Origin of the sequence: Streptomyces sp. NBC_01317, assembly GCF_035961655.1 — a bacterium.
Taxonomy (GTDB): Bacteria; Actinomycetota; Actinomycetes; order Streptomycetales; family Streptomycetaceae; genus Streptomyces.
This window is the reverse complement of sequence record NZ_CP108393.1, coordinates 3,081,378-3,196,720: the sequence shown is the minus strand read 5'-3', so window position 1 is coordinate 3,196,720 and position 115,343 is coordinate 3,081,378. Positions and strand designations below refer to the sequence as shown.

The 115,343-nt window shown below is 70.4% G+C and carries 96 protein-coding genes (2 of these 96 cut by a window edge); 52 read left to right on the top strand and 44 right to left on the bottom strand.

Annotated features, from left to right (window positions below):
* Positions 1-939: the 5' portion of an MFS transporter gene (locus OG349_RS13380; RefSeq protein ID WP_327234828.1), read on the bottom strand. 345 nt of this gene lie to the left of the window's left edge; 939 of the gene's 1,284 nt are visible here — the first part of the coding sequence; it begins with the start codon at positions 937-939; its stop codon lies beyond the left edge, outside the window.
* A 62-nt stretch (positions 940-1,001) separates the two neighbouring features.
* Between OG349_RS13380 and OG349_RS13375 the strand changes: the two genes are divergently transcribed.
* A complete protein-coding gene (locus tag OG349_RS13375) occupies positions 1,002-1,964 on the top strand; it encodes a LysR family transcriptional regulator (RefSeq protein ID WP_327234827.1) in 963 nt (320 codons plus the stop codon).
* Positions 1,965-2,117: 153 nt separating this feature from the next.
* Here the strand turns inward: OG349_RS13375 and OG349_RS13370 are convergent, their stop codons facing one another.
* Positions 2,118-3,338: a hypothetical protein gene (locus tag OG349_RS13370; protein ID WP_327234826.1), complete on the bottom strand. Its 1,221-nt coding sequence runs from the start codon at positions 3,336-3,338 to the stop codon at positions 2,118-2,120.
* A 263-nt stretch (positions 3,339-3,601) separates the two neighbouring features.
* Here OG349_RS13370 and OG349_RS13365 point away from each other — a divergent pair, with 263 nt between their 5' ends.
* Both OG349_RS13365 and OG349_RS13360 read left to right on the top strand, forming a co-directional pair.
* The gene (locus OG349_RS13365; RefSeq protein WP_327234825.1) at positions 3,602-4,297 is read left to right on the top strand and encodes a histone protein; all 696 of its coding nucleotides are present in this window, start codon (positions 3,602-3,604) and stop codon (positions 4,295-4,297) included.
* Positions 4,298-4,303: 6 nt separating this feature from the next.
* Complete coding sequence (locus tag OG349_RS13360; protein ID WP_327234824.1) at positions 4,304-5,287, top strand: SRPBCC family protein; 984 nt, start codon at positions 4,304-4,306, stop codon at positions 5,285-5,287.
* Positions 5,288-5,320: 33 nt separating this feature from the next.
* Here the strand turns inward: OG349_RS13360 and OG349_RS13355 are convergent, their stop codons facing one another.
* Positions 5,321-6,103, bottom strand: coding sequence for an alpha/beta hydrolase (locus OG349_RS13355; protein WP_327238562.1), 783 nt, complete (start codon positions 6,101-6,103; stop codon positions 5,321-5,323).
* 139 nt (positions 6,104-6,242) lie between these two features.
* Here OG349_RS13355 and OG349_RS13350 point away from each other — a divergent pair, with 139 nt between their 5' ends.
* Complete coding sequence (locus OG349_RS13350; protein ID WP_327234823.1) at positions 6,243-7,388, top strand: adenosine deaminase; 1,146 nt, start codon at positions 6,243-6,245, stop codon at positions 7,386-7,388.
* A 136-nt stretch (positions 7,389-7,524) separates the two neighbouring features.
* The gene (locus OG349_RS13345) at positions 7,525-7,839 is read left to right on the top strand and encodes an ATP-binding protein (protein WP_327234822.1); all 315 of its coding nucleotides are present in this window, start codon (positions 7,525-7,527) and stop codon (positions 7,837-7,839) included.
* Positions 7,840-7,976: 137 nt separating this feature from the next.
* Here the strand turns inward: OG349_RS13345 and OG349_RS13340 are convergent, their stop codons facing one another.
* The 5 genes from OG349_RS13340 to afsQ1 form a co-directional block, all read right to left on the bottom strand.
* Positions 7,977-8,183, bottom strand: coding sequence for a PspC domain-containing protein (locus OG349_RS13340; protein ID WP_327234821.1), 207 nt, complete (start codon positions 8,181-8,183; stop codon positions 7,977-7,979).
* A 92-nt stretch (positions 8,184-8,275) separates the two neighbouring features.
* Positions 8,276-8,851 (bottom strand): VanZ family protein, encoded by a 576-nt coding sequence (locus tag OG349_RS13335; RefSeq protein WP_327234820.1) that lies wholly within the window; start codon positions 8,849-8,851, stop codon positions 8,276-8,278.
* Positions 8,852-9,013: 162 nt separating this feature from the next.
* Positions 9,014-9,640 (bottom strand): hypothetical protein, encoded by a 627-nt coding sequence (locus OG349_RS13330; protein ID WP_327234819.1) that lies wholly within the window; start codon positions 9,638-9,640, stop codon positions 9,014-9,016.
* Positions 9,637-11,268: an ATP-binding protein gene (locus OG349_RS13325; RefSeq protein WP_442806382.1), complete on the bottom strand. Its 1,632-nt coding sequence runs from the start codon at positions 11,266-11,268 to the stop codon at positions 9,637-9,639. Before OG349_RS13325 ends, OG349_RS13330 begins: the two co-directional genes overlap by 4 nt.
* 38 nt (positions 11,269-11,306) lie before the next feature.
* Complete coding sequence (gene afsQ1 / locus OG349_RS13320) at positions 11,307-11,984, bottom strand: two-component system response regulator AfsQ1 (protein ID WP_161312356.1); 678 nt, start codon at positions 11,982-11,984, stop codon at positions 11,307-11,309.
* Positions 11,985-12,200: 216 nt separating this feature from the next.
* Between afsQ1 and OG349_RS13315 the strand changes: the two genes are divergently transcribed.
* Entirely contained in the window at positions 12,201-12,971 is a 771-nt protein-coding gene (locus OG349_RS13315) for a SigE family RNA polymerase sigma factor (protein WP_327234818.1), read from the top strand.
* Between the two features lie 194 nt (positions 12,972-13,165).
* On the opposite strand, the gene OG349_RS13310 is transcribed toward OG349_RS13315, so the two are convergent.
* Positions 13,166-13,858 carry a uridine kinase family protein gene (locus tag OG349_RS13310; RefSeq protein WP_327234817.1) on the bottom strand — a complete coding sequence of 231 codons (693 nt, stop codon included), beginning with the start codon at positions 13,856-13,858 and terminating at the stop codon, positions 13,166-13,168.
* Positions 13,859-13,998: 140 nt separating this feature from the next.
* Here OG349_RS13310 and OG349_RS13305 point away from each other — a divergent pair, with 140 nt between their 5' ends.
* Positions 13,999-14,403: a hypothetical protein gene (locus OG349_RS13305; protein ID WP_327234816.1), complete on the top strand. Its 405-nt coding sequence runs from the start codon at positions 13,999-14,001 to the stop codon at positions 14,401-14,403.
* 113 nt (positions 14,404-14,516) lie between these two features.
* Here the strand turns inward: OG349_RS13305 and OG349_RS13300 are convergent, their stop codons facing one another.
* The 3 genes from OG349_RS13300 to deoC are packed head-to-tail and all read right to left on the bottom strand — an operon-like array spanning position 14,517 to position 17,821.
* Positions 14,517-15,404 (bottom strand): aldehyde dehydrogenase family protein, encoded by an 888-nt coding sequence (locus OG349_RS13300; protein WP_327234815.1) that lies wholly within the window; start codon positions 15,402-15,404, stop codon positions 14,517-14,519.
* Entirely contained in the window at positions 15,397-16,839 is a 1,443-nt protein-coding gene (locus OG349_RS13295) for an aldehyde dehydrogenase family protein (RefSeq protein WP_327234814.1), read from the bottom strand. The genes OG349_RS13300 and OG349_RS13295 overlap by 8 nt, the downstream gene beginning before the upstream one ends.
* 34 nt (positions 16,840-16,873) lie before the next feature.
* Positions 16,874-17,821, bottom strand: coding sequence for a deoxyribose-phosphate aldolase (gene deoC / locus OG349_RS13290; RefSeq protein WP_327238560.1), 948 nt, complete (start codon positions 17,819-17,821; stop codon positions 16,874-16,876).
* Positions 17,822-17,950: 129 nt separating this feature from the next.
* Here deoC and OG349_RS13285 point away from each other — a divergent pair, with 129 nt between their 5' ends.
* Positions 17,951-18,583: a PH domain-containing protein gene (locus OG349_RS13285; protein ID WP_327234813.1), complete on the top strand. Its 633-nt coding sequence runs from the start codon at positions 17,951-17,953 to the stop codon at positions 18,581-18,583.
* 739 nt (positions 18,584-19,322) lie between these two features.
* Here the strand turns inward: OG349_RS13285 and OG349_RS13280 are convergent.
* From OG349_RS13280 to OG349_RS13270, 3 genes are all read right to left on the bottom strand, one after another.
* A complete protein-coding gene (locus OG349_RS13280; RefSeq protein WP_327234812.1) occupies positions 19,323-20,981 on the bottom strand; it encodes a phospho-sugar mutase in 1,659 nt (552 codons plus the stop codon).
* Positions 20,982-21,156: 175 nt separating this feature from the next.
* Positions 21,157-21,987, bottom strand: a complete 831-nt coding sequence (locus OG349_RS13275) for a purine-nucleoside phosphorylase (protein ID WP_327234811.1) — start codon at positions 21,985-21,987, stop codon at positions 21,157-21,159.
* Positions 21,988-22,257: 270 nt separating this feature from the next.
* Positions 22,258-22,695, bottom strand: coding sequence for a gamma-glutamylcyclotransferase (locus tag OG349_RS13270; RefSeq protein ID WP_327234810.1), 438 nt, complete (start codon positions 22,693-22,695; stop codon positions 22,258-22,260).
* Between the two features lie 220 nt (positions 22,696-22,915).
* On the opposite strand from OG349_RS13270, the gene OG349_RS13265 reads away from it, so the two are divergent.
* Both OG349_RS13265 and OG349_RS13260 read left to right on the top strand, forming a co-directional pair.
* The gene (locus tag OG349_RS13265; RefSeq protein WP_161309503.1) at positions 22,916-24,355 is read left to right on the top strand and encodes an NAD(P)H-quinone dehydrogenase; all 1,440 of its coding nucleotides are present in this window, start codon (positions 22,916-22,918) and stop codon (positions 24,353-24,355) included.
* Positions 24,356-24,507: 152 nt separating this feature from the next.
* Positions 24,508-25,485, top strand: a complete 978-nt coding sequence (locus OG349_RS13260) for a DeoR/GlpR family DNA-binding transcription regulator (RefSeq protein ID WP_327234809.1) — start codon at positions 24,508-24,510, stop codon at positions 25,483-25,485.
* A gap of 136 nt (positions 25,486-25,621) precedes the next feature.
* Here OG349_RS13260 and OG349_RS13255 read toward each other — a convergent pair whose 3' ends face one another.
* Both OG349_RS13255 and OG349_RS13250 read right to left on the bottom strand, forming a co-directional pair.
* Complete coding sequence (locus OG349_RS13255; protein WP_327234808.1) at positions 25,622-26,233, bottom strand: TetR/AcrR family transcriptional regulator; 612 nt, start codon at positions 26,231-26,233, stop codon at positions 25,622-25,624.
* A 154-nt stretch (positions 26,234-26,387) separates the two neighbouring features.
* Complete coding sequence (locus OG349_RS13250) at positions 26,388-28,139, bottom strand: acetyl/propionyl/methylcrotonyl-CoA carboxylase subunit alpha (RefSeq protein ID WP_327234807.1); 1,752 nt, start codon at positions 28,137-28,139, stop codon at positions 26,388-26,390.
* Between the two features lie 305 nt (positions 28,140-28,444).
* On the opposite strand from OG349_RS13250, the gene OG349_RS13245 reads away from it, so the two are divergent.
* The gene (locus tag OG349_RS13245; protein WP_327234806.1) at positions 28,445-28,933 is read left to right on the top strand and encodes a hypothetical protein; all 489 of its coding nucleotides are present in this window, start codon (positions 28,445-28,447) and stop codon (positions 28,931-28,933) included.
* On the opposite strand, the gene OG349_RS13240 is transcribed toward OG349_RS13245, so the two are convergent.
* The 4 genes from OG349_RS13240 to OG349_RS13225 all read right to left on the bottom strand — a co-directional run bounded on the left by OG349_RS13240 (position 28,868) and on the right by OG349_RS13225 (position 31,583).
* Positions 28,868-29,482: a nucleoside triphosphate pyrophosphatase gene (locus tag OG349_RS13240; protein WP_327234805.1), complete on the bottom strand. Its 615-nt coding sequence runs from the start codon at positions 29,480-29,482 to the stop codon at positions 28,868-28,870. The two genes, OG349_RS13245 and OG349_RS13240, sit on opposite strands and share 66 nt — an antisense overlap.
* A gap of 43 nt (positions 29,483-29,525) precedes the next feature.
* Positions 29,526-29,654 (bottom strand): morphogenic membrane protein MmpB, encoded by a 129-nt coding sequence (gene mmpB / locus OG349_RS13235; RefSeq protein WP_327234804.1) that lies wholly within the window; start codon positions 29,652-29,654, stop codon positions 29,526-29,528.
* 79 nt (positions 29,655-29,733) lie between these two features.
* Entirely contained in the window at positions 29,734-29,949 is a 216-nt protein-coding gene (locus OG349_RS13230; protein WP_327238559.1) for an acyl-CoA carboxylase subunit epsilon, read from the bottom strand.
* Between the two features lie 47 nt (positions 29,950-29,996).
* On the bottom strand, positions 29,997-31,583 hold the full coding sequence (locus OG349_RS13225; protein ID WP_327234803.1) for an acyl-CoA carboxylase subunit beta: 1,587 nt from the start codon (positions 31,581-31,583) through the stop codon (positions 29,997-29,999).
* 132 nt (positions 31,584-31,715) lie between these two features.
* Here OG349_RS13225 and OG349_RS13220 point away from each other — a divergent pair, with 132 nt between their 5' ends.
* The gene (locus tag OG349_RS13220; RefSeq protein ID WP_327234802.1) at positions 31,716-32,564 is read left to right on the top strand and encodes a biotin--[acetyl-CoA-carboxylase] ligase; all 849 of its coding nucleotides are present in this window, start codon (positions 31,716-31,718) and stop codon (positions 32,562-32,564) included.
* A gap of 607 nt (positions 32,565-33,171) precedes the next feature.
* Positions 33,172-34,332, top strand: coding sequence for an adenylate/guanylate cyclase domain-containing protein (locus tag OG349_RS13215; protein ID WP_327234801.1), 1,161 nt, complete (start codon positions 33,172-33,174; stop codon positions 34,330-34,332).
* A 163-nt stretch (positions 34,333-34,495) separates the two neighbouring features.
* On the opposite strand, the gene OG349_RS13210 is transcribed toward OG349_RS13215, so the two are convergent.
* Positions 34,496-34,999 carry a spore-associated protein A gene (locus tag OG349_RS13210; protein ID WP_327234800.1) on the bottom strand — a complete coding sequence of 168 codons (504 nt, stop codon included), beginning with the start codon at positions 34,997-34,999 and terminating at the stop codon, positions 34,496-34,498.
* Between the two features lie 173 nt (positions 35,000-35,172).
* On the opposite strand from OG349_RS13210, the gene OG349_RS13205 reads away from it, so the two are divergent.
* The 3 genes from OG349_RS13205 (at position 35,173) to hutH (ending at position 39,663) form a co-directional block, all read left to right on the top strand.
* On the top strand, positions 35,173-35,973 hold the full coding sequence (locus tag OG349_RS13205; protein ID WP_327234799.1) for an enoyl-CoA hydratase/isomerase family protein: 801 nt from the start codon (positions 35,173-35,175) through the stop codon (positions 35,971-35,973).
* 80 nt (positions 35,974-36,053) lie between these two features.
* Positions 36,054-37,181 (top strand): GGDEF domain-containing protein, encoded by a 1,128-nt coding sequence (locus OG349_RS13200; protein ID WP_327234798.1) that lies wholly within the window; start codon positions 36,054-36,056, stop codon positions 37,179-37,181.
* Between the two features lie 934 nt (positions 37,182-38,115).
* Complete coding sequence (gene hutH, locus OG349_RS13195) at positions 38,116-39,663, top strand: histidine ammonia-lyase (protein WP_327234797.1); 1,548 nt, start codon at positions 38,116-38,118, stop codon at positions 39,661-39,663.
* A 63-nt stretch (positions 39,664-39,726) separates the two neighbouring features.
* Here the strand turns inward: hutH and OG349_RS13190 are convergent, their stop codons facing one another.
* Positions 39,727-40,041 (bottom strand): hypothetical protein, encoded by a 315-nt coding sequence (locus OG349_RS13190; RefSeq protein ID WP_327234796.1) that lies wholly within the window; start codon positions 40,039-40,041, stop codon positions 39,727-39,729.
* Positions 40,042-40,150: 109 nt separating this feature from the next.
* Between OG349_RS13190 and OG349_RS13185 the strand changes: the two genes are divergently transcribed.
* The 5 genes from OG349_RS13185 to OG349_RS13165 all read left to right on the top strand — a co-directional run bounded on the left by OG349_RS13185 (position 40,151) and on the right by OG349_RS13165 (position 45,598).
* On the top strand, positions 40,151-40,618 hold the full coding sequence (locus tag OG349_RS13185; protein WP_327234795.1) for a hypothetical protein: 468 nt from the start codon (positions 40,151-40,153) through the stop codon (positions 40,616-40,618).
* Between the two features lie 160 nt (positions 40,619-40,778).
* Positions 40,779-42,050 carry a L,D-transpeptidase gene (locus tag OG349_RS13180; protein WP_327238558.1) on the top strand — a complete coding sequence of 424 codons (1,272 nt, stop codon included), beginning with the start codon at positions 40,779-40,781 and terminating at the stop codon, positions 42,048-42,050.
* Between the two features lie 126 nt (positions 42,051-42,176).
* Positions 42,177-43,640, top strand: coding sequence for an ABC transporter permease (locus OG349_RS13175; RefSeq protein ID WP_327234794.1), 1,464 nt, complete (start codon positions 42,177-42,179; stop codon positions 43,638-43,640).
* Positions 43,641-43,825: 185 nt separating this feature from the next.
* Positions 43,826-44,512 (top strand): ABC transporter ATP-binding protein, encoded by a 687-nt coding sequence (locus OG349_RS13170; protein ID WP_327234793.1) that lies wholly within the window; start codon positions 43,826-43,828, stop codon positions 44,510-44,512.
* Between the two features lie 102 nt (positions 44,513-44,614).
* Positions 44,615-45,598 (top strand): GNAT family N-acetyltransferase, encoded by a 984-nt coding sequence (locus tag OG349_RS13165; protein WP_327234792.1) that lies wholly within the window; start codon positions 44,615-44,617, stop codon positions 45,596-45,598.
* Positions 45,599-45,613: 15 nt separating this feature from the next.
* Here OG349_RS13165 and OG349_RS13160 read toward each other — a convergent pair whose 3' ends face one another.
* From OG349_RS13160 to OG349_RS13150, 3 genes are all read right to left on the bottom strand, one after another.
* Complete coding sequence (locus OG349_RS13160) at positions 45,614-47,227, bottom strand: hypothetical protein (protein ID WP_327234791.1); 1,614 nt, start codon at positions 47,225-47,227, stop codon at positions 45,614-45,616.
* A 942-nt stretch (positions 47,228-48,169) separates the two neighbouring features.
* Positions 48,170-49,834: a ribosomal protection-like ABC-F family protein gene (gene abc-f / locus OG349_RS13155; RefSeq protein ID WP_327234790.1), complete on the bottom strand. Its 1,665-nt coding sequence runs from the start codon at positions 49,832-49,834 to the stop codon at positions 48,170-48,172.
* A 199-nt stretch (positions 49,835-50,033) separates the two neighbouring features.
* Complete coding sequence (locus OG349_RS13150) at positions 50,034-51,518, bottom strand: ParB/Srx family N-terminal domain-containing protein (protein ID WP_327234789.1); 1,485 nt, start codon at positions 51,516-51,518, stop codon at positions 50,034-50,036.
* A 370-nt stretch (positions 51,519-51,888) separates the two neighbouring features.
* Between OG349_RS13150 and OG349_RS13145 the strand changes: the two genes are divergently transcribed.
* Positions 51,889-52,419: a hypothetical protein gene (locus OG349_RS13145; protein WP_327234788.1), complete on the top strand. Its 531-nt coding sequence runs from the start codon at positions 51,889-51,891 to the stop codon at positions 52,417-52,419.
* A 505-nt stretch (positions 52,420-52,924) separates the two neighbouring features.
* Here the strand turns inward: OG349_RS13145 and msrA are convergent.
* Positions 52,925-53,590: a peptide-methionine (S)-S-oxide reductase MsrA gene (gene msrA / locus OG349_RS13140; protein WP_327234787.1), complete on the bottom strand. Its 666-nt coding sequence runs from the start codon at positions 53,588-53,590 to the stop codon at positions 52,925-52,927.
* 94 nt (positions 53,591-53,684) lie between these two features.
* Entirely contained in the window at positions 53,685-54,788 is a 1,104-nt protein-coding gene (locus OG349_RS13135; RefSeq protein ID WP_327234786.1) for a hypothetical protein, read from the bottom strand.
* A 130-nt stretch (positions 54,789-54,918) separates the two neighbouring features.
* On the opposite strand from OG349_RS13135, the gene OG349_RS13130 reads away from it, so the two are divergent.
* The 3 genes from OG349_RS13130 to OG349_RS13120 all read left to right on the top strand — a co-directional run bounded on the left by OG349_RS13130 (position 54,919) and on the right by OG349_RS13120 (position 57,552).
* Positions 54,919-56,079, top strand: a complete 1,161-nt coding sequence (locus OG349_RS13130) for a cystathionine gamma-synthase (protein WP_327234785.1) — start codon at positions 54,919-54,921, stop codon at positions 56,077-56,079.
* A gap of 281 nt (positions 56,080-56,360) precedes the next feature.
* Complete coding sequence (locus OG349_RS13125; RefSeq protein WP_327234784.1) at positions 56,361-56,885, top strand: SigE family RNA polymerase sigma factor; 525 nt, start codon at positions 56,361-56,363, stop codon at positions 56,883-56,885.
* Positions 56,878-57,552 (top strand): hypothetical protein, encoded by a 675-nt coding sequence (locus OG349_RS13120; RefSeq protein WP_327234783.1) that lies wholly within the window; start codon positions 56,878-56,880, stop codon positions 57,550-57,552. Before OG349_RS13125 ends, OG349_RS13120 begins: the two co-directional genes overlap by 8 nt.
* 12 nt (positions 57,553-57,564) lie before the next feature.
* Here the strand turns inward: OG349_RS13120 and OG349_RS13115 are convergent, their stop codons facing one another.
* The 3 genes from OG349_RS13115 to OG349_RS13105 form a co-directional block, all read right to left on the bottom strand.
* Positions 57,565-57,816: a hypothetical protein gene (locus OG349_RS13115; RefSeq protein WP_327234782.1), complete on the bottom strand. Its 252-nt coding sequence runs from the start codon at positions 57,814-57,816 to the stop codon at positions 57,565-57,567.
* Complete coding sequence (locus OG349_RS13110) at positions 57,813-58,361, bottom strand: sigma factor-like helix-turn-helix DNA-binding protein (RefSeq protein WP_327234781.1); 549 nt, start codon at positions 58,359-58,361, stop codon at positions 57,813-57,815. Before OG349_RS13110 ends, OG349_RS13115 begins: the two co-directional genes overlap by 4 nt.
* Before the next feature lie 119 nt (positions 58,362-58,480).
* Positions 58,481-59,041, bottom strand: coding sequence for a MarR family winged helix-turn-helix transcriptional regulator (locus tag OG349_RS13105; RefSeq protein ID WP_401769219.1), 561 nt, complete (start codon positions 59,039-59,041; stop codon positions 58,481-58,483).
* A gap of 221 nt (positions 59,042-59,262) precedes the next feature.
* Between OG349_RS13105 and ilvA the strand changes: the two genes are divergently transcribed.
* The 3 genes from ilvA (at position 59,263) to OG349_RS13090 (ending at position 62,659) form a co-directional block, all read left to right on the top strand.
* Entirely contained in the window at positions 59,263-60,504 is a 1,242-nt protein-coding gene (ilvA, locus tag OG349_RS13100; RefSeq protein ID WP_327234779.1) for a threonine ammonia-lyase, read from the top strand.
* A gap of 266 nt (positions 60,505-60,770) precedes the next feature.
* Positions 60,771-61,799 (top strand): ATP-binding cassette domain-containing protein, encoded by a 1,029-nt coding sequence (locus OG349_RS13095; protein ID WP_327234778.1) that lies wholly within the window; start codon positions 60,771-60,773, stop codon positions 61,797-61,799.
* Positions 61,796-62,659 carry an ABC transporter permease gene (locus OG349_RS13090; RefSeq protein ID WP_327234777.1) on the top strand — a complete coding sequence of 288 codons (864 nt, stop codon included), beginning with the start codon at positions 61,796-61,798 and terminating at the stop codon, positions 62,657-62,659. The genes OG349_RS13095 and OG349_RS13090 overlap by 4 nt, the downstream gene beginning before the upstream one ends.
* Positions 62,660-62,750: 91 nt before the next feature.
* Here the strand turns inward: OG349_RS13090 and greA are convergent, their stop codons facing one another.
* Together greA and OG349_RS13080 are read right to left on the bottom strand one after the other, a co-directional pair.
* The gene (greA, locus tag OG349_RS13085) at positions 62,751-63,248 is read right to left on the bottom strand and encodes a transcription elongation factor GreA (RefSeq protein WP_161310259.1); all 498 of its coding nucleotides are present in this window, start codon (positions 63,246-63,248) and stop codon (positions 62,751-62,753) included.
* A gap of 227 nt (positions 63,249-63,475) precedes the next feature.
* Positions 63,476-63,877: a DUF4307 domain-containing protein gene (locus OG349_RS13080; RefSeq protein WP_327234776.1), complete on the bottom strand. Its 402-nt coding sequence runs from the start codon at positions 63,875-63,877 to the stop codon at positions 63,476-63,478.
* Positions 63,878-63,974: 97 nt separating this feature from the next.
* On the opposite strand from OG349_RS13080, the gene mca reads away from it, so the two are divergent.
* Together mca and OG349_RS13070 are read left to right on the top strand one after the other, a co-directional pair.
* A complete protein-coding gene (mca, locus tag OG349_RS13075; protein WP_327234775.1) occupies positions 63,975-64,856 on the top strand; it encodes a mycothiol conjugate amidase Mca in 882 nt (293 codons plus the stop codon).
* Between the two features lies 1 nt (position 64,857).
* Positions 64,858-65,160 (top strand): hypothetical protein, encoded by a 303-nt coding sequence (locus tag OG349_RS13070; RefSeq protein ID WP_327234774.1) that lies wholly within the window; start codon positions 64,858-64,860, stop codon positions 65,158-65,160.
* Between the two features lie 132 nt (positions 65,161-65,292).
* On the opposite strand, the gene OG349_RS13065 is transcribed toward OG349_RS13070, so the two are convergent.
* Positions 65,293-68,535: a tetratricopeptide repeat protein gene (locus OG349_RS13065; RefSeq protein WP_327234773.1), complete on the bottom strand. Its 3,243-nt coding sequence runs from the start codon at positions 68,533-68,535 to the stop codon at positions 65,293-65,295.
* A 374-nt stretch (positions 68,536-68,909) separates the two neighbouring features.
* On the opposite strand from OG349_RS13065, the gene OG349_RS13060 reads away from it, so the two are divergent.
* From OG349_RS13060 to OG349_RS12995, 14 genes are all read left to right on the top strand, one after another.
* Positions 68,910-73,262 carry a LamG domain-containing protein gene (locus tag OG349_RS13060; RefSeq protein WP_327234772.1) on the top strand — a complete coding sequence of 1,451 codons (4,353 nt, stop codon included), beginning with the start codon at positions 68,910-68,912 and terminating at the stop codon, positions 73,260-73,262.
* A gap of 120 nt (positions 73,263-73,382) precedes the next feature.
* The gene (locus tag OG349_RS13055; RefSeq protein ID WP_327234771.1) at positions 73,383-80,231 is read left to right on the top strand and encodes a polymorphic toxin-type HINT domain-containing protein; all 6,849 of its coding nucleotides are present in this window, start codon (positions 73,383-73,385) and stop codon (positions 80,229-80,231) included.
* Positions 80,228-80,800 carry an Imm21 family immunity protein gene (locus OG349_RS13050; protein WP_327234770.1) on the top strand — a complete coding sequence of 191 codons (573 nt, stop codon included), beginning with the start codon at positions 80,228-80,230 and terminating at the stop codon, positions 80,798-80,800. The genes OG349_RS13055 and OG349_RS13050 overlap by 4 nt, the downstream gene beginning before the upstream one ends.
* A gap of 162 nt (positions 80,801-80,962) precedes the next feature.
* On the top strand, positions 80,963-83,029 hold the full coding sequence (locus OG349_RS13045) for a thioredoxin domain-containing protein (protein ID WP_327234769.1): 2,067 nt from the start codon (positions 80,963-80,965) through the stop codon (positions 83,027-83,029).
* Between the two features lie 212 nt (positions 83,030-83,241).
* The gene (locus OG349_RS13040; protein ID WP_327234768.1) at positions 83,242-84,498 is read left to right on the top strand and encodes a glycosyltransferase; all 1,257 of its coding nucleotides are present in this window, start codon (positions 83,242-83,244) and stop codon (positions 84,496-84,498) included.
* Positions 84,499-84,629: 131 nt separating this feature from the next.
* Positions 84,630-86,177: an ArnT family glycosyltransferase gene (locus OG349_RS13035; protein WP_442806381.1), complete on the top strand. Its 1,548-nt coding sequence runs from the start codon at positions 84,630-84,632 to the stop codon at positions 86,175-86,177.
* Positions 86,174-87,418 carry a polyprenol monophosphomannose synthase gene (locus tag OG349_RS13030; protein WP_327234766.1) on the top strand — a complete coding sequence of 415 codons (1,245 nt, stop codon included), beginning with the start codon at positions 86,174-86,176 and terminating at the stop codon, positions 87,416-87,418. The genes OG349_RS13035 and OG349_RS13030 overlap by 4 nt, the downstream gene beginning before the upstream one ends.
* On the top strand, positions 87,415-89,883 hold the full coding sequence (locus OG349_RS13025) for a galactose oxidase-like domain-containing protein (protein ID WP_442806245.1): 2,469 nt from the start codon (positions 87,415-87,417) through the stop codon (positions 89,881-89,883). The genes OG349_RS13030 and OG349_RS13025 overlap by 4 nt, the downstream gene beginning before the upstream one ends.
* A gap of 241 nt (positions 89,884-90,124) precedes the next feature.
* On the top strand, positions 90,125-91,168 hold the full coding sequence (locus OG349_RS13020; RefSeq protein WP_327234765.1) for a hypothetical protein: 1,044 nt from the start codon (positions 90,125-90,127) through the stop codon (positions 91,166-91,168).
* 58 nt (positions 91,169-91,226) lie between these two features.
* Entirely contained in the window at positions 91,227-92,024 is a 798-nt protein-coding gene (locus OG349_RS13015) for a cupin domain-containing protein (RefSeq protein WP_327234764.1), read from the top strand.
* A gap of 56 nt (positions 92,025-92,080) precedes the next feature.
* The gene (locus tag OG349_RS13010; RefSeq protein ID WP_327234763.1) at positions 92,081-92,929 is read left to right on the top strand and encodes a hypothetical protein; all 849 of its coding nucleotides are present in this window, start codon (positions 92,081-92,083) and stop codon (positions 92,927-92,929) included.
* A gap of 61 nt (positions 92,930-92,990) precedes the next feature.
* Positions 92,991-93,542, top strand: a complete 552-nt coding sequence (locus OG349_RS13005; protein WP_327234762.1) for a hypothetical protein — start codon at positions 92,991-92,993, stop codon at positions 93,540-93,542.
* A gap of 91 nt (positions 93,543-93,633) precedes the next feature.
* Positions 93,634-95,394: an asparagine synthetase B family protein gene (locus tag OG349_RS13000; RefSeq protein ID WP_327234761.1), complete on the top strand. Its 1,761-nt coding sequence runs from the start codon at positions 93,634-93,636 to the stop codon at positions 95,392-95,394.
* 11 nt (positions 95,395-95,405) lie between these two features.
* Entirely contained in the window at positions 95,406-96,836 is a 1,431-nt protein-coding gene (locus OG349_RS12995) for an aldehyde dehydrogenase family protein (RefSeq protein WP_327234760.1), read from the top strand.
* Between the two features lie 31 nt (positions 96,837-96,867).
* Here OG349_RS12995 and OG349_RS12990 read toward each other — a convergent pair whose 3' ends face one another.
* Both OG349_RS12990 and trhA read right to left on the bottom strand, forming a co-directional pair.
* On the bottom strand, positions 96,868-97,491 hold the full coding sequence (locus OG349_RS12990; protein WP_442806244.1) for a TetR/AcrR family transcriptional regulator: 624 nt from the start codon (positions 97,489-97,491) through the stop codon (positions 96,868-96,870).
* An 84-nt stretch (positions 97,492-97,575) separates the two neighbouring features.
* Positions 97,576-98,292, bottom strand: a complete 717-nt coding sequence (trhA, locus tag OG349_RS12985) for a PAQR family membrane homeostasis protein TrhA (protein ID WP_327234759.1) — start codon at positions 98,290-98,292, stop codon at positions 97,576-97,578.
* 258 nt (positions 98,293-98,550) lie between these two features.
* Here trhA and OG349_RS12980 point away from each other — a divergent pair, with 258 nt between their 5' ends.
* The 6 genes from OG349_RS12980 (at position 98,551) to OG349_RS12955 (ending at position 107,651) form a co-directional block, all read left to right on the top strand.
* Complete coding sequence (locus OG349_RS12980) at positions 98,551-100,425, top strand: phosphoenolpyruvate carboxykinase (GTP) (RefSeq protein WP_327234758.1); 1,875 nt, start codon at positions 98,551-98,553, stop codon at positions 100,423-100,425.
* 119 nt (positions 100,426-100,544) lie between these two features.
* Positions 100,545-100,691 (top strand): hypothetical protein, encoded by a 147-nt coding sequence (locus tag OG349_RS12975; RefSeq protein WP_327234757.1) that lies wholly within the window; start codon positions 100,545-100,547, stop codon positions 100,689-100,691.
* A 114-nt stretch (positions 100,692-100,805) separates the two neighbouring features.
* Complete coding sequence (locus OG349_RS12970; protein ID WP_327234756.1) at positions 100,806-103,883, top strand: polymorphic toxin-type HINT domain-containing protein; 3,078 nt, start codon at positions 100,806-100,808, stop codon at positions 103,881-103,883.
* A complete protein-coding gene (locus tag OG349_RS12965; RefSeq protein WP_327234755.1) occupies positions 103,880-104,221 on the top strand; it encodes a hypothetical protein in 342 nt (113 codons plus the stop codon). Before OG349_RS12970 ends, OG349_RS12965 begins: the two co-directional genes overlap by 4 nt.
* 877 nt (positions 104,222-105,098) lie before the next feature.
* Positions 105,099-106,574: a hydrolase gene (locus OG349_RS12960; protein ID WP_327234754.1), complete on the top strand. Its 1,476-nt coding sequence runs from the start codon at positions 105,099-105,101 to the stop codon at positions 106,572-106,574.
* A gap of 216 nt (positions 106,575-106,790) precedes the next feature.
* Positions 106,791-107,651: a calcium-binding protein gene (locus tag OG349_RS12955; protein WP_327234753.1), complete on the top strand. Its 861-nt coding sequence runs from the start codon at positions 106,791-106,793 to the stop codon at positions 107,649-107,651.
* A gap of 31 nt (positions 107,652-107,682) precedes the next feature.
* Here the strand turns inward: OG349_RS12955 and OG349_RS12950 are convergent, their stop codons facing one another.
* The 3 genes from OG349_RS12950 to OG349_RS12940 are packed head-to-tail and all read right to left on the bottom strand — an operon-like array spanning position 107,683 to position 109,398.
* Entirely contained in the window at positions 107,683-108,261 is a 579-nt protein-coding gene (locus OG349_RS12950) for an SMI1/KNR4 family protein (protein WP_327234752.1), read from the bottom strand.
* Between the two features lie 10 nt (positions 108,262-108,271).
* Positions 108,272-108,526 carry a DUF397 domain-containing protein gene (locus OG349_RS12945; protein ID WP_327234751.1) on the bottom strand — a complete coding sequence of 85 codons (255 nt, stop codon included), beginning with the start codon at positions 108,524-108,526 and terminating at the stop codon, positions 108,272-108,274.
* A complete protein-coding gene (locus tag OG349_RS12940) occupies positions 108,523-109,398 on the bottom strand; it encodes a helix-turn-helix domain-containing protein (protein WP_327234750.1) in 876 nt (291 codons plus the stop codon). The genes OG349_RS12945 and OG349_RS12940 overlap by 4 nt, the downstream gene beginning before the upstream one ends.
* 219 nt (positions 109,399-109,617) lie before the next feature.
* Between OG349_RS12940 and OG349_RS12935 the strand changes: the two genes are divergently transcribed.
* Both OG349_RS12935 and OG349_RS12930 read left to right on the top strand, forming a co-directional pair.
* Positions 109,618-110,085: an ATP-binding protein gene (locus OG349_RS12935; protein WP_327234749.1), complete on the top strand. Its 468-nt coding sequence runs from the start codon at positions 109,618-109,620 to the stop codon at positions 110,083-110,085.
* Positions 110,086-110,193: 108 nt separating this feature from the next.
* On the top strand, positions 110,194-110,382 hold the full coding sequence (locus OG349_RS12930; RefSeq protein WP_327234748.1) for a hypothetical protein: 189 nt from the start codon (positions 110,194-110,196) through the stop codon (positions 110,380-110,382).
* 77 nt (positions 110,383-110,459) lie between these two features.
* Here OG349_RS12930 and OG349_RS12925 read toward each other — a convergent pair whose 3' ends face one another.
* From OG349_RS12925 to OG349_RS12905, 5 genes are all read right to left on the bottom strand, one after another.
* Positions 110,460-111,065: a hypothetical protein gene (locus OG349_RS12925; RefSeq protein WP_327234747.1), complete on the bottom strand. Its 606-nt coding sequence runs from the start codon at positions 111,063-111,065 to the stop codon at positions 110,460-110,462.
* Positions 111,052-112,713: a substrate-binding and vWA domain-containing protein gene (locus OG349_RS12920; protein ID WP_442806243.1), complete on the bottom strand. Its 1,662-nt coding sequence runs from the start codon at positions 112,711-112,713 to the stop codon at positions 111,052-111,054. Before OG349_RS12920 ends, OG349_RS12925 begins: the two co-directional genes overlap by 14 nt.
* Positions 112,710-113,876 carry a toxic anion resistance protein gene (locus tag OG349_RS12915; RefSeq protein ID WP_327234745.1) on the bottom strand — a complete coding sequence of 389 codons (1,167 nt, stop codon included), beginning with the start codon at positions 113,874-113,876 and terminating at the stop codon, positions 112,710-112,712. The genes OG349_RS12920 and OG349_RS12915 overlap by 4 nt, the downstream gene beginning before the upstream one ends.
* 26 nt (positions 113,877-113,902) lie before the next feature.
* A complete protein-coding gene (locus OG349_RS12910; RefSeq protein ID WP_327234744.1) occupies positions 113,903-115,009 on the bottom strand; it encodes a hypothetical protein in 1,107 nt (368 codons plus the stop codon).
* A 124-nt stretch (positions 115,010-115,133) separates the two neighbouring features.
* A protein-coding gene (locus tag OG349_RS12905) for a hypothetical protein (RefSeq protein ID WP_327234743.1) crosses the window boundary here: on the bottom strand, positions 115,134-115,343 show its 3' end. Its footprint extends 327 nt past the window's final position; only the last 210 of its 537 coding nucleotides appear in the window; the start codon falls outside the window, past its right edge; it ends in the stop codon at positions 115,134-115,136.

Genomic DNA, 115,343 nt, shown 5'->3' with positions numbered 1-115,343 from the left:
GCCGACGGCCAGGTACAGCGCGCCGCGCCGCCCCAGCCGCCCGACGAGCCGGCCGGCCGCCGCGGAGGAGACCGTACCGACCAGGTAGACGACGAAGACCGAGCCGACCACGCCCTGCGGGAGGCTGAACGGCTCCGCCACCAGTCGGTAGCCGATGACGGTGTAGACGGCGCCGAACACCGTCATGAACAGCCCGCCGATCGCGTACAGCCGCAGCAGCAGCGGATCGGACAGGTGCCCCCGGACCGTCTTCGCCAGCGCCCCCGGGCTCAGCGTGCGGGAGGTGAAGTTCCTGGCCTTCGGCAGCATCGCGCGGAAGACCAGCGCGCAGGCGGCCGCCAGCAGCCCGACCACCGCCAGCCCCACCCGCCAGCCCCACGCCTGGGCGACCCAGCCGGTGAGGATACGGCCGCTCATGCCGCCGATGCTGTTGCCCGCGACGAACAGGCCGATCGCGGCGACCAGCGCCTTCGGCCGTACCTCCTCGGCGAGGAACGCCATCGCGGAGGCCGGCAGCCCGGCCAGCGCCGCGCCCTGCACGGCGCGCAGCGCCACCAGCCACTCCAGGTTCGGCGCGAACGGCACCAGCAGCCCCACCACCACGGCGACCGCCAGCGAGGCGGTCATCAGCGTCCGCCGGCCGAAGCGCTCGGAGAGCGCGCTCAGCGGCAGGACGAAGAGGGCGAGCGCGCCCGTCGCCGCCGACACCGTCCAACTGGCCTGCCCCGCCGTGACACCGAAGTCCGTGGAGATCGCGGGCAGGAGGGCCTGCGTGGAGTAGAGGAGGGCGAAGGTCGCGATCCCGGCGGCGAAGAGCGCGAGGCTCATGCGGCGGTAGCCGGGGCCACCAGGGGTGAGCTGTTCACCAGGGGTGAGGGAGGCGGACGGCGCTGCGGAGGCACCCGCGGTGACGGGTGCCTCGGTACTGACAGAAGGCATACGACGAACGTAGGCACTCGCCGCTCATGCGTCCAATGCGGGGAATGGCGATAATCGATCCCATGGTGCATCAGCCGAGATCAGACGGTACGCGAGACGCCCCGCAGGCCGATCTGGATCCCGAGTCCTGGCCGGCGCTGCTCGCCCCGCGCCTCGCGTACTTCGCCGGGGTCGCCCGCCACGAACACGTGACGCGGGCCGCGCAGGACATGGGAGTCCCGCAGTCCACGCTCTCCCGGGCGATGGTCAGGCTCGAACAGGACCTGGGGATCGCCCTGTTCGCCCGCAAGGGCCGTACGGTCTCGCTCACCCCCGCCGGCCGGGCGTTCCTCACCTCGGTCGAAGGCGCGCTCGCCGAGGTGGAGCGGGCCGCCGAGTCCGTGCGGGCCGACGCGGATCCGGAGTCCGGCAAGGTCGCGTTCGGCTTTCTGCACACCATGGGCTCGGAGACGGTGCCGGGTCTGATCCGGGCCTTCCGCGCGGACCATCCGCGCGTACGGTTCCAACTCGTCCAGAACTACGGCGAGGCGATGATCGAACGCCTCCGCGCCGGGGACCTGGACCTCTGCCTGACCTCACCGGTGCCGGACGCCCCCGACCTGGTCGCCCGGCGGGTCGACGTCCAGCGCCTGCGCCTGGTCGTCCCCGACGACCACCGGCTCGCGGGCCGCAAGCGTGTCCGGCTCGCCGAGGCGGCGGACGAATCGTTCGTCACCCTCGAACCGGGGTACGGGCTGCGCCGGATCACCGACGACCTGTGCGCGAAGGCGGGCTTCAAGCCGCGCGTCGCGTTCGAGGGGGAGGAGGCGGAGACCCTGCGGGGCCTGGTGGCGGCGGGCCTCGGGGTGGCCCTGCTGCCCCCGCCGGCGGTGGCGCGCCCCGGGGTGGTGGAACTGACCGTGACGGCACCGCGCGCGGTACGGGAGATCGGCCTGGCCTGGCTGGACGGGCACCCGGACACCCCACCGGTGGCGGAGTTCAAGCGCTTCCTCCTGTCCCGGCGGGGACAGATCCTCCCGGACTGACCGGACTGACCGGACTGACCGGACTGACTGGGCGGACCCGGGCGGACCCGGGCGGACCCGGGCGGACCCGGGCGGACCCGGGCGGACCCGGGCCGGGAGGACCCAGCCGGGAGCCAGCCCGCCGGAGGGCGACGTACGACGGCCGGGCGGCCCTCAGCGTTCGGCGCGCCGCCTCGGGGTGCGTGCCTCGGCCTCCGTGGCTTCGCGGGTGCGTTTGCCGATGGTCCGCGTCGGCGGCTTCCGCCGCTTCGACTTCGCCGTACCGGAAATGGCGCCGGGCGTGCGGTCGGTGTTCCTGCGGACCCTCTTGCCGGTGTTCCTGGCGGTACGGGACGTGTCCCGGCCGGTCTCCTCGACGTCTTCGACGTCCTCCTCGACGGCCTCTCCGGCTTCCTCCGCGAGGTCCTCGGTCTCCTCACCGATGTCCTTGCCCACGTCCCCGACCTCCTCGACGGCGTCCCCAGCCCCACGGGCGGCGTCCCCGGCGACCTCTTCGGCGCCTTCGACGGCGTCCCCGGCCACCTCGCCGGCGCCCCGGCCCACGTCGCCGACCGCTCCTCCGGCGCCCCGGCCCGCTTGCTGTACGGCTCCTCCAGCGCCTTCGCCCACGCCCCGGACCGTTTCTCCGGCGCCCTGGACGGTTTCTCCCGCGCCCCGGCCGACGTCCTGTACGGCTCCTCCGGCGCCTTCGCCGACCTCCTCGACCGCCTCACCCGCTCCGCGGCCCACGTGCTCCACGGCCTTCCCCGCTCCGCGCCCGACGCCTTCCACGGCACCGCCGGCGCCCTGCCCCACCTCTTCGACGGCTTCGCCCGCTCCCCGGCCGACGTGTTCCACCGCGCCGCCGGCCCCGCGCCCCAGTTCCCCGACCGCCTGCCGCGTGCCGGTGCCGACCTCCTGGACGGCGGACCCCACACCGCGGGTGATCTGCTCCAGGATCTGCGGATTCCGGTCGATCGTGGTCAGCACGCGCTGGAGAATCAAGGCCACGTGATGCAGCCGGACCTTGAGTTGCGCCTGTGCCTCCACGCCCTTGACGTCGAGTTCCACCCGGCCCAGTTCGACGTCCGCCCCGACATTCAGCCTGAGCAGATCGAGGACTTCGGCCTGGAGTGACACACTCGCCCGGAGATCCTGGACCTCCAGATTGATCTCCTCGATATTCAGCACCGGCACATCGAGATAGACGTCGGGTTCCTCGTCGGCCACCGCCTCTTCCCCGGCGGTCACGTCGCCCTCGATCTCGTCCTCGCTGTCGTCCACATAAGCCGCGGCTTCCTCGGCCTCTTCGGATTCGGCTTCCGCGACGTCCGGTTCGGCATTGTCGTACGTCTCTTCGGACGGTTCTTCGGCGTACCCTGCGTCTTTCCCCATGCCGGTAGCACATCCTCGGATCTGGCCCATTTCCCCTTGCAGCAATGGTCGCACGATCCTTGCCCGCCCGGAGAATGTCGCTCTATGTGAGAAGGAGTCGCACTCCGCTTGTCCGCCGCTCGGCTGAATGGCGTCGACCGCGCATGCCACGCACACTGGAAGGTGTTCGTACGGGGGACGCCGGTGTGAACGCGGCCGGGCCCGTTCGGGCGCGGAACGTCAAAAGCCGAGCGCAGACGAGGCATTGGAAGGTGGCGTACTCAATGGCGGAGAACAACAAATACGCGCTGGGCGCGGCGATCGTGGGCGGTTATGTGCTGGGCCGTACGAAGAAGGGGCGGCTCGCCCTGACGGCCGCGACGTACCTCACCGGCAAGCGAATGGGCCTTTCCCCGCGGCAGTTGATCTCCGGGGGAGTGAGCCGCCTCGGTGAGATCCCCCAGGTCGCGGAGCTCCAGGAGCAGGTACGTACGGAAGGCGCCCAGGCGGCCCGCAAGGCGCTCACGTCCGTGGCGGGCCGGGGCATGGGATCGCTCTCCGGTGCGCTCGGCGGTCACGGCCCCGGTGGCAAGGGCGGCAAGGACGAGGAGCAGGAGGAGGGGGACGAGGAAGAGTACGAGGACGAATACGAGGAGGGGGAAGAGGGGGAGACCGACGACGACGAGCCGGAAGAGGAGACGGACGAGGCGACGGGCGAGGAGACGGACGAGGAGCCGGAGGAGGAGCCGGACGACGAGGAAGAGGCCGAGGAAGAGCCTCAGGCGCAGCGCCGGCACACCCGCTCCCAGCGGCCTGAGCGGCCCGCGCCGAAGAAGCGGCAGCCCGCCCGGCGCGCCCCGGCGAAGAAGTCGGCTCCCGCGAGGAAGACAGCGGCGAAGAAGACGGCCGGCAGGAAGAGTGATGCGCCGCCCAAGAAGGCGGCGAAGAAGACGTCGTCGAACGCCGATCGCCGGAGGTAGTCAGCCATGGCGAAGACAGAGCAAGCGATTGCCCATCTCGGTGCCTCCGCCGTGGAGAAGGTACGGGGAGAAATCACGGGATTCGTCGGCACGCAGGTGGAACAACTCGCCGAGAAGGCCGGGGACAAGCTCACGGTTCTGACAGGTCAGTTGACAGAGATCGCGGAAAACGGTGGGAAGCTCCCCTCGATCGGCACCCTGGTCGGGCTGGGCGAGGCCCCGGTGAAGACACTGATCTCGAACAAGGCCAAGGACGTGAAGGACAATGTCGTCGACAAGGTGACCGGTGGCGGCGGGGGTGGCGGTGGAGGAGGCAAGGCGGGCGACACCAAAGTCACCAGTGTCATCGAGTCGTTGGACGTGGGCGTCCCGATCAGGACCGCCTACGACCACTGGACGAATTACGAGAAGTTCTCGGGATTCACCAAGGGCGTACGAAGCGTGTCGGCGGACGACGAGACGACAACCCAGTGGAAAGTGAAGGTGGGACCGTCGTCACGGAGTTTCGAGGCGACCGTTCTGGAACAGATTCCGGACGACCGCATCGTCTGGGAATCCGAAGGCGCGAAGGGATCCACCCATGGCGTGGTCACTTTCCACGAGCTGACGCCTTCGCTGACCAGGATCGTCCTGGTCATCGAATATTATCCCGCCGGCTTCTTCGAGAAGACCGGAAACCTCTGGCGCGTCCAAGGGCGCCGGATGCGTCTGGACTTCAAGAACTTCCAGCGGTACGTGACGCTCACCGACGAGGAGGCCGAGGGCTGGCGGGGCGAGATCCGCGACGGCGAAGTCGTCCGCTCGCACGAGGATGCCCTGGCCGACGAGGAGGACGACGACGCGTACGAGGACGAAGCCCCGGACGACGACGCCGATGCGGACGACGACGCCGACGCGGACGACGACGCCGAGGACGACGACGAACAGGCCGGGGAGTGGGAGGACGACGACGAGCCGGCGGAGGAGGACGAGGAAGAGGACGCGCGCTGAGTCCGTACCGCCCCCCCCCGGAGGCGCGGAGCCCTACCGCCGTAACGACCGCCCGAACCCCGCGGCCAGCGGCATCCGAAGGCCCAGCGGCGGCGGAGCCGCCAGCGCGTCCGCGACCGGGCGGGAGTAGGTCCGCGACAGCAGCGCGCCCAGGACGAAGTCCGTGGCCAGGGCGAGGACTTCGCCGTGGTGCTGGCGCAGCGCGTGGCCGTCCGAGTGGACCTCGAAGCGGCAGATGTCGCGGTTGGTCTTCTTGGCGCGCTCGGCCAGCCGGTAGGACAGTTCGGGATCGGTCCGCGCGTCGTTCGTGCCGTGCATGATCAGTACCTGGCGTCCCACCAGCTGCCGTACCGGCTCCTGTTCGCCCGCCACGTCGTCCTCGGGCAGCCAGGGCGCCATCGCCAGCACCGAGTTGACCGCCGGATGACCGGCGGCCCGCAGCGCCGCCCGGCCGCCCATGCCGTGCCCGACGAGGCACACCGGCACGTCGCCGTACCGCCGCAGGACCTCGTCCGCCGCCCAGCGGGCGTCCGCCGCGAGCCGCGCGTCCACGCCGTTCCAGCCGCGCAGGCCGTACCGCACGACGTGCACCACCAGCCCCTCGGCCGCCCCCGACCTGGCCAGCGACCGCGCGAGCGACATCACCCCCGCGTGCGACACGAGGGAAGGCCGCCGGAGCGAGACCGCGTCCCCCTCCGGGAGGACCAGCACCACCCCGCCCGTCGCCGATCCCGTGGGCGGCGGCAGTACGGCCCGCCCCAGCCGCGCGTGCGGCTCCCCGCGACCCGGCCGCCCCTGCCCGTCCCCACCCGCCATGCGCTCCCCCGGCCCGGGAACTGCCCGCTGTCCCATAACAGAACAGTCTCAGAAGGACAGGTGTACTCCACCCGTCCGCACGGTCACTGTTACGTATCGACCCCCGGTGATCTACGCGCGTAGGCGCTAGAGTGCGGGGATGACGAGCCAGACCTTCCGTCCGCCCACAGCCGACCAGATCCGCCGCGCCCCCAAGGTCCTTCTCCACGACCATCTGGACGGCGGGCTGCGCCCCGGCACGATCATCGACCTCGCCCGCGAGGTGGGATACGCGTCGCTGCCCGAGGACGAGTCCGACAAGCTCGGCCTCTGGTTCCGCGAGGCCGCCGACTCGGGTTCGCTGGAGCGCTACCTGGAGACCTTCGCCCACACCTGCGCCGTCATGCAGACCCGTGACGCGCTCGTGCGGGTCGCCGCCGAGTGCGCGGAGGACCTGGCCGAGGACGGCGTGGTGTACGCGGAGATCCGTTACGCCCCCGAGCAGCACCTGGAAGGCGGCCTCACCCTCGAAGAGGTCGTCGAGGCCGTCAACGCCGGCTTCCGGGAAGGCGAGCGGCGCGCCCGCGAGAACGGCCACCGCATCCGTATCGGCGCCCTGCTCACCGCCATGCGGCACGCGGCCCGCGCCCTGGAGATCGCCGAACTCGCCAACAGCTACCGCGACTCGGGCGTCGTCGGCTTCGACATCGCCGGCGCCGAGGCGGGCTTCCCGCCCACCCGCCACCTCGACGCCTTCGAGTACCTGAAGCGCGAGAACAACCACTTCACGATCCACGCGGGCGAGGCCTTCGGCCTGCCGTCCATCTGGCAGGCCCTCCAGTGGTGCGGCGCCGACCGCCTCGGCCACGGGGTGCGGATCATCGACGACATCGACGTCGCCGAGGACGGCGCGGTGACCCTCGGCCGCCTCGCCGCGTACGTACGCGACAAGCGCATCCCGCTGGAGCTGTGCCCCAGCTCCAACCTCCAGACGGGCGCGGCCCCCTCGATCGCCGAGCACCCCATCGGCCTGCTGCGGAAGCTGCACTTCCGCGCGACGGTCAACACCGACAACCGTCTGATGAGCGGCACGAGCATGAGCCGTGAATTCGAGCTGCTGGTCGAGGCGTTCGACTACGCGCTCGACGACATGCAATGGTTCACAGTCAATGCGATGAAATCAGCATTCATTCCTTTCGATGAACGACTGGCCATGATCAATGACGTGATCAAGCCCGGATACGCCGAGTTGAAATCCGAATGGCTGTTCCGGCAGACGGCTGTGACCAGCGAGTCCGTGGTCTGATCCACGGGAGTACGGGGAGCGGGGCGCCACCGGGAACACAGAATTCCCGTGGCGCCCCGGTGTTTGCGGGCGACGCGCGCGCTGGCTACCTTGCAGAGCCGCTCATATTCCCCCTCCCCCAAGGACGAAAACCCAGATGAAGCAGTCCGCTGTCAAGACTCTCGGTGTCGCCGCCCTCGGTGCCGCCCTCGCCGCCACCGCCGCCACGGGCAGCGCCTCCGCCGCGCCCTCCGTGCCCGACGCCGGTGGCGCGCTGGACCTCGTCTCCCGGACGCTCCCGTCGGAGGACATCGCCGAGCAGCTCCCCATGGGCGTCGACGGCGCGCTCCTCGCGGGCCGCAGCGCGCTCACCACCATCCAGCAGACGGCCCCGATCGCCGTCGGCGCGCTCCAGGCGGGCCCGGCCGCGGGCCTCCTCGGCGGCCTCCCGGTCAAGGGCGCCGCGATCTGAGGCTGCCCCTCGGAGGCTGACGCCCCTCGGCAGCCGGGTACGTGAAAGGGGCGCACACCCGTCGATCAGGGTGTGCGCCCCTTCCCGCGTGCCGGCGGCGGACCGTGCCCGCCGGGCGCCCGTCACCGGGCGCTCGCCTACCAGGCAGTGGTCGTCTTGGCCTGCTTCTCGCCGGGCAGAAACACCCACAGCGCCAGGTACAGCAAGAACTGGGGACCCGGCAGCAGACACGAGACCACGAAGATCACACGCATCGTGGTCGCGGAGGTGCCGAAGCGCTGAGCCAGCGCCGCGCACACTCCACCGATCATGCGTCCCTCTCGGGGGCGGACCAATGCGGCCATGATGAGCTCCTTCACGAGACCGTTCGGGAGTCTGTCCGTCGCAGCTCCCCTTCCTCTCCATGGTGCGCCCGGAAGGGGGTCCGCGCCTCGCTCTACGGGGCCACGCCGACCCTGGGAATCGTCGGGGTCGCCCCCTGAGACGCCTCCTCCCACGGGAGGGGTACCTGGTCATCCCCCCGTGACGAGGGGGTACGGGGGGTGTGGGGGTGCCTCCTGCGGCGCATCCGGGACCGGGTCGCCGGAACGACCGCCAGATGTGCGAGGGCCACCCCGGTCGTGTTCAGCAGCAGGGAGTCCACGTCGACGACCTGACCGGGCACCCCGGTCTGGAGCAGCTCGATCGCCAGCGAGATCAGCGCGCCCGCCGCGACCGTACGGGCCAGGGAGGCCCAGGGGGAGACGGCCAGCCGGCCGCCCGCGACCGGCAGCAGCACCCCGAGCGGGGCCAGCAGGAGCAGTCCCTCGGCGATACGGCGGAACGCCTCGACGGGACCGAGCGCGAGATCCGCCCTGATACCCGCGAAGGGTCGCAGGTTCGCCGCGGTGACCCACATGACATCGAGCGGGCGGAGCGTCAGCCACGCCACGACCAACAGATGCGTGACGAGGAGAACGAGCCCCGCCGTACGGATACGGATGACGGCACTGCCGTCCGGGCCTTGGCGCACGCATCCCAAGACGCCACGCCCGGGACGATCGGTTCCGCTCCGTACACGGGAAGAGCGCGTTGAGACCCGGATCACCCGGACCCGGGCCGATGACCGTCCGTCTGGGACGGGAGACGGTCCGTGAACGGTCTCTCGTCCCAGGAGGAGACGGTGTCCCTCCTCCTAGGAGGAGGGAGAAGCGGTGACCGGACCGAGGGTCGGTACGGACGCGTCCGGCCGGCTCTTCGTCTCCTCCCCGCACACATAGGCACGCGGCGGATAGTCGCCGGGACCGGCCAGGACGACCTTCCCGTCCGTCGCCGCGCTCTCCGCGAACGTACAGACGATCTGCGCGAGCGCGGCCGCCGCCAGGTCCTCCGGCTGGCGGCTCAGCCGCAGTGTGCCCGCCGGGTCGGCGGAGCGCCCCGGCGAGACGACCAGCGGCCCCCGCACCTCCGTGGTGAAACCGGCCTCACGCTCGGCGGCCGACGGCCGTGCCTGGAGTTCGTCCAGCAGCACCTGCGCGAGCCGCGCGCGGGTGTCCGTGGTCTTCTCGTCCGGCATCCGCGCGGCGCGCTCCACCGACGCCAGCTCGGACGCGCACTCCAGGTACACGCGCACCGGCAGACCCGGTGCGGCCTGCGTGACCACGTCCTTGCCCGGTACCTCGCACGGCATCCGCGAGGGCGCGGGCCCGGCGTCCACCGGCACCGACGTGGTCCTGATCCCGCACGCCGTGGCACAGAACGCCAGCGCGAGCACCCCCGCCAGCACCCCGCCCGTACGGCCCGTACGGCGCACCCGTGTCACCGTACGTCGCCTTCCTCTCCCGTTTCCCGATCGCGGTCCCGGTCCGCGTCCGCGGTCCTGGAGCCGTCCCGAGGCAGCCGCAGCACGAACATCGCGCCGCCGTCCGGCACATTCGCCGCCGTGATGTCGCCGCCGTGGATGTGCGCGTTCTCCATGGCGATCGACAGCCCCAGCCCGCTGCCCTCGGAGCGCGGCCGGGACGCGCTCGCCTTGTAGAACCGGTCGAAGACGTGCGGCAGGACGTCCTCGGGGATGCCGGGCCCGTGGTCCCGTACCTCGATCACCAGCTCCTCGCCCTCCGTCCGCACCGCCACCCGTACCGGCGAACCGCCGTGCTTGAGGGCGTTGCCGATCAGATTCGCCAGGATCACGTCGAGCCGGCGCGGATCCAGCCGCGCCACCATGCCGCGCTCCGCGTCCAGGTCCACCGCGTCCAGCCAGGCCCGCGCGTCGATGCAGGCCGTCACCTGGTCGGCGACGTCCACGTCGTCCAGGACGAGCCGGGCCGTACCCGCGTCGAAGCGGGTGACCTCCATCAGGTTCTCCACCAGCACGTTCAGCCTGCGCGTCTCGCTGACCACCAGCGTCACGGCCGGCGCGATCATCGGGTCGAGGCTGTCCGCCTCCTCCTCCAGGACCTCCGCCACGGCCGTCAGCGCCGTCAGCGGCGTGCGCAGCTCGTGCGACATGTCCGCGACGAAGCGGCGGCTGGACTCCTCCCGCGCGCTCATGTCCGCGACCTTCTTCTGCAACGACTCCGCGGCGTTGTTGAACGTACGGGAAAGCTCCGCCAGTTCATCCGTCCCCGACACCCGCAGCCGGGTCGCGAACTTGCCCTCGCCGAGCTGCCGCGCCGCCTCGCCCAACCGCTGCACGGGCTTGAGCACGGTCGTGGCGGCGGCCTGCGCGAGCAGCGCCGAACCGACCAGGGCCAGGGCGGTGGCGATCCCCAGCGACCAGGCGAGCGAGTTGAGGTCGGCCCGCTCCTGGTCCAGGGACTTGTACAGATAACCGGTCGGGCCGCCGCCTATCACGCGGGTACCGCCCACCAGATACGGCGTCCCGTGGCGCTCCGTGCGCTGCCAGAAGAGATGGAAGGGGTACTTGTTCCCCGACGTCACCGCCTGCCGCCGGTTCACCGCGTTCCGCAACGAGGCCGGCACGTCGTCCAGTGTGAAGGTGTCGGGGTCGGAGGCGCCCACGATCGGCTTCCCCTCGGCACGCTCGCCGATCAGCAGGACGCTGTAACCGGGGCTGTCGCCCGCCATCTGCTCGGCGGTGCTCTGGAGCTCGCTCTGCTGCGGCCGCAGCGGCAGGTCGGCCGCGCGGTTCTGCATCTCCTGGTGGAAGTCCGTCAGCGCCGCGTCCTGCGTCCTCGTGAGGACCGCCTCGCGGTTGAGCCAGTACGCGATGCCCGACGCGGACACCGCCGCTGTCAGGGCCACCGCGCCGAAGACCACCACGAGCCGCAGCCGCAGGCTGGTCCAGCGCAGACTGGCCATGACGGCCTTCTTCGCGGCGCTGCCCCGCGCGACCCGGCTCTCGGGCGGGCGGCCGTCTATCGCGCCGTCGTCCGCCGTACCACCGCCCGCGCCGTCCCGCACGCCCTCCCGCACGCCGTCACCCACCGGACCGCCGTCCGGGCCGTGCCCCACCGCCACGCCACTCACGAAGGGGCGTCCAGCCGGTAGCCCACCCCGCGTACCGTACGGATCAGCGTCGGCGAGGACGGCACGTCCTCCACCTTCGCCCGCAACCGCTGCACACACGCGTCCACAAGACGCGAGTCGCCCAGGTAGTCGTGCTCCCACACCAGCCGCAGCAGCTGCTGCCGCGACAGCGCCTGCCCCGGCCGGCGGCTCAGCTCCAGCAGCAGCCGCAGCTCCGTCGGCGTGAGCTGGAGATCCTCACCGTTCTTCGTGACCGTCATCGCGGACCGGTCGATCACCAGGGACCCGAACGACGCGGAATCGGTCGACTCACGCTCCCCGCGCCGCAGCACCGCGCGGATGCGGGCGTCCAGCACCCGCCCCTGCACCGGCTTCACCACATAGTCGTCCGCGCCGGACTCCAGCCCGACGACCACGTCGATGTCGTCGTTGCGCGCGGTCAGCAGGATGATCGGGAGCTGGTCGGTGCGCCTGATGCGACGGCACACCTCGAAACCGTCGATCCCGGGCAGCATCACATCCAGCACGATCAGGTCCGGGCGCTGCTCGCGCAGCAGCTTCAGGCCGTCCTCTCCCGTCGCCGCGGTGGCCACACGGTGGCCCTGGCGTGACAACGAGAGTTCGAGGGCCGTGCGGATGGCGTCGTCGTCCTCGATCAGCAGCAGGAAAGGCACGGAGGTCATTCTGTCCCATGGGGGGACCGGAGTTCGACAGTTGGAGCGCTCCCAGTGTTCCGGCCCGCTTTTACCGGTGCTTTCACCGTGCTTCCCCAGGCACTCCACGACCCCTGTGACAGGCCTGTGACAGTCGGCGGACAGGTCCATGAAACTGCCCCGGCAATCTCATTGGCACAGGGAAAAGAACAGACTCCAACCGACGGGGGGCGCGAGATGAACGCACTGCACGGCACCACCTCAAGCGCAGTTGTCACGCGTCTCCACGACGTCACGCGGAGCACCGAGAAGTCCGGCGCCGTGAACGGGCGGGGGTGCGTGCGCGGCGCCGGGCGTCAGGTCAAGACCTCGTCCTACATGACGCTGATCGACGTGGTCGAAGGCGCCAACGGGGGTTCGGGCGGCGGGGGAACGGCGTACGGGGAGGGCACGGGGGAACGGCGGGTCCCGACGGAGAAGGAGAACGCGGAAGCCGCGTTCACCGCCTACGTCCAGGAGCGCCGCGCCTCCCTGTACGCCACCGCCTACCACCTGACCGGCGACCGGTTCGAGGCGGAGGACCTGCTCCAGAGCGCGCTGTTCTCCACGTACCGCGCCTGGGACAGGATCAGCGACAAGGCGGCGGTCGGGGGCTACCTCCGCCGCACGATGACCAACCTGCACATCAGCGCGTGGCGCAGGCGCAAGCTCAACGAATACCCGACGGAGGAGCTGCCGGAGACGGCGGGCGACACCGACGCGATGCGCGGCACGGAACTGCGCGCGGTCCTCTGGCAGGCGCTCTCCCGCCTCCCCGAGACCCAGCGCACGATGCTCGTGCTGCGCTACTACGAGGGCCGTACCGATCCCGAGATCGCGGACATCCTCGACATCAGTGTCGGCACGGTGAAGTCCAGCATCTGGCGGTCGCTCCGCCGGCTGCGCGAGGACCAGGTCCTCAGCTTCGGCCGTGACGAGGAAGAGTCCTTCGGCGAGCTGGTCGCCTGAGGGCAGTGGGGGGAGCGGGGCCTGCCGTCCCGGGGGAGACGGCGGGGAGTGGGGGGAAGCACGGGGGTACGGGGGTACGGGGGTACGGGGGAAGGCACGGGGGGAACAGCGAAGCGGCTCGAACAGGTCCGGGGGGTCCTGTACGAGCCGCTTCGTCGTGCTTCGACGCGCTGTACGCTGGGTGTACGGGGTGCTCAACGGCCGCTTGCGGTGGGGGCGGTCGTGGTCCTGGCGGGCACGGTCACCGGTGCCGGGAGGGCCACCGGCCCCTTCGCGACAGCGGTCTTCGCGACAGCGGCTTCGATACGGCTCAGCGCCTCCGCCTTCGCGCACGGGTGGGCGCCCAGGGCCGCCTGGCGGGCCACGATGCCGCGTTCCGCGCGCATCAGCCGCCAGCCCCGGCGCAGCAGGAACGGGACCGACTTGCGGCCCTCGCGCAGGTCGCGCAGCAGACGGCGGCGGTACGTGGTCGAGGGGCGGCCCCGCAGGCAGAGCGCGTCCGCCAGGAGGCCCAGCTCGCCGCAGCGGGCGACGATGTCGGCGGCGAAGATGCCCTCCGCGACGAACACCGGCGCGTGCCCGAGGTCGAACGCCTCCGTGTCCTCGCGTGAGCTGGTCGCGATCGAGTAGACGGGGACGGTCGTACGGCCCGTACGGCACAGCTCCGCGATCGACGCGACAGCGGCGTCCGCGTCCCAGGACAGGGGCGAGTCCCAGTCGATGTCCGTACTGCCGGGGACCAGCGGGAGCGTCGGGTCGACGCCTTCTTTGTAGAAGTCGTCGAGGCGCAGCACGGGCAGTCCCGTACGGGCGGCGAGGGACGACTTGCCGGAGCCGGAGGGGCCGGCGAGCAGCACGACCCGGGGCGGGTGCGGTTGGGGGCTCACGGGACACCAGTCTGGCGTACGGACCGCCGGAGGGGATCCCCGGGGAGGGTTCGGGGTGAATTGTTGGTGTCGGAGAGGGCCGGTCAACTACGCTACGTGTCATTCCGATTACGTACACCACTCGGCCAGTCAGGAATCCCATGGCACGTCACGCAGCCCACACCTCTCCGCGCCGCGCCCTGCTGCGCGCCGGTCTGACCGTCACGGCGGCCGGTGCGGCCCTCGGCCTGGCGGGCGCGGCGGCCGACGCGGCACCGGCCGCGGCACCGGTGGCCACCTCGGACGACACCCCGCTGGCGGCGGCCGGCTCAGCGGCGGCGGCGGGCCTCACGGGGGCCCTGACGCACACGGCGGCCCCGCTCACGAGCCTCAAGCTGGACCCGCTGGCGGGCACGGGGGTGGACCCGCTGGACAACGCGGTGGGCACCCAGATCGCCGACTTCAAGCCGGTCTCGACGGCCCGCCTGACGGCTCCGGTCACCAGCGGCGGAGCGATCAAGGACCTGCCGGTGGCGGGGGCGGTGACGGGGCTGCTGACGGGGTGAGCGGACGGGGACGTACGCGACTGTGCCCGCCGTTCGACGGAACGGCGGGCACAGTCACGTACAAGACGGCGGGCGCAGTCAGGTACAGGAGGGGCCTGTCAGCGCCACGTGGGTCAGTACGACGCGCCCGAGGTGCCCAGTTTGCCTGTGGGGTGCCAGACCGTCTTCGTCTCCAGGAACGCCGTCAGGCGGCGCGTTCCGGGGTCGGCCGTCCAGTCGTCGGCGCGGGGGCGCAGGACTCGCTTGACGTTGTCCGCCGCCGCGATCTCCAGCTCCTTGGCCAGGGCCTCGTCCGCGCCCGTCAGGTCGATGCCGTTGACGTCCTGGTGCGCGGCCAGCGGGGTCGCGATCTCCGCCGTACCGCCGGACAGGATGTTGACCACGCCGCCCGGTACGTCGGAGGTGGCCAGCACCTCGCCCAGGGACAGCGCGGGGAGCGGGGACGACTCGCTCGCCACGACGACCGCCGTGTTGCCGGTCGCGATCACCGGGGCGAGGACGGAGACCAGGCCGAGGAAGGACGACGTCCGGGGCGCCAGGACCGTCACGACGCCGGTCGGCTCCGGGGTGGAGAGGTTGAAGTACGGGCCCGCGACCGGGTTCGCGCCGCCCACGACCTGGGCGATCTTGTCGGTCCAGCCCGCGTACCAGACCCAGCGGTCGATCGTGGCGTCGACGAGCGCCGCCGCCTTGGAGCGGGAGATCCCCTCCGACGCGGCGACCTCCTGGGCGAACTGGCCCCGGCGGCCCTCCAGCATCTCGGCGACGCGGTAGAGGACCTGGCCGCGGTTGTACGCGGTCGCGCCCGACCAGCCGCCGAACGCCTTGCGGGCCGCGACCACCGCGTCCCGCGCGTCCTTGCGGGACGACCGGGGGGCGTTCGCCAGCCACGTGCCCTTGGAGTCCGTCACTTCGTACACCCGGCCGCTCTCGCTGCGGGGGAACGCGCCCCCGACGTACAGCTTGTAGGTCTTGAGGACGGACAGTCGCTCGTCAGACATCGAGGTATGCCTCCAGGCCGTGGCGGCCGCCCTCGCGGCCGTGACCCGATTCCTTGTAGCCGCCGAAGGGCGAGGTCGGGGCGAACTTGTTGAACGTGTTGGCCCAGACGACGCCCGCCCGGAGCTTGCCCGCGACCGCGAGGATGCGCGAGCCCTTCTCCGTCCAGATGCCCGCGGACAGGCCGTACTGGCTGTTGTTCGCCTTGGCCACGGCCTCCTCGGGCGTACGGAACGTCAGCACGGACAGCACCGGGCCGAAGATCTCGTCCCGCGCGACGGTGTGCGCCTGGGTGACGTTCGTGAAGAGCGTGGGCGCGAACCAGTAGCCCGCGGACGGGAGTTCGCACGCGGGCGACCAGCGCTCCGCGCCCTCCGCCTCGCCCGTCTCCGCCAACGCGCCGATACGGGCCAGCTGTTCGGCGGAGTTGATCGCGCCGAGGTCCGTGTTCTTGTCCAGCGGGTCACCGATCCGCAGCGACGACAGCCGGCGCTTGAGCGCGTCCAGCACCTCGTCGTGGACCGACTCCTGGACGAGGAGGCGCGATCCGGCGCAGCACACCTGGCCCTGGTTGAAGAAGATGCCGGTGACGATCCCCTCGACGGCCTGGTCGACCGGCGCGTCGTCGAAGACGATGTTCGCGCCCTTGCCGCCCAGTTCGAGCGTGACCTTCTTGTCCGTACCGGCCAACTGGCGTGCGATGGCCTTGCCGACGCCCGTCGAGCCGGTGAAGGCGATCTTGTTCACGTCCGGGTGCGCCACCAGCTCCGCGCCGGTCGAGCCGTCCCCGGTGATGATGTTCACGACGCCCTTGGGCAGCCCCGCCTGGCGGCAGATGTCCGCGAAGAAGAGGGCCGACAGGGGCGTGGTCTCGGCCGGCTTGAGGACCACCGTGTTGCCGGTGGCGAGCGCCGGGGCGATCTTCCACGCGAGCATCATCAGCGGGAAGTTCCAGGGGATGATCTGCCCGGCGACCCCCAGCGGGCGCGGATCCGCCCCGTACCCCGCGTGCCCGAGCTTGTCCGCCCAGCCCGCGTAGTAGAAGAAGTGCGCGGCGACCATCGGCAGGTCGAAGTCGCGTGTCTCCTTGATGGGCTTGCCGTTGTCGAGCGTCTCCAGGACGGCCAGTTCGCGCGAGCGCTCCTGGATGATCCTGGCGATACGGAACAGGTACTTGGCGCGCTCGGTGCCCGGCAGCACCGACCACTTCTCGAAGGCCTTGCGGGCCGCCCGCACGGCCCGGTCCACGTCCTCGGCCCCCGCCTGGGCGACCTCGGAGAGCACTTCCTCGGTGGACGGGCTGACCGTCTTGAAGACCTTGCCGCCGGCCGCGTCGGTGAACTCGCCGTCGATGAACAGGCCGTAGCTCGGCGCGATGTCGACGACGGAGCGCGACTCCGGGGCGGGCGCGTATGCGAATGCGTTCGTGGATGCCACGTTCTTCGATGCCCTCTCTGCTGCCATCTCCGCCTCAGTCCACCGTGACGTAATCGGGGCCGGAGTACCGGCCGGTGCTGAGCTTCTGACGCTGCATCAGCAGGTCGTTCAGCAGACTGGACGCGCCGAAGCGGAACCAGTGGTTGTCCAGCCAGTCCTCACCGGCGGTCTCGTTCACCAGCACCAGGAACTTGATCGCGTCCTTGCTGGTGCGGATCCCGCCCGCCGGCTTCACGCCGATCTGGACCCCGGTCCGCTCCCGGAAGTCCCGGACGGCCTCCAGCATCAGCAGGGTGTTCGCGGGGGTCGCGTTGACCCCGACCTTGCCGGTCGACGTCTTGATGAAGTCCGCGCCGGCGATCATCCCGAGCCAGGAGGCGCGGCGGATGTTGTCGTACGTGGACAACTCGCCGGTCTCGAAGATGACCTTGAGGCGGGCGGCCCCGGCGGCCTCCTTCACGGCGCGGATCTCCTCGTACACCTTGAGGTAGTGGCCCGCCAGGAACGCGCCGCGATCGATGACCATGTCGATCTCGTCGGCTCCGGCGTCCACGGCGTCCCGGGTGTCCGCGAGCTTCACGCTCAGCGAGGCGCGGCCGGCCGGGAAGGCGGTGGCGACGGAGGCCACCTTCACCCCCGAACCCGCCAGCGCGGCGACCGCCGTCGCGGCCATGTCCGGGTAGACACAGAGCGCGGCCGTGGTGGGCGCGGTGCGGTCGGTCGGGTCGGGCCTGAGCGCCTTCGCGGCGAGGGCCCGGACCTTGCCCGGGGTGTCCGCGCCTTCCAGCGTCGTCAGGTCGATCATGGAGATGGCGAGGTCGATGGCGTACGCCTTGGCCGTGGTCTTGATCGAACGCGTACCGAGCGACGCGGCGCGCGCCTCCAGGCCCACGGCGTCGACGCCGGGCAGTCCGTGGAGGAACCGTCGCAGTGTGCTGTCGGACGCGGTCGCGTCCACGAATTCGTGGGTGAGGGTCGGCATGGTCACCAGAGGAGCATATCTACGCGCGTAGCGGTGTGTACAGCGTCCGTGAGCGTCCGGAGGGGAGCGTTCCCTAGATGTGACCGTGGCCTGACCGTGCTTTTCGGGACGTACGGCAGAATCGGAGGTATGACGAGTACCGACCAGCCCTCCGAGCCGACCTACGCCGACCGTGTCTACCGGTCCTCGGGCGGGATCGCGGGCGGGGTGATGCTGCTCCTGCTCTCCGTCTGGCTCGGCGGCGACGCGCTCATCAACGGCACGGGCCGCACACCGTGGCTCGCGCTGGCGGGGCTGCTGCTGGTGGTGCCGCTCGTCATCGCCTTCACCCTGCGGCCGGCGGTCTTCGCGGGCGAGGACCGGCTCCGGATCAGGAACCCGTTCCGGCTGATCACCGTGGAGTGGTCGGCCGTGAAGGACATCCGGGCCGGGTACTCGTGCGAGGTGTTCACGGAGGACGCGGGCAAGTACCAGCTGTGGGCGGTACCGGTGTCGCTGCGGCAGCGGAAGCGGGTGGCGCGGCGGCAGTCGCGGCAGGCGCATGACGATCCGCACAATATGACGTCCGTCACGGCGGATGTGAACGACACGGGGGCGCGGATGGCTCAGGCGGATCGCACGGTCGTGGAGCTGCGGGATCTTGCGGAGCGGGGTGTTTTGCGGGGGGCGGGGGAGGCGGTCGCCGCGCGTTGGGCGTACGAGGTGATCGCACCTGCGGTGGCGGGGCTGGTGGTCCTGGTCGTGCTGCTGTCGACGGGCTGACGTCCGTCCGTCGTCCGTTGGCTTCCTGCTTGTCCTCAATCGCCGGACGGGCTTGGGTTGGCCTCTGCCCGGTGCGCGGGCGCGGGTTACTGATGTCCTCAATCGCCGGACGGGCTGGGTTTGTCGTGGTGGCGGGGGGTGGGGCCTGCGGAGGTGCGTATGTCCGGACTGCATGTTTTACGGCGCCTCAGGGACTTGTATGGCTCACCGGTAGTCATGCGCCACAAAACACGCTTTACGTCCGGACACACGCACCTCCTCCGACCCCACCCCCCTCACGCCGAGGGTGAGCCGAACGACCCCCCGCTGCGGGGAGCGCCTGGCGCCCGGTGGGCGAGCGCGGCTTACCGATGTCCTCAAACGCCGACGGGCTGGATGGTGCCCCCGTGCCCTCCAACGCCGGACGGACCCGGGGTTGTTTTGGCGCGGGCGTGGAAGGGGGACGGGCAGGGGTCGTGTCCGGAACGTAGAGCGTGTTTTGTGTCGCGTGACTACCGTGAATGTCCGGAGTCCCCGAACGCGACGTAAAACATGCAGTGCAGGACACGACCCCTGCCCGGCCCCCGGCAACAACCCGCGCCTACGCAACCGGCCCGCAGCGGGCACAACCAAGCCCGTCCGGCGATTGAGGACAACACGAACCGCAACGCGGTCACCCAGACCCGCGGCCCACCGGCCCCAGAACGCCTGTCCGGCGATTGAGGACAATCAGTGAGCGCAACGGACAACGGGCAGGCGTCTACGAAAGGCCCGCCGCCCCCGCAACATCCCGCTTCAAAGACAAAAGCACGCCCGTCGCAGACAACCTCGTCGAAGCCAACGCACCCCGCGAGGGAACCGCCGCCACAACCTCCAAGTAGCACTTGATCTTCGGCTCCGTGCCGCTCGGGCGCACCACCACCCGCCCCCGGTACCCCCCGCCCTCCAGGACATAACGCAACCCGTCCGTGGGCGGCAGCCCAACGCCGGCGTTCAGGTCCTCCGCCGAGACCACGTCCAGCCCCGCCAGCGTCACCGGCGGGTGCTCCCGTAGTCGGCGCATCGCGTCCGCGATCAGGGACAGGTCCGTGACCCGTACGGACAGCTGGTCCGTCGCGTGCAGCCCGTGCGCGAGGGCGAGGTCGTCCAGCAGGTCGCCGAGCGTGCGGCCCCGGGACTTGAGTTCGGACGCCAGCTCCGCCACGAGCAGCGCCGCCGTGATGCCGTCCTTGTCGCGTACGCCGCCGGGGTCGACGCAGTAGCCGAGCGCCTCCTCGTACCCGTACCGCAGGTTCTCGACCCGGGCGATCCACTTGAAGCCGGTCAGCGTCTCCTCGTACCCGACCCCCGCCGCCTCCGCGATCCGGCCGAGCAGTGAGGAGGACACGATCGAGGCGGCGAACGTGCCGGTCGCGCCCTTGTTCACCAGGTGCGCCGCGAGCAGCACGCCCAGTTCGTCGCCCCGCAGCGTCCGCCAGCCCGCGCCGCCCTCGGCGGCCTCGTCGGGGACGGCCACCGCGCAGCGGTCCGCGTCGGGGTCGTTGGCGATGATCAGATCCGGCCGTACCCGCCGCGCCGTCGCGAACGCCAGGTCCATCGCCCCCGGCTCCTCCGGGTTGGGGAAGGCCACGGTCGGGAACGCCGGGTCGGGCTCGGCCTGTTCCGCGACCAGGGTCGGCGCGGGGAAGCCCGCGCGCGCGAAGGCCGCGAGGAGCGTCTCCGTACCGACGCCGTGCAGCGCGGTGTGCACGACCCGCGCCGTGCGCGGTGAGCCCGGCGTCAGGACGGTGTCCGTACGGGCGAGATACGCGTCCAGAACCTCGTCCCCGAGGATCTCCCAGCCGTCCTCCGGCCGCGGTACGCCGGCCAGCGGGCCGACCGCCGCGATCTCGGCCGCGATCTCGCCGTCGGATGGCGGCACGATCTGGGAGCCGTCGCCCAGGTACACCTTGTAGCCGTTGTCCCGGGGCGGGTTGTGGCTGGCGGTGACCTCGACCCCGGCGACCGCGCCCAGGTGCCGTACGGCGAAGGCCAGGACGGGCGTCGGCAGCGGACGCGGCAGCACGGCGGCGCGCAGGCCCGCGCCGGTCATCACGGCCGCCGTGTCGCGGGCGAAGTCTGCGGACTTGTAGCGGGCGTCGTACCCGACGACCACCAGGCCGCCGCCGTCCCCGCGTGCCTTGAGGTACGCGGCGAGGCCGGCCGCCGCCCGGATGACCACGGCGCGGTTCATCCGCATGGGTCCGGCGCCCAGTTCGCCGCGCAGTCCGGCGGTGCCGAACTGGAGCGTGCCGGAGAAGCGTTCGGTGAGGGCGTCCAGGTCGCCCGCGTCGATGAGCGCGGCGAGTTCGGCCCGGGTGTCCCCGTCCGGATCCTCGGCCAGCCAGGCCTTGGCGCGCGTGACGATGTCCTGCTGCACGGTGGGCGATACCTCCTCGCGCCGGAACCGGCGCCTGCGGGCTGGGGGGATGTAAGGGACGGGGGGCCCTGAGGGCCGGTGACCGGGAAGCGGGTGAGTGGGGGCTCGGCCCCGGGGATGTGACCCTAGGGCAGACGTGCCGGGCCGGACAGAGGTGTCCGACGCCTCACGTACGTCACACCCGCTCCAGCACCCGCGTCAGCAACGCCCCCATCTGCGTCGCCGAGTCGCGGCCCGCCTGGAGGACCTCCTCGTGGTTCAGCGGCTCGCCCGACAGCCCCGCCGCCAGGTTGGTGACCAGCGAGATGCCGAGCACCTCCGCGCCCGCCTCGCGTGCCGCGATCGCCTCCAGCACCGTGGACATGCCGACCAGGTCGCCGCCCATCACCCGGACCATGTTGATCTCGGCGGGGGTCTCGTAGTGCGGCCCGGGGAACTGGACGTACACGCCCTCCTCCAGCGCCGGGTCGATCTCCTTGCAGAGCGTGCGCAGCCGGGGGGAGTAGAGGTCCGTCAGGTCCACGAAGTGCGCGCCGACGATCGGGGAGACCGCCGTCAGGTTGATGTGGTCGCTGATCAGGACCGGCTGGCCGGGGCGCATGCCCTCGCGCAGGCCGCCGCAGCCGTTGGTGAGGACGACGGTCTTGCAGCCCGCGGCGACGGCGGTACGGACGCCGTGCGCGACGGCGGCGACGCCGCGGCCCTCGTAGTAGTGCGTACGGCCCAGGAAGACCAGCGCGCGCTTCTCGGCGATCTTGTACGAGCGGATCCTGCCGCCGTGGCCGGCGACGGCGGGCGCCGGGAACCCGGGTAGTTCGGTCACCGGGAAGTCCGCCTCGGGTTCTCCGAGCGCCTCGACGGCCGGTCCCCATCCCGAGCCCATCACCAGGGCCACGTCGTGGGTTTCGGCGCCGGTGAGCTCGCGCAGGAGGCCGGCGGCCTCGGCTGCGGCGGCGTGGGGGTCGGCAGGTCCGTCGGCGAAGGCCGGGTTAACAGATGCGTTCACGCGGATGAGCGTAGCCGGTCGTGCCCTACGCGCGTAGATGACGGGTGGGACGGTACCGGGATCGTTAACGTGTTGTTTCCGACAAAAGGCTGATCTACCCGCGTGGCGGGGAGGCCTGATCTGTACGTACGGCGCGTGAAGCTGGTCTGTCCGTACGACGACAAAGCCTGATCCGGGGGTGCGTCGGCCGGGGCTGATCCGGCCGAACTGCCGGTCCGTACGCCCTGCCCGTAGCACCGTCGCGCGCCCTGCCGGTACCCCCGCCCCCGCTCAACAGGGGCGCTTGCGCAGCTCCATCACATAGTCGTGCGGCGCCCCCGCCGAATCCGCCGCGTCGGCCAGCTCGCCCAGGTAGCGGGCGGACGGCAGGCCGCCCTCGTACCCGTTCAGCACGTACAGCCAGGTCGGCTCCTTGCCGTCCAGCGTGTCCACGCGCACCCGCATCCGCCGGTAGATGTCGAGTCCGACACCCTCCCAGCGGTCCATCGAGTCCTCGTCCATCGGCGCGATGTCGTACAGCGCGACGAAGACCTGGGAGCGCGGCGCTTCCACGATCGTGGCCAGCGCCCCCTCCCAGCCCATCTGCTCCCCACCGAAGGTGAGCCGCCAGCCGTTGAGCCAGCCGGTCCCGCGCAACGGTGAGTGCGGGGCGCGGCGGGACATCAGCCGCGCGTCGAGGTTGCCGGCGTAGGCGGCGTAGAGCGACATGGGTCCGAGGGTACGGGAGGTGGGGGCGTGGCCGCCGGTGCACCGTCAGGACGCCCGAACGGATGGCGGGTGATCTTCGGACGGAGGAACCTGACGGGCGGGGACGAATCCACTTGGCGCGTGCGGGACAATGGGGTACGACTGCATCCCCCGGGGACACCCCCGGAACCCCGGCCGGGGTGTCGATGGGCCGGGTCGACCATGCGAGGCGGACTTTTTCGTGACCCGGATCGTGATCATCGGCGGCGGACCCGGCGGCTACGAGGCGGCCCTGGTGGGCGCCCAGCTCGGCGCGGAGGTGACGGTCGTCGACTGCGACGGGCTCGGCGGCGCGTCGGTGCTGACCGACTGCGTGCCGTCGAAGACGCTCATCGCGACGGCCGAGGTGATGACGTCCTTCGACTCCTCGTACGAGGAACTGGGCATCATCGTCGCGGACGACACGCCTCCCCTCGAACAGAAGGCGCGGGTCGTCGGTGTCGACCTCGGCAAGGTCAACCGCCGGGTGAAGCGGCTCGCGCTCGCCCAGTCCCACGACATCACCGCCTCTGTCACCCGGGCCGGCGCGCGGGTCATGCGCGGCCGTGGCCGGCTCGACGGCCGGCAGGCCGTGGACGGCTCGCGCCAGGTCATCGTGCGGGCGGTGGACGGCACGGAGGAGTCGCTGACCGCCGACGCCGTGCTGATCGCGACCGGCGCGCACCCCCGGGAGATCCCGGACGCGCAGCCGGACGGCGAGCGCATTCTCAACTGGACCCAGGTGTACGACCTCGACGAGCTTCCCGAGGAGCTGATCGTGGTCGGGTCGGGTGTGACGGGCGCGGAGTTCGCCGGCGCGTACCAGGCGCTCGGCTCGCGCGTGACGCTCGTCTCCTCCCGCGACCGGGTGCTGCCGGGCGAGGACCCGGACGCCGCCGCCGTCCTGGAGGACGTCTTCCGCCGCCGCGGCATGAACGTGATGTCCCGCTCCCGCGCCGAGGCCGTCAAGCGGGTCGGCGACCGCGTCGAGGTGACGCTCTCGGACGGCCGGGTCATCTCCGGTACGCACTGCCTGATGGCGGTCGGCGCGATCCCCAACACGCGCGGGATGGGCCTCCAGGAGGCCGGGGTCGTGGTGAAGGACTCGGGCCACATCAAGACCGACCGGGTCTCCCGTACGTCCGCACCCGGCGTGTACGCGGCCGGTGACGTGACCGGCATCTTCGCCCTCGCGTCCGTCGCGGCGATGCAGGGCCGTATCGCGATGTACCACTTCCTGGGGGACGCGGTGGCCCCGCTGAACCTCAAGACGGTCTCGTCGAACGTCTTCACGGATCCGGAGATCGCGACCGTCGGCTACAGCCAGTCGGACGTCGACAGCGGCAAGATCGAGGCGCGGGTCGTCAAGCTGCCGCTGCTGCGCAACCCGCGCGCGAAGATGCAGGGCATCCGGGACGGCTTCGTCAAGATATTCGCTCGTCCCGGTACGGGAATCGTGGTCGGCGGCGTTGTTGTCGCGCCGCGTGCGAGCGAGCTGATCCACCCCATCGCGGTCGCCGTGGACAACAGCCTCACGGTCGAGCAGATCGCGAACACCTTCACGGTCTACCCGTCCCTGTCGGGCTCGATCGCCGAGGTGGCGCGGCAGTTGCACACGAAGAGGGCGGCCGAGGAGGCCTGACCTGACCGCAGGCGGTTGGAGCGGCGGTCCGGTCGGCGATCCGATCGGGGGCCGGTCGTCCAATACCACTTGGGACGCTCGTCTGTGTACAACTTCTGTTATTCGCCGCAAACTGCTGAAAGCAGACGGTCGTTGGGGTTACTGTCAGTTTCGTGTTCGCTGCAGAACGTCGCCAACTGATCCTCGAAATGGTGCGCGCCAACGGGGCCGTGTCGCTCCGTGAGCTCGCCCGTGTCGTCCAGACCTCCGAAGTGACCGTCCGGCGTGACGTGCGGGCGCTGGAGGCAGAAGGACTCCTCGACCGCCGGCACGGCGGTGCGGTACTGCCGGGCGGATTCACGCGAGAATCCGGCTTTCCGCAAAAGTCCCATCTCGCAACGGCGGAGAAGACGGCCATCGCCGATCTCGCCGCGAGTCTCGTCGAAGAGGGCGAGGCCGTGGTCGTCGGCGCCGGTACGACCACGCAGGAGCTGGCCCGCCGGCTCGCGCGGATCCCCGGTCTGACCGTCGTCACCAACTCCCTGCTGGTCGCCCAGGCCCTCGCGCACGCCAACCGCGTCGAGGTCGTCATGACGGGCGGCACGTTGCGCGGTTCCAACTACGCGCTGGTCGGCAGCGGGGCCGAGCAGTCCCTCCAGGGGCTGCGGGTCAGCCGCGCGTTCCTCTCCGGGAGCGGGCTGACGGCCGAGCGCGGCTTGTCCACGTCCAACATGCTCTCGGCGAGCGTCGACCGGGCGCTGGTGCAGGCGGCGGCGGAGGTCGTCGTCCTGGCCGACCACACCAAGCTCGGTACGGACACCATGTTCCAGACGGTGCCGACCGACCTGATCAGCCGGCTGGTCACCGACGAACCGCCCGCGCACGACGACCGCGCGGGGACGGAGCTCCAGGCGCTCGCCGACCAGGGTGTGCAGATCACGGTCGCGGGCGCGGGGCCCGCGGGATCCGGCTCCCCGTCGGGTGAGGGCGTCCCGCCGGGTGGCCGGTCCCGCCGGGACGTACCCCTTCCCGGCCAGCGTCGTACGCACACACCGGGTGGCCCGGGTCCGCAGCTCCGGAGCGCGGCGGCGGCTCTGGCGGAGCAGCAGCCGTCGGAGCGGGCGAGGGTGGCGGACATGCGGCGCCGCTGAGGCGCGGTGCGGATGCCGGGACCGCCTCGCCGTTGGGGGTGCGGGGTTGCGCGACTGCCCCGCCATCGTGGCGCGGGTGGGTGTCCTCAAGCGCCGGACGGGCTTGGAATGTCGGTGCCTGCGGGTCGTGGTGTCCTCAATCGCCGGACGGGCTTGGTGTCGGCGTCGGTTTCAGGCCCGTCAGGGTCAGGGTCAGGAGGCGGTCCGCCAGGGCCGGGTCCGTCGGGGACTGTTCGGCCGCCAGGGCGATCGCGTTCGTGAGCTGCATCAGGTCGTCGATCGACACCTCGGGCCGTACGTGACCGCCTCGCTGCGCCCGTACGAGCAGCCGCTCGCCCGCCGCCCGCAGCGGCACGCTGCACTCCGACAGCGCCGAACTCTCGTCGTGCGACGCCGACATGAGCGCGCGGGAGAGGCCGCGGTACTCACCCGCGTGGGTGATCAGCGCCCGCAGCCACTTGACCAGCGCGCCGCACGGCTGCTCCGCCCCGGCCAGTTCGCGCGAGTGCTCCAGCAGCGAGGCCAGCGCCTCCTGGAAGACCGCGCTGAGCAGGGCCTGCCGGGTGGGGAAGTGGCGGTAGAGCGTGCCGATGCCCACGCCCGCCCGCCGCGCCACGTCCTCCAGCGAGGCGTCCGTACCGTGCGCCGCGAAGCTGCTCCGGGCCTCCGTCAACAACCGCTCGTAGTTGCGCCGCGCGTCGGCGCGCATGGGCCGGGGCGGCGCCTGCGCCGTACTCCTCGCCGTCATGCGGACTCCTCGTCTCCCCACCGGCGGCCCGCGAAACCGGCCACCGTCGTCCCAAGGATGCCACCGCCCCGCCCCGGCACCACTTCGCGGACACGCAGACCGCCCCCGCCGGGAACACCCGGCGGGGGCGGAAGCGAGCGTCGTGACGGGGGTGTCAGTCCTTGATCTCGCAGATCAGGGCGCCCGAGGTGACCGAGGAGCCGACCGTGGCGTTCAGGCCCTTCACCGTGCCCGAGCGGTGGGCGTTCAGGGGCTGTTCCATCTTCATGGCCTCCAGGACGACGATCAGCTCGCCCTCCTTGACCTCCTGGCCCTCCTCCACCGCGACCTTGACGATCGTGCCCTGCATCGGGGAGGCGAGGGAGTCGCCGGAGGCGGCGGGGCCTGACTTCTTGGCAGCCCGGCGCTTGGGGCGCGCGCCGGCGGCCAGGCCCGTACGGGCGAGGGTCATGCCGAGACTGGTCGGCAGCGAGACCTCCAGGCGCTTGCCGCCCACCTCGACCACGATCGTCTCGCGGCCCGACTCGTCCTCGTCCGCGTCGGACGGCACGGCGAACGCCGGGACGGTGTTGACGAACTCCGTCTCGATCCACCGGGTGTGGATCGTGAACGGGTCGGCGGTGAAGGCCGGGTCCACGACCACCGCGCGGTGGAAGGGGATCGCCGTGGCCATGCCCTGCACGTCGAACTCGGCCAGCGCGCGCGCCGCGCGCTGGAGCGCCTGCTCGCGGGTGGCGCCGGTGATGATCAGCTTGGCGAGCAGGGAGTCCCACGCCGGGCCGATCACGCTGCCGGACTCGACGCCCGCGTCCAGGCGGACACCGGGTCCGGCGGGCGGGGCGAACGTGGTGACCGTACCGGGCGCGGGCAGGAAGCCCCGGCCCGGGTCCTCGCCGTTGATACGGAACTCGAAGGAGTGACCGCGCACCGCCGGGTCGCCGTATCCCAGCGCCTCGCCGTCGGCGATCCGGAACATCTCGCGGACCAGGTCGATCCCGGTGACCTCCTCGGTGACCGGGTGCTCCACCTGGAGACGGGTGTTGACCTCCAGGAAGGAGATCGTCCCGTCGGCCCCGACGAGGAACTCGACCGTGCCCGCGCCGACGTAGCCGGCCTCCTTGAGGATGGCCTTCGACGCGGCGTACAGCTGCGCGTTCTGCGCCTCGCTCAGGAACGGCGCCGGGGCCTCCTCGACCAGCTTCTGGTGGCGGCGCTGGAGCGAGCAGTCACGCGTCGACACGACCACGACGTTGCCGTGCGTGTCGGCCAGGCACTGCGTCTCGACGTGCCGGGGCTTGTCCAGATACCGCTCCACGAAGCACTCGCCCCGCCCGAAGGCGGCGACGGCCTCCCGTACGGCGGAGTCGTACAGCTCCGGGATCTCCTCCAGCGTGCGGGCGACCTTGAGCCCGCGCCCGCCCCCGCCGAACGCCGCCTTGATCGCGATCGGCAGCCCGTTCTTCTCCGCGAACGCCACGACCTCGTCCGAGCCGGAGACCGGATCGGGGGTGCCCGCGACCAGCGGGGCACCCGCGCGCTGCGCGATGTGCCGCGCGGCGACCTTGTCGCCGAGGTCGCGGATGGCCTGCGGCGGCGGGCCGATCCAGGTCAGCCCGGCGTCGAGGACGGCCTGGGCGAATTCCGCGTTCTCGGAGAGGAACCCGTAGCCGGGGTGGACCGCGTCCGCCCCCGAGTCCTTCGCCGCTCCGAGCACCTTGGCCATGTCCAGATAGCTGGTGGCCGGGGTGTCACCGCCCAGGGCGAACGCCTCGTCGGCCGCGCGGACATGCAGGGCATCCCGGTCCGGATCGGCGTAGACGGCTACGCTCCCGATTCCGGCGTCCCGGCAGGCACGGGCGACGCGGACAGCGATTTCGCCTCGGTTGGCGATGAGCACCTTGCGCACGATGGCTCCCTCCTTGGAACAAGCTGAGTTTAGGGACTGCCGACACGCCCCCTCGACCCGTCCCCAGTGGTGAGCTTGCCCACACGGAGCGTGAGTCGAGGCTTGCCCAAGTCGCGAATTCCCTTGTGGCACCACGGTACGCCCGGATCCTCCCCCGCACAGTAACGGTCGGGTGCGGTCCGTTTCTCTGTCAGTGTGCCCCGCGCTCGATCGTGTTTCTTTGTTGACTCTCTACGAACGGGCAGATCGTTCTTTGCCTCTGCCCGAGCCCTTGTCCGGCCGTTTACCGGTGAGTAGCGTGCGCGATGTCGTCCGTACCGGCGGTAACAACTGGAGAGGGTGGTGCCGTGATACGCAGACCCGTGGCCTGGGTGGCCGCGATCGTGCTGCTGGTGGAAGCCGTCGGATTTGTCTTCGTCAACGGGGTGCTCGCCACGGTCGTCCACAACCAGCGGATGTCCCTGGCCGGCCTCGACCCCGACGCCATGTCCGCCGGTACGTGGGCGATGGGCGGCGTGACCGCCCTCTTCCTCGTCCTGTGTGCGGTGACCATGGTGCGTACGGCCCTCAGGAACCGCGCCCCCGGCCGCTTCGGCCGGATCCTGCTGATCACCTGCGCGGTGGTGCACGGCGTGCTCGGCGCGTTGACGGTGGGGCTGGTGGGGTGGACGGCCTTCCTGTTCATGATGGGGGTGTTGGGGCTGCTGGTGCTGGTGCTGGTGGGCCCGTCAGACCCAGAGATCCGTGATCGGAACCCCGTGCTCGGCCAGCAGCCGACGCAGCAGGGGCAGTGAGAGGCCGATCACGTTGCCGTGGCTGCCGTCGATCGAGTCGACGAACGGCGCCGAACGGCCGTCCAGCGTGAAGGCCCCCGCCACATGGAGCGGCTCGCCCGAGGCGACGTACGCGGCGATCTCGGCGTCCGACGGGCTGCCGAAGCGGACGGTGGTGGAGGCGGTCTCGGACACGCGGCGGCCGGTCGCCGTGTCGATCACGCAGTGGCCGGTCCTGAGGATGCCCTCGCGGCCGCGCATCGACTTCCAGCGGGTGGTGGCCTCTTCGGCGTCGGCGGGCTTGCCGAGGGCCTCGTCGTCCAGGTCGAGTACGGAGTCGCAGCCGACGACCAGCGCGCCGGCGGCCTCCGGGAGGGCCGCCACGGTCATGGCCTTGGCCTCGGCGAGCAGGAGCGCGAGCGCGGCGGGGTCCGGGGCGGACAGCGCGTCCTCGTCGACCCCGCTGACGATCACCTCGGGCGCGAGCCCGGCCTGACGGAGCAGGGAGAGGCGGGCGGGGGAGGCGGAGGCGAGCACGAGCCTGCGGCGGGGAGCGGTCATGCGGGCCATGGTAGGACGGCGGTGAGGGGCCTGTGGACGTCGCCCATGGACGTCAGAGCAGGCCCAGGACGAGCATCGCCAGGACCATCGCGAGCGCGAGGACCACTCCGGCGCGGTGGAGCATGGTCTGCCCCTCGCGCAGTTCCTCGGGCGGTTCGTTCTTCGGGTCGGACCACAGCATGCTTCCGATCCTCCGGCGATCCCGTCCGGGGCGCCTGAGTACACGTACTCAGGCGCCCTGCCGCTGCTGACTACGCCCGTCAGCCGGGCCAGTAGGTGCGGGCCCAGGAGCGGGGCCCCGGCTGGGGGAGCCGTTCGCGGAGCACCCGGTCCGGGGCGGACCAGGCGGCCGGCGGCTCGGGCGGGGCGGCCGTGGCGTCCGAGCCGTCGGCCGTCGCCCGTACCCGCGCCTGGACGACCGTCAGGGCCGCGGCCAGCTCCTCCGGAGTCGGGTTGCCGCGTATCACTTTGATCATGGCCATGTCCCCTTTCCTGCCTGTCTCCTGCCTGCCGTACGGGCCGTCTAGAGCGGGATGTTGCCGTGCTTCTTAGGAGGCAGGCTTTCCCGCTTCGTACGGAGTTGACGCAGGCCCTTCACCAGGTGCGCCCGGGTGTCCGAGGGCATGATCACCGCGTCGACGTACCCGCGCTCGGCCGCCACGTACGGATTGAGCAGCGCGTCCTCGTACTCCTGGATCAGTCCGGCCCTGGCGGCGTCCTGCGCGGCCTCGTCGCCGGCCGCCGCGATCGTACGGCGGTGCAGGATGTTCACCGCGCCCTGCGCGCCCATCACCGCGATCTGGGCCGTCGGCCAGGCCAGGTTGAGGTCCGCGCCGAGGTGCTTGGAGCCCATCACGTCGTACGCGCCGCCGAACGCCTTGCGGGTGATCACCGTGATCAGCGGGACGGTGGCCTCCGCGTACGCGTAGATCAGTTTCGCGCCGCGCCGGATGATGCCGCCGTACTCCTGGTCGACACCGGGCAGGAAGCCAGGCACGTCCACGAACGTCAGCACCGGGACGTTGAAGGCGTCACACGTACGGACGAACCGGGCCGCCTTCTCCGAGGCGTTGATGTCCAGACAACCGGCGAACTGCATCGGCTGGTTGGCGACGATCCCCACCGGATACCCCTCGACCCGGCCGAAGCCGGTGAGGATGTTCGGCGCGAACAGCGCCTGGGTCTCCAGGAATTCACCGTCGTCCAGCACGTGCTCGACCACGCGGTGCATGTCGTACGGCTGGTTCGCGGAGTCCGGGATCAGCGTGTCGAGCTCGCGGTCCTCGTCGGTCGTCTCCAGCGCGGCCTGCTCGGGGAAGGCGGGCGGCTCGGAGAGATTGTTGGAAGGGAGGTACGAGAGCAGGGACTTGACGTATTCGATGGCGTCCTTCTCGTCCCCCGCCATGTGATGCGCCACGCCGGACGTGGTGTTGTGCGTACGGGCTCCGCCCAGCTCCTCGAAGCCGACGTCCTCGCCGGTCACCGTCTTGATGACGTCGGGGCCCGTGATGAACATGTGGGACGTCTGGTCCACCATCACCGTGAAGTCCGTGATGGCGGGCGAGTAGACGGCGCCGCCCGCGCAGGGGCCGACGATCAGGCTGATCTGCGGGACCACTCCGGAGGCGTGCACGTTGCGCCGGAAGATCTCGGCGAAGAGGCCGAGGGCCACCACGCCCTCCTGGATCCGGGCGCCGCCACCGTCGTTGATGCCGATGACCGGGCAGCCGGTCTTCAGCGCGAAGTCCATGACCTTCACGATCTTCTCGCCGTACACCTCGCCGAGCGAGCCGCCGAAGATCGTGAAGTCCTGCGAGTAGACGCAGACCGGGCGGCCCTCGACCGTGCCGTAGCCGGTCACCACGCCGTCGCCGTACGGGCGGTTCTTCTCGATGCCGAAGGCGGTCGAGCGGTGCCGGGCGAACTCGTCCAGCTCGACGAACGAGCCCTCGTCCAGCAGCAGGCCGATCCGTTCACGGGCCGTCAGCTTGCCCTTGGCGTGCTGCTTCTCCACGGCCCGCGCGGAGCCCGCGTGGGTGGCTTCCTCGATACGGTGCTGGAGGTCCGCGATCTTGCCCGCGGTGGTGTGGGCGGTTTCGGGCTCGGACATCGGGATGCGGCTCCCTGCGGGTTGCGGGTGCGGTGGTCTTTCCGCCTTGCTGGCTGCTGGCTACTGATCCGTAGCGTATCGGCGCGGATACGGTTCGGCAGTGCGGTGTTTGCCACATCTAGGGTGGCTCGCATGACCGATCCCGAAACCCCACACAGCCGCTGGTCCGACCTGGAGCGGCCGCCGCTGAACGCACGGGCGCTGCGGCGCGGGCTCATCCGGCCGGGTGGCCTGTGGACGTCCTTGGACGTCGTCACGACGACCGGCTCGACCAACTCGGACCTCGCGGACTCGGCGTCTTCGCGCGCCGAAGGCGCCGTCCTCGTGGCCGAGGAGCAGACGGCGGGGCGGGGGCGGATGGACCGGCGGTGGTCGGCGCCGGCGCGCTCGGGGCTCTTCTTCTCCGTACTCCTCACGCCGGGCGACAACGTGCCCGTCCACCGGTGGGGGTGGCTGCCGCTGCTCACCGGCGTGGCCGTGGCGACGGCGGTGGCGCGGTCGGCGGGCGTCGACACGGCCCTGAAGTGGCCGAACGACCTGCTGGTGACGGTGGACGGCGAGGAGCGCAAGGCGGGCGGGATCCTGGCGGAGCGTACGGGGGACGACGCGGTGGTCGTCGGTATCGGCCTGAACGTGTCGCTGCGCGCCACGGAGCTTCCGGTCCCGACCGCGGGGTCGCTGGCGCTGGCGGAAGCGGTGTCCCTGGACCGGGACACGCTGCTGCGTTCTGTCCTCCGGTCACTGGAGCAGTGGTACGTGGACTGGCGCGAGGCGGACGGCGACCCGGCGGCGTCGGGCCTCCAGGAGGCGTACGCGGCGGGGTGCGCGACGCTGGGGCGGACGGTGCGGGCGGTGCTGCCGGGGGCGCGGGAACTTGTGGGCGAGGCGGTGGCGATCGACGGGGACGGGCGCCTTGTCCTGGCGACGGAGTCGGGGGTCCAGTACCCGGTGGGCGCGGGTGACGTGGTGCACCTGCGGTGACCGGTTTTTGGTTGCGCTTACTGATTGTCCTCAATCGCCGGACGGGCTGGATTTTGGCCTCTGCGCGGTGCGCGAGCGCGGCTTACCGATGTCCTCAAGTGCCGGACGGGCTGGATTGTGCCCCTGCGCGGTCCGCGGGTGCGGGTCAAGGATGTCCTCAATCGCCGGACGGGCTTGAAGTGCCGCGCACCGGTCTCCTCCAGCGCCGGACGGACCGGGGGTTGTCTTGAACGCGGGCGTGGAAGGGGGACGGGCAGGGGTCGTGTCCGGAACGTAGAGCGTGTTTTGTGTCGCGTGGCTCCGGTGAACTGAACGACCCGCCGAACGCGACGTAAAACATGCAGTGCAGGACACGACCCCTGCCCGGCCCCCGGCAACAACCCGCGCATACGCAACCGGCCCGCAGCGGGCACAACCAAGCCCGTCCGGCGATTGAGGACAATCAGTAAGCCGCACCCGCCCGCACCGGGCAGACGCACCCGGACAAAGGCCAAGACCACGCCGACCCGCCCCGTGGACGTGAGCCAGCGCACACCTGTCGTATCGTTGAGCCCGATCCACGACAGATCGGCAGGACTGTGCGCAGGGAACGGGCAGGAGGCGGCTGGTGACCGTCGACGACGCGGGGGGCGGAGCAGACGCGCAACCGCCACAGCCCGACAACCCCCCCTCCCCCCACTCCACGCCCCACCACATCGTGGACCACACGGCCGAACCGACCGACGACCCGCTCGCCATCCGGCTGGAGCAGCTCATCCTCGGCGCGGACCGCCGCTACACCCCCTTCCAGGCCGCCAGGACCGCCGGCGTCTCCATGGACCTCGCCTCCCGCTTCTGGCGTGCCATGGGCTTCGCCGACATCGGGCAGGCCAAGGCCCTCACCGAGGCCGACGTCCTCGCGCTGCGCCGCCTCGCCGGGCTCGTGGAGGCGGGGCTGCTCAGCGAGCCCATGGCGATCCAGGTGGCCAGGTCCACCGGACAGACGACCGCCCGCCTCGCGGAGTGGCAGATCGACTCGTTCCTGGAGGGGCTCACGGAGCCGCCGGAGCCGGGGATGACGCGGACCGAGGTCACGTACCCCCTGGTGGAGCTGCTCCTGCCCGAGCTGGAGGAGTTCCTTGTCTACGTGTGGCGCCGCCAGCTCGCCGCCGCCACGGGGCGCGTCGTCCAGGCCGCCGACGACGACGAGATGGTCGACCGGCGCCTCGCCGTCGGGTTCGCCGACCTCGTCGGGTTCACCCGGTTGACCCGCCGGCTGGAGGAGGAGGAGCTGGGCGAGCTGGTGGAGGCGTTCGAGACGACCTCCGCCGACCTCGTCGCCGCGCACGGGGGCCGGCTGATCAAGACGCTCGGCGACGAAGTGCTGTTCGCGGCGGACGACGCCGGCACCGCCGCCGAGATCGCGTTGCGCCTCATCGAGACGATGACCCATGACGAGACGATGCCGGCGCTGCGCGTCGGGATCGCGTTCGGCACGGTCACCACCCGCATGGGTGACGTCTTCGGTACGACCGTGAACCTCGCGAGCCGCCTCACGTCGATAGCTCCCAAGGACACGGTCCTGGTCGACGGCGCCTTCGCGGAGGACCTGATCCGTACGGGCGAGGCCCCCGCCTCCGAGGCCGGCGCCGCCGAGGCCGCCGCCGAGGCGGCAAAGGAGGGGCGCGAGACCCCCTCGTACCGCTTCGGGCTCCGGCCGATGTGGCAGCGGCCCGTCCGCGGGCTCGGCGTGGTCGAACCCTGGCTGCTGGCCCGCCGTACGACCTGAGTCGGCCGGTCCCCGGTGCACGCGAGGACCGGCCGGTGTATCAGCGGATGCGGCGGATGCCGCCCGGGTGGGTCAGCGGGCGGCGCGCATGAGCCTCAGCGGGCGCCGCGCATACGTCTCAGCGGGCGACGCCCACACGCCTCAGCGGGCGGAGCCCACCGCGTCAGCGCGTACCGCCCGCAACCGCCGCGCTCGGCTCGGCGACCGTCGACCGCACGGACTTCCCGTCGGTCTTCGTCACCCGGGTGGCCACCCGCGCGCCGCAGTTCGAGCCGTAGGTCCACACTCCCTGGTTGGCGATGCCACCGGCCCAGTCGACGCAGTAGCCCTTTCCGTAGACGTAGACGGGTCCGGCGTACGACCGGTAGTCGCCGGCGTCGGAGCCGGACTCGTAGGTGTCCGGAACGGACACCGAGGTGAAGACGTACACCGGCGAGCCGCTGGTCTTGCGGATCGTCACCGCGCAGTTGTATCCGCTCTTGGCGTTGTACGTCAGGTACACCGTGCCCTGTGTGCCGATGTCCGCCGAGTTCACGACCTTGTAGCCGGTGCCACAGACCCCGTTGTACGCGGCCTGGGCCGCGGCGGCGGCCGGTGCGGCGCCGGCGGGCTGGGCGAGGGCGGTGGTCGTTGCCCCGACGGCGAGGACGGTCAGGGCCGCTGCCATGGCCGCACGACGAGATTTACGCATGAATTTTCCCCCTGTGACTCCACGAGTACTTTCTGTGTGCTCACCAATCCAGACCAGCCGATCAAGAAAAGAGTTGTACGGGACTTTCCGCCATCAAATGCCGGGCCTTTATGATCTCGGTGAACCGTCGTTAACCGGGAGGGTGTTCCATGGGTGGGTCCGAGCAGAGGTACGGGGACTTTGTCGTCGTACGGAGGTCCGGGTACGTCGCCGAGCTGGTCCTCGACCGGCCGAAGGCCATGAACGCCGTGTCCACGGAGATGGCCCGTTCCCTCGCCGCCGCGTGTACGGCGCTGGGCGCGGACCGGGACGTACGGGTCACGGTCCTCACGTCCACCCACGCGCGCGCGTTCTGCGTCGGCGCGGACCTCAAGGAGCGCGACTCCTTCACCGACGCCGACCTGGTACGGCAGCGGCCGATCGCGCGGGCCGCGTACACCGGGGTCCTGGAGCTGCCCATGCCCACGATCGCGGCCGTGCACGGCTTCGCCCTGGGCGGCGGCTTCGAGCTGGCGCTCGCCTGCGACCTGATCGTCGCGGACCGTACGGCCGTCGTCGCGCTGCCCGAGGTCTCGGTCGGCGTCATTCCCGGCGGGGGCGGTACGCAGCTGCTGCCGCGCCGGGTCGGTGCGGCCCGCGCGGCGGAGCTGATCTTCACGGCCCGGCGGGTGAAGGCGGTGGAGGCGCGTGATCTCGGTCTCGTCGACCAGCTCGTCGACGAGGGCGCCGACCGGGAGGAGGCGCTCGCCCTCGCGGACCGTATCGCCGTGAACTCGCCCGTCGGCCTGCGCGCGGCCAAGCGCGCGCTGCGGCTCGGGCAGGGCCTGGACCTGCGGGCCGGCCTGGAGGTGGAGGACGCGGCGTGGCGGTCGGTCGCGTTCTCCGGCGACCGTCCTGAGGGGGTCGCGGCGTTCAACGAGAAGCGGACGCCGCAGTGGCCCGGTGAGTGAGCGGGTGAGCGGGTGAACGCAGAGTGAGCGCCCTTCGCTCCAAGTGATCAAACCATCCCAAAGCGTCCTAAGCTGGGGTGATGGGAGTGGATGGGCGACTGCGAGCCGTGGTGTCGCTGGCGCAGGCCATGGCGTCGGCCCAGGCGCCGCGCGATTCCTGGCGGGCGGCCGCGCAGGGGGCGCGCGAGGCGCTCGGGGGGAGCTTCGCCGCGCTGTCCGTGTGGGAACGGGACCTCGGGCGGCTCAAGGTGCTCGTCAACGCGGGGGAGCGGGTGGCGGGAGAGGAGGAGTTCCCGGAGGCCGAGGCGTATCCCGTCCACCAGTTCCCGGAGATCGCGGAGTTCCTGCACGAGCGGTGGGCGGGGGGTGGCGGCCCGAACGCCTGGGTCGAGACCGCGGAGGGCGCGGCGGCCGGCTCGCCGGGCTACAGCCACCAGCGGGTGGCCGCGCTGCGGCGGCGGGGGCGGGGGTGCTGTGTGGTCGCGCCGATCATCCTGCACGGGCGGGCGTGGGGTGAGCTGTACGTGGCCCGGCCCAAGGGCGCGCCGCTCTTCGGCCGGGACGACGCGGACTTCGCGACCGTCATCGCGTCGGTCGTGGCGTCGGGGATCGCCCAGACGGAGCGGCTCGAAGAGGTCCGCCGCCTCGCCTTCACGGACCCCCTGACGGGGCTCGCGAACCGGCGGGCGGTCGATATGCGGCTTGACGAGGCGGTGGGGCGGTACCGGGCGGACGGCTCCGTCACGAGCCTGGTCGTCTGCGACCTGAACGGCCTGAAGACGGTCAACGACACGCACGGCCACGCGGTCGGCGACCGCTTGCTGGAACGGTTCGCCTCGGTCCTGTCCCTGTGCGCGGCGAAGCTGCCGGGCGCGGTGGCCGCGCGGCTGGGCGGGGACGAGTTCTGTCTTCTGACCGTGGGGCCCTCGGCGGACGAGGTGATCGCGGTCGCGGACGAGCTGTGCGTGCGGGCGGCGGAGCTGGAGCTGGGGGAGGGGGTGGCGTGCGGGGTCGCGTCTACGGGGGACGCGATTGGGGAGGTTCGTTCGGCACGTCGTCTGTTCCGCCTTGCGGACGCGGCGCAGTACCGCGCGAAGGCTGCGCGTGCGGGGGGGCCGGTGGTGGCGGGGCGGGACGACGAGGTGCTGCGCCTCGCGGACACGCCGCCCCCGTCCGGAGACCGCCGCCGTTTCCGCGATGCGCGTTGACCCTGTCTTTGCCTCTCGCCCGGTGACCGGTTGCGCTTCCTGCTTGTCCTCAATCGCCGGACGGGCTTGTTTGTGGCCTCTGCCCGGTGCGTTTGGTTGCGCTTACTGATGTCCTCAATCGCCGGACGGGCTGGGTGTGTCGTGGTGACGGGGGGTGGGGCCTGCGGAGGTACGTATGTCCGGACTGCATGTTTTACGGCGCCTCAGGGACTTGTATGGCTCACCGGTAGTCATGCGCCACAAAACACGCTTTACGTCCGGACACACGCACCTCCTCCGACCCCACCCCCCTCACGCCGAGGGTGAGCTGAACGGCCCCCCGCTGCGGGGTGGGTCAGTTTCCGCCGGTGGGCGGTGCCGCTTACTGATGTCCTCAAGCGCCGGACGGGCTGGAGTGTGCCCCTGCGCGGTGCGCGGGTGCGGGTTACCGATGTCCTCAAACGCCGGACGGGCTGGATGGTGCCCCCGTGCCCTCCGACGCCGGGGCGGGCCGGGGTTGTCTTGTACGCGGGCGTGGAAGGGGGACGGGCAGGGGTCGTGTCCGGAACGTAGAGCGTGTTTTGTGTCGCGTGACTACCGTGAATGTTCGGAGTTCCCGAACGCGACGTAAAACATGCAGTGCAGGACACGACCCCTGCCCGGCCCCCGGCAACAACCCGCACCCAGCCCACCGGCCCGCAGCGGCACAACCAAGCCCGTCCGGCGATTGAGGACAACCCTGACCGCAACGCGGTCACCCAGACGCGCGGCCCACCGGCCCCAGAACGCCCGTCCGGCGATTGAGGACAACACGAACCGCAACCCGGTCACCGAGAACGCGCGGCCCACCGGCCCCAGAACGTCCGTCCGGCGATTGAGGACAAAAGCGCGGCCGCCAGGCCACCCAAGACCCCGCCTAGTGACACGTTCGGATTCAATCCGTACGCTCCTGAATATGGATATGCACACCGTCATCCTGGGCACCACCGGCACCACCCCCGAAGACGTCCTCGCCGTAGCCCGAAACCACGCCAAGATCGAGCTCAGCGTGGACGCGCAACGCGCGATCGCCGACGCCCGCCTCATCGTGGACGCGCTCGCCGCCAAGCCCGAGCCCGTCTACGGCGTCTCGACCGGGTTCGGCGCGCTCGCCAGTCGGCACATCGGGCCCGGCCTCCGGGCGCAGCTCCAGCGGAACATCGTGCGCAGCCACGCCGCCGGCATGGGGCCCCACGTCGAGCGGGACGTCGTGCGCGCGCTGATGTTCCTGCGGCTCAAGACCCTCGCCTCCGGGCACACCGGCGTACGCTCCGAGGTCGCCCAGACCATGGCGGACGTGCTGAACGCCGGGATCACGCCCGTCGTGCACGAGTTCGGCTCCCTCGGCTGCTCCGGCGACCTCGCGCCGCTCTCGCACTGCGCGCTGACCCTCATGGGCGAGGGCGACGCGGAGGGCCCGGACGGCATCGTGCGCCCCGCCGGAGAGCTGCTCGCCGCCCACGGCATCGCGCCGGTCGAGCTGCGCGAGAAGGAGGGCCTCGCCCTGCTCAACGGCACGGACGGCATGCTCGGGATGCTGGTCATGGCCCTCGCCGACCTGCACAGGCTCTACACCTCCGCCGACATCACCGCCGCGCTCACCCTGGAGGCACTCCTCGGCACCGCCAAGGTCCTCGCGCCCGAGCTGCACGCGATCCGGCCGCACCCGGGCCAGGCCGCCAGCGCCGACAACATGCTGCGGGTGCTCGCCGGGTCCGGTCTCACCGGTCACTTCCAGGAGGACGCGGCCCCGCGGGTCCAGGACGCGTACTCGGTGCGCTGCGCCCCCCAGGTCGCCGGCGCCGGCCGGGACACCCTGGAGTACGCCAGGATCGTGGCCGGCCGCGAGCTGGCCGCCGCCGTCGACAACCCCGTCGTCCTGCGGGACGGCCGCGTGGAGTCCAACGGCAACTTCCACGGCGCGCCCGTCGCGTACGTACTGGACTTCCTGGCCATCGCCGCCGCCGACCTCGGTTCCATCGCCGAGCGCCGCACCGACCGGCTGCTCGACAAGAACCGCTCGCACGGCCTGCCGCCCTTCCTGGCCGACGACGCCGGGGTCGACTCGGGCCTGATGATCGCCCAGTACACCCAGGCCGCACTGGTCAGCGACATGAAGCGGCTGGCCGTCCCGGCGTCCGTCGACTCCATCCCGTCCTCCGCGATGCAGGAGGACCACGTCTCGATGGGCTGGTCGGCGGCGCGCAAGCTCCGTACGGCCGTGGACAACCTCACCCGGATCATCGCGGTGGAGCTGTACGCGGCGACCCGCGCCATCGAGCTGCGCGCCGGGCTCACGCCCGCGCCCGCCTCACAGGCCGCGATCGACGCGTTGCGCGCCGCCGGGGTCGAGGGCCCCGGCCCCGACCGCTTCCTCGCGCCCGACCTCGCGGGCGCGGACGCGTTCGTACGGGACGGCAGTCTGATCGCCGCCGTGGAGCGGGTCACGGGCCCGCTGGCCTGAGCCTGCGGGACACGGGAAAAGCGTGAGGGGCCGCCCGGTGCGTCGGGCGGCCCCTCACGTACGTCAGATCAGGCCGGCGCTTCTTCGTGCCGAGTACGCGACGAAGCCCGCACCGATGCCGAGGAAGGCGGTCCCGCCGATCAGGTACGGCGTGGTGCTCACGCTGCCCGTGTCGGCGAGGGCCAGGGGTTGTGAGGTGTTCGGATCCTCGGAGGTGGTGTTCAGACCGGCTGAGGTGAAGCTCTGACCGGCTGCGACCGGCTGTTGTTCCGGGCCGGAGTGCTCTTCCGCGGCTTTCGCGGACGGGACGAACCACAGAGCGCAGAGCAGGGTTCCGGCGGCGGTAGCGGTCAGCAGCGGACGGCGTGCGACGGACACGTGATCGATCCCCCTTGTGACAACGCCGAATTGGCTGGGTGGGCTGATGCTAGTGAAAGCAGCGGGTCGCGGGAAAGTCGTGGAGGCCAGGAGCCCTACGCTCCGTCGTATGACCACTTCTGAGACATCACGTTTTGTGCGGCTACGGGTCGAATTGGTACTGGAGATCGAGGGACCCGAGCCGCTGAGCGCGGCGGCGCTCGGCCGGATCGTCGCCGACGACGGCATGCGCGAGGACGAGCGCGCGCACGCGGAGGCGACGGTACGGGAGGACCCGGCGGAGGCCCTCGCGTATCTCGTGGAGCCGTACGACCTGGTCAGGGACGTGCCCGGGGTGGAGCTGGCGCAGGCGTCGTGGACCAGCGAGGAGATCGACTACGACCCCGACGCGGTGGAGTGGGCGCTCGACGAGGACGACGAGGCGGAGGGCGATGAGGACGACGAGGGGGATGACGACCGCGACGAGGACGAGGGCGGCGACGGCCCCTGGGGCGTCCTCGGTGACGGCGGTACGGACGGCGCGGAGGGTGGCCGGGGAGCGCGCTTCGACCACCGCAACGGTCAGGGCCCGCACTGAGTCGTGTCACTCTGGTAAGCCCCGGTCCTTTGCAGTGGCGGGCCGGGGCTTACGGCCGTGCGCGAGCGGCAAGTGGTATTCACCACATCGCCGGCCGAAGTGGAACCGGACGAACCGGTACAGGTGTTCTTAAGGGTTATCGGCAGGGTAATCGGCGATGATGGAGATACGTGTGATGACGGACAGCAAGCGGCGCAGGGGCCTCATGGCCGCGTCCGCACTGCTCGGTGGCGTACTGGTCCTTTCGGCCTGTAGCGACGACGGCGGCAAGACCGCGAGCGGCGCCGACAGCACGAAATCGTCGTCGCAGGCCCAGGTGGACGAGGCGGCCGCCAAGGCGACGTCCGAGGCCAAGATAGTCATCGCACCCCGGGACGGGGCGTCGAACGCCGGTATCAACGACGACGCCAAGGTCACGGTCAGCAAGGGCACCCTCACGCAGGTGACCATGACGACCGCCGACGGCACCGCGGTCAAGGGCACGCTGTCCGCCGACGGCCTCAGCTGGAAGCCGGACGCGCAGCTGGAGCGCTCCACGACGTACAAGATCGCCGCGACGGCGAAGGACGGCAAGGGCCGCAAGGCCTTCGAGAACTCCTCCTTCACCACCGTCTCGCCCGCCAACAGCTTCATCGGGAACTTCACCCCCGAGGACGGCTCCACCGTCGGCGTCGGCATGCCGGTCTCGATCAACTTCGACAAGGCGATCACCGACCAGAAGGCCGTGCAGGACGGGATCACCGTCACGTCCAGCAGCGGCCAGCAGGTCGTCGGCCACTGGTTCAGCCAGCAGCGCCTCGACTTCCGCCCCGACCAGTACTGGAAGGGCGGCTCGACGGTCACCCTCAAGCTGAACCTGGACGGGGTCGAGGGGGCGAAGGGCCTCTTCGGCGTCCAGCAGAAGACGGTCACCTTCACCATCGGCCGCAACCAGGTCAGCACGGTCGACGCCAAGGCGAAGACCATGACCGTCACGCGCGACGGCAAGACGGTCAAGACGATCCCGATCTCGTCGGGATCGCCCGACAACCCCACGTACAACGGTCAGATGGTGATCTCCGAGAAGTTCAAGGAGACCCGGATGAACGGCGCGACGGTCGGCTTCACCGACGACGACGGCAAGGGTGAGTACGACATCCCCGACGTGCCGCACGCCATGCGGCTGTCGACCTCCGGGACCTTCATCCACGGCAACTACTGGGGCGCCCCCTCCGTCTTCGGCAACGTCAACACCAGCCACGGCTGTGTCGGCCTCCAGGACGTCAAGGGCGCGGGCGACGACAACCAGCCCGCCGCGTGGTTCTACAACAACTCGCTGGTCGGTGACGTCGTCATCGTGAAGAACTCCCCGGACAAGACCATCAAGGCCGACAACGGTCTCAACGGCTGGAACCTGTCCTGGGCCGAGTGGCAGGCCGGCTCGCAGGCCTGATATTCCGTCAGCCGCGCGCTCGGACGGCGGCCGACCCCTGGACGGGGCCGGCCGCCGTCGGCGTTCTCATCGCGTTCTCAGCCCGGCCTCAACTGACCATCACACCGGGCGCCTAACTTCACGCCCATGTTCTTCACATACCTCCGGCGCGAACTGCGCCGCCGCAGAAAGGCGGCGCTCGTCGTCGCCTCCGGGCTCGCGCTCGGCATCGCGCTCGTGATCATCGTCAATTCCGTGTCCGCCGGTATGGGCAATGCCCAGGACAAGGTCCTTCAATCGCTGTACGGCCTCGGCACGGACATGACCGTCACCAAGGCCGCGCCCGCCGCGACCGGGGGCGAGTCGGGGCGGCCGCGGTTCCAGTTCGACGCGAAGGGCGAGGACGGCGAGTCACAGAGCAGTGACCGGGTGGTCGTCCAGGGCTTCCAGACCCTCGCGTCCTCCACGGTGACCAAGGTCGCCGACCAGAGCGGTGTCTCCGGCGCGGTCGGCGGACTGAGCCTGAACGTGCTGAAGATCAACGGTGAGTTCACCCGCGGCGAGTTCAAGCCCGACGAGAACGGCGGCGGCTCTCCGGGGGGCGGCGGAAACGGCGGCAACGGTGGCGGCACCGGCGGCCGGGTCTCCGGAGGCGGCGCCAACTTCGACGTCGACTCGTTCACGCTGTACGGCGCCGACGTCACGGAGCCCGCGCTCGGCCCGCTGACCTCCTCGAAGATCACCTCGGGCCGTACGTTCAAGACGACGGAGACCGACGCGAAGGTCGCGGTCGTCGACAGCGCGTACGCCAAGAAGAAGAGCCTCGCGGTCGGCAAGACCCTCACCATCCACGGCACCGAGTACAGCATCATCGGGGTGGCCACGGCGGACAGCGGTGACGCCGCCGCCAACGCCTATGTCCCGCTGAAGCAGGCCCAGACCCTGTCCGACTCCAAGGACAAGATCACCACGGTCTATGTGCAGGCGTCCGACTCGCAGCAGATCGACGCGGTCAAGTCCACCATCCAGAAGAACATCTCGGGCACGACCGTCACCACCTCCGCCGACCTCGCGGACACCGTCTCCGGCTCCCTCTCCACCGCCTCCGACCTCGCCACGAGCGTCGGCAAGTGGCTGTCGATCGCGGTGCTGATCGCCGCCTTCCTCGTGGCAGGACTGCTCACCTCCTCGGCGGTCAGCCGCCGGGTACGGGAGTTCGGCACCCTCAAGGCGCTCGGCTGGAAGTCGGGCCGCGTCACCCGCCAGGTGATCGGTGAGGCCCTGGTCAACGGACTGCTGGGCGGAGTGCTCGGTATCGCCCTCGGCGTCGGTGGCGCCTACCTGGTGACGGCCATCAGCCCGACCCTCAAGGCACAGATCGGCTCCGCCGCCTCGTCAGGACCCGGCGGTGGCGGCTTCGGCGGTGGCGGCGGCCCGGCGCGGCAGACCGCCTCCAAGGCCCTCGACGTCGCGCTCACCGCGCCCGTGTCCCTCGCCACCATCGGGATCGCCGTGGCGCTCGCGGTCGGCGGCGGTCTGATCGCCGGCGGCTTCGGCGGCTGGCGTGCCTCGCGGCTGCGGCCTGCGGACGCCCTGCGGCGGGTCGAGTAGCCCGGCGCTCCAGTTCGCGCGGGGACCACCGTCCGCATGTGCGCCGGGACCATCGTCCGTAGCCGGGCTCTTCGCCCTGGCCCGGCTGCCCGCCCGTACCCCGGCCTCCGTACGTCCGGCTTCCGTACCCCCGCCCCCTGTCCCACCCCACCCTCGTTTCCCCCTCGTACCGCAGGAGTTGCACGATGTACCAGCTCAAAGGCGTCACCAAGGTCTACCACCGGGGAAAGAAGCCCGTCCACGCGCTCGCCGGCGTCGATCTGACCATCGAGGACGGCGGCCGGCTGGTCATCCAGGGCCCCACCGGCGGTGGCAAGTCCACGCTGCTCCAGATGCTCGGCGCGCTCGACCGGCCGACCGCGGGCTCCGTCGAACTCGACGGCGTCGACCTGGCCGGCCTGTCCGAGGCCCGGCTCACCAAGGTGCGCGCCGAATCCATCGGTTTCGTCTTCCAGAGCTTCAACCTCATCCCCACCCTCACCGCGCAGGAGAACGTCGAGACGGCGCTCGTCCCGCTCGGCCTCAAGGGGGCCGCCCGGCGCCAACAGGCAGCCGAGGCGCTGGAGTCCGTGGGCCTCGGTGAGCGACTCAGCCACGTACCGGGCGAGTTGTCCGGCGGACAGCAGCAGCGCGTCGCCATCGCCCGCGCCCTGGTGAAACGCCCGAAGGTGCTGCTCGCGGATGAACCCACGGGAAATCTGGACGAGTCGATGCGTGACGAGATCATGGAACTGCTGGAGGGCCTCTGGAAAGAGCACGGGCTGACCTTCATCATGGTCACGCACGACAGTTCCATCGCCCGCCGTGCTCCCCGGCTCGCCACCATCCGCAAGGGGAAGGTCACGGTGACCGAGAACGCGACCGCCGCCTGAGGTCCGGGGCGACAGACCCGAGGTCCGTGGGGCGGCGCCCCTGCCCGGACGTCCCGCCACAACTCGCGGGCGTCGTCACCCCCGTACGCGTAGGTTCGGTTCATGCTGATCACTCTGGGAAGCCCGCCCACGGATGCCGAGACGGACGCCTGGCACGCGGTGATCACCGCGGCCCACGTCCTCGATCTCCCGGCGTCCGTCCCCGAGCCCAGCCGGTCCGAGACGGCGGGGAAGCTGCGGCTGCCTCCGGTGAGCGGACGGAACGCGCACGTCGTGTCGACGGCGGCGGACGGTTCGTACGACGGGGTCGCCTCCCTTCTCCTCTTCACCGAGGAGCCCCATCTCCAGACCGCTTTCCTCGACGTCCTGGTGGTGCGGCCCGACGCCCGACGGGGTGGTGTCGGTGCCGCGCTCTGGACCGCGATACGGGACGAACTCGCCGCCGCCGGGCGGACCTCGGTCTCGACGGTGCTCGAACTGGGCGGCGCGGGCGAGGCGTTCGTCGACAGCCTCGGCTTCGCGAACGTGCTCCCGCTCGGCTGGTACGTGATGCGGGTCCGGCAGACCCTCGACGAGGTCCCCGAGCCGGCGCTCCCCGCCGGGCTGCGCTTCGCCGACTGGTCGGGGGTGGTCCCCGACGACCTGGCGGAAGGTTTCGCCCGCGCGCACGACGCGATGGAGGACACGCCGGGCGGGGCCCTCGAGGAGCGGGTATCGAGCTGGGACGTACGGAGAGTGCGGGCCGCGGCCCGGCTCATCGAGGACCGGGGCGGGGCGATCCTCACCTCGGCCGTGCTCGACACGACGGCGGGTGACGCCGTGGTCGGCTACACGGAACTGGTCCTGCGCGACCCGGCGGGCACGCGCGCCGTCCAGTACGACACGGTGGTCGTACCGTCCCACCGCGGCCGGGGACTCGGCCGCGCGGTCAAACGCCATCTCCTCGGGACGCTGCACGAACTGCACCCCGGCATAAGGGAGATCAGCACGACGGTCGCCGACAGCAACACGTCGATGATCGCCGTGAACGAGGGGCTCGGCTACCGCAGGGAGCGGCCGGTGGGTCTGTTCCAGGCCAAGCTGTAGGAGCGGTACGGCTCTTCAGCCGCAGCCGTTCGACCGGGGCAGCCGGTACGCCGACCCCAGCCGGTACTCACCGCCCCCCGGGACCGTCAGCCGGGTCCAGTCGCCCGACCGCTCCACACACGCGCCCGGCGCCCTGAGCCAGGGCGAGTAGGCGATCCGTACCGTCACCGAGCCGGCCGCGGGCATCCGCAGCACCAGATCCGCGTCACCGCTCCGCACCACGGTCGCCGGGGCGGACACCAGCGGCACGGCGTTCCGTACCCGGTAGACCGCCCATCCGCTGTCGTGCCACACCGGCTCCAGCCAGTCCGGCGGGTCGTTCCGCACGAGCGCGGCCTCGGCTGCGGCGGGGCTGTCGGGGCGTGCTGCCGGCAGGACGACGAGGCCCACCGCCCAGCGGTCCAGCCAGGCGCGGTACGTGGCGGCGGAGAAGGTGCCGTCGTAGAAGAGCCGGCCGCGCTCGACGTCGAGCTGGCGGTTCCAGCCTCGGGCCATGGTGACGTACGGGGCGAGGACGTCGGCCTCGCGGTGGTTGCGGGCCGGGACGACCTCGACGCGGGTGCGGTCCGCGCCCAGCCGGTCGAGCGCGGCGAGCACGCCTTCGGGGTGGGCGGCCCAGGACGGCACGGAGTTGGAGACGCCCAGGTCGTCGTCGGTCTTGTCGATCACCCAGCCGGTGTTCAGGACCACGGCGGCGGTGAGGACGAGGTGGGGGAGGGCGCGGCGGGGGGCCCATGGGCGACTCCCGCGTACGAGATCCCTCAACCGGGACGGTTCGAGGCCGCGGGTCAGCAGCGCCGCCAGCAGCACCGGCGGTCCGCCGACCCCTATCAGCCGTTCGACGTTCGTGCCGATCGGCGAGGCGATCGAGTAGGTCAGGAGAACGCCGGCCGCGTAGACGGCGGCGCCGTACCGCACGGTGCGCCAGCCGCGCGGGCCGCGCGGCGCGGCGAGCCAGACGGCCGCGCCGGCGGTGAGCGGCATGTACAACTTCTCCGTCGCCATGGGCTGTTCGCCGTGGAACGGGAAGAGCAGCGTCACCACGCCGACCGTCACGAAGGGCGGGGTGATCAGTGCGGCGGCCTTCCCCCATTGCCGGTCGAGCAGGTACGCGGCCCCGGCCACGACGAGGAACAGGGCGGCGACGGGGCTGGCGAGCGCGGTGAGAACGGACAGCACTGCGGCAAGGACGACCGACGGCCGCGCCGACCCCTCCTCCGGCCGGAGGATCACGAGCAGACCCAGCAGCCCGACAGCGGCACCCAGCGCGAACGTGGTCCGTCCGGACGCCACGTTGCACCAGAGCACGAGCGCGCCCAGCAGCGCGGGCCACAGGGCGTGGGGGACTTTCGCCCGTACGAACAGGGCAGCCATGGCCCACGTCCCGGCGAGCCCCGCCAGCACGGACGTCGTCCTGACGCCGAGGAGTGCCATCAGCGGGGGAGCGAGGACGCTGTAGTTGGCGGTGTGCGTACCGCCGTACCAGGAGAGGTTGTACGCGGACCCGGGATGCCGCGCCATGAACCCGGCCCAGGCGAGCTGGGCGGCGAGATCGCCCCCACCGGTGGCGAGGAAGACGGCCCAGAACACGTAGAAGGGAACGGCGACCCCGGTGACGAGCAGCGGCACGCGCCACGGGAGGTCGGTGGTGCCGGTGCGCGTGACCGGGCCGGGGCCCGGGAGACCGCGCGCGTCGGCGGCCCGGCCGTCGGGCAGGGTCCCCGCCGCGGCCCCGACCGACGGCGGCGGGCCCGACCCAGCCGCCTCGGCCCGCAGCGGGGCCTGGCTCGCTTCCCCGGCCTGCGGTGCGGCTCCGGTCCGGGCCTGGGGCTCGGTCCGGCCCGCTGTCTCGGTTCGGGACGTTGTCCCGGTCCGAAGCGCGGGCTCGGTCCGGGCTGTCGTCTTGGCCCGACGCGCGGCTCGACTCCCTGCCTTGGCCCCGAGCCCGGGTCCTGTCCGGGTCCCGGACCCGGGCTCGGGGCGGCCCGTCTTCTCGGTCCGGCGTGCGGCCTCGGGCCGACCCCGTGGCTCGGGCCGGGGTGCGGGCTCGGTTCGAGACGTTGCCCCCGCCCCCGCGCCGGACCGGGATCCCGCTCCCGTCCCGGGCCGGGGCCCCGCCCCCCTTCCGGTCGTGGAAGTCGGTCCCTCCCCCGCCCCGGCCCTCGGGTCCTCTTCCGCCGTCTCCTCGCTCATGCGCACGGCTCTCACCCTAGGGTGTGGCCGCGAAGTGGCCTCCGGCTCCTGACGTCAGACACGCGCACTTGCCGCGCGTACAGACCGGACGGTTACGTCCAGCATGCGCTCCTTCCTCCGTCCCCATGGGCGAACAGCACGCCACTCCGCGAGGCATGAGGGTTCTGGCGGCAACCAGAGAAAGCCGGCCACGACGGCGGGCAGGCCGACCGATCACCCGCCACGTGCGCCTCGCTCAGCCCCGCACCGGCACCAGCCAAGAAATCTCTGTAGTCACGACCCCGGCCGAGCACCAAGCCCGGCGGTCCCAGCCGCCCCCAGCCCACCATCACCAGCGACATCACCAGCAACAGCCTCCCCTTTGACGCGCCCCCCAGGTCAGTCGCCCACCCGCGCTGTCTCCGCGACGCGGCCCGCGCGGAGTTCCAGATGCGTGCCCTCGAAGGACTCGCGGAAGCGGCGGTCGTGGGAGACCACCACCACCGCGCCCGCGTACGGCACCAGCGCCTCCTCCAGTTCCTCCACCAGGCTGAGCGCCACATGGTTCGTCGGCTCGTCCAGGATCAGCAGTTCGGCGGGCCGGGTCACCAGGCGGGCCAGTTCCAGACGGCGTCGCTGGCCGATCGAGAGCGCGGCGACCGGGACCCGGAGATCCGCCTCTCGGAACAGACCCAGAGAGAGCAGTTCGGCCGCGTATTCGTCCGGGGGCCCCGGGCGGCCCGACGCGAACGCGGACAGCAGCGGCAGCGGCGACGCGGTGGCGGGCAACTCCTGCGGCAGGTAGCCGATCCCGCCCCTGCGGACCCGGCCCGACCGGAGCACCGAACCGGAGTCCGGCCGCAGTTCACCCGCCAGGACACGCAGCAGGGTGGACTTGCCCGCGCCGTTAGGACCGGTCACCAGCAGCCGCGCGCCCGTCTCGATCCGCAGCGCGTCCACCCGCAGCCGGTCGCCTACCGTCACTCCTTCGAGCGAGACGAGTGTCTCGCCGACCGCCGCCGGGCCGGGGCCCGCGCGCAGGGCCGCCGTGAACCGCAATGGTTCAGGCGGCGCGGGTACCGGCTCCCTGCGCAACCGCCCCAGCCGCTCGCCGGCCGCCCTCACCTGCCCCGACAGCTTGGTCTCGTGCGAGCGGCGGTGCTTGCCGAAGCCCTGGCCCGGGTCCTTGCCGGTGCCCGCGAGCCGCTGTCCCGCCGCGGCGACCTGTTCCTCCGTACGGGACACCTCGGCGAGCCACTCGGCGTGATCCTGGACCCGGCGCCGGCGGGCGGCGGCCTTCGCCGTGCGGTAGCCGGTCCAGCCGTCGCCGTACCGCGTCACGGCCCTGGTGTCGCGGTCGACCTCCAGGATCGTGGTCGCGATCCGCTCCAGGAACACACGGTCGTGCGTGACCGCCAGGACCGTACCCCGGTGCGACCTGAGCCGGTCCTCCAGCCAGGCCGTGGCCCGGAGGTCCAGGTGGTTGGTGGGCTCGTCCAGGAGCAGCAGCTCCGGCGCGGGCGCCAGGACGCAGGCCAGCGCCAGCCGCGACCGCTCACCGCCGGACAGCGAGTCCAGGGCGCGGTCGCGGGTCAGGTGGGCGAGCCCCAGCGCGTGCAGGGCGGTGTCGACGCGGGCCTCGGCCCGGTAGCCGCCGCGCTCCTCGTACGTCGTCAACAGGTTGCCGTACGCGGCCAGTTCGGCGGGTCCGGCCGACCCGAGGGCCGCCTCGGCGGCGCGCAGCCGCCGTTCCAGGTCGCGCAGGCCGGCGAGGGCGGTGTCGACGGCGTCCTGGACGGTACGGTCCCGGCCCAGGGGCCGGGAGAGGTCGAGGGTCTGGGCGAGATGGCCCGCCCCGCCCGGGAAACGGACCGTGATCTCACCGTCGTCCGGTCGCTCCACCCCGGCGAGCAGCCTGAGCAGCGTGGACTTCCCGGAGCCGTTCTCCCCGATGATCCCGGCCTTCTCGCCGGGTCGTACGGTCAGCGACACCTGATCGAGGACCGGCCGGTCGCCGTACCCCTTCGAGACGTCCTTCATCGCGAGTTGGGCGCGTTCGCGCATGCTTCTTCATCCCCTGATGGCGGGTGGATTCTTCGGACCTGGGGTGCGGGTCCGGAATCAGACGAAGAAGTAGGGGGCGAACATGACGCCGATGCTAGCGGCGCCGCCCCGCGGCGCCCACCGAATTAGACGCGGCGGGGCGACGCGGGCCAAGCTGTGTGTCGGGCCGGCCGGGGATGGTCCGGCCGGCCCGACCCGGTTACGGGACGAGAGCCGGCACCGGCGCCTCGACCGGGTTGCCGACCAGCTGGACCGGCCCGTTCAGGGCGTTCGCGGTGCAGCCGGGGCCCGAAAGCGTCAGCCGCTCCGTCGTGTTCACGACGGACAGTGGCCCGGTCAGCCGCGTACCGCAGAGGCTGACCGTACGGGCACCCACCGCCTGGACGGGACCGGTGATGTCCGCGCCCCTGGACACCAGCGAGGCGCCCGCGCGGACCACGACGGGCCCGGTCAGCCGGGCGCGGTCGAGGCAGGTGACGCCGGAGGCGACCACCAGCGGCCCGGTGTACGCGCCGGTCAGCGTCTTCGTGCAGGCGGGCGGGACAGCGACCTTGGCCCGGTAGTCCAGCGCGAAGGCCAGCTTGCCGGGCTTCTTGTCGGAGAGCGGGAGGCCCAGCTTCGCGAACTCGCCGCCGGTCGGCTTCTTCCCGTCGTTCCACTCGGCCATCCGGCCCGCCTGGTCGGCGGTCAGCCCGGGAGTGATCTCCGTGTCGCCCGGGGTCGCGGACATGGCCTCGGAGGCGGTCCGGACGGCGGAGAGGTACGACGCGGGGTCGCGGAGGTCGTACGAGGCGAGGTCCAGGCGCCCGCGCAGCCAGGTGCCCCAGGAGAACTCCAGGAACTCGGCGGCCTCGGCCGGGGCCTGGTAGCCGATGTCACGGGTGAGGTAGACGAGACTCCGGTACGGGTCGTCGTGGAAGGACGCCAGGCCGAGACGGGTGGGGAGCTGGTCCACGGTGATCGGGTCGTTGTTCTCGTCCCGCAGCCAGACCCATTTGTTGTCCTGCATGGTCTTCCAGAACGCGGCGGTGGGCAGCGCGCTCAGGTTGCCCGTGACCAGCAGCCGGATGTGTGTCTTCGGGCCGCCGTCGGGCGTCTCCAGGAAGGACGTCAGGGTGTGGTGCCCGTCGGTGAGGTACAGCGCGCCGCCGGGGCCGACCACCACCGTCTTCATCTGGGCGAGCGTGTCGGGTGTCTCGTCGCCGACCGCGACCGTGCAGGTGAAGCTCGACGGGTCGGAGATCCGGGCGCCGGGCCGCGCCGACGCGGCCTCTTCCTGGCCGTTGGTCTCGCACCAGTCGTCGAAGCGCTTGTTGAGGTCGCCGGCCTGCTCGTCCTTGGGGCTGCTGTAGCGGCCGAGCTTGTAGTAGATCTGGTCGAAGCCGATGGCGGGCTGGGTGGGGCGCAGCTGATCCAGGGTCACGTCCAGCAGGTCGCCGGGCTGGGCGCAGAGCGCCGCCGCGTTTGGCCCGGCGCAGCGGGCCGTGTTCGCCGCCGTTGTGGTCGTGGTTGCCCTGTTCGCCGCCGCCGCCGTTGTGGTCGTGGTCGCCGTCGGCCCGCTCGCCGCGAGGGCGGGGCCGCCGCCGGCGAGGACGGTGCCCAGCACCAGGGCTCCGGCCGCCAGACCGCCGCTGAGGCCTCTCGCTCCGTGGGGCGTGGACGGCGTACGGGACGAGCCGCTCATACGGTCTCCAGTTGTCTCGGCGTGAGCGCGCACCCGCACGGGAGCGGCGCTGCGGGGGGCGCGGACATCCATTCATCCCACCCGGCCCACGGGGTGACGTGAACCTGTCGGGAGGGCGACGGGCGCGTGAACGCTAGCATTTGGGGCGGTTCGGGAGGGGTAAATGCCTTTCAAAATAACGCAGTTGGCGCCTGGAGGGCCTGGAGGGCCGGAAACCGCCGGTCGGGCGGTACGGCGGCGGGGCCGCGCGCGCCACGGCGGGCGCCATGGAGGGCGCCACGACGGCCGGGTGTGGGTTCGCGGGTGATATGTCCGGTGTGCGGTTACATCTCCGGAGTGGAACGACGTCCTCGTCCCGGGAGGTGGCACCTTGTCCGACCCCGTCAGTGCCCCCGAGAGCGCCCCCGAGCCTCCGGGCCGGCGCGACGAACCGCTCCAGCGGCTGCTGTTCGGCGGTGTGTACGGAACGGTCCTGGCCAGTGCCCTGGCCGCGGCGCTCGACCACGACACGGGACCCGACGACCCGGGCTACGACGCCCTGTGGATCATGGTCGCGGCGCTGGTCTCGGCGACCGGCCACGGATACGCCCACGCGATCGCCCACCGTACGGCCGACGAGAAACCCGTCACGGCGAGCACGGTCCGCTCGGTGCTGACGGAATGGCCCCTGGTCGCGGCGGCCCTCCCGACCGGGGCGGTTCTGCTGGGCTCGTACTGGGGCTGGTGGGGCGAGAACGCGGCGATCGACGCGGCCCTGACGATCAATACGGCGGCCTTGTTCGGCTGGGGGCTCTGGGCGGCGAGGACGGCGGGCCGTGGTTGGTGGTCTGCGTGCCGGGTGGGCGCGGTTGATGTCCTGATCGGCCTGGTGATCGTGGCGGCGAATGTTCTGACGAAGTGAGGGGTCGTGCGTCTGCCCGGTGCGGGTGGGTGCGGGTTACTGATTGTCCTCAATCGCCGGACGGGCTTGGTTGTGCCCGCTGCGGGCCGGTGGCCATGGTGCGGGTTGTTGCCGGGGGCCGGGCAGGGGTCGTGTCCTGCACTGCATGTTTTACGTCGCGTTCGGCGGGTCGTTCAGTTCACCGGGGCCTTGCGACACAAAACACGCTTTACGTTCCGGACACGACCCCTGCCCGTCCCCCTTCCACGCCCGCGTTCAAGACAAAACCGGCCCGCCCCGGCGTTGGAGGGCACCGGGGGCACCATCCAGCCTGTCCGGCGTTTGAGGACATCGGTAAGCCGCGCCCGCGTACCGCGCAGGGGCACACTCCAGCCCGTCCGGCGTTTGAGGACATCCTTGACACGCACCGGACGACACCACCCGGACGCAACTCAGCCCGTCCGGCGATTGAGGACATCGGTAAGGCGCGCCCGCGCGCCCGGGGCGGGGCCTCACACCTGTGGGGTCAACTCCTGGCCGGGGCCACGCCGATCGGGCACGAGACGCCCGTGCCGCCGATCCCGCAGTAGCCGGACGGGTTCTTGTCCAGGTACTGCTGGTGGTACGCCTCCGCCGGATAGAAGTGGCGGCCCTCCGACGGCTCGATCTCCGTCGTGATCTCGCCGTACCCGGAGTCCGTCAGGACCCGCTGGTACGACGTGCGGGACTCGGCCGCCGCCTTCTCCTGGGCGGGCGAGTGGGTGTAGATCGCCGAGCGGTACTGGCTGCCCACGTCATTGCCCTGGCGGAAGCCCTGGGTGGGGTTGTGCGACTCCCAGAAGAGCTTCAGCAGCTCCGCGTACGACACGATCTTGGGGTCGAAGACGACCCGCACGGCCTCCGTGTGACCGGTGAGGCCGGAGCAGACCTCCTCGTACGACGGATTCGGCGTGAAACCGCCCTGGTAGCCGACGAGCGTCGTCCAGACGCCCTCCGTCTGCCAGAAATTGCGCTCCGCGCCCCAGAAGCAGCCCAGGCCGAAGTCGGCGACCTCCAGGCCTTCCGGGTAGGGGCCGGTCAAGGGATTGCCGAGGACCGTGTGGCGGGCCGGCACCGAGTACTCGGGCTCGGGACGGCCGCGCAGGGCCTGCTCGGGGGTGGGGAGTACGGGGGTACGGCGTGACACGAACATCTTTCAGGTCTCCTCGGCTGTGGGGTCCTGCCCTTCACAACGTGCGGGGGGCCCGGGACATTCCGTTCCGGCGGGTGGGCGGCAGGGGCCGTCGTCACCCCGGCAGTGACGCCGTCGTCCCGCCGTTCGCCTCGAACCCCGCCACCGCCAGCGCCCGGTACACCGTGTACTCCGCCGCCGGGTCGGGCGTGTGCGTCCAGGGCAGCGCGCCGACGTGCCCGTCCACCCCCACCAGCTGGTTCATCGCCTCGGACCAGCGTTCCGACCGGACGAGGAAGAGGACCAGCAGGTGCCGTACGTGCGACAGCATCGGGTCGTCGTGACGTGCCGCGTGCACCGCGAACAGGGCGCCCTCCAGTGCCTTGCGCACCACCGCGCTCCGGTAGAAGCCCTGCACCAGATTGACCTCGGGGAGGTGCTCGTACACCGCGAACAGCGGCAGCGCGGCCAGCAGCGAACCCTGCGGGGCCCGCGCGGCGGCGGTCGTCGCGAAGTGGTCGGCCTCCTCGCGGGAGCCGTGCCACGCCTCCGACCAGTAGCGGAGCGCCGCCAGGTGCGCCCCCATGTGCGCGGGCGCGCGGTCGATGACCTTCGCCCACACCTGGTCGAACTGCTCGTGGGTGTAGCCGAGGCCCCGGGCCACCGCCAGCTCGATGACATAGGGGACGGGGTCGCCGGGCGCCAGCAGGGCCGCCTCGCCGCAGAGCGTACGGGCCTCCTCCAGGATGATCCGGAAGTCGTCCGCGCCGACGGTGGAGGTCCGCCACGCCTGCTGGACCAGGAACTCCGCGTACACGGCGGCCGCCCCCGCGTCCTTCGGCGACTCCGACCGCCACGTCCGCAGCCAGGTGCCGCCCGCGCCGGGCCGCTGCTGGAGTTCCAGCGAGGCGGCGCCCGCGAACGCCTGCACCCGCTGCCAGCGCGGCTCACCCTCCTTGGGCGTCGCGGCGAGCAGCCGGGAGGCGGGGCGCCAGTCCTGGGTGGCCTGGACGACGTCGAGCACGTCGAGCAGCTCCTCGTCGGGGCCCGGCAGCCGGATGTCCAGCTCCTCCTGCCGGACGAATCCGTACGCCGCCGGGTCGGCCGCGTCCGGCGAACCGGGCGCGACCAGGCGGGGACCGCCGCGCCGCCGCCTGAGATAGGGGCTGAAGGCCAACACCAACAGGCCGATCGCGAACAGGAACCAGAGCATCTCCATGGCCCCATTGTCCCGGACGGCGGGGGCGTTCGGGGTACGGGGTGTGCCGGGCGGCAAGGGCGTTCCGGGCACGGGGTGCGCCGGGCGGCGTACACGAGGGGCGGCCGTACGGGCGCTACCCTCGGTCCTCATGAGCCACCAGCACAGCGGCGAGCACCGCAACTTCGAAACCGTCGCCATCCACGCGGGCAACACCGCTGATCCCCTCACCGGCGCGGTCGTCCCCCCGATCTACCAGGTGTCCACCTACAAGCAGGACGGGGTGGGCGGCCTGCGGGGCGGTTACGAGTACAGCCGCAGCGCCAACCCGACCCGTACCGCGCTGGAGGAGAACCTGGCGGCCCTGGAGGGCGGCCGGCGCGGGCTCGCCTTCGCGTCGGGGCTCGCCGCCGAGGACTGCCTGCTGCGTACGCTGCTGTCGCCCGGCGACCACGTCGTCATCCCGAACGACGCGTACGGCGGTACGTTCCGCCTCTTCGCGAAGGTCGTCTCGCGCTGGGGCGTCGAATGGTCCGTCGCGGACACGTCCGACCCGGCGGCGGTGCGGGCCGCGCTGACCCCCCGTACCAAGGCGATCTGGGTCGAGACCCCTTCGAACCCGCTCCTCAACATCAGCGACATCGCCGGGCTCGCGGGCGTCGCGCGCGCGGCCGGCGCGAAGCTGGTCGTCGACAACACGTTCGCCAGTCCCTATCTCCAGCAGCCGCTCGCGCTGGGCGCGGACGTCGTCGTGCACTCCACCACGAAGTACATGGGCGGGCACTCGGACGTGGTCGGCGGCGCGCTGGTCGTGGACGACGCGGACCTGGCGGAGGAGCTGGCGTACCACCAGAACGCCATGGGAGCGATCGCCGGGCCGTTCGACGCGTGGCTGGTGCTGCGCGGTGTCAAGACGCTCGCGGTGCGGATGGACCGGCACAGCGAGAACGCGACCCGGATCGCGGACATGCTGGTCAGCCACCCCCGGGTCAGCAAGGTCCTCTACCCGGGCCTGCCCGACCACCCGGGCCACGAGGTCGCCGCGAAGCAGATGAAGGCGTTCGGCGGGATGGTCTCCTTCCAGGTCGAGGGCGGCGAGGAGGCGGCGGTCGCGGTCTGCGACCGCGCGAAGCTCTTCACGCTGGGGGAGTCCCTGGGCGGGGTCGAGTCGCTGATCGAACATCCCGGCCGGATGACCCACGCGTCGGTGGCGGGCTCGGCGCTGGAGGTGCCGTCGGACCTGGTGCGGCTGTCGGTGGGGCTGGAGTCGGCGGACGACCTGCTGGCGGACCTTCAGCAGGCGCTGGGGTAAGCCTGATCTTTCACCGCTGACTTTTCACCGCCTCCCGGGCCCCTCGGCCCGGGAGGCGGTTCGCGTGGGGCCCGGTTGGCGTGGGGCCCGCTCCGGAAGAACCGCGTCGGACGTGTCACCCGCCCTTGGGCGGCGCGGAGTTGAGGAGGGTGGGGGACGGCGGCACCGTCCCTCGCCCTCCTCAACTCCGCCGCGCCGACAAGGAGCACCCCAGAGATGAAGCGGACGAACAGACCTCCCGCACCCGCCCTCGCACCAAGCCCGCCCTTGTCCACGTCCACGTGCTCGTGACCACCGACCAGGACGCCGACTTCACCCGCTTCGTCGACGCCCGGTGGCCCCGGCTGGTGCGCTTCGCCCACCTGCTCACCGGTGACTTCCACGAGGCCGAGGACCTGGTGCAGACCACGCTGGTCAAGGTGTGCGCCCGGTGGCGGCACCTGCCCGCCGGCGAGGCGGACACGTACGTACGCCGCGCGCTGGTCAACAACCACCGCGGCCGTCTGCGCAGGAGACGGGTGGCGCAGCTGCTCACCCCGTTCGTGCCCCACCGCGCGCTGCGCGGGCACGCGGACGCGGTCGAGACCCGTCTCGCGGTGGCGGAGGCCCTGAACATGCTCTCCGTACGCCAGCGCGCCACGGTCGTCCTCCGGTTCTGGGAGGACATGACCGAACAGCAGACAGCCCTCGTCCTGGGCTGCTCGACCAGCACGGTCAAGGTCCACACCCGCCGGGCCCTGGCCGTCCTGCGCACCCACCCCGCCCTGGCCGCCTACGCAAGTGCCGGAGGAGAACGTGATGAATGACCCCACGCAGGCCGAAGAACTGCGGCACGCCCTGGACGGGTACGCCCGTGCCGTCGCCCCCACCCCCGCGCCCACCGGGGCGATCCTCGACGCGGTACGGCGGCGCAGGATCCGGCGTCGTGCCGGGGGCGTCGCGGCCTGCGGCGCCGCGCTCACGGCCGTGACGCTGCTGTTGACCGCCCCGGCCGACACCTCCGGGACCGTACGGCCTCTCCCGGCCGGACCGGTCACGGGCGCGACGCCGAGTCCCACCGGGAAGGGCGTCGTGAAGGTCGTGGCGCCGCTGGAGAAGGTGAAGGTGTCGGCGAAGCTGACGGTGTGGCTGACGAAGGACGGCCGTCAGTGCTCCCGCCTCGTCCGCTTCGACTCATGTGACACCTACACCACGGACAAGCCGTCGGTGGGCCTGGTCCAGGCATCGACGGAGGGTTCGTCGGAGGAGAGCGCCCGGCAGCACTGGATCGGTGAGTTCACGGCGCGGGGCGTGGCGCGGATGGTGGTGCGCGATGCCGGCAGAACGTACGAGGGCACGGTGGTGACGCTGGCCGGTGACCCGGGCTGGGGCGCGTGGTACGCCGATGTGAAGCCCTCGGCCCGGATCCCGCGGAGCCTCACCTTGTACGACGACGCCGGGAACGTTCTCGCCCGGAAGGACCTGACCAAGTGACCGGCCCCGGGGTCAGCCGCCCTCCAGGGGCGGGGTCGTCCGCATCGGCGGGGGCGACCACGGTTCGGTGACCGAGGCCCAGACCGCGAGGACGATCACGGCGGCGATCAGTGTCAGCCACAGCAGTCGGCGTACGGTACGGCGCCGGTGGCGCAGGCGGGCGCCGCGTGCGAGGGCCCGGGGCGCGAGATCGGCGGGGACGACGGGGTGCGGAGTGTCCAGCAGCTGTCTGACCTCGGCCTCCTCCCGGTCGTAGCGCGTCATTTCGCTGCCTTCCGGATCGGTGCGGTTTCCGGGGGCCGTGGCGCTTCCGGGGGCCGTGCGGCTTCCCGTACCGATGCGGCTTCCCGTACCCGGGCTGCTTCCCGTACCCGCGCCGCTTCCCGTATGCGCGCCACCGCCCGCGCGCAGATCACCCGCACCCGTTCCGGCGGCAGCCCGATCAGCGCGGCGGTCTGCTCCTCGGCGACTCCCTCGTACAAGCGCAACATCAGCACCACCCGTTCCTGCGGGCGCAGCGGCCCCAGAGTCCCCTCGGTGTGGCGCCGGGTGCGCCAGGCCCCATGGACGTACCGCAGCGCGAGATCCTGGCGGGTCACGTCGTACGGGTCCTCGCCGCGCAGCTCGTCCCAGCGCGCGTACGTACGGGCCAGGGCGGCGGTCAGCAGCCGCTGGGCGCGCGGGGCGGCGGAGGCGGGTTCGGCGGTGAGCAGGGTGGCCGCATGCAGAAGCCGGCCGGCCGCGCCCGCAACAAACGCCTCGAACTCCCGGGCCCGCCGACGGTCCATGGCCGCCTGCCGCTGTCGCACGCCCTCATATGAGGCCCGCCGGGGGGCCACGGTCAAGAGGGCGGGTCAGGCCGGAGGCCGGGTCGCGGCGGGGGCGGGGTCGTGCCGGAGGCCGGGTCAGGCGCTGACCCGGCCGGGCGTCAGCGGGCCGTCGGTCCCTGCCCCGTCTCGTCCGGTTCGACGGCCGGGCCGCCCTCCCCGGGCGGCAGTCCCGCCTGCCGGGCCGACAGGGCGGCGTTGAAGCGGGTCAGCAGCGTGGCGAAGGCCTCCCGCTCCTCCGCCGCCCACCCGTCCGTGACCTGCGCCATCAGCTCACGCCGTGACGAGCGGACCTCTTCGAGCCTGGCCTGTCCGCGCGCCGACAGCTGGAGCACGACCGCGCGGCCGTCCTCCGGGTGCGAGGTGCGTTTGACCAGACCGGTGTCGACGAGCGGCGCCACCTGCCGGGTGACGGTCGAGGAGTCGATGCCCATCCCGGCGGCCAGGGCCTTGACGCCCATCGGGCCTTCCTGGTGGAGCCGGTTGAGCAGCAGATAGGCGGCGCGGTCCATCGAGTTGCGGACCTGCCCGATGCCGCCGAGGCGCGTCTGCTCGGCGCGGCGGGCGAAGACGGCCACCTGGTGCTGGAGGGCATCCAGGAGGCTCGCGTCGCCCGAAAGTTCGGTGACCGTCTCCCGGGAGGCCGACGCAGCGGAAGTCATGTCCTGAATGGGGGGCATGGCCTGGGCTCTCTCGTGCGGTGGTCGGTTGGTGGGGGACAGAGTACGCGGCAACACCCCGGACCGTACCTGTCCTGCGGAAACCCGTCATCGGGGGCAGGTTCCGGGACGGGACCCCGCACCCGGGGACCGGCCGGGACCTGACACCCGCGGGCCGGCGGGACCTGACACTCGCGCGCCGGGGAGCTGCGAGACTGGCCCGCATGAGCTTCGGTCCGTCCCGCTTCACCGCAGGCCCCGCGCGCGCCGTGATCCTCGACGACGTCCGGGGGGCGCGGAAGATGCTCGCGGGGGTGGCCAGGACCACCCCGGTCGAGGGCAGCAGGCACCTGACCGAGCTGGTCGGTGGCCCGGTCCTGTTCAAGTGCGAGAACCTCCAGCGGACCGGTTCCTTCAAGCTGCGGGGCGCGTACGTACGGATCGCCGGGCTCTCCCCCGAGGAGCGGGCGGCCGGGGTGGTCGCGGCGAGCGCGGGCAATCACGCGCAGGGTGTCGCCCTGGCCTCGACGCTGCTGGGGGTGCGCTCGACGGTGTTCATGCCGCTGGCGGCGCCGCTGCCGAAGGTCGCGGCCACCCGGGAGTACGGCGCGGAGGTGCGGCTGCACGGCCAGGTCGTGGACGAGACGCTGGCCGCCGCCGAGGAGTACGCGCAGGCGACCGGCGCGGTCTTCATCCATCCCTTCGACCACCCGGACATCATCGCCGGGCAGGGCACGGTCGGCCTGGAGATCCTGGAGCAGTGCCCGGAGGTACGGACGATCGTCGTCGGCCTGGGCGGCGGCGGGCTCGTCGCGGGCATCGCGCTGGCCGTGAAGGCGCTGCGCCCCGACGTGAAGGTGATCGGTGTCCAGGCGGAGGGCGCGGCCGCGTACCCGCCCTCGCTGAGGGCGGGCCGCCCGATGTCGATCGGGTCGCAGCAGACGATGGCGGACGGCATCAAGGTGGGCCGCCCCGGTGATCTGACGTTCCCGCTGGTCCAGGAGCTGGTGGACGAGATCCGTACGGTCTCCGAGGACGAGCTGTCCAGTGCGCTGCTGCTGTGCCTGGAGCGGGCGAAGATGGTGGTGGAGCCGGCCGGGGCGAGCCCGGTGGCGGCGCTGCTGAGCGCTCCCGGGGCGTTCCGGGGGCCGGTGGTCGCGGTGCTGTCGGGCGGCAACGTGGACCCGTTGCTGATGCAGCGGATCCTGCGGCACGGCATGGCGGCGGCCGGGCGCTATCTGAGTCTGCGGCTGCGGGTGACGGACCGCCCGGGGGCGCTCGCGACGATGCTCGGGGTGCTGTCGGTGGCCGACGCGAACGTCCTCGACGTGAGTCACGTACGGACCGATCCGAAGCTGGGGCTGACGGAGGCGGACGTCGAGGTGCACCTGGAGACGAAGGGGCCCGCGCACTGCGCGGCGGTCGCGCAGGCGTTGCGGTCGGCGGGGTACACCATTCTCGGCTGACCGCCGCGCAGTTCCCGGGAACTCCCCGATCCCGGTCCACAGATGTGCTCCCCTGTCGGAGATGTGCTGCACCGATGTGCCGGACGTTCCGGATGCGCCGGATGGGCCGGAACCGCTTGTGACTCGCGATATATCGCGTTAGTGTTCCGGCTCTGACTCGATCCTGTCCGGGCCCGGTGGTGATATTCCGGGCGCCGGGAGGCCCGGGCGCCCTAGGCTCTGCGTACGCAGAGCACCGACATTTCACTCCACTCGGGAGAACCCACATGCCAGGCGCCATCTACGCCGAAGGCCTGGTGAAGACTTTCGGCGACGTACGAGCTCTGGACGGCGTCGATCTCGACGTCCCCGAAGGCACGGTCCTCGGGCTCCTCGGACCGAACGGCGCGGGCAAGACCACCGCCGTACGGGTCCTCACCACGCTTCTCCAGCCCGACAGCGGCCGTGCCGAGGTCGCGGGCATCGACGTCGTGAAGTATCCGAACGAGGTCCGCCGGTCCATCGGCCTGTCCGGGCAGTTCGCGGCGGTCGACGAATACCTGACGGGCCGCGAGAACCTGCGGATGGTCGGGCAGCTCTACCAGATGCGTTCCAAGGCCGCGAAGGCCCGCGCGGACGAGCTGCTGGAGCGCTTCAACCTCACCGACGCGGCCGACCGTACGACCAAGACCTACTCGGGCGGTATGCGCAGGCGGCTCGACCTCGCCGCCGCGCTCGTGGTCTCGCCGCCCGTGATGTTCATGGACGAGCCGACCACCGGGCTCGACCCGCGCAACCGCCAGCAGCTGTGGGGGATCATCCAGGAGCTGGTGGCGGGCGGGACGACCCTGCTGCTCACCACGCAGTATCTGGAGGAGGCCGACCACCTCGCCCACGACATCTGCGTCATCGACCACGGCCAGGTCATCGCGCGCGGCACCGCCGACCAGCTCAAGGCCCAGACCGGCGGCGAGCGCGTCGAGGTCGTCGTACACGAACAGGACCAGATCGGGCCCACCCGCACGGTCCTGGCCGGCTTCGGCAAGGGCGGCGAGGAACTCGTCGCGGTCGCCGAGCACACCCGCAAGCTGACCGTCCCGGTCACCGGCGGGGCCAAGCTGCTCGCCGAGGTCATCAGGGAACTGGACAGCCGGGGCGTCGAGATCGACGACATCGGGCTGCGCCGGCCGACCCTCGACGACGTCTTCATCTCGCTCACCGGCCACGCGAGTGACGCCACCGGCGGCGACGGCACGGGCAGCACCAGAAGTGACCACACGAGCAGTGACCACACCACCAAGGAGGCCGGGAAGTGACCGCCACCACCGACGCACCGCGGACCACGGCCCCCCGGCCGCGCGGCGGGATCATCCAGTCGGCCGGGGACTCCCTGGTCATCGCCCGCAGGAACCTGATCCGGATGACCCGCATCCCCGAGGTGGTCCTGTTCGGGATCATCCAGCCGGTGATGTTCGTGGTCCTCTTCACGTACGTCTTCGGCGGGTCCATCCGGGTCGGCGACACCACCAACGCCAATGTCTACAAGGACTTCCTGATGGCCGGGATCTTCGCGCAGACCGTCACGTTCGCCACCGCGGGCTCCGCGGCCGGCATCGCGGACGACATGCAGAAGGGGCTCGTCGACCGGTTCCGCTCCCTGCCGATGGCACGGGGCGCGGTGATGACCGGACGTACCGTCGCCGACCTCGTACAGACGTGCATCACGCTCCTCGTCCTCGCGATCGTCGCCGTGATCGTGGGCTGGCGCACCGGCACCCCCGACCCGACCAACTTCGGGCGGGTCCTGGGCGCCTTCGGCCTGCTCCTCCTGCTGGGGTACGCCTTCACCTGGATCGGCGCGCTCATCGGTCTGTCGGTGCGGACGCCCGAGGCGGCGACCTCCGGCGGGATCATCTGGCTGTTCCCCGTCACGTTCATCTCGAACGCCTTCGTGGACTCCAGCCAGATGACGCCCTGGCTGCGGCACATCGCCGACTGGAATCCGTTCAGCGCCACCGTGCAGGCCTGCCGGGTGCTGTTCGGGAACCCGGGGGTCTCGACGTCCACGGCGTGGCCGATGGAGCATCCGGTGTGGGCGTCGGTGGTCTGGTCGGTCCTGATCATCGTGGTGTTCCGGACGCTGGCGGTACGGAAGTACCGGTCGGCGTCGGTCTGACGCCACGTACAGCTGATCCCGTACGCACAGCAGGGCCTCGCCCCGTCACCTCGTGTGACGCGGTAAGGCCCTGCTCGCGTTCGTGTCGGGCTCAGCCCTGGTAGGGCTTGGCCGCGAGGATCTTCACCGCGGCCTTCTTGCCGTTGGGCAGTTCGTACTCCGCGTCGTCGCCGACCTTCTTGCCGTTCACACCCGAGCCCAGCGGGGACTGCGGGGAGTACGTCTCGATGTCGGCGCTCGCGTATTCACGCGACGCCATGAGGAAGGTCACCGTGTCGTCGGCGTCGCCGTCGAACGCGATGGTCACCACCATGCCGGGCTCGACCACGCCGTCGTCCGCGGGCGCCTCGCCGACCTTCGCCTTCTGGAGGAGCTGGGTCAGCTGGCGGACCCGGAGCTCCTGCTTGCCCTGCTCTTCCTTGGCCGCGTGGTACCCGCCGTTCTCCCGCAGGTCGCCCTCCTCGCGAGCAGCCTCGATCTTCTTGGCGATCTCGGTGCGGGCGGGACCAGACAGGTAGTCCAGCTCGGCCTTCAGCTGGTTGTACGCGTCCTGGGTGAGCCAGGTCACGTTCTCGCTGGTCTGGGTCACAGGTGCTCCTCGTAGGTACTGGGAATACAAAGCAACGCCCTACCCAGAAGATTGTGCCTTCTCGGTGGGGCGAAACCACGAGCCTAACAATTTCAGGGCGTAAGGGGGAGGACGAATGCCATCAGAAATACGTCACCGCAGGTCAGAGCCGTAAGGTGCGGTGGGTCGGAACGGGCGGTCGCGGGGCCGCCGGCCCTGGTGCCTCAGTCGCTCGCGCGGCCCACGGGTCAGTCGGTCGTGCAGCCCACGAGTTCCGTCGCGGTGGCGCTCTCGGTCGTCCTGATCGTGACGACCTCGTCGACCCGCGTCTCACCCTTGGTGAAGCGGACCTCCTTGCGGCCGACCTCGGCGCCGCTCTCCGCGAGCGAGCGCAGGGTGCAGGTGCCGGTGGCGTCCCGCTTCTTGCGGACTTCCAGGTGCGCCTCTACGGAGGTGGCGGAAACCCGCTTGAACTTGATGAGCTCGCCGGAGACACTCTGCCCGGCGATGGAGTGGTATCCGTACCAGCCGAGCAGGACCACCGCGAGCGCTCCGAGGACGGCGCCGGTGATCTTCAGGCGGCGGTCGGCGCGCTGGTCGGCCGAACGGCCGTAGCGTCCCTGGGGGAGCTGCTCGCGTACCACAGCCATGGTCGTTCCTCCCGGAGTCGGGCGGCCGGAATTTCCTCCCCCCGATATCCGTCACTATAGAAGCCGCCTGATGCGACGAATCACTGAGGATCGAGTCTTGACTGACCAGCTGCGACTGATGGCCGTCCACGCCCACCCCGACGACGAGTCGAGCAAGGGTGCGGCCACCATGGCCAAGTACGTGTCCGAGGGGGTGGACGTGCTGGTCGTGACCTGCACCGGAGGCGAGCGCGGCTCCATCCTCAACCCCAAGCTCCAGGGGGACTCCTACATCGAGGAGCACATCCACGAGGTCCGTAAGAAGGAGATGGCCGAGGCGCGCGAGATCCTCGGTGTGAAGCAGGAGTGGCTCGGGTTCGTCGACTCCGGGCTGCCCGAGGGCGATCCGCTGCCGCCGCTTCCCGAGGGGTGCTTCGCGCTGGAGGACGTGGACGTGGCGGCGGGGCGGCTCGTCCGGCTGATCCGCTCGTTCCGGCCGCAGGTCATCACGACGTACGACGAGAACGGCGGGTATCCGCACCCGGACCACATCATGACCCACAACATCTCGGTGGTCGCCTTTGAGGGCGCTACGGACACCGAGAAGTACCCCGAGGCGGAGTTCGGCCCCGTCTGGCAGCCGCGGAAGCTCTACTACAACCAGGGCTTCAACCTCCAGCGCACGGTCGCGCTGCACGAGGCGCTGCTGGCCCGTGGCCTGGAGTCGCCGTACGGGGACTGGCTGGCGCGCTGGGACGAGTTCGAGCGCAAGGCGCGGACGCTGACCACGCACGTCCCGTGCGCGGACTTCTTCGAGATCCGGGACAAGGCGCTGATCGCGCACGCCACGCAGATCGACCCGGACGGCGGCTGGTTCCGGGTGCCGATGGATCTCCAGCGGGAGGTCTGGCCGACCGAGGAGTACGAGCTCGCGAAGTCGCTCGTCGATACCTCCCTCCCCGAGAGCGACCTCTTCGCGGGCATCCGCGACAATGCCTGATATGTATGCGACCCAGGCAGTGACACACGTCGTTCCGCTCGCGCAGGAGCTCGACGAGAACAAGGTGACTCCCGGCGTTCTCGGCTTTGTCGTCTTCGCGGTGATGGCGGCGGGGCTGTGGTGGCTGATGAAGTCGATGAACCGGCACATGGGGAAGGTCGACTTCAAGGAGGCGCCGGAGGCTTCGGACGAGGTTTCGGGGGCTTCGGACGAGGCGCCGGGGGCTTCTGCCCCGGCGGACGCGGTGGGCGCGGGGGCGGCCACCGGTGCGCCGGCGGACCGGGTGCCGGGCAAGAAGGAATAGCCGGAGCCGGTCCGCGCTGTGCGTGCGGCGCGTACCGGCCCCGTACCGGCTCGGCTCAGGATCCTGCCCGTAGCGGCTCCGCTCAGTACCCCGTACCGGATTTGCTCAGGACTCTTCCCGTACCGGATTCGCTCAGGGCTGCTCCACCCCCACCGGGACGCCCATCACCTCGCGCGCGTGGCGGTTCGGGATCATGCCCAGGCGCCAGGCCTGCCAGCCGTCCTCCAGCGTGATGCCCCGGTCCAGCACCACCGCGAACGCCTCCGCGCAGTCCTCCAGCTTGCCGTCCCGGGTCGTGTGGCGTGCGGCCGCCAGTTCGGCGAGTTCCTGCTCGGCGACCACGGACCCCACCTCGACGCCGCCGGGTGAGGCGTACGGCAGCAGCGTGCAGCGCAGGAAGCGTGACCAGTCCGCGCCGCGCCGGTCCTCGTACGACGTGAAGAGCGCCGTAGCCTCGTCGCACAGCTGGAGCGCCTGGGCCGCGCGGTTGTTGCCCGCGTCGATGACGGCCAGCTCCAGACAGGTCCAGGCCTCGCCGTGCGCCACGCCGATGCGGCGGAAGTCCGCGCGGGCGTCGACCAGCAGCTGGCGGGCGAAGCCCGAGTTGCGCAGGTTGCCCGTCCGGTCGGCCTGCTGGTCGCGGGTGACCCGGCCCGAGTGGTGCCGGGCGCAGGCCAGCCCGTACACGTCCCGCATGCGGGAGAACATCGTGCGCGCCCGCTCCAACTCCCTTACGGCCTGGCCCGGTTCGCCGCTCTCCTCCAGGGCCTGGCCGAGGTAGTACAGCGTCCAGGCCTCGCCCCGGGCGTCCTCGTTCTCGCGGTGGCGGGCGAGCGCCTCGCGCAACTGCCCGGCGGCCGGGGCGGGTTCGCCGTCCACCAGCCGGGCCCTGGCCAGCTGGGTCAGCGCCCAGGCCTCGCCCCGGCGGTCCTGGGTGCGGCCGTACAGGTCGGAGGCGGTGCGCAGTTCGGACTCGGCGCGCGGGACGTCTCCCATGCGCAGGCACACCTGGCCCAGCTGGAAGTGGGACCAGGCCTCGCCGTGCACCGACTCGTTCTCGCGGTGGAGCACCAGCGCGGTGGCGAGCAGCGTGAGGGCCTCGGCGAGGTTGGCGCGGTCGCGCTCGACGGCGGCCAGCGCGTGGAGCGTCCAGGCGCGGTCGCCGGCCAGTTCCTTCGCCGACTGGAGGTCCAGCGCCTCGCGCAGCTTCGCCGATGCCTCGGGGAGATTGCCCTGGTGGTGCAGGGTGATGCCGAGGGAGCAGAGGGCGAGGGCGGCCCCGGCGTCGTGCTGGGCCTCCCGGTAGAGGTCGACCACGGAGGTCAGGGTCGTACGGGCCTTGTCCAGCTCACCGAGCTGGCGGGCGGCGATGCCCGTTCGCCACTGGACCGAGCGGACCAGCAGTCCTTGGTCGACGGCCTGGGTCAACTCGCTGATCTCGCCCAGCCGGTAGAGGTCGCCGCGCAGCAGGCAGTAGTCGCAGAGCGCGCCGAGCAGGTTCAGTACGGCCCGCTGGTCGACGCCCTCGGCGTGGCGCAGCGTGGCGGTGATGAAGCTCGACTCGTCGTCCAGCCAGCGCAGCGCCGCGTCCAGGGAGGTGAAGCCGTGGCCGCCGGCGGCGGTCCTGAACAGGTCGGCGCGGGTCGATGTCTTGCCGTCGACCATGCGGATCACGGAGCCGGCCAGCTCGCCGTAGTTCCTGATGAGGCGTTCCTGTGCGGCGGTACGGTCGGCGTCCTCCTCCTCGTCGAGGAGGCGGGCGTGGGCGAAGGCCCGTACGGCGTCGTGGAGCCGGTAGCGGCCGGACCGTACGTGGTCGATCAGGCCGGCGCGGGACAGCGCGGCGAGCCGCTGTCCCGCCTCCTGCTCGTCCGTCGCCAGCAGGGCCGCCGCGGCGGCGGCGCCCAGGGAGGCGCGGCCCGCGAGGGCGAGGCGGCGCAGCAGTCTGCGGGTCTGTTCGTTCTGGTCGTTGTAGCGCAGCCACAAGGCGCGTTCCACGGCCCCGACCCCGCGTCCGGCGACCGAGAGTTCGGCGGCGAGCTGCTGGGTGCTGCGGGCGCCGAGGGAGGAGCCCGCGATGCGCAGCGCGAGGGGCAGGCCGGCGCACAACTCCCGTACCAGGTCGGTCGACTGGCTGTCGTAGGGGGCAGCGGCGGACTCGGCGGAGTGTTCGGCGGATTCCCGCAGCAACTCCTCGGCACCGACCGCGTCCAGGGCCTCGACGGGCAGCTGATGCACCCAGGCGGGCACATCGGCGGCCAGCTCGACCGGCTGACGGGCAGTCACCAACACCAGACTGTCGGAGCGTTCGGGGACGAGGGTGCGTATCTGCTCGGGGTCGGAGGCGTCGTCCAGGACGACGGTGACGGGCAGGCCGGTCAGGTGCTGGTGGTACAACTCGGCGAGCCGCCGTACCTGTTGCTCCGGGGAGGACCGTTCGCGGAACAGCAGCTGCTCGCGGGGCGCGCCGAGCCGGTTCAGCAGGTGGAGCAGCGCGTCCCGGGTGGACAGGGGAGGCTCACCCCCGTCGCCGCCCCGGAGGTCGACGACACACGCGCCGCGGAACTGGTCCTTGAGCTGGTGCGCGGCCCGTACGGCCAGCGCCGAACGTCCGGAACCCGGCTCGCCGTGGAGCACCACGACGGTCGGCCTGGTCTCCGTGGACACACGGGCGGCGTGCACCCACTGCGCGATCCGCGCCATCTCGGCGCGGCGCCCGGTGAACGGTCCCTCGGGCTCCGGGAGATGGCCGAAGGACTGCTCCAGCACACTGCGGCGGCGCGCGGCGGCACTGCGGTCCCCGCCGCGCAGCTGGGGCGCCACGGCCGGCTGCTTCGTGGTGCGCCGGGTGGCGGAGGTCAGGACGCGCTGCTGGTCCAGGAACGGCCGGATGGACCGTACCTCCAGCGCCGTCAGCCACTGGAGCCGCAGCTGCTCGGCCCCGCCGGGCTGCCCGGCCGCGCCGGCCCGCCGGTGCGCGGCGGGCCAGTGGGAGGCGGTGACGCGGGCGGCGGTGGTCGCGGCCCCGGCGACGGCGACGGCGGCTCCCGCACCGAGCGCGGTGGCGGCGGCGGTACCGAGCGCGACGTCGGCGCCGACGGCGGCGGCCGCGGCAACGGCGGTGACGAGCACGGGAGTTCCGAGCGCCTGCCAACTGAGCCGGGCCGACAACTCCGCCCGCCCCTGCCGCTCCGCGTCAAGGGCCCGCACGTACGCGTCGTACTCCTCCCCGGCCCCGGCGGCCAACGAGTCGAGCGCCCCCCGCCCCCGCGTCAACAAACCCCCCGCGTCAACCCGCCCCCCGGACCGCCGCACCTCCTCCTCCACGGCCCGCACCAACAGCCGCTCAGCCTCAGCCCGATGACTCTCCCGCATGAACGTCCCCCTCCGGATGGCCACGAAGGGGCCATTGTCCTGCGCACACAGCGAGAGCGCGAGGGAGCCGGGCCAGGGTCAAGGAACGGTAAAGGCTGAGGTGGTGGATGGCGTGATCGATTCGGCGCTGGACCGAAGTCGAGGACCCGACATGCCCGGATTGGGCCGCGAGAACTTCCGTGCAAAAAGTGACGCATGGTGCAGGTGTGGCTATCGGGCGGTGACGTGTGGCGGCCGATAACGCGTACTGGTGTCCGTTTATCGGACAGAGTTGCCCTTGACGTGTTCGCTCGCAAAGTGAATAGATCGAGACGCTTATGAAGATCATGTGACCCCATGGTGAGGATGCTGCGGGTCGGGGGGAGAGCGTTGTGATGAAGGCTGGTCAGGGGCGCGGTACCGGAAGATTGCCGGCGATCGCCGTCGCTGTGGCGATCGCCGTCGGCGCCCTACCGTCGGCCGCCTTCGGAGCGCCGACGCACTTCGCAGCTCCGGGCGCCGCAGAGGCGGCCACCTCCACAGTCGCTGGCGCGGCCGAGGGCGGCAAAACGTCGGACCCCTCGGACGCGGCCGCGAGCGCCGCCCGCTCCAGCGGCGCGAATGTCGAGATCACTTCCCTGCGCACCGAGTCGAGCGAGGTGTACGCCACTCCCGACGGTCAGTTGGAGGCCGTGCAGCACCTCAAGCCGGTACGGACCAGGCTCGACGGGCGGTGGAAGACCATCGACAACACCCTGGCACGGCGTCAGGACGGCACCGTGACGCCGAACGCGGCGGCCGTGGGTCTTGTGCTCTCCGGGGGTGGCACTACCCCCGTGGCGACGCTGGAACGCGCCGGAAAGCGACTGTCGTTCACCTGGCCGACAACGTTGCCGACGCCGTCCCTCGCCGGTGACACGGCCACGTACGCGAACGTACTGCCCGACATCGATCTCCAGGTGACCTCGGCCACCGACGGCTTCTCCGAACTACTGGTGGTTCGCACTCCCGAGGCGGCGAAGGATCCCCGGCTCGCCACGCTCAAACTGAGGGTGGACTCGCCGGGGCTGGATCTGACGGAGTCGACCTCCGGCGGCCTGGAGGCAGTGGACAAGAGTGCCGGGGGCGTGGTGTTCCAGGCACCGAAGCCGTACATGTGGGACTCGGCCCTGTCGGCTTCTCCCGCGCAGGGCGCACAGCGGAAGGCCGCGCTCGTGAATACCCCCTCGGCCGCACCCGGCGCTGGGGTCGGCATCGGCGACGCCGCCAATGTGGCGCCGATCGGGGTCGATGTGTCCCCGGACGGAAGTGAATTGACCCTCACGCCCGACCAGGGAATGCTGAAGGACTCCAACACGACGTTCCCGGTCTACATCGACCCGACCACCCACACACCCAAGGCGGGGGAGTGGACGATGGTGTCCCGGTACTGGGCGTCGTCGCCGCAGTGGCGGTTCAATGGTGACCCGGACGCGGGCGTGGGTTATTGCGGATGGGACTACTGCGCCCCGTTCGACGTGAAGCGGATCTTCTACACCTTCCCGACGGCCGACTTCGGTGGTAAGTCGATCCTCAGTGCCACCTTCGTCGCACGCGAGACCTGGTCGGGGTCGTGTGATGGGCGATCGGTGGAGCTCTGGCGGACGAAGGGCTTCAACTCGTCGACGACATGGAACAGTTCCAGCGACAACTGGCTTCAGAAACTCGACACACGGGATGTGGCCAAGGGCAACAGTTCGTCCTGCCCCGCAGGGGACGTGGAGTTCGACGCAACGTCCGGCGTGAAGTACGCCGCGACGCACGGCTCGTCCACCACCTCCTTCGGGTTGCGCGCGTCGAACGAGGACGACAAATACGGCTGGAAGCGGTTCACGGACGACACCTATCTACGGGTCAAATTCAACCAGTCGCCCAAGCAGGTCGCGATGTCGCAATTGGTGATGGAACCGGGCGGGTCCTGCAAGAAGCCCGAGAACAAGATCTCCATTCGATCCCTCCCGAAGATCACGGCGAACGGGGTCAAAGATCCTGATGGCGACGAGGTGAGCGTCCAGTTCCAGGTGTGGTGGGACTCGGGCAGTGGCTTTGCCGCGCAGTGGACGTCCGCGAAGATGGCCCATGACAAGTCTGGCAGTAACTTCTCCACCCGCCTGACCGAGACGCTGTCGAACGGGAAGAAGATTCCCAAGAACAAGACGGTGGCGTGGTTCGTCCGGGCCGTCGACTACGACGAGGGCAAGTCTTACAGCTACTCGCCATGGTCTGCTGCGGGGTCCGCCACCGGCTGCTACTTCGTCTGGGACACCAGCGTGCCGCCCGGCCCGACCGTGGCGTCCGGTGACTATCCAGCCGTGGACGACAGTGACTCGAAAGATCCCTCGTACGACGGGGTCGGCCAGTACGGCACTTTCACCATCTCATCCACGGACACGACCGTCACGAAGTACTGGTTCGGTGTGAACGAGGAACCCTCGTCGGCGAATCAGCTCACGACGACCGGTGGTGCGGCCAGGACGGTCAGCTTCCGTCCCACCAGGTCGGGGACCAATTTCGTCTTCGCGAAGAGCTTCGACGCTGCGGGCAACGCGAGTGAGCCGGTGTCCTACCGCTTCCGCGTGAAGGCCGGGCAGCCGGTCCGCGCCCAGTGGAGCCTGGACGAGGACACGGGGGCGACCCAGGCGGTCGGCTCGGGCGGAGAGCGGACGCTGGACCTCCACGGTGGACCGGTGCTCGGTGCCCCTGGCGTTCCCGGCGTCAGTGGCACCGCGATGTCCCTCGACGGCACGGACGACTTCGCGCAGTCCGACATTCCCACGGTGGACACGTCCTCCGGATTCTCGGTCTCGGCCTGGGCAAAGCTGGACAAGGTGCCCGACGCGGCCGCCGTCATCGCGGCACAGCCCGGCAACAACGCACCCGGCTTTGAGCTGTACTACTCGAAAACCTTCGACCGCTGGGCGTTCAACCAGTACGTCGCAGACACGCCCAACGCGACCCCCGTACGCGTGATGCAGGCAACCGCCGGCGGAGTCAAGGCGTCGGAGTGGGTGCACCTGGCGGGTACCTACAACTCCGGGACCGACGAGCTTTCGCTGTACGTCAACGGGGCCGTGGCCGGCTCAGTGCCGTACACACAGCCCTGGAGCGCACGTCGTGGACTACAGATCGGCGCGGGTTCCTACGCCGGTGCGCAGGCCAGCTTCTTCCCCGGGACGGTCGACGATGTCCGCCTCTACGACAAACCCCTGTCGGCCACCGAGGTCGGCCGTCTCTACACCAAGCAGTCAGGCATCGGACGCCCGGCCCGTGCAGTGATACCCCTCGACGATCCCGCCACCGACGACCAGGGTGAGCCGACCACACAGGTGGCCGGACGGGCGGAGGTCGCTCCTGCGGTGTTCAAGGGCGGGGCCAAGCCGGGCCAGCCGGGCCGGGCGGGCAAGGCGCTCAGCCTGGACGGGATCGACGACTACGCCACCGCCGGAGTTCCGCATCTGAACAACCAGCGCAGCTTCTCGGTCGCGGCCTGGGCGAAACTCCCCAAGACCAAGCCCACCCACGCCGCGATCATTGCCACCCAGGCGGGGACGGTGAAGCCGGGCTTCGAGCTCTACTACTCACCTACGTACGGCTGGGCGTTCAACCAGTACTCGGCAGACACCGCCGACGGCGCTCCTGTCCGTGCCGCACAAGGAGACCCGAACAGGGCACCGGGGGGTGAGTGGACCCAGGTCGTCGGCTCCTACGACGCGGTCACCAACGATCTCAGGCTCTATGTGCAAGGCAAGTGGGTGTCGACCACAAAGTTCGACTCCCCCTTTTACGCGGGAGGCGCCGTCCAGATCGGAGCCGGTTCGTACAACGGCGCGCTGGACAGTTTGTTCCCGGGGCAGATCTCCGGTGTTCAGTTGTACGATCGCGCTCTCTCCGCACCGGAGATCGCCGAACTGTTCGACGCGCAGGTGAGCATCGAGGGGCGCTGGAAGCTGGACGCCAGTTCGGGCACACCCCTCACGAGTCCGGACGACCTCACCCGTGAGGACCACATCGCGCGGGCGCTTTCCCTCGGAAGCGGTGCGCGTATCGACGCGTCCAACACGATGGTGGGCACCGGCGGTCTGCTCCTGGGCGGAACCAGTACGGGATTTGCCTCCACGACCACCTCGCCGGTGGACACGGCCAGCAGCTTCACCGTCAGCGCGTGGGTGACAGCGCCGTCCCGGCCCACCAAGCCGGTCACGGTGATGAGCATGGCTGGGACCAACACCAGCGGTTTCGCGGTGCGTTATGTCCCAGACAAGGCGGACCCGGCCAACGCCGGACGCTGGCAGCTCGTCATGGCGAGCGGCGACAGTGCCACGGCGGCGACGGCGACGGCCGAAAGCTCCAACTTCCAGATCAACAGTTCCTGGAACCACCTCGCGGTCGTGTACGACGCCTACGCGGGACAGATGCGGCTGTACGTCGACGGGCAACTGATTCCGGCGCTGTGTGTCGACGATGACGAAGACGGGAATCCCGACGAACCCGGCTGTACGGAATCGGTGCCGTGGAACTCCTCGGTACTGCCGTTCACGGCCGCCAAGGGCCTCCAACTGGGGCGCGTCAAGACCAGTGCCACCACTTGGGGCGAGTACTGGAGCGGAGCCGTCGACGACGTGTGGGCCTTCGCGGGAGCGGCGAGCGACACACAGGTGGCGGCACTGGCCAGCGGTCAGGACATCCCCACCACGCCCGGGCCGAGGTAGCCGCCGGAGAGCGGTCACGGCATCACCGAGGTCATTTTCAGGACAGCGTCCCGCGGGCCGGCAGGCCGGGGTGAGAGCTGCGCGCGCAGCGGGAGACAGGCGGACATGATGGAGCGGGGCATGGCGGGGAGAGGGCAGACCCGGACGCGGCGCAGGATCGCGCTGTCGTTGGCGGCGGTGATGGTCTGCACGCTGGTGCAGGCCGTCACGATGAGTCCGGCGGAGGCGAGGAGCACGCTGCCGAAGGTTCCCGCTTCGGAGAAGGCGCTGTCGGGGCACGGGGTGAAGGCACTTCCCCGTACGACTGGAAAGGGGCCGAAGACACCGGCCGAGGCGCCTCTGGAGGCCTGGCCCGGGGTGGGATCCGCCACGGTCTCGCTCCCGTCCGCCGGCGCGGCCGAATCCGCTCCATGGGTGAAGGCCGGAAAGCTGCCGATCACCCTGACCGCTTCAGCAACGAAGACGATGTCCTCCAAGGGACGCTCGACGGGCTCCGCTGCTTCTGCTGGAACGGACACTCCCCTGTCGGGCAGAGCCACAGTCCGGGTGCTCGACAGGAAGACGGCCGAGCGCGCCGGTGTGGAGGGCATGCTCTTCTCCGTCCAGCGCGTGCCCGGCGCAGACGGCGAAGCGTTCGGCGTCGGCGTTGACTACGCGGCGTTCGCCCAAGCCTACGGCGGTGCCTACGCGACCCGCCTCAGGCTCGTACAGCTGCCGGCCTGTGCGGCCACCCGTCCCGGCGCGCGCGAGTGCTCGGCCGCCGAGCCCGTCGCTGCACGCAACAACTCGGTGACGCAGACCCTCACCGCCACGGGTCTGACCCTGCCCGCCGAGGAGAACGGCGCATACGAGCCGATACTGCTGGCGGTCACCACCGCGGCCTCCAGCGATCACGGCGACTACACGGCCAGCCAGCTGTCCGCCTCGTCGGCCTGGCAGACGAACCTGAACACGGGGGACTTCTCGTGGTCGTACGACATGCCCGTGCCTCAGGTTCCCGGAGGCTTCGTCCCGCAGGTGGGTCTGACGTATTCGTCGGCCGGCGTCGACGGGCGTACCTCCAGCACCAACAACCAGTCGTCCTGGGCTGGTGACGGCTTCGACCTGTCGCCCGGTTTCATCGAACGCAGCTACAAGTCCTGCGTCGACGAGGGTGTCAAGAACGCCGACGGGCTCAAGCCGGGCGACATGTGCTGGGGCTACGACAACGCCACGCTGTCCTTCAACGGGCACTCGGGCGAGCTCATCCCCGACGGCACCGACGCTTTCAAGGTCAAGGGCGACGACGGCACCAAGGTCGAGCGGATCTACGGCTCGGCGACCGACGTGCGTGACAACGGAGACAACGACCAGGAGTACTGGCGCGTCACCACCACCGACGGGGTCCAGTACTACTTCGGTTATCACAAACTGCCCGGCTGGAAGTCCGGTAACGAGACCACCGACTCGACCTGGACGCTGCCGGTGTACGGCAACGACACGGGCGAGAAGTGCCACGCCGCCGCCTTCGCCGACTCCTGGTGCCAGCAGGCCTGGCGCTGGAATCTCGACTACGCCGTCGACCCCCGCGGCAACGCGATCGCCTATTACTACGACAAAGAGACGAACTACTACGGCCGGAACCTGAAGCCCGCTGACGAGACCGCGTACACCCGCGGCGGCACGCTGGACCGTATCGAGTATGGCCTCCGGTCCACGACGGTCTACAGCGCCAAGGCATTGGCCACGGCGGACTTCACCTCGTCCGAACGATGCCTGCCCGAGGCGGGCGTGACCTGCGCGGCCGCCACGATCGACGACAAGGCGTCCTACTGGTACGACACGCCGTGGGACCTGAACTGCGTGGCGGGCAAGGACTGCACGAACTCCGCGGCGCCCACGTTCTGGACGCGCAAGCGTCTGACCGACGTCACCACCAGTGTCCTGGGCACCGACGGTGCGTACGACGCGGTCGACTCCTGGAAGCTCGCTCACCACTGGGGCATGGCGGACATCGACCGTCAACTGCTCCTCGATTCCGTTGAGCACACCGGATCCTCTGCCGCCCCGGCGATCACGCTCCCCAAGGTGACCTTCGGTTACGACCAGCGTGCCAATCGCCTTGACCTGCCCGGCGACGATACTTCTCCGTTCATCAAGGAGCGGTTGAACGTGGTGGAGGACGAGTCCGGAGGCAGGGTAGTCGTCAACTACTCGACCGCGCCCTGCGACGCCGCGAACCTGCCGACTCCGCAGACCAACTCCACCCGTTGCTACCCAGTGTTCTTCACCCGGCAGGGAGACGCCGATCCGAGCCTCCAGTGGTTCAACAAGTACGTCGTTGACTTGGTGACGCAGAAGGACCGCGCCCAGCTTTCGCCGGACATGACCACGCGGTACAGCTACCTCGACGGCGCGGCCTGGCACTACGACGACGATGACGGACTGACCAAGGAGAAGTACAAGACCTGGTCCACCTGGCGCGGTTACGGCCACGTCCGGGTGCAGACAGGCGGTGCGGACCCGGTGGGCATGAAGTCCCAGACTGACCACTACTTCCTGCGCGGAATGGACGGCGACAAGGCGGCGCCCGCCGGTGGCACGAAGACGGTCACCGTGTCCGACGGTAACGGCGGCACGATCACGGACCACGACTCCGCGGTCGGCTTCGAGTACCGGACCGAGCAATACGACGGCCCCGGCGGGAAGGTCCTCGAAAAGACCGTCAGCACGCCCTGGCACCACGAGACGGCGAAGCGAGTCCGCTCCTGGGGCACCACCACCGCCAACCTGACCGGCATAGCCTCAGCCCGCACCTGGACCTCTCTCGACGACGGGGCTGGTACCTCCTGGCGGACGACCAACCGGGTCAACATCTTGGAGACCAAAGCCGGCCGGGTCATCCAGACCGACGACTTCGGGGACGAGTCCACCTCTGCCGACAACCAGTGCACCCGCACCACGTACGTCGACAACGACTCGGCCTGGATCTTCGACGCCCCGTCCCGCGCCGAGCTTGTCGCCGGCAAGTGCGCCGACACCCCCAAGCGTGCCAAGGACGTCATCTCGGACGTGCGGACCGCATACGACGGGCAGGACTACGGGAAGGCACCCACCAAGGGCGATGCGACACGCGAGGCGAAGCTGAGCTCCCACAACGGCACCACCGCCACTTACCTGGAGTCGGAGTCGGGCTACGACACCTACGGTCGCCAGCTCAGCGAGAAGGACATCTCCGCGACGGTCACTGCCACAGAGACGACCGCGCCCGTGCGGATGGCCCGCGCCGACGGCAGGACCACGACCACCGCGTACGCCCCGGCGACCGGATTCGCCAAGACATCGACCGTGACGACGCCGCCCGCGACGGCGGGCGACGCGGCCACGGCGCAGGTCGTGACGACTACGTATGACCCACTTAGGGGTCAGCCCACCATCGTCGTTGACACGAACCTCAAGCGTACGGAGACCACGTACGACGCACTCGGCCGAAACCTGAGGATCTGGCTGCCCAATCGTCCCAGGAGCTCGTTTCCGGTCGCCAGTTTCGAATTCACCTACACCGTCGACGGCAGCAACCCCGTCGCGGTCGGCACGAGGACCCTCGCTGGGACTGGCCAGCTGACCAGCTACGAACTCCTCGATGGATTCCTGCGCCCCCGCCAGACACAGGCCCCCGGGCCGAAGGGCGGCCGCTTGGTCACGGACACGTTCTACGACGAGCGGGGACTGGTCGAGAAGGCATTCGCGCCCTACTACAACCCCTCGGCGCCCTCCACGGCCGCCGTCAAACTGGACAACTCGCTCTCTGTCGAGACCCAGACCTGGAACACGTTCGACGGGCTCGGCCGCACGGTCAAATCCCAGCAGATCGCGGGTGACGACGACGGCGCACGGGTGACCTCCACCACCAGTACGACGTACCGCGGCGACCGAATCACCATGATTCCGCCGAAGGGTGCCACGCCGACCACTACGGTCAGCGACGCGCGGGGAAACACGACCGACCTGCTCCAGCACCGGCCGACGCCCAGCGTCGGTTTCGACACCACGCACTACGAGTACAACTCGGCCGGCGCACTGATCGAGGTCACCGACCCGTCGGCCAACAAGTGGACCTTCGGTTACGACCAACGCGGCAACCGGATCAGCTCGCACGATCCCGACAAGGGTGACTCCTCCTCCTTCTACGACGACCGTGACCAGCTCATCTGGTCCAAGGACGCCAACCAGAAGACGATCACCCACGTCTACGACGGTCTCGGCCGTGAGACGGAGACCCACGAGGGGGATGCCTCCGGGCCGCTCCTGACCAAGCGGACGTGGGATCCGTCCGGCGCCGAGGGGCAGCTCGACTCGGTGAGCCGCTACATCGGTGGAGCGAGCGGAGTCGCCTACACGACGTCCTACAGCCAGTACGACACGCTCTACCGGCCGAACCGGGTCACGACGAACATCCCCTCGGTGAAGGGTGAGGAGGCGCTGGCCGGGTCGTACCAGAGCAATACCAAGTACAACGTGGACGGAACGGTCCAGTCCGTCAGCTATCCGGCGGTGGGCAACCTCCCCGCCGAGACCGTCGTCCCCACGTATGACGAGGTACTGCGTCCTGTCCGGCTCGCGGGGTCGCTCACCCAGTCCACGTACATCGATGGCACGATCTACAGCTTCACCGGCAAACCCCTGACCTACACGTACCGCAACGGCGGTGCGAAGACGCAGGTCAACAACACGTACGAGCTTGGGACGCAGCGACTTTCCAACTCCGCGGTGAACCGGGAGAACGTCCTCGGTACGGACAAGTCCGCCACCTACGGCTACGACGAGGCGGGCAACGTGACGTCCGTCAGGGACGTTTCACGGGCCGGCACCGACAACCAGTGCTTCATCTATGACTACTTGGGCCGGCTGACTGAGGCGTGGACCCAGGGGACGCAGACTTGCGGGGAGACACCCGGCGCCGGTCTTCTCGGCGGCCCGGCTCCGTACTGGCAGTCCTATTCGTACGATGCCGGCGGCAACCGGCTCTCGGACACCAACCACGACCTATCCGGTGACGCGAGCAAGGACGTCAAGCGTACGTTCTCGTACCCCGACCCGGGCGGCGTGCGGCCGCATGCGGTCACCCAGGTCGACACCGCGGGCCCGACAGGCACGTCGAGCGACAACTTCACGTACGACGCTGCGGGCAATACGAAGAGCCGGACCCTGGGCGGCAACACCCAGACGCTCGCCTGGGACACCGAGGGGCATCTCCAGCAGGTCACGGTTCCGGACGGCGCCGGGGGCACGAAGACCCTCGCCTCCTACGTGTACGACGCCGACGGCAACCGCCTGATCCAGCGCACCGAGTCGGAGACCATCCTGTACCTCGGTTCCACCGAGATCAGGCTTACGAAGGGTACGACCTCTCCCAAGGGAACCCAGTACTTCGACATCGGTGACGGGAATCAGGCGATCCGTACCGACGACAACAAGCTGAGCTTCCTCATCGGCGACCACAACGGCACTTCCGAACTGGCCGTCAACGCCGCCGACGGCGCGATGCAGCAGCGCCGCTCCACACCGTTCGGGGATCCCCGGGGTACGTCCCCTACGAGCTGGCCCGGCCAAAATGGTTTCGTCGGAGGGACGAAGGACACCACCACCGGCCTCACGCACCTGGGGGCACGCGAGTACGACCCGTCCCTCGGCCGTTTCCTCTCCGTCGACCCGGTGATGGTGACGTCGGATCCGCAGCAGATGAACGGCTACGCGTACGGCAGCAACAACCCGCTGACCCACGCCGACCCCTCCGGCGCGTGCCCGAACATCGACTGCCCCACCCGCCCGTGCGCGAACTGCGAGAACAACCCGCCCGGCCACGCGGCCAAACCGCCGAAACTCACGGCGGCCGGGCAAGCAGCGGTGAAACAGCAGAAGCGGGACACCGTCCGTGCCCAGACGGTCAAGAAGACTCCGGTTGTTGAGGTCATCCAGAAGGTGGGCTGGGATCTATTCAAGTCGTATATCGGCCTGGATGACATTCAGAGCTGCGTGAGCGGGAGTGTGGCGGGGTGCGGGAGTCTTCTGATCGGCGTCATTCCATGGACGGCAGGGCCCAAGAAGGCCCTCGAACTCACCAAGTCCGCCTGGAAGATAGCCAAAGCCATCAGGAAATGGCGCAAGGAGCAGAAGTGGGCTGATCAGATCCTGGAATCGGGAGGAAGCTGTGCGGTCCCGCACAGCTTCCTCCCGGGGACGGGGGTGCTGTTGGCGGACGGAACGACCAAAGCGATCGAGGACGTTCAGACGGGTGACGTCGTGGTGGTCACCGATCCGGATACGGGGAGGACGACGAAGAAGAAGGTCGTCGCGACCATCACCACCGAGGACGACAAGCAGTTCACCAGGCTGACGGTCGCTACCCCGGACGGTGCATCGACCCTCGATGCGACGGACACCCACCCGTTCTGGGTTCCCGCGCTCAAGGCGTGGGTGAACGCGGGAGACCTCAAGCCGGGCCAGACACTACGCACGAGCGTCGGCACCCACGTCCAGATCGCCAAGGTCGTGCACTACGCGAAGCGGCAACGCACGCATGACCTCACGGTGGACGACGTCCATACGTACTATGTGGTGGCGGGGGCCACGCCAGTCCTCGTTCACAATGCTGGCGGTCGTAGCGACCCCGAAGTCGTTTGCACGCTTGGGAATTTTGCGCAGGAGTCGATCCCTGCCGCAAGTAAGTCTCAGAAATTCACACCTGAAGAGCGGCGCCGAATCGATGAAATCGGTCAGGCATTCGGCTGTCATACATGTGGCTCCATTGACCCATTCACAAAGAGTGGACACTATGTTCCGGACCATCAGCCGATCAGCTCGTGGGTTCCCAATGGTACGCCTCAGCGCCTTTACCCTCAGTGTTTGCCATGTAGTCGACAGCAGGCAGGTTGGGCCCGGCAACTAGCCCCAATCATGAAACCACTATACGAATTGAAGGGGAAATGACGGGCGACAGCGAAGTCCGCCGTGATGGGGAAGAGCTTCGGTGGATCGAATCATCTGGGGGGCCGTTCGTGGTCCTACCTGCTTCACGCTTGACCCATTGGCTCGGGAGTAATGGGTCGGACTATGAAGCGGCCTGTGAGGTAGAGGAATATCTCGGACTCGTTCGGGTGGGGGCCCCAGAGTTGGAGGCGACGGGACTGGTTGTCGCAGACGAGCCCCTGCCAGCAGTTTATATTCCGGATCTGAAGTGTGTCTTGCAATGGCAATATGCACCGTCCGAGAGTGCGCTTGTATCAGCTGCGCGACGTTCTATCGAAGGTGTCCTGGATTGGCAGGTCGGGCCTGTGTTCGATATTCGTGATCGGGTGGTTATGTTCGACGCCGCAGCTTCTGGTGAAACGTTGGAAGCGAGTGAAATGTTGGAACTTCCCCTGCCTCCGGGGAAGTACGAGTGCTTCACGGCCGACTATTCAGAGGGCAGGGATACGGCAGGGCGGCTGCATCAGTTCCGTCCGGTGAACGATTTCACCGCCCTTCCTGACCGGTTGGCGACGCGGGCCACGCTGTGACCATGTCGTGGGGGCGCTAGACCAGGTGGAAGCCGTCCTGGGGGCCTGGGGTGCCATTGAGTGTGGCGATCACCGGGCCACCGGGGCCTTCGGCGCTTGACCGAGCCTGCGAACGGGTGTGGGGAAACCGTTCGCGGCGCGGCCCTCGGGCAGGATGGGGGCATGGTGAACCGACTCGCCCATGAGACCTCTCCGTACCTTCTCCAGCACGCCGACAACCCCGTCGACTGGTGGCCCTGGTCGCCGGAGGCGTTTGCCGCGGCGCGTAAGCGGGATGTGCCGGTGCTGCTCAGCGTGGGGTACAGCAGTTGCCACTGGTGTCACGTCATGGCGCACGAGAGTTTCGAGGCCCCGACCACCGCCACGTACATGAACCGGCACTTCGTCAACATCAAGGTCGACCGCGAGGAGCGGCCCGATGTGGATGCCGTCTATATGGAGGCCGTGCAGGCCGCCACCGGGCATGGCGGATGGCCCATGACCGTGTTTCTGAACGCCGACGGGGAGCCCTTCTACTTCGGTACGTACTTCCCGCCCGCGCCCCGCCAGGGCATGCCCTCCTTCCCGCAGGTCCTGGAAGGGGTCACCTCCGCCTGGACCGACCGGCGTGACGAGGTCACCGAGGTGGCCGGGCGGATTGTGGGGGAGCTGGCCGGGCGGTCGCTCGCGCAGGGTGGGGACGGCGTGCCGGGAGACGAGGAGCTGGCGCAGGCGCTGCTCGGGCTGACCAGGGAGTACGACGAACGGCGCGGCGGGTTCGGTGGCGCGCCCAAGTTCCCGCCGTCGATGGTGATCGAATTCCTGTTGCGCCATCACGGGCGTACGGGGGCCGAGGGCGCCCTCCAGATGGCCGCCGACACCTGTGAGGCGATGGCCAGGGGCGGGATCTACGACCAGCTCGGGGGCGGTTTCGCCCGGTACTCCGTGGACCGGGAGTGGGTGGTGCCGCACTTCGAGAAGATGCTCTACGACAACGCGCTGCTGTGCCGCGTGTACGCGCACCTCTGGCGCGCCACCGGATCCGACCTGGCGCGCCGGGTCGCCGTCGAGACCGCCGACTTCATGGTGCGTGAACTGCGCACCGCCGAGGGCGGGTTCGCCTCCGCCCTCGACGCGGACAGCGAGGACGAGGTCAGTGGGAAGCACGTCGAAGGGGCGTTCTACGTCTGGACCCCGGAGCAGCTGCGCCACGTACTGGGCGACGTCGACGGGGAGTTCGCCGCGCGGTACTTCGGGGTGACCGAGGAGGGCACCTTCGAGGAGGGCGCCTCCGTGCTGCAATTGCCCCTGGGGGAAGGGGTGGAGGACGCCGGGAGGGTCGAAGGTGTACGGCGGCGGCTCCGTGACGCGCGTGACGAGCGGCCGCGCCCCGGCCGGGACGACAAGGTCGTCGCCGCCTGGAACGGGCTCGCGATCGCCGCGCTGGCCGAGACCGGGGCGTACTTCGACCGGCCCGACCTGGTGGAGCGCGCCACCGAGGCCGCCGACCTGCTCGTACGGCTGCACATGGACGACGCCGCGCGGCTCGCCCGTACGTCCAAGGACGGCAGGGCCGGCGCCAACGCCGGGGTGCTGGAGGACTACGCCGATGTGGCGGAAGGGTTCCTCGCGCTGGCTGGGGTGACCGGTGAAGGGGCCTGGCTGGAATTCGCCGGTTTCTTGCTGGACATTGTGCTGGACCAGTTCGTCGCCAGGGACGGCGAAGGCGGTCGCGGCACGCTGTACGACACCGCCCACGACGCCGAGCGGCTCATCCGGCGGCCCCAGGACCCGACGGACAACGCGACCCCCTCAGGATGGACGGCCGCCGCCGGCGCGCTGCTCTCGTACGCGGCCCACACCGGCTCCGCACGCCACCGGGCCGCCGCCGAGGGGGCGTTGGGTGTGGTGAAGGCGCTCGGCCCGCGCGCGCCGCGCTTCATCGGCTGGGGGCTCGCCGTCGCCGAGGCCGTCCTTGACGGCCCGCGCGAGATCGCGGTCGTCGGCCCCTCCTTCGGCCCCACCGGCGACGTGCGGACGGCCGGGCTTCACCGTACGGCCCTGCTGGCGACCGCACCCGGCGCGGTCGTGGCCGCCGGAACACCCGGCAGTGACGAGTTCCCCCTCCTCGCGGACCGGCCGCTGGTCGCGGGACAGGCCGCCGCCTACGTCTGCCGGCACTTCGTCTGCGCCGCCCCGACCACCGAAGTGGCCGCGCTCAAAGCCGAGTTGGGGGCATTTGACCGGTAAGCCCCCGGCCGTGGCCGGATTGTGACGCGACGCGAATCGGCCTGAAACGCAGTATTCACCAAAACAGCCCTCCGACCGTCACAGGTCCCCCCTAGTCTCTTCACGAGAGACACAAGGGGTACGCAGGGGGGACCTGCGTCCCAGGGGGTTTGACGGGCAGCAGGCGGCCAAGGGGGGCCTTGCCGCGGTGCGCCCAGGCCGAGGGGGGCCGTGTGGTCACGTCCGTGTTCATTGCCACCGTTTCACTTGCACTTTTCTGGATGGCCGCGTTCACGCTGTGGTGGCAGATGCATGCCTGGAGAACGCCGGAGACGCTGGCCTCGACCAGCTTCGACCGGCCCGACGGCGGCCGGCCGGGCTCGTTCTCGCTGCTCCTGCCCGCCCGTCACGAACAGGCCGTGCTGGAGCAGACCATCAAGCGGTTGCTGGAGTCCAGCCACACCGACTTCGAGATCATCGTCATCGTCGGGCACGACGACCCGGAGACGGCCGAGGTCGCCGAGCGCGCCGCGGCCCGCGACCCCGGGCGGGTCAGGGTCGTCGTCGACACCCACGAGGCGAAGAACAAACCGAAGGCGCTCAACACCGCGCTGCCGTACTGCACCGGCGAGGTCGTCGGGGTCTTCGACGCCGAGGACCAGGTCCATCCCGAGCTGCTCACCCACGTCGACCACGCCTTCCGCACCACGGGCGCCGACGTGGTCCAGGGCGGTGTCCAGCTGATCAACTTCCACTCCAGCTGGTACAGCCTGCGCAACTGCCTCGAATACTTCTTCTGGTTCCGCAGCAGGCTCCACCTGCACGCCCAGAAGGGCTTCATCCCGCTCGGCGGCAACACCGTCTTCGTACGGACCGACGTCCTGCGCGAGGCCGGCGGCTGGGATCCCAACTGCCTGGCCGAGGACTGCGACCTGGGCGTACGGCTCTCCAGCGTCGGCAAGAAGGTCGTCGTCGCGTACGACTCGGACATGGTGACCCGCGAGGAGACCCCGGGCTCCCTGATGTCCCTGCTCAAGCAGCGCACCCGGTGGAACCAGGGCTTCCTTCAGGTCTACCGCAAGAAGGACTGGAAGCAACTCCCCACGGCCGGGCAGCGGATGCTCGCCCGCTACACCCTGATGACCCCGTTCCTCCAGGCGTTCACCGGCGTGGTCATCCCGCTCAACGTGGCGATCGCGCTGTTCCTCGACGTATCCGTGGCGATCGCCTTCATCACCTTCCTGCCGCTCGTCACCGCCATGGTCACCTTCGTCTTCGAGGTGGTCGGGCTCCACGACTTCGGCAAGCAGTACGGGCTGCGCGTCCGCTTCTGGCACTACCTGAAGCTCGTCGTCGGCGGCCCCTTCTACCAGGTGCTCCTCGCCGGCGCGGCGATCCGGGCCGTCTACCGCGAGCAGCGGGGGCGCAGCGACTGGGAGCTGACCAGTCATGTCGGCGCGCACCTCATCCGAGAGGACGTCCACGCGTGACCTCCACCCTCCCCGCGGTGACGACCGAAACGGCCGTCCCCGCGCAGCGAAGCCCTGCCCCCGGACGACACGGCGGCGGAAAGCACGACGGCGGCAGGAAGAAGGACAAGCGGCACCTCACGGTCCGCCCGGTGGTGCGGTTCAGGAGCTCGCGGTCCGATCTGCTGCTGTGCGGTGTGCTGCTCGTCGCGATCCTGATCGTCCAGGGCTGGAACATCCAGCACTACCCCACCCTCAGCGACGACGAGGGCACCTACCTGGCCCAGGCCTGGGCGGTCCAGGAAGGCAAGGGCCTCGCCCACTACACGTACTGGTACGACCATCCGCCGCTCGGCTGGATGCAGATCGCGTTCCTGACCTGGCTGCCGTCGCTCATCTCACCCGAGTCGATGACCGTCGCGCCGATGCGCTTCTCGATGCTGGTCGTCAGCGCGGCCAGCGCCGTACTGCTCTACATACTCGCCCGCCGGCTGTGGCTGCCGCGCTGGGCGGCCGGCCTGGCGATGGTCCTGTTCGGACTGTCCCCGCTGTCCGTGGTGCTCCAGCGGGAGATCTTCCTCGACAACATCGCCGTGATGTGGATGCTGCTGGCGTTCTGCCTCGCGGCCTCGCCCAACCGCCATCTCTGGCACCACTTCGCCGCCGGTCTCGCCGCCGCCGTCGCGGTGCTCACCAAGGAGACCATGCTGGTCATCCTGCCCGCGCTGCTGGTGACCATGTGGCGGCACAGCCATCGCGACACCCGTAAGTTCGCGGTGACGGGAGCCATCACCGCCTGCGCGCTGATCGGCCTGTCGTACCCCCTCTTCGCCCTGCTCAAAGGGGAGTTGCTGGCGGGGGCCGGCCACGTGTCGCTGTGGGACGGCATCGTCTACCAGATGAGCCGCCCCGGCTCCGGCTTTGTACTCGACAGCGGTACGGGCTCCAACGGCGTCCTGCGCTCCTGGCTCTACTACGACCGGATCCTGCCGCTCGGCGGGATCGCCGGCGCCGTCCTGCTCATGCTCACCCTGCGCTGGTCCGTCACCGCCCGCGCCCTCGCCGGACCGGCCCTCGCCGTGGTGATCCTCACCCTCGTGGCGCTGCGCCCGACCGGCTACCTGCCCGCGATGTACGTCATCCAGGGGCTGCCGTTCCTCGCCCTGGTGCTGGCGGGCGGCGCCGCGAGCATCACCCACGCGATCCTCCGCAAACGACGCGGGCCCCAGGAGGGCCGCACGCTGACCGTCGCCCGCTGGACGGCCCTCGGCGTGCTCGCCGCGACCTCGCTCGTGTACGTCGTACCGCGGTGGTACGACGGCAACCACACCGCGATCACCGCCGACGCCAACGCCCCCTACCGGGCGGCCGCTTCATGGATGGCGAAGGAAGTGCCCGACCCGTCCTCGGCCCGGGTGCTGGTCGACGACGCGCTGTGGCTCGACCTGGTCCACGCCGGGTATGAACCGGGTCTGGGCGCGATCTGGTTCTACAAGGCGGACCTCGACCCCGCCGTGACCAAGACCATGCCGGGAGGGTGGCGCGACCTCGACTACGTCGTCGCCTCCCCGACCGTACGGCGCGACGCCCGCGACCTGCCCAACGTCCGGGACGCCCTCAACCATTCGACCGCCGTCGCCGTGTTCGGCGCCGGCGAGGACCGGATCGAGATCCGGCAGATCGTGGGAGGCAAGCGATGAGCATTCTTCCCCCCGTCGGAGCCGGCGAGCTCGGCGACCCGGAGCTGGAAGCGACGGCCGTGGCCGAGCCCGGAGCCGTCACCGTCATCATCCCGACCTTCAACGAGTCAGGGAACGTACGGGAGTTGCTCCGCCAGCTCACCGACGCCGTCCCGGCCAGACTGCCCTGCGAAGTCCTCTTCGTCGACGACTCGACGGACGACACCCCCGCGGTGATCACCGCCGCCGCGCAGGACTGCCCCTTCCCGGTCAGCGTCATCCACCGGGAGACCCCGGACGGCGGACTCGGCGGAGCCGTCGTCGTCGGCCTCAAGGCCGCGGGCTCCGAGTGGATCGTCGTCATGGACGCCGACCTCCAGCACCCGCCCGCCCTCGTGCCCGACCTGGTCGCGGCGGGCGAGCGGGAGTCCGCGGACCTCGTCGTCGCCAGCCGCTACATCGACGGCGGCAGCCGGGCCGGACTGGCCGGCGGCTACCGCGTCGCCGTCTCCCGCGCCGCGACCTGGCTCACCAAGGGCATCTTCCCGGGGCGCCTGCGCGGCATCAGCGACCCGATGAGCGGATTCTTCGCGATCCGGCGCAGTGCCGTCACCTCCGAGGCGCTGCGGCCGCTCGGCTACAAGATCCTGCTGGAGCTGGCCGTACGGTGCCGGCCCGAGCAGCCCACCGAGGTGCCGTTCGTCTTCCGCGACCGGTTCGCCGGCGAGTCCAAGTCGTCCGCCAAGGAGGGCCTGCGCTTCCTGCGCCACCTGGTGGAGCTGCGGACGGCCTCGCCGGTCGCCCGGATGCTGGCCTTCGGACTGATCGGGCTGACCGGCTTCGTACCGAACCTGCTCGCGCTGGCCGGACTGACGGCGGCCGGGCTGCACTACCTGCCTGCCGAGGTGCTGGCCAACCAGTTCGGCGTGATATGGAACTTCGTCCTCATCGAGGTGCTGCTCTTCCGCAGCCGGCGGGTCCACCGGCACTGGGCGGACCGGGTGGGCCGCTTCGCGCTGCTCGCCAACGCCGACCTGCTGCTGCGCATCCCGCTGATCGCGCTGTTCGTCTCGCAGTTCTCCATGGGGGTGCTGACGGCGACGGCGTGCGCGCTGCTGGCGACGTTCGTCCTGCGGTTCGCGGGCACGGAGGCGCTGGTCTATCTGCCCAAGCGGGAGCGGCGTGCCGCCGCGGCGGGGCGGACGGTGGCGCGGAGCCGGGTGGCCGTGACGCGTGCTCGTACGGAGAGGATCAGCCGGTGAGATTTCTGAGAACGAGCCGTGTCCGTAACGGATTTCGTACGCCCCCGCGCCCCCGGCGCCGTACCGCCCTGCTCGCCGTCGCCGCCCTGACCGCCGGGCTGTTCCTCAGCGCCCAGCAGCCGGCGGCGGCCGGGACGAACCTCATCAAGAACCCCGGCTTCGAGACCGCCGGGACCGGTGGCGACACCATGCCGTACTGCTGGGAGCAGTCCGGCTGGGGCGACAACGACTTCACCTTCGCCACCGTCGCGGACGCCCACTCCGGCACCAAGGCGTTGAAGGTCGAGCTGACCCGCCGGGCCGACGGCGACCGCAAGGCGCTGATCACGGAGACGGCGGCGTGCGCCCCGGCCGTGGCGCCCGGCAAGCAGTACGACCTCTCGCTCTGGTACAAGTCCACCACCCCCGATGTGTCGGTCACGCTCTTCCGGCACGACACCACGGCCGGCTGGCAGTACTGGACCGACCTCAAGACGCTTGACCTGAGCGCCGGTTACCAGCGCGCGGAGGTCCGTACCCCCGAGATCCCGCCCGGCACCGACCGGATCACCTGGGGTGTCTCCGTGTACGGCACGGGCAGTGTGACCACCGACGACTACGTGATGGAGGAGGTCGCCCCGCCCACCTTGGAGCCGACCTGCACCGGCACGACGGTGGAGTGCGCCGACGGCCGGTGGGAGGTCCTGCCCACCGACAACCCCGTGCGCTCGATGCATTCGGTGGTCCTCAACAACGGCAAGGTCCTGCTGATCGCGGGCTCGGGAAACAGCACCGAGAACTTCGAGGCCGGTACGTTCACCTCGGCGGTCTACAACCCCGAGACCGGCACCTACCGTACGATCCCCACCCCCGACGACATGTTCTGCTCCGGCCATGTCCAACTGGCCGACGGCCGGGTGCTGGTGATGAGCGGCAACAAGGGCTACCCGTCGGCGGACGGCACGATCGGCTACCAGGGGCTCAAGGACTCGTACATCTTCGACCCCGACACGGAGGCGTACACCAGGACCAACGACCTGAACGACGGCCACTGGTACCCGTCCGCCACGGTCATGGGCAACGGTGACGTGCTGTCGTTCGGCGGGCTGCGCGAGGACTCCAGCGGATCGGTCACCGCCGAGCGCTGGTCGGCCGCGCAGAACCAGTGGCTGCCGCTCTGGCAGGTCAACCAGACCTGGTCGTACTGGGGCCTGTACCCGTCGATGATCCTCATGCAGGACGGCCGCCTCTTCTACTCCGGCAGCCATGTCTTCGGCAACGGTACCCCGGGCACCGGATCCGCGATCTACGACTACGACACCAACACCGTCACGGACATCCCGGGCCTGCGGAACAAGGACGAACGCGACCAGTCGGCCAGCGTGTTGCTGCCGCCCGCGCAGGACCAGCGGGTGCTGACCATCGGCGGCGGCAACATCGACTCCAACCCGGAGGCGAACCGCATCACCGACCTGATCGACCTCAAGGCACCCAGCCCGCAGTACGTCGCGGGACCGCCGCTGCCCCAGGGCACGGTCGACCTCGGCGCGGGGCCGCAGCCGCAGACCGGCGGCCAGGGCAAGATGTACGGCTCCGCCGTGCTGCTGCCCGACGGCAAGGTGCTGGAGACGGGCGGGGCGCTGCACAACCGCGCCAACCCGGTGTACGAGTCGTCCCTGTTCGACCCCGTGACCAACACCTTCGACCCGGTCACGGCCGACCCGGAGGCGCGCGGCTACCACTCGTCCGCGTTCCTGCTCCCCGACGGCCGCGTCATGACGACGGGCGACAACCCCGGCAACGGCACCTGGAACCAAGCCGTTTCGCTCTACACCCCGCCGTACCTGCTCAAGGGCCCGCGCCCGCGGATCACTTCGCTGATCGACACCGAGTGGCTGTACGGCGACACGCAGCGCATCACGGTCGACCGGCCCATCGCCAAGGCGGAGTTGATCCGGCCGGCCGCGGTGACGCACTCGTCGGACCCCAACCAGCGGTTCGTGGACCTGCCGTTGACTGTCGACGGCAACAACGTCGACCTCAACGTCACCAGCAACCCGAACCTGGCGCCGCCCGGCTGGTACATGCTGTTCGCGGTCGACGCCAACGGCATTCCTTCGATTGCCAAGTGGGTGCACCTGGGCGGCCCGCCGGCGCTCGCCGCGAAGGCGGCGGACTCGGCCCACGTCCACGACTTCGCCGGTGACCTGGCGAAGCCCGCCAAGAAGCCGCAGAAGAAGCGGACTTCGGCGCCGGTGAGCAAGCAGATCGCTGGCTGCGACCGGCACTACGGCTCGGCGAACGTCTGTGTCCCGACGGTCTTCCCCGACACGGTGAAGGCGACGACGAAGGCGCGCTGCGACTGGCTGGCGGCGAACGAGTACGGCCGGCTGAAGGTCAACGGCAAGGACGACCCGCTCAGGCTCGACCCGAACAGGGACGGCTCCGCGTGCGGGAAGGGAGATGTGAAGAGCACGAGGTCCTGAGACCGGGGCCGGTGCGCTTCGACGTCCCGGGCGCCCGTCACAGCCGCCGCCCCGCGGCTGTGGCGGGCACCCGTATGCCCGGCGCCTCCGGCGAATTGTTCATGACGGCTTCCACGGAGAGTCGTACGTCCGACTCTGGCCGCGTTCCCGCAACGGATCTACGATGGGGCGGCGATCGTGGCCCGTGACCCTGACACCGTGAGGGTGTGGCCGTGATCGACGGACCGACGGGGGGACCTCGGTGATATGCCCGCACTGCCAGGAGAACGTCCTTTACAAGGAACGCCCCTCCTACACCTGCTCCAAGTGCCATAAGGCGTTCGCCCTGGAGCCCAGGGCCAATTCCCTGCGGCTCCACGACGCCCGCTTCCTGCGTGTGGCCACGAAGCTGACCGACAACGGCCGAATGAAGATCACCGAGAGCCAGCTCTGGTTCGCGCTGTCCCGCAAGACCTTGCACTCCGTGCGCGGCCCCGGGAGCGGGGTCCCCTCGGCGATCGGATGCGTGGCGTTCGGGCTGCCGGTGGGGGGCGGGCTGGGCGTCGCGGGAGTCGCCATCGGTGGGGAGGGGTACATCCTGACCGCGCTCGGCGCGCTCCTTGTCGTGGGCGCCTTCATCGCGGCGGTGGGGAACGTACGGGACGGCAGGAAGCGGTACGACACGCTTCCGCTCAGCCCCTTCCGCGAACAGGCCATGGCCCGCTGGAAGTTCGCGTACGGAGAGCTGCCCCCCGGCGTCGTGGACGACGCGACCCTGCGCCGCACGCCCCGGCCCGAACGGCCCCGGGCCGCACTCCTCTGCGCGGACCTGGCCGTCGCGTCCTTCCTGGCGGCCAACGACATTCCCGCGCGGTACGGAGTCGAGATCGCCACCACCGTCCAGGCGTTGCCCAACGACGTGCCCGTCGTCGTGCTGCACGACGCGGGAGCGATCGGCAGCGTGCAGGTGCTCGCCGTCCGGGACGCGCTCCCGGGACGGCGGGTGGTCGACGCGGGGCTGCGCCCGCGCGTCGTCATGCACGCGCCGGGCGCGGTGGTGGCCCACGGGACCGCCCCTGAGCCGGGGGCCATCCGGCGGTTGCGAGCCGCCGGCACGCTGACGTCCGAGGAGCTGATGTGGCTGCTCGACGGCTGGTGGAGCCCGCTGGTCGGCGCGCGGCCCGCGACACTCCTGAAGGCCGTCTCGGCCGTCCTGGAACGGGTCACGGACCCCGGGGGCGACCCGGACCGGCGCAAGGCCGAGGCGCTCGGCTTCCTGACGTGGCCGGACGCGGGCCGGGCATGACGGGGGCGCGGCATGAGCTTCGTACCGAACCAGGCAAGCTGAGCGAGAGGGGGCGCTGATGTCCCACACGGACGCCGGCCCCGGCAGGCAAGGGCAGGGGCACGGCCACGGGCAGGGACAGGGACAGGGACCGCGGGGCTGGGTGCGCGGTGCGGTGCGGGACATGGAGCGGCTCTCCCAGCGGCTCCCCTTCGGCGTGGAGGTGTTCCGGCTCGGCGCCGACGGGCGGGTGCTGTTCGCGGACCGGGAGGGGGCGCGGGAGCTGGGCCCGCGTGAGGAGTTCCTGCCGTTCATCGACGCCGGGCAGTTCGCCCACTATCTCGTGGGTGACGCGGGGACGTCCCCGGAGCGCCCGTCGAACGCCACCTTCAAACTCGGGGTGGTCGGCCCGCGCAGCGCGTTCACCCCGCACGCGCACGGCGGCGAGCACGTCGTCCTCAGCCTCGGCCACGCGTCCTGCGGTCTGTACGACGCCGCTCGCGGCCGGGTCACCGAGATCCGGCTGGTCCCGGGGGCGATGATCCGGATCCCGGAGATGATGCCCCACTCCTTCGCCAACCGGGGCGGGCGCCCGCTGAACATCCTCGCCGCCAACACCGGCTTCGGTATCGACCACGAGGACTACGCGATCACCGCGTCGGAGGCCGAACGCCGGGCCACCGAGGACATCGTGCGCGAGCCGCGCCGGGCCGTGGGGACGGTCAGCCGCGTCGGGACGGACTTCGGGCTGCTCGCGGCCGCCCTGCGGGACATCGAACGCGTCCAGCGGGTCGAGGGCGTGGGCACCACCACCGGGCGCGAGCGCCTGGCGGCGGGGCTGCGGCGGGTGGCGTCGGCGCTGGAGGGGCCGCGGTGACAGGGGGAGGAGAGGTACGGGTAGGGGGCGTACGGGGAGGGGGTGGCGCGCCCGGCGTGCGCGGGCGGCTCCTGGGCCGGGCGCTCGAAACCGCCGTCGCGCGCGCCGGGGCGCCCGGGCGGATCCGGTTCACCGAGCGTCAGCTGTACTACGAGCTGTGCCGGGTGGTACGTCCCGTCGGCCGGCTGCCGCGCGCGCTCCCGTTCACACCGGCCCCGCCCGTACCGTACGGACGGTTCGAGGAGGCACTGGCGCGGCGGCGGGGTGAGGCGCCGGGGCTGCCGGGGCTGCCGGGGCTGCCGGGGCTGCTGGGGCCGGACCCGGCGCCGGGTTTCGGTGCGCCGGACGGTGGGTCCCCCGAGCCCGACCTCTACGACTACGGTCTGCCCCGCCTGCTCGTCTGCCAGAGCCGCTCCGTGGCCCGCATGCTCCTCGCCAACGACCTGCACCTGGAGGCCGCGTGCCCCGTGCTCGCCGCCGACGACCTGCCGCTCGACCCCCGGCTGCTGGCCGGGCTCGCGCGGGTGGAGGGCGCCACGGTCCATGTCCTGCACGACGCGAGCGTGGCCGGGATCGCGCTGACCGCACGCCTGCGCGCCGACCATCCGGGGGTACGGGTGGCCTCGCTCGGGCTCGTCCCGCGCCACGCGATCGCGATGCGGCTCAACGCGGCGCGCGATCCGGCGCGTTCGCCCGGTGAGGCCACGCTTCCCGCCGGGCTCGACCGGCGTGAGCGGGACTGGCTGGCGCGGGGGCGTACGGCCGAGGTGGAGGCCGTACACCCGGCGCGGCTGCTCCGTACGGTCCAGCGCCTGGTGCGCGGACCGCGCACGCCCGCCCACTCCGTGTGGACCGGCCTGCGGGAACTCCGTACGGCGGGATTCATGACCTGGCCGGCGAACTGACCGCCCCGGCAGAAAACCGAGCAGGCACACCGAGGACCAGGCGAACCGAGGACCAGAGACGATGAACCGGCCACGCGAAATCCCGTACAGAGACGACCTGCTCGCCGACGGCACCGTCCACCGCGTCTACGCGGACGCGGACACGGACACGGACGCGGACCCTGACGGCGACTTCCGGCGCGGGCGCGAGGAGTGGCGGCGGCGCGACGGCGGCAAGGTGCGCTGGCGCGACAACCGGGGCGCCTCCGGCACCGACGAACTCCTCGGCGAGCGCATCATCAAACGGGTCCACGAGGACGGGCGGGTGACCTACGGCCGGGACATCGGCTACGGCCGCACGGTCTGGGGCCAGGGCGAGACGGTCATGGTCAACCGGACCTCCTTCGGCGGGCGCGTCGGTGTCGTGCTCGGCGGACTGGGCCTCGCCGCCCTCGCGATCACGGCCGCCCACTACCCGCCGTCGACCCTCACCCCGGAAGAGGAAGAGGAACTGCGGCAGCGGCAGGAGGCCGCGCAGAGTTCGTCGGGCGGGGACTCGGGCGGCGGATACGCGGACACGGGCGACTGGGACTCCGACGACGGCGACGGCTGGAACGACGACGACTTCGGGTGAGCCGACCGGTCCCCCCTGAACGCGCCTTGCGGCAAGGCGAGTTCGCAGTGGCCTTCGGAGATGTACAGAACGACGAGCGGGAGAGGTGACCATGGCGCGTTTCTGCGCCTGCCTGGCGGCGGAGCCCGGACGGGCCAGGGACCAACTGGCGGCGATGGGCCTCCCGGTGCGCGACGGCGCGCCCCCGCTGGCGCTGATCGAGGACGAACCCGGTTACGCCACCGGGCCGTTCAGCGCGTACGGGCGTACCGCCGTCGGCGAGGTCACGCTCCACAACCGGCCCGTGCTGTTCGCCGCCCTCGCCACGGCCGGTTCGCCCGCCCCGCCCGACTGCCCGGACGGGGAGCTGCTGTTGCGCTGCTGGGTACGGCTCGGCGCGGCGGGGATCCTCGCGGCGGAGGGCATGTTCGCGCTGGCCGTGCAGGAGGAGGGCCATCTCGTCCTGATCCGCGACCAGGTGGGTGCCCGTACCCTCTTCTACGCCCGCGCCGGGGACTGCTGGGCTGCCTCGACCTCGCTACGGGCCCTGCGCCGGTGGCCCGCGCTCGGCACGGGCCTCGAACTGGCCGCCGTACGGTCGTTCCTGACCTTCGCCTACCTGCCCGGCGAGGAGACCTTGCTGCGAGGGGTACGGGAGGTGCTGCCGGGCCGCTGTCTGCGCCTCGCGGTCGACGGCTCGGTGTCGGAGGAGCACTACTGGGAGCCGGCGGAACAACTCGGCGCCGGTGGGGCTTCGGGGGAGTCGTACGCCCTGCGGCTACGGGAGTTGCTGGAGGAGGCGACCGCGATGCGGCTGCCCGACGCCGAGGCCGTGGGGGTGCTGCTCTCCGGTGGTGTGGACAGTTCGCTGGTGACCGCCCTCGCCGCCAAGCTGCACTCCCACCCCGTGCACACGTACTCCATCAGCTTCGGCGCCGAACTCCCCAACGAACTCGGGTACTCGGGCCTCGTCGCCGCCCACTGCGGGACCCGGCACCGGGTGCTCTCGGTGTCCGGCGACGCGGTCGCCGCGCGTCTCGCGGAGGCGGCGGCCCTGCTCGACAGCCCGGTGGGCGATCCGCTGACCGTACCCAATCTGATGCTCGCCGAGGCTGTGGCGGGGGACGGACTGCGGGTTGTCCTCAACGGGGAGGGCGGCGACCCGGTGTTCGGCGGCCCGAAGAACCTGCCGATGCTGGTGAACGAGATGCACCGCCGCCAACTGCCGGGCGGGGAAGCCGAGGACGCGCGCGAGACGGCGTATCTGCGCTCGTACCGCAAGTGCTTCACCGATCTGCCCGACCTGCTGACCCCCGGCGCGCTGGACGCCCTGGCCACCGCCCCCGCGCCGCAGCGCTTCGTCACGCCCTACCTGCGGCCCGCGCCCGGGGACGGCCGGATGGACCACCTCCTCAACCAGCTGCTCCACTGCAACCTGCGGACCAAGGGCGCCCACCACATCCTCACCAAGGTCGAACGGCTGACCTCCTCGCAGTCCGTCCAGGGCCGCTCCCCGCTCTTCGACCGCCGCGTGGTGGACCACGCCTTCGCGACGCCGCCCCGGTGGAAACTGAACGGGGCGGTGGAGAAGTGGGTGCTCAAGGAGGCCGTACGGGACCTGCTGCCCGGCACGGTCGTGGACCGGCCCAAGAGCGGCATGCGGGTCCCGGTCCAGCAGTGGCTCGGCGGGCCGCTGCGCGAACTGGCCGGTGACCTGCTGCTCGGCCGGGAGGCGCGCGCCCGGGGGCTCTTCCGGCAGGACACCGTCCGCGCGTGGATGCGGGGCGAGGGCGCGCTGCTGCCCCGGCAGGGCGGCAAGCTCTGGCTCGTACTGACCCTCGAACTGTGGCTGCGGGCCTACGACATCAGCTGACGGAGGACACGATGGATGCCACTCAGGGTTTCGCGGACAGCGACTTCGGTCACGCCGGCCTCGCCGACACCGACTTCGCCGAACCGGTCCCGCTGCTCGACCCCCGTACAGGACAGGTACGGGGCAGTTCCGCCGCCGCGCGGCAGCGGCGCGTCGCCGCCGTGGTCGCCGCCGGCCGCCTCGCCCACGCGGGCTGGCGCGCCCTGACCCCGAGGGACCGCTCCCGGCGCCTGGACCGGCTGGCGGGCCTGATCGAGGAGCACGCGGAACGGTACGTCGCCGCCGAACGGGCGGGCACGGGCAAGCCGTTCCACGAGGCGGCCGGCGAGGTGGAGAACGCGGCGGACCTCTTCCGCTTCTACGCCTGGGCGGCGCGCACCCAGGCGTCCCCGGCGGCGGGCGGCCTGGTCGCGGGCCACGAGAGCTGGGTCCGCTGGGAGCCGCTCGGGGTCGCCGCCGTGGTCGTGCCCTGGAACTACCCGCTGATGATGGCCGCTTGGCGCTGCGCCCCCGCCGTCGCCGCCGGGAACACGGTGGTCGTCAAGCCCGCCGAGACCACCCCCGACTCGCTGCTGCTCCTCGCCGAGCACGCGCGCGAGGCGCTCGGCGACGGTGTGGTGCAGACGCTGCCGGGCGACCGGGACACCGGGCGGCTGCTGGTGGCGGCGGACGTGGACCTGATCGCCTTCACCGGCAGCGCGGTCGCCGGGGCGGAGGTGGCGGCACGGGCCGGCACGAGGCGCGTCAGCCTCGAACTGGGCGGCAACAGCCCGGTAGTTGTCCTGCCGGACGCCCCGGAGGACACCTGGAAGGAACTGGCCGAGGCGACCACGTACAACGCCGGGCAGAGCTGCGCCGTACCCGCCCGGGTGATCACCCTGCGCGAGAACCACGCTTCGGTGGTCGCCCAGTTGGCCGGGGCGATGCGCGAGCGGGAGGCGGGGCGGGACTTCGGTCCGCTCAACAACGCGGACCAGGCGGCGCGTTACGACCGGATCGTGGCCCGCTCGGCGGCGAAGGTGTCGGCGGCCGGCCAACTCGTCCCGGCGGAAGGGGAGGAGGGCGGCTACTGGCGTCCGGCGCGGGTGCTCTCCGAGCTGCCCGACGACGATCCGGCCGTGGTGGAAGAGGTGTTCGGCCCGCTGCTGACCGTACAGGCGGCGGAGAGTGTCGACGCGGCCGTCGCCCTGGCGAACGGGGTGCCGCAGGCGCTGGCCGCGAGTGTGTGGACGCGGGACATCGCGGCGGGGCTGGACCTGGCGGCCCGGCTGAACGCGGGGGAGGCGTGGCTCAACTGCCACCTGGTCCAGACGGCGGAGCTGCCGCACGGGGGCCGGGGCGCGTCGGGGCACGGTACGGACCTCAGCACGCTGGCGCTGCACGAGTACCAGCGGCCCAAGACGATCACGGCGCGGGTACGGCTGACGCCCCGGTTCGGGTGAGGGGTCTTACGTCCGGTTGCGGTTGCCTTCCTCAGAGCCGCAGCCCGCTCTCCAGCGTGTCGAACGCGCGGCCGACCAGGGTGAGCAGATCGTCGCGGCAGCCGTGCTCGCCCCAGTACAGGGCCGCCTCGCCCAGCGCGCCCAGGACCGCCGCCGTGAGGACGCGCAGTTCCAGGTCCCCGGGCTCCCGGCCGGTGCGCTCGGCCAGCACGGTGGTGAGCAGGCTGCCCGTCACCGCCCTGGTCTCGGCCGTCCGGGCGCGGATCGCGGGGACCTCCACCATCAGCCGGGTGCGCTGGACGATCTCGTCGTGCTCCTCCGCCAGGAGCGTGCGCAGGGCGTCGGTGAGGGTGAACCGCAGCGCGTCCAGGGGTGACTCCCCGGCGGGCCGCGAGCGCAACCCGGCAGCCAGGACGCGGTCGTACGCGTCGCAGAGGACGATGTCCTCCTTGGCCGGGAAGTAGCGGAAGACCGTGGAGGCGGAGACCTCGGCCGCCCGCGCGATCTGCTCGACGGTGGTCGCCTCGTACCCCTGTTCGGCGATGAGCCGGTAGGTGGCCCGGCGGATCCCGGTCCTGGTCCTGAGCTTCTTGCGCTCGCGGAGGCCGGGGCGCGGCGGGGGGTCCTGGAGCGGGTGAGGTGAGGGGGCGGCCATGATCCCCATTGTCCGGCACAGCGATTCTTCGGCAGCCACTGTCAAATGACAGCGGCTGCCGGGCAGAGGATGGGTGTGCGTGGCTCAGGAGTACTCGTACGCCACCAGCGAGATCCCGATGAAGTGCACGATGAAGGCGGCCAGGGTGAGGGAGTGGAACACCTCGTGGAAGCCGAACCAGCGCGGTGACGGGTTCGGGCGCTTGAGTCCGTAGATGACGCCGCCCGCGCTGTAGAGGACACCGCCGACGACCACGAGGACGAGGACGGCGATGCCACCGGCCCGCATGAAGTCGGGCAGGAAGAAGACGGCGGCCCAGCCGAGCGCGATGTAGCAGGGGGTGTACAGCCAGCGCGGGGCGCCGACCCAGAACACCCGGAAGGCTATGCCGGCCAGCGCGGCGATCCAGACGGCCCAGAGCAGGACACGGCCCGACGCGTCGGGGAGCAGCAGCATGGTCAGCGGGGTGTAGGTGCCCGCGATGATGAGGAAGATGTTGGCGTGGTCGAGCCGGCGCAGTACGGCTTCGCCGCGCGGCCCCCACGTACCCCGGTGGTATATGGCGCTGACGCCGAAGAGCAGGCAGGCGGTCAGGACGTAGATCCCGCAGGCGACCCGGGCCCGTACCGAGTCCGTCAGGACGATCAGGGTCACTCCCGCGACCAGGACGGCGGGGAACATGCCCGCGTGCAGCCAGCCGCGCAGCTTGGGCTTGACCGGGCTCGGCAGCTGGATCTCGACCGGTCCCCCTTCGGCGGGCTGTGGGGGGTTCGCGTAGGAGTCGGGTGCGGCGGGAGTCATACGGTCATGCTACCTACGCCACCGTAGGTTACGTTTCAGTACAAAGCGGGCGGGTGGGTGACCGGGAGGTGGCTCGCGGGTGCCGGTGGCCGCCGCGCGGCAGTGGTCATGCTCACATGTGAGGCCCTATGGACAGATGGGCGCTATCGTCGGATGATCAAATGAGTGTGGTCGGCACCGGATGAGCGGGCTACGAAGGCGTCCGGGTCGAGGCCCCCACGGGGTAGACAACCTCAAATCCCTCATTTAGGAGCAATCGTGGCGCGCGACATCGCGGCTCCCTCCCCCTTCCCGACAACGGCCCCCAGCACCACGCCCCTCGCCCCTCTCGTCTCTTCCTCTCCGTCCCCCCACCGTGAGCTGAACCGCTGGGTCGAGGAGATCGCCGCTCTCACCCAGCCGGACCGGGTGGTCTGGTGCGACGGATCCGAGGCGGAGTACGAGCGCCTGTGCGGGGAGCTGGTCGCTCAGGGCACGTTCACCAAGCTCGACGCCGTCAAGCGGCCGAACTCGTACTACGCCGCCTCGGACCCGTCCGACGTGGCGCGCGTCGAGGACCGTACGTTCATCTGCTCCGAGAAGGAGGAGGACGCGGGCCCGACCAACCACTGGAAGGCCCCCGCCGAGATGCGGGCCGTCTTCGCCGGTGAGGACGGCGTCTTCCGGGGCGCGATGCGCGGCAGGACGATGTACGTCGTGCCGTTCTGCATGGGCCCGATCGGTTCGCCGCTCGCGGCCATGGGCGTCGAGATCACGGACTCCGCGTACGTCGCCGTCTCGATGCGCACGATGACCCGCATGGGCAGTGCCGTACTCCAAGAGCTGGGCGAGGACGGCGACTTCGTCAAGGCCGTCCACACGCTGGGCGCGCCGCTCGCCCCCGGCGAGGCGGACGTGCCGTGGCCGTGCAACTCCACCAAGTACATCTCGCACTTCCCCGAGGACCGCGAGATCTGGTCGTACGGCTCCGGCTACGGCGGCAACGCCCTGCTGGGCAAGAAGTGTTACGCGCTGCGCATCGCCTCCGTCATGGCACGCGACGAGGGTTGGCTCGCGGAGCACATGCTGATCCTCAAACTCACCCCGCCCCGGGGGGAGTCGAAGTACGTCGCGGCCGCGTTCCCGTCCGCGTGCGGCAAGACGAACCTCGCGATGCTGGAGCCGACCGTCCCCGGCTGGACGGTGGAGACCATCGGCGACGACATCGCGTGGATGCGGTTCGGGGAGGACGGCAGGCTGTACGCGATCAACCCCGAGGCCGGCTTCTTCGGCGTCGCGCCCGGCACGGGCGAACACACCAACGCCAACGCGATGAAGACGCTGTGGGGCAACTCCGTCTTCACGAACGTGGCGCTCACCGACGACGGTGACATCTGGTGGGAGGGCATGACGGAGGAGGCGCCCGCGCACGTCACGGACTGGAAGGGCCAGGACTGGACACCGGAGTCGGACACCCCGGCCGCCCACCCGAACGCCCGCTTCACCGTCCCGGCGGGCCAGTGCCCGATCATCGCGCCCGAGTGGGAGGACCCCCGGGGCGTACCCATCTCGGCGATCCTCTTCGGCGGCCGGCGCGCCTCCGCCGTACCCCTGGTGACGGAGTCGTTCGACTGGCAGCACGGCGTCTTCCTGGGCGCGAACGTGGCGTCGGAGAAGACGGCGGCGGCCGAGGGCAAGGTCGGCGAACTGCGCCGCGACCCCTTCGCGATGCTGCCGTTCTGCGGCTACAACATGGGTGACTACATGGCCCATTGGCTGGAGGTGGCCGAGGGCCGGGACCCGGCGGCCCTGCCGAAGATCTACTACGTGAACTGGTTCCGCAAGGACGACGAGGGCCACTTCGTGTGGCCCGGCTTCGGCGAGAACAGCCGCGTCCTGAAGTGGATCGTGGAACGCCTGGAGGGCACGGCGGAGGGCGTGGAAACCCCCATCGGCATCCTGCCCACAAGGGCGTCCCTGGACACGGAGGGCCTGCAACTCACCGACACTCAGCTGGACTTCCTCCTGACGGTGGACAAGGAGGTCTGGCGCGACGAGGCATCCCTGATCCCCCGCCACCTCAACACCTTCGGCGACCACACCCCGAAGGCCCTCTGGGACGAGTACGACGCCCTGGTGAACCGCCTGTCCTGACGCCGCCGAAACCCCCGCCCGGCCTGCGTGACCCCGACGGCCGGCGGGGGCTTTTCCATGTCGTGGGGATCCCTGCCTCTGCCGAGGGACTCGTCCCGCGTCCGGGGGAGAATCCGCCCGTGACTGCTTTCCTGCTCATCTCCAAGTACGACGAAGCGAGACGCCGTGGTGAGGTCGACGACTGGATGTCGTACGACGACATCGGAGCATCGTTCGACGGCCGTGTCCTCACCGCCGAGGAGTATCAACGGACCGAGGATCTCTAGATCTCGGCGGTCGAGCTGCTGGCGAAGGCCGTCGGCGTGGATCGTTTCACCCTGCGGCACGTCATCCTGAATGTCCCCGGGCCTTCATGGCTCGGAGTGGCGTACGACGGCCGGGTGATCGACCTGGCGGCTGCCTTGCGACTGCTCAGGGAAAACCTGCGCGACGGCACGAACGTGGCCTGGCTGGAGAGCGGCGATGTGTTGCGGATAGGGGTTGATACGGATTTCTACCTGGCGGTGCAGATTCAGGAGAGTGCGCTCGGATCTCTGACGGAGATCGAGAAGATGGGGTTGTATCCGGTGAGGGTTCCCTCCTGGGCAGAGGAAGAGGAGGAGCCGACTGTCTCTCGTCCCGCGGACGGTGGGTATTGGACAGAGGTGACGGCCCGAGCTGCGGTGGACAGCACAACACCGACGCTCATCCTGGAACGCTGGGCGCACGGACGCTGCGGGCACCGGTGGTACCTCGTGGAGGACGGCGGCCTCCCGCTGGGCGCCGGATCAGTGAGGCGCCAGTCCTTGGTCACAGCCTTCTTCGGCGCGGAGATCCGTTGGGCTGCCCGGAGCGGCCTCGCCGGTACGTATCAGACCGGAGTTTCGTACAAGCCCTCCGGAGTGGTGGGTGGAGTGAGCTACTCGGCCGCGGGCGCCCTGCCCGGCGGGAGCTACAGCCTCACCTACGACACGAACACGCTCCGTCCCGTTGCCATGATCGGGAACGGGTACAGCACCACCACCTCCTACAGCCTCACCGGCAAGCCGCTCGTTCACGAACTCGGCGACAACAGCGACGGCACCAGGACGGTGATCACCAATGAGTACGAGCGGGGAACCCGACGGCTGGCGAACACACGGGTCGACCGACTGCCCATCCCCGGTGTCGACAAGTACCTCACGTACCGGTACGACCAGATCGGCAACATCCTTTCCGCCGCGGACGTTTCCCGGTCGGGCACGGACAACCAGTGCTACACCTACGACCATCTGCGCCGCCTGACCGAGGCCTGGACCGAACCCGACACCGCCTGCGCCACCACACCGGTCGGCCAGACCATCGCCGGACCGGCTCCGTACTGGAACAGCTACACCTACGACAAGACCGGCAACAGGCTCACCGAGACTCGTCACGACACCGCCGGTGACAGCAGCAAGGATCTCAAGAGCACCTACGACTACCCCGACGCGGGACAGCCTCGGCCCCATGCCCTGGACTCCGTGACGACCACTGGTCCGACCGTCACCTCGCAGGACAGCTACACGTACGACGAGACGGGCAACACCACCACCCGCACCGTCTCCGGAGACACGCAGAGCCTCCTGTGGGACGTGGAAGGACACCTCGCCAAGGTCACCGAAGCGGGCGAAGGTGGCGACAAAGTCACCGACTACCTCTACGACGCCGACGGCAACCGTCTGATCGCCCGTACTCCCACCGAGACCACTCTCTACCTCGGACACACCGAAATCACCGTCGCCAAGGGCACCACCACCCCCAAGGCCACCCGTTACATCGACATAGGCGAAGGGAACCAGGCTGTCCAGGACAACAACGGCGCTGTCTCCTTCACCATCGCTGACCACCAAGGCACTGGCCAGCTCGCCGTTACCTCCAACAGCCAGACCCTCACACAGCGCCGCACCCAGCCCTTCGGCAGCCCTCGCGGCACTCAACCCACCACCTGGCCCGGAACCAAGAACTTCGTCGGCGGCACCAACGACACCTCCACCGGCCTGACCCACCTCGGCGCCCGCGAATACGACTCCAGCACGGGCCGCTTCCTCTCCGTCGACCCGCTCCTCGACACGGCGAACCCCCAGCAGATGAACGGCTACTCCTACGCGGAGAACAGCCCCATCACCCAGAGCGACCCCAGCGGCCTCATGGCCTGCGCCTCGCCGGCTGAATGCGGCGGCGGCCTCCAGTACGGCAACAGCCCGGCAGCCCAAAGCGGAAAACCCCTCAACGACCCCTCCTGGGGCTGCCCCGGTTGCGACGGCGACAGCTACGACGACGGCTGGTGGGAGAGCAGCGGCTGGAGCGCGGCACCCATCAGTCCCAGTATCAAGCCCGGTACGGTCATGGTCTTCCCCAATATTCACGTACCTGCCGACTGGAAATACGCCGACGACTACAAGACAAAGCTCAACGAAGCAATCACCAGAAACGACCTCCGGCCAGGGCAGACGTCAAGCTGGATCACCAACCCAGAATTTGAAGACCAGCCCGAAAAAGCCGCAGAGGATATCCAGCGTCTCTCATTCATAATCTGCGGAAAAGTAGACGGCTGCCCGAAGTCGATTAGCTCCGCGAAAGCATTTGTGCTCGCCGGCGTTTCTGCGCAGATAGCGGCAGGCGGTGGAGAGGGCAGCGTCGGCAGATGGTCGGCGGGGGCAACTAAGGGCCAGTGCAACAGCTTCACTCCTGGCACGAAGGTTCTTCTCGAGGATGGCACCACCAAGCCCATCGAAGACCTCAAGGTCGGCGACAAGGTGCTCGCCACTGACCCGGAAACCGGCAAGACCACACCGAAAAAGGTCACAGCCGAGATCAAGGGGAAGGGCCTCAAGAATCTCGTCAAGATCGCTCTCCGTATCAGCAACAAGCGCGGCTCGAGCACGACAACCGTCACCGCAACCGACGGTCACCCGTTCTGGGTCCCCGAACTCCACGAGTGGATCGACGCCACCGATCTCCGTGCGGGACAGCACCTCCAGACCAGCACTGGTGGAGCACGCGTCCAGATCACAGCCCTCGAGCGCCAGACCCGACCTGCAACGGTCTACAACCTCACGATCGCCGACCTCCACACATACTATGTTCTGGCGGGGGCCACGCCGGTCCTCGTTCACAACTGCGGTGGATCTCTCTATGAAGCTGGTGGGAAGCACGGTGCTTCGGCCCGCGGAAGCTCCAGGGGAACAAATAGCGCTGAGCCGCAGAATGGCCAGGCTGCCTTGGATAACTCAGTCCCGGTAAAGGGGACCTCTCCTCGGAGAGTCGGGGTCGACGTCGAAAACGGAGAGATTGTTGTCCTGGATCGTACGGTCCAGCGGCCATGCAAGTGTGGTGGCGGAGGAACGAATGATATTTATCACGGGCACGTCCGCGGATGGGGCGATCTCCATATTGACATGCAGAATTCCCTGAGGCGAGCGGGTCTCGTCGACAGGAGAGGGAGGGTCATAGGGTGAGGTCACAAGATTCTGCACGGGCTGATCGAGAGTGGCGCGCTGAAATGCTGGCCGTAATTGCTAACGGTTCAGTGGATCAAGCGACGGAGGCGCTCTTGTCGTTGACGTTCAATGACCCGGACGGCGCTTGGGTGGAGAGTGTTCTCTTGGATTGCCTTGATGGGGACTTCGACGATCAAGTGAAACTCCTTGCAGTCACCTGCTTCGGGCATCTAGCCCGAATTCATGGGGAAATCTGTAATCCTCGTACAGTGATGCAGGTGAAACGTATGACGGAAGTGCCGGGGTTTGAAGGGCGGGCGCAGGATGCACTTGATGACTTCGAGACATTTCTTTAGGGCATCCTTCCGGAGCGGGCGGCCGTAGAGCCCGAGCGGTATTCGCAGGAGTGAACAAGGAGGCCCGCCAGGCGGGGCCTGGCGGGCCTCCTGGCTGCAGTGTCGGCACTCGTCGGCGGCAAGGTCAGTGGACGGTGGCTCCGCACTGCGCCGGGTCGTTACCGTCGTCGTGGGCCGATTCATTGTTGACGGGACCATCAACGGCCGTACTGATGGTGCGCGCGGGAGGCGAAGTCGGACATGCGCTAAGACGGTGGCGGTGGCGCCGATGTGGGTACGGCCGAGTAGTTCCTTGGAGACGACGAGTTCGACGCCTTGCTCGAGGGGCAGGGTGGGCAATGGAATGCCGGACGTCGTGGAAAGGAATGTGACGGGCCTGGCCTTGCGGAGGGGCGTGGTGAAGGCGCGGGTGGGGTTGGTCGGTCGATGGTCCTGCCCTGTGGCGTAGTGAACACGTGCCCGTTGTGCAGCCACTCGGTGCCTACCATGTGACGGTCACGCTGCTGCTGTTCGTGGTGGTGCTTCAGCGACTTGAGGCAGCGGGTTGGGAGGGTGGTGCGGCGTTCGGAGGACCGGGTCTTGGTGGACAACGTGGTCAGTTCCTCCCGTGCTGGCGCGTGCAGGTGATATTGGCCTTCTCAGGTCCGCAAGTTGAGCGTTGGGCGGGGTCGTGGGGATCGTCCCGAGATCGTAGCGAGGCCAAGGGGCGGGCCGGATTGTCCGGTACGGCCTTCTCGGTACGGTCTGGTGCCCGGGGGACGTACAACGTTCATCGAGCTTTGGCAAAAAGGTCTTCCAAGCCGGGGTCTACGCGCGCAGAGTGGTCCCTCGCACCGCCTCTCGTCCCATCACTCCACCCCCACACGGAGGTTGACGGATGCTTGGATCCGTGAAGTCCCGCTGCCTGCTCATCGCCGCCACGGCGTCCCTCGGTCTGGTCACCGCGGGCGCCGGCTACTCCGCCCAGGCGGCCGGCCCGGCCGCCCGCGCCGCTGTCCCCGCAGCTCCCGCCGCCGCTGCCGCCACGCACCGCGTGCTCTTCGACAACTCGAAGGCCGAGCAGGCCGGCAACGCCGACTGGGTCATCGGCTCCAGCCAGCCTGACCCGCTCGGCCAGGACTCCACCCCCACGAAGGAGACCGACTGGACCGGTGGCCTCTCCGCGTGGGGTGTCGCGCTCCAGAGAACCGGTGACTACTCGCTCAAGACCCTGCCGGCCGGCAACACCATCACCTACGGCGGCTCCGGCGCCCTCGACCTCAAGAACTTCGACACCTTCGTCCTGCCCGAGCCCAACATCCGGCTCAGCACGGCGGAGAAGACCGCGGTCATGAAGTTCGTACAGGCGGGTGGCGGGCTCTTCCTGATCTCCGACCACGACGTCAGTGACCGCAACAACGACGGTTACGACTCGCCCATGATCATCAACGACCTGATGACCAGCAACGGGGTGGACAACACGAACCCGTTCGGCTTCTCGGTCGACAAGCTCAACGTCGCCTCCGGCAACCCGAAGGCGATCAGCGACAGTTCGAACCCGGTCCTGAACGGCTCCTTCGGCAAGGTGACCGGCAGCCTGATCGCCAACGGCACCACCTTCACCCTCAAGCCGGCCGACAACCCGGCCGTCAAGGGCCTTCTCTGGCGCTCCGGTTACAGCACCACCGGCACCACCGGCGCCTTCTTCGTCACCAGCACGTTCGGCAGCGGCCGGGTGGCGATCTGGGGTGACAGCTCGCCGGTCGACGACGGTACGGGCGCCTCGGGCGACACCCTCTACGACGGCTGGAACGACTCGTCGGCCACCAACGCCGCGCTCGCCCTGAACGCGACGGCGTGGCTGTCCGGTACGGGCACCGGTGGCGGGGGTGGCGGCGGCACCTGCACCACGTCGGGCCAGCTGCTCGCCAACCCCGGCTTTGAGTCGGGCACTTCGGGGTGGAGCGCCACGTCCGGCGTGATCACCTCCAGCACCGCGAAGGCGTCCCATTCCGGTTCGTACAAGGCGTGGCTCGGTGGCGCGGGTACGGCAGGTACGGAGACGCTCTCCCAGTCGGTGACGATCCCGGCCAACTGCTCCGCCTCGCTGAGCTTCTGGCTGCACATCGACACCGCCGAGACCGGCACGACGGCGTACGACACGCTCAAGGTGCAGGTCCTGAACTCCTCGGGCACCGTCCTCGGCACCCCCGCGACGTACTCCAACGTCAACGCGGCGACCGGCTACACCCAGCGCACCCTTGACCTCAGCGCCTACGCCGGCCAGTCGGTGACGCTGAAGTTCACCAGCACGGAAGGCTCCAAGCTCCAGACGTCGTTCGTGGTGGACGACACCGCGCTCAACGTCAGCTGAACGAAGGTTCGTTTGCGCCTCTCGGCCGCCAAATGCTATGGGTTCCCTGGGTATTTGGCGGCCGGTGCGTGCGGCTGTTCATTCTCCGTTCTTTGTTGATTGTCTATTTGGTTCCCTTGGGGATTCGCCATTGAGGGCAACCAATTTCTCGCGCCGGAAGTCATGTTTGTGGTGTGCAAGAGCAAGAGACCACAACTGCCTTATGGAGGCCGCGACATGCTCTCGTATCTCATCAGTCGCCGATACCTGCGTGCAGCCTCGGCGCTGACTCTGGTCCTCGGCACGGGACTTGCCGTTCCGGCCGCCCTCGCCCCCGCCGCCGTTGCCGCGGCGCCCTCCGCCACCGCCGAGGTCAACTCGTACGGCTGGCAGCTCACCTACACGGCCGCCGCCGGACAGACGAACAAGCCCGCCGTCAAGGAGTCGCTGGTCAAGGGCAGTACGGAGGTCAGCTATGTGATCGACGACGTCATCCCGATCAGCGCGGGGCGTGGCTGCGTCCATCCCGTCGGCACGGACCGCACCAAGGTCGTCTGCACGGTCAGTGGTGTGGACAGCCAGGACCCGTACGCCGCGTTGGAGATGCGCCTCGGTGACGGCAACGACACCGTCAGCATCAACAACACCACCGGTCAGATCTTCCTCTTCAACAGCGTCGACCTGGGCCCCGGCAACGACAAGCTGACCGGCAACAGCGGGATCGACGGCAATCACGTCTCGGGTCAGGCCGGCAACGACACCATCACGGTCGGCAAGTACGGGACCATCCTGGGCGGTGACGGCGCCGACACGCTCTCCGCCACTGGCGGCGACAACATCGTGCAGGGCGGGAAAGGGAACGACGTGATCCGCGGTGCTGCGGGCGCCCAGTCCCTGTCCGGCGACGACGGCAATGATTCGTTGTACGGGGGGAACGGCAACGACTCGCTGTACGGCGGCAAGGGCAATGACGTCCTGTACGGGAACAGCGGTGCCGACGTGTTGTACGGGAACACCGGGAACGACAAGCTGTACGGCGGCGCCGGCAAGGACACGCTCTCCGGCGGCGCCGGGAAGAACGTCGTCCGTCAGGACTGACAGGTCGCGTTGGCCGGGGGACCGCTCCGCGTCAGGTGCTCGCGAACAAGGAGCGGCCCTCGGCCCAGCGGGTCACCCACCCCGCGAAACCGGGCGTCCCCGGCATCAACGAGGTGTCCGGCCGGGTGCCGAAGGGCACCGCGCCGTACTCGTCGATGAACCAGACGTGACCGCGCTGCGGGCCGGTGATGATCAAGTGCCAGTACATACCGCAGCCGTCGGTGCCCAGCAGCAGCGAGCCGTGGTCGAAGACGGGGGCTGTCCGGGCCTCGAACTCCTCGTCCGACAGCGCCGCTTCGTCGCCCTCCTCCTCCCACAACCACGCCGCCGTGAGCGGAAAGGGCTCGGCGAGCAGGCGCTCGGGGCGGTCCGAGCCCCAGTCCGAGGGCGTGCGCGCGAAGGGCAGCAGACCGTAGTGGGGCGGTCCCGCGCGCAGTCCGTCGCAGATCTCCGCCACGAACGTGCGGTACGGCTCCGGGAGTACGATGCCGTGCTCCGCCTCGAAGGACCGCACCGCCTCCCAACCGGCCGGCGCCACGGCCTCGGATCGGGACCCGAGTATTTCGCGGAGGGCGGTGAACTCGGCTGGGTCGCGGGTTTCTGGGTTCATGCCGGTCGGCCTAGAGCTCGGTTCCTTGGGGGATGAGATGGTCGTACTGGCCCGCCTTGACCGCGAGTATGTGCGCCAGCATTTCCTCGTCCGTGAAGCGGAGCGCGCCGTCGCGGTCGCGGTGCTTGGAGTCGCCGAAGGCGACGCCGCCGTTGATCGGCATGACCAGGACGCAATTCTCGCTCGAACCGCTGCTGAACGCGGACTTCTCCCACTCCCCGTGGAGAGGCTGTTCGTACAGGTCTGACTTCGATTCGGCTGTCACGACAGTTCTTTCCTGATGTCTTCGATGAGCTGAACGGTGAGTACGGGGCTCAGGGCGAAGGCCGCCAGGTCGGCGTACCTCCGTCGTGAATGCCGGACTGCTGCCGCTTCGTCGGTTACGGAGTCTCCCCGTTGCATCTCGGACGAGACCACACTGCGGTGTTCGACGCCGGGGAAGTCGAGAATGGTGAACGGTGTGCTGGAGACGCTGGCCGCGCCCGCCTCGAACGGGATCACGCGCAGGTTGACGTGCTGTCGTTTGACCGACGTCAGCAAGTGGTCCAGCTGGGCCCGCATGGCGTCCCGCCCGCCGACGACAGCCCTCAGGGCTGACTCCAGGCACAACGCGTCCAGGGTGGCCGGGTGTTCACCGATGAGCACGCCCTGACGCCTCTGCCGTACGTCGATGAAGATCTCGCGGTGTTCCGTGGCTTCGTGTTGCTGCCCGAACTCGACAAGGGCGGCCACGTAGTCCCTGGTCTGGAGGAGCCCTGGTACGTACGTGCCGCCGTGGCAGAAGATCTTCTCGGCCGCGTCCTCCAGGTAGAGGTAGCGGTACGAGTCCGCCGTGAACACGGCCTGGATCTCGGGACGTTCGTACCACGCACGGCCGAACGACCGGCCCTGGTCGATCGCGGCCCTCAGGGCGGCGCGTTCGTGGACGCTCGCTCCGTACGCCTCCAGCATCTCTTCGAGCTGGTCAGGGCTCGGGAACGCCTTGCCGCGTTCGATTTTGCTGATGTTGTGCCGTGAGCACTCCAGGCGCACCGCGATGTCGTCCTGCCGGAGGCGCGCGTGCTCACGCAGTCGCGCAAGCTCCCCGCCGACCTTCCGCATGGCGAAGATCGCGTTGGTGTTGACGCTGACGGGCACCGGTGTCCCTCCGGGTGGCATGACGTCCGATGGCAGCAGCGTAGCGCGCAGGGCAGCGCGAGCGACTCTTCCGAGCGGCTTCCCGCGATCAGCTTGCGCGCGACTAGTCGCGCGACTCATGCTGGGTGGCGCGCACCGGCGCCAGACGCCCGGGATGCGTATCCCTGGGTCATGCGTGCCCGACGGCTGTCATGACCTCTACTGCCGGAGGTACGAGTGATGGATCAGCGTGGATACGTACTCGCGGTCGAGCGGTACCCCTGTACCGCCCTCGCGGTCGGGGAGGCGCGGGCCCTCGCGGGGCGCGTCTACGCGCCGTACCCGTGGGTGGATCGCGACACCGTCAAGCTGCTGGTGAGCGAGACGGCCACCAACGCCGTGCTGCATGCGGGCGGCGGCGGGTTCGACCTTATCTGTCACTCGCCGGTGCGGGGTTCGGTCCAGATCGAGGTGCACGACCGGAGCCAGGCCGAGCCCAAGCGGCGCCCGCACGCGGCGTTGGACAGCCATGGGCGCGGGCTGGAGTTACTCGACCTCCTCGCGCCGGGGTGGGCCGTCGTCACGACGATGACGGGGAAGGGGTTGATCTTCACGCTGACGGCCGATCCGCCGGAGTCGGCCTATCGGCGGCTGCTGGAGCGGGTGTTGCTGGGGCTGGGTGGCAGCGTGCCGCTGGACGAGGGGTGATGGTGCGTCCGGGTGTGCGCACGGTCATGCTCGGCCCCAGGAGACGGCGCGAGTCGGCACGGTGGGGATCTGTGGCCCCGTCAGTCCGGCAGCACGGGGAGGTGAGCAATGCGGGGCGCCATGGACCGCACCGGCTCCTGGACCGTCGCTGACGTGCTCGGGTTGCCCGAGGGCCGCTCCGTACGGTACGAGCTGCTCGGTGAGTCCCTGGCGATGTCGCCGGCTCCGGGGGTGTGCCGTCAGGGCGCCTCATACCGGCTGCACGTCGCCCTGGACGCCACGCGGAGGACGCTGTGAGCGTCGATGCCGAGGCCGTGCAGTTCGTGGTCGAGCTGGTTTCACCAGGCGACAAGACCATGGACGCCCCCCGGCCGTCACGAGGACTTGTTGCGGTCCTCCAAGTAGCGCGTATGGGTCTCCTGGCGGCGGGATTCCGCCTCGCGCAGCGCCGTCGCCAGGGTGCGGGACTCGTCGTACAACACCGTCAGTTGGCGTTCCAGGTGGCGTTCCGGTGGGTCCGTGGTGGGTTGGAGGCGGGTCCACCAGCGAGTGCGTACGTACGTGTCCACCGACTCCGGGATGTCCTGGCGGATCGCCCTCGACAGCGTGTGCACCGCCTCCGGGTCCTGGGTCAGGGCGTCCGCGACCCAGCCGGGTTCCAGGAGGGCGGCCAGGACCTCGGTCAGTTCCGTCAGGCGGCCGGCCGCCGCCGGGGGGAGGTCCACCTCCGTGAGGTAGGTCGTCAGGGTGGTGAAGTCGGCGCGCAGAGTTGTTAGTTGTTCTGTCGTGTCGAAGGCCGGAGTCGGTGGGCGTTCCGGTGGTGCTATCAGGGCGCCCGCACCGTACAAACCCGCCACCACCAACGGCCAGTACGTGCCCGCCACTCCGGTGAACGTGGCCACCAGGCCGACCAGCGCGGACGCGCTGCCGGTCAGGTTCTTGCGCGATTCGAGGAACGCGAGCGCTCTACTGGTAGCCACGGATCTCCTCGAATGCTCCGTCCAGGGAACCCCGCGTCGCGTCGAAGAGCCGGCCGCCGGTGAGTTCCGCGATGTGGGCCAGCTCCCCCCGGTCCGAGTCGCCGAAGACGATGGGGAAGACCGGTGTGGTACGTCGCTCGGCCGGGAGCCGCGCGTAGAAGGTGTCGAAGTCCCCGGCGCTCGCACCCGTGGTGTTCTCGCCGTCCGTCATCAGCACGATCGAGGTGAAGGTGTCCGAACTGCCCTGTCCCAGACGGGAGTACGCCTCCTCCAGGCTGCTGTAGATCGCCGTCTCGCCGGACGCCGTCAGGGACGCGGCGTCCGCGCGGATCGCGTCCAGCGCCGCCGACGGGTCGCCGGGGGCGACCGTATGGCTCGTGACCTCCTTCACCTCCGCGCCGAACGGCATGAAGGTCACCTCCTCCCGGTCGCGGAAACGGTCGCCGGTCGGCGAGTTGCCCGTACCCGTCAGGGTGGTCAGCGCGGCCTTCAACCGGTCGAGACGTCCGCCCTCCATCGAGCCGGAGGTGTCCAGCACGTACACCGTGCGCGAGGGCCGGCGCAGTTTGTTCTCGTACGCGTTCAGCAGCCCGTCCGCGACCGATCGTGTGCCGGGGAACGGCAGTTCGCGCCGCTTGTCGGTCGCCAGGCCCTCGGCGGGCTTCACCGAGGGGACGACCGGGCGGCGGAACGTCTGGTCTGTCAGGGCCTGTTGGGCCTCCGGGCTCCGCAGGTACGTGGTGAGTGCCTGCCCCGCCTCCTTGGCCTCCCGGGGCGCCGACGTCAGCAGCGTAAAGGGGTAGTCGGCGGTCACCACCCCGTCCCTGGGGCGGATCACGGTGAGTCCGGTGTGGCTGTCGCGGTTCATGGACAGCAGGACCGACTCGTAGTTGACCAGGGCGTCGACGGTGTGGTGGCGGGTGTACGCGGTGGCCAGCCACCCCGACGAACCGGACGTGAGTTTCTGGCCCGCGAAGAACTCCGTCAACTTCGGCGTCGCTGCGCGCACATCGGCGTCGGTGAGTGCCGCCTGCGCGCCGGACAGCCCGGAGGCCACCGAAATCAGGCCGGAGAAGCCTGAGTTGGAACGTACGGGATCGGTCATGCCGTAGGTGAGCCGGCCGGCCGCGACCGCCTCGTACACCTGGGACCAGGTGACCCGGTCCGGCTGCCAGCCGAGCCGCTTCACCGTCGCCGCCTTGACGCCCAGGGCGACCGGCGACGACATGACCGGGGTCTCGTTGGTGAGGCGCCGGGAGACCCCCGGGCTCAGCCGCAGGTAGTCGTTGGACGACAGCCACACCGCGTCGTACTTCCCGTCGGCGCCGCCGGAGGCGATGAGGTCAGCCGCGTCCAGGGTGCCGGTCCAGGTGGGCCGTACCTTCACTCCTGTCTGCTTCTCGGCCAGGTCCAACACGCCCTGCATGTCGGACAGTTCGCTGGAGGCGAGCACGCGGAGCGTGCCCTTCTGGTACGTGGTGTCCGCGGCGCTTCCGTTCGTGCCGCCCGGCTGGTTCGTGGTGCTCGGGCGGGTGGGGGTGGTGTCGGAGGAGCAGGCGGTGAGCGTCGCCAGGAGGGCGGCGATCGTGGCTGTGGCGCGGAGGAGCTTTCGTCTCAATACCCTTTGTCCTACCGAGAGTCGTCTCATCGCGAGCCGCCTTCCAGGACGCCCGCCGAACGGGTCCGCTCCAGGTGCGCGCTCGCGTTCTGCAACTCCGTCGTGAGCGACTCCACGGTCGCCGCCATCGACTCCGTCGCCTGGATCTTGTACGTGTCGATCGCGTCGAGCGTGGTGTAGATCTGCTGGAAGGCCGCGCGCAGCGTCTCCGCGCCCACCGCGGGCTCCGCCGCGAGGCGCTGGATCTCGCCGCTCTGGGTGGCGAGCATCTCCGCGTTGCCCCGGATCAGGTCCTCCGTCGTCGCCCGCAGGACGGTCACCTGCTCGGTCACCTTGCGCTGGTTCTCCAGCGCCGAGGCCAGCATCACCGCGATCCGCAGGGCGGAGACGGTGGTGGTGGCCGCGCGGTCGACGCCCTTGATCAGCTCGTCGTTGTTGCGCCGCACGAGGTCCATCGCCAGGTATCCCTGTGCGCAGACGGCGAGTTGGGTGAGCAGGTCCTGGTGCTTCTGCCGGACGGGGAAGAGAACGTCGGCGCGCAGCGCGTCCGCCTGGGCGGGGTCCACGAGGTCGGCCTCGGCGATGCGCTCGCCGACCGCCGCGTCGAGCGCGCCGGTGAGGACCGCGTACTCCTGGAGCTTGCCCATGGTCTCCCACAGGCGGGTGCGCTCGGTGTGCAACGCGGCGTTGTCGCGACGCAGTTCGTCCTGGCCGCCCCGGAGCGAGCCGACGATCTTGTTCAAAGTGGACTGGGAGGAGGCGTACTTGGCCGCGTGGTCGCGCAGCTTGTTGCCGCCGGGCAGTTTGGAGAGGAAGCGCCTGGCCCCCTTGCCGGGGGTGTCGCGCGGGTCCAAGTCCTCGACGGTACGACGCAGTTCCACCAGGGACGACGAGACACGCGACTGCGCGTCCTCGCCGCCCGACGCGAGGGTCCGTACCGTACGGTCCAGCATCCGGTTGGACTGCTGGGCGGCGCCCCGGATCTCACCGGAGCCGAGGTTCGTTATCTCCCCTACGCGGGCGGTGAATTCGGGCGAGCGGGCGTCGAGCCCGGACAGCGACCCGACGTACTCGGCGGCGCGCCGCGTCATCTCGTCGTGTACGGAGTCGTCCACCGGTACGAGCCCCGCGGCCTGCTCGGTGCGCACCGGGGCGACCGGCTCGGGCGGGGTGAGGATCAGTTCGTTGCTCATGGTGTGTCTCCCCCTGGGACGTGAAGCTAGGACCGGGCGCGCAGGGCCATGTCGTGCAGCACCTCGGTGGTGGGCACGGGTGCCTGGCGGACCCCGGAAAGTGTCTGGTTCAGATAGGCGGCGCTGCCGGCGGTCGCCGCGGTGAAGCCGGCCGCGTCGCCCTGCGGGCGGAAGCCGTGCCGTACCGCGAGCGCGCGCAACGCCTTGTCGGTGGAGAGCAGTTCGCCCAGCGCCCGGCCGCCCTCGGTGAGAGGGACGAGCGTGTGGTCGCTGTTGACGGTGGTGTCCGGGTAGAGGACCACCAGATCGCCGGGGTCCTGCTTCTGGAGCAGCAGCGAGGCGACCTGGGACTCGTACACCAGCACCAGCGGATTGCCGACGCCGCTGATGAAGTCCCTGAACGGCGCGTCGGAGCTGGTCTGTTGGGCGCCCTGCACCGAGATCAGCTTCTTGAGCAGCGGGGCCGTCCGGGTGACGGCGGCCTTGTCGGTGGCCACGCGTCCGCCGTCGGCGACGTAGGACGCGGCGGCGAGGTAGAGCGCGCCGGAGCTGGAACTCTCCGGGTCGGTACTGGTGATGAAGACCGTGCCGCTGAACTCGGCGTGCGCCCCAGCCCCCTTGAGCTGCTGCCAGGTCCGCCCGTCACCGGCCGCCGCGAGGTACGGCTTCATCCGCAGGGTGCCACGGGAGGTGCCTTTGTTCAGGGTGGCGAGGCTGTTGTCGGCGAGGACACGGGCGGCCGAGCGGTGGGCGACGACCACGAGCGGCGAGTAGAAGGGACGCAGGGGTCCGCCCTGCACCGCGTACTTCTTCACCAGCCCGTCGGCCGGGGCCTTCGACGAGGGGAAGGCGAAGTCGTACCCGTCCAGGGGCAGTTCCTCCATGGCCCAGGAGCCGGAGGTCTCCGTCTTCACGGTGAAGCCCCGGGCAGCCAGCGCTTTCACCACCTTGGGGTCGGCGAAGAACTCCGCCTTCTCCGACCCGATCACTCCACGCACGGTCTTCGTTGCCGTGCTGGTGCCTTGGCTCTCTCGGCCTGCCACGACGGCTGCTGCCACGCCGCCGATCAGCAGCACCGCCAGGACGATTCCCAGGATGCGTTTCACAGGACGAGCGTGCTCGCGGAAACCCACGTTCCGGGCGGAGTTGGATGTACGAGGGGTGAAGTACCCATCCCGGTAAGGAACCGGAACGCGCCCTTCGGGGCGATGTCGCCTGTTTCCGTGTCCGCCTCACTGTGGTGCTACGGATGTGGTGCTACGACGGATCGGCGGCATGCTCCCGCAGGAAGGCTCCGGCATGGGCGGCGGCCTCCTCTTTCGTCGCGTACCAGGTGTGGTCCTCGGCGGCGCCGCGTGTCCCGTCCGCGCCTTCGGCCGTCCAGGCCCAGCCGCCGGACCGCGAGTCGCGCACCAGTTCGGCGGTACCGCCGAAGAGTGCGAGCACCGAGCCCGCCTGTGCCGCCGT

Excerpts from the sequence above, each read along its gene's own strand:
- OG349_RS13240 (WP_327234805.1), bottom strand. The coding sequence starts at position 29,482 with ATGGCCCGCATGACCGCTCCCCGCCGCAGGCTCGTGCTCGCCTCCGCC.
- OG349_RS13170 (WP_327234793.1), top strand. The coding sequence starts at position 43,826 with ATGTACCAGCTCAAAGGCGTCACCAAGGTCTACCACCGGGGAAAGAAG.
- OG349_RS13185 (WP_327234795.1), top strand. The coding sequence starts at position 40,151 with ATGACCACTTCTGAGACATCACGTTTTGTGCGGCTACGGGTCGAATTG.
- OG349_RS13000 (WP_327234761.1), top strand. The coding sequence starts at position 93,634 with ATGGCGCGTTTCTGCGCCTGCCTGGCGGCGGAGCCCGGACGGGCCAGG.
- OG349_RS12920 (WP_442806243.1), bottom strand. The coding sequence starts at position 112,713 with ATGAGACGACTCTCGGTAGGACAAAGGGTATTGAGACGAAAGCTCCTC.
- OG349_RS13245 (WP_327234806.1), top strand. The coding sequence starts at position 28,445 with ATGTCGTCCGTACCGGCGGTAACAACTGGAGAGGGTGGTGCCGTGATA.
- OG349_RS13045 (WP_327234769.1), top strand. The coding sequence starts at position 80,963 with ATGGTGAACCGACTCGCCCATGAGACCTCTCCGTACCTTCTCCAGCAC.
- OG349_RS13220 (WP_327234802.1), top strand. The coding sequence starts at position 31,716 with ATGACCGATCCCGAAACCCCACACAGCCGCTGGTCCGACCTGGAGCGG.
- OG349_RS12995 (WP_327234760.1), top strand. The coding sequence starts at position 95,406 with ATGGATGCCACTCAGGGTTTCGCGGACAGCGACTTCGGTCACGCCGGC.
- OG349_RS13340 (WP_327234821.1), bottom strand. The coding sequence starts at position 8,183 with ATGGCCGCATTGGTCCGCCCCCGAGAGGGACGCATGATCGGTGGAGTG.
- OG349_RS13060 (WP_327234772.1), top strand. The coding sequence starts at position 68,910 with ATGAAGGCTGGTCAGGGGCGCGGTACCGGAAGATTGCCGGCGATCGCC.
- OG349_RS12990 (WP_442806244.1), bottom strand. The coding sequence starts at position 97,491 with ATGGCCGCCCCCTCACCTCACCCGCTCCAGGACCCCCCGCCGCGCCCC.
- OG349_RS12960 (WP_327234754.1), top strand. The coding sequence starts at position 105,099 with ATGCTTGGATCCGTGAAGTCCCGCTGCCTGCTCATCGCCGCCACGGCG.
- abc-f (WP_327234790.1), bottom strand. The coding sequence starts at position 49,834 with ATGCGCGAACGCGCCCAACTCGCGATGAAGGACGTCTCGAAGGGGTAC.
- OG349_RS13365 (WP_327234825.1), top strand. The coding sequence starts at position 3,602 with ATGGCGGAGAACAACAAATACGCGCTGGGCGCGGCGATCGTGGGCGGT.
- OG349_RS13225 (WP_327234803.1), bottom strand. The coding sequence starts at position 31,583 with ATGTCCGAGCCCGAAACCGCCCACACCACCGCGGGCAAGATCGCGGAC.
- OG349_RS13050 (WP_327234770.1), top strand. The coding sequence starts at position 80,228 with ATGACGGGCGACAGCGAAGTCCGCCGTGATGGGGAAGAGCTTCGGTGG.
- OG349_RS13175 (WP_327234794.1), top strand. The coding sequence starts at position 42,177 with ATGTTCTTCACATACCTCCGGCGCGAACTGCGCCGCCGCAGAAAGGCG.
- OG349_RS13180 (WP_327238558.1), top strand. The coding sequence starts at position 40,779 with ATGGAGATACGTGTGATGACGGACAGCAAGCGGCGCAGGGGCCTCATG.
- OG349_RS13095 (WP_327234778.1), top strand. The coding sequence starts at position 60,771 with ATGCCAGGCGCCATCTACGCCGAAGGCCTGGTGAAGACTTTCGGCGAC.
- OG349_RS13200 (WP_327234798.1), top strand. The coding sequence starts at position 36,054 with ATGGGAGTGGATGGGCGACTGCGAGCCGTGGTGTCGCTGGCGCAGGCC.
- trhA (WP_327234759.1), bottom strand. The coding sequence starts at position 98,292 with ATGACTCCCGCCGCACCCGACTCCTACGCGAACCCCCCACAGCCCGCC.
- OG349_RS13370 (WP_327234826.1), bottom strand. The coding sequence starts at position 3,338 with ATGGGGAAAGACGCAGGGTACGCCGAAGAACCGTCCGAAGAGACGTAC.
- OG349_RS13255 (WP_327234808.1), bottom strand. The coding sequence starts at position 26,233 with ATGACGGCGAGGAGTACGGCGCAGGCGCCGCCCCGGCCCATGCGCGCC.
- OG349_RS13360 (WP_327234824.1), top strand. The coding sequence starts at position 4,304 with ATGGCGAAGACAGAGCAAGCGATTGCCCATCTCGGTGCCTCCGCCGTG.
- OG349_RS13270 (WP_327234810.1), bottom strand. The coding sequence starts at position 22,695 with ATGTCGCTCTACGCCGCCTACGCCGGCAACCTCGACGCGCGGCTGATG.
- OG349_RS13130 (WP_327234785.1), top strand. The coding sequence starts at position 54,919 with ATGAGCCACCAGCACAGCGGCGAGCACCGCAACTTCGAAACCGTCGCC.
- OG349_RS13005 (WP_327234762.1), top strand. The coding sequence starts at position 92,991 with ATGAACCGGCCACGCGAAATCCCGTACAGAGACGACCTGCTCGCCGAC.
- OG349_RS12930 (WP_327234748.1), top strand. The coding sequence starts at position 110,194 with ATGCGGGGCGCCATGGACCGCACCGGCTCCTGGACCGTCGCTGACGTG.
- OG349_RS13355 (WP_327238562.1), bottom strand. The coding sequence starts at position 6,103 with ATGGCGGGTGGGGACGGGCAGGGGCGGCCGGGTCGCGGGGAGCCGCAC.
- OG349_RS12950 (WP_327234752.1), bottom strand. The coding sequence starts at position 108,261 with ATGAACCCAGAAACCCGCGACCCAGCCGAGTTCACCGCCCTCCGCGAA.
- OG349_RS13015 (WP_327234764.1), top strand. The coding sequence starts at position 91,227 with ATGTCCCACACGGACGCCGGCCCCGGCAGGCAAGGGCAGGGGCACGGC.
- ilvA (WP_327234779.1), top strand. The coding sequence starts at position 59,263 with ATGAGCTTCGGTCCGTCCCGCTTCACCGCAGGCCCCGCGCGCGCCGTG.
- OG349_RS13375 (WP_327234827.1), top strand. The coding sequence starts at position 1,002 with ATGGTGCATCAGCCGAGATCAGACGGTACGCGAGACGCCCCGCAGGCC.
- OG349_RS13115 (WP_327234782.1), bottom strand. The coding sequence starts at position 57,816 with ATGACGCGCTACGACCGGGAGGAGGCCGAGGTCAGACAGCTGCTGGAC.
- OG349_RS13230 (WP_327238559.1), bottom strand. The coding sequence starts at position 29,949 with ATGATCAAAGTGATACGCGGCAACCCGACTCCGGAGGAGCTGGCCGCG.
- OG349_RS12935 (WP_327234749.1), top strand. The coding sequence starts at position 109,618 with ATGGATCAGCGTGGATACGTACTCGCGGTCGAGCGGTACCCCTGTACC.
- OG349_RS13070 (WP_327234774.1), top strand. The coding sequence starts at position 64,858 with ATGTATGCGACCCAGGCAGTGACACACGTCGTTCCGCTCGCGCAGGAG.
- OG349_RS12955 (WP_327234753.1), top strand. The coding sequence starts at position 106,791 with ATGCTCTCGTATCTCATCAGTCGCCGATACCTGCGTGCAGCCTCGGCG.
- msrA (WP_327234787.1), bottom strand. The coding sequence starts at position 53,590 with ATGTTCGTGTCACGCCGTACCCCCGTACTCCCCACCCCCGAGCAGGCC.
- OG349_RS13205 (WP_327234799.1), top strand. The coding sequence starts at position 35,173 with ATGGGTGGGTCCGAGCAGAGGTACGGGGACTTTGTCGTCGTACGGAGG.
- OG349_RS13065 (WP_327234773.1), bottom strand. The coding sequence starts at position 68,535 with ATGCGGGAGAGTCATCGGGCTGAGGCTGAGCGGCTGTTGGTGCGGGCC.
- OG349_RS13300 (WP_327234815.1), bottom strand. The coding sequence starts at position 15,404 with ATGTCTGACGAGCGACTGTCCGTCCTCAAGACCTACAAGCTGTACGTC.
- OG349_RS13105 (WP_401769219.1), bottom strand. The coding sequence starts at position 59,041 with ATGACTTCCGCTGCGTCGGCCTCCCGGGAGACGGTCACCGAACTTTCG.
- OG349_RS13080 (WP_327234776.1), bottom strand. The coding sequence starts at position 63,877 with ATGGCTGTGGTACGCGAGCAGCTCCCCCAGGGACGCTACGGCCGTTCG.
- OG349_RS13345 (WP_327234822.1), top strand. The coding sequence starts at position 7,525 with ATGAAGCAGTCCGCTGTCAAGACTCTCGGTGTCGCCGCCCTCGGTGCC.
- OG349_RS13210 (WP_327234800.1), bottom strand. The coding sequence starts at position 34,999 with ATGGCAGCGGCCCTGACCGTCCTCGCCGTCGGGGCAACGACCACCGCC.
- OG349_RS13165 (WP_327234792.1), top strand. The coding sequence starts at position 44,615 with ATGCTGATCACTCTGGGAAGCCCGCCCACGGATGCCGAGACGGACGCC.
- mmpB (WP_327234804.1), bottom strand. The coding sequence starts at position 29,654 with ATGCTGTGGTCCGACCCGAAGAACGAACCGCCCGAGGAACTGCGCGAG.
- hutH (WP_327234797.1), top strand. The coding sequence starts at position 38,116 with ATGGATATGCACACCGTCATCCTGGGCACCACCGGCACCACCCCCGAA.
- OG349_RS13135 (WP_327234786.1), bottom strand. The coding sequence starts at position 54,788 with ATGGAGATGCTCTGGTTCCTGTTCGCGATCGGCCTGTTGGTGTTGGCC.
- OG349_RS13315 (WP_327234818.1), top strand. The coding sequence starts at position 12,201 with ATGAACGCACTGCACGGCACCACCTCAAGCGCAGTTGTCACGCGTCTC.
- OG349_RS13350 (WP_327234823.1), top strand. The coding sequence starts at position 6,243 with ATGACGAGCCAGACCTTCCGTCCGCCCACAGCCGACCAGATCCGCCGC.
- OG349_RS12915 (WP_327234745.1), bottom strand. The coding sequence starts at position 113,876 with ATGAGCAACGAACTGATCCTCACCCCGCCCGAGCCGGTCGCCCCGGTG.
- OG349_RS13285 (WP_327234813.1), top strand. The coding sequence starts at position 17,951 with ATGACGAGTACCGACCAGCCCTCCGAGCCGACCTACGCCGACCGTGTC.
- OG349_RS13030 (WP_327234766.1), top strand. The coding sequence starts at position 86,174 with ATGAGCATTCTTCCCCCCGTCGGAGCCGGCGAGCTCGGCGACCCGGAG.
- OG349_RS13150 (WP_327234789.1), bottom strand. The coding sequence starts at position 51,518 with ATGAGCGGCTCGTCCCGTACGCCGTCCACGCCCCACGGAGCGAGAGGC.
- OG349_RS13305 (WP_327234816.1), top strand. The coding sequence starts at position 13,999 with ATGGCACGTCACGCAGCCCACACCTCTCCGCGCCGCGCCCTGCTGCGC.
- OG349_RS13120 (WP_327234783.1), top strand. The coding sequence starts at position 56,878 with ATGAATGACCCCACGCAGGCCGAAGAACTGCGGCACGCCCTGGACGGG.
- deoC (WP_327238560.1), bottom strand. The coding sequence starts at position 17,821 with ATGCCGACCCTCACCCACGAATTCGTGGACGCGACCGCGTCCGACAGC.
- OG349_RS13055 (WP_327234771.1), top strand. The coding sequence starts at position 73,383 with ATGGCGGGGAGAGGGCAGACCCGGACGCGGCGCAGGATCGCGCTGTCG.